We start from the raw sequence: 112820 nt of genomic DNA on the forward strand, positions 1-112820 counted from the left end.
GGGCTATCAAACGCCTGCCGCCGTCGAAGCCGCATTCCGTGTGCCTAAATAACTGTCCAGAAAGTCCGGACCACCTCAGGTCTGACATTCGGACACAAGCTCAGCCGTATTAACCAAGCCATTGTTGAGGCCGTGTCCGAATGTCAGATGTGACCCCGCTTGTGACCCCGCTTGTGACCCCGCTTGTGGAAGCGTCGTTCCCGCGGAGGCGGGAACCCAAGTTTCTGATCGCACCACTCGCGTCGCGCGTAGCGGCAGCGAAAAGGACTTGGGTTCCCGCCAAGGCGCCCGGCGAGGGCGGGAACGACGTTTTTCGGCTAACGAAAGTGGTGGCGTCGGCGATTGGCCGGCTTACTTGCCCCAGCTATCCTTGAGCGTGGTCACACGATTGAACACCGGCTTGCCCGGTTGCGAATCGACGCGATCCGCCACGAAGTAGCCATGACGCTCGAACTGGAAGCGCTGGTCTGCCACGGCATCCTTCAACCCCGGTTCCAGATAGGCGGTAATGGTCTCCAGGGCGTTCGGATTGAGCACCGACTTGAAGTCCTTGCCGCCCGCGTCCGGTTGCGGATCGGTAAACAGGCGGTCGTACAGGCGCACCTCGGCTTCGAGCGCACCTGCCGCGCTGACCCAGGTGATATTGCCCTTGACCTTGTAGTTATCCGCGCCCGGCGTGCCCGACTTCGAATCCTCGAAGTACTTCACGTGCACGGCGATAACCTTACCGTCGGCATCCTTGTCGAAGCCGGTGCACTCGACCACGTAGCCGTACTTCAGGCGCACGCGGCTGCCCGGCTGGTCGCCCACTGGCGGGGTGAAGCGGAAGTAACCCTTGGTCGGGGTTTCCATGAAGTCTTCCTGCTCGATCCACAGCTCGCGCGTGAACGGGAAGGTGCGCTTGCCCATTTCCGGATGGTGCGGATGGACCGGCGACGAGCATTCCACCGACTCGCCTTCAGGGAAGTTATCGACGATCAGTTTCAGCGGGCGCAGCACGGCGATGGCTCGAGGCGCCTTCGGATCCAGGTCGTCGCGCAGCGCGCCTTCCAGCGTGCCCATGTCGATCCAGCCGTCGGCCTTCGAGACGCCGATGCGCTCGCAGAACAGCTGGATCGATTCCGGCGTGTAGCCGCGGCGGCGCAGGCCGACGATGGTCGGCATGCGCGGGTCGTCCCAGCCGGTCACGGTGCCGTCGTCGACCAGCGCGCGCAGCTTGCGCTTGGAGGTGACAACGTACGTCAGGTTCAGGCGTGCGAATTCATACTGGCGCGGCACCGGCTTGTTGAAGAAGCCGCCCTCGGCCAGGGTCGCCACCAGCCAGTCGTAGAACGGACGGTGGTCCTGGAATTCCAGCGTGCACAGCGAGTGGGTGATGTTCTCGATCGCATCCGAGATCGGATGCGTGTAGTCGTACATCGGGTAGATGCACCAGGCGTCGCCCGTGCGGTGGTGGTGCGCATGGCGGATGCGGTACAGGGCCGGGTCGCGGTTGGTCATGACCGGGGACGCCATCGCATCCTCGCTCATCTTGGCGCGCAGGATGTGTTCGCCATCCTTGTACTTGCCGGCCCGCATGTCGCGGAACAACTGCAGCGATTCCGCGGCCGGGCGGTCGCGGAACGGCGAGTTGGTGCCCGGCGTGCCGAAATTGCCGCGGTTTTTCGCCATGTCTTCGGCGCTCTGGCTGTCGACGTAGGCGTACCCCTTCTCGATCAGGTACTCGGCCATCTTGTACAGCTGTTCGAAATAGTCGCTGGCGTAGTACAGGTGTTGCTGGCCCTCGCGCTCCCACGAGAAGCCGAGCCACTTGACGCTATCCATGATGGTGTCGACGTATTCCTGGTCTTCCTTCTCCGGATTGGTGTCGTCGAAGCGGAGGTGGCACAGGCCGGCGTAGTCGCGCGCCAGGCCGAAGTTCAGGCAGATCGATTTCGCGTGGCCGATGTGCAGGTAGCCGTTCGGCTCCGGCGGGAAGCGGGTAATGACCGGGGGTAAACCATCACGTTTGTGCGTGCCGGCGGCCAGGTCGGATTCGACGATCGCACGGACGAAGTTCGACGACGGTGCATTGCCCGGCGCCGGGGTATTCTTGTCGTTGCTCATGAAATAGTTCTGGAAGGGTAAGTTGGGGGGCATTTTACCGTACCCGGAGGCGGCTGAGGTTGCCCGCGTCGCGAGGCGGACATGGGCGCTCGCGCCACGTCCGGCGTTTTCTATAGGATAATCTCTGTTTACCGTATTTTAAGATAGTTGCCGGGAGAGTTTCTGTTGGAAAATTTATATGCGATCCTCGGCGTCGCGCCGAACGCCACCGACGACGAGATCAAGAAAGTCTACCGCTCGCTGGCCATGCGCTACCACCCGGACCGCAACCAGGCGCCCGGCGCGGAAGCGCGTTTCAAGGCCGTCACCAAGGCCTACGAGATCCTCTCGGACCGCGCCAAACGCGATGAATACAACCAGAGCGTGAACCACCGCATCGTGCTGGATGCCGAGGCCGAGGCCTTCGAGTTGTGGCGCTCGCTGTTCGCGCTCAACGGCGTAAACCTGCCGGCCAATTGACCCGGCACTACGGCAACACTGGATGCGGCCGAGCCGCCGCGTCCCATCAACAGGATAGAACATGAAGAACGTACATCCCGAATTCTCCTTCCAGTCGCGTGAGCTGGAAGGCCAGATCGAGGGCACCCTGGGCGACCCGCCCAACCGCAAGAACTACGACATGATGGTCGGCGCGCTGGTGTCCGAATACGCCGACGGCGGCGGCATCGACGACGTCAATATGATGGCGTTCGCCCTGGTCGACAAGATCCGCTTCCTGGATCCGAAGGGCCTGATGCGCGAAGCGGCCGACTACGCCGACGGCGACCCGGCGCGCGTGTTCGCCATGGCCGAGTGCAATGGCGACGACGGCAAGGCGATGTATGAAGGCATGACCGCCAATTACCCGGAACTGGCGCGCCAGGCCATCATCACTGCCTTCCTGTTCAAGAACCAGAACCGCTGGGATGACGAGGACCAGTCGATCGAGCAGCTCGGCCGCAACGACGACGGCGACGACGTCGACGACAACGGCGACGCCACCGACGACTTCACCGGCCTGTTCGACGAAGGAGACCGCGATGAGCGATGAGAGCAGCAAATCCAATCTGCCGGCCCTGGTCAGCCAGGTCGGTGAGCTGGTGCTGGCCGGTTCGCTGGAGCACGCCGAAGAGGTGTTCTCCAAGGCTGCCGACGAGCATGGCGACTACGCCGTGGCCCAGGTCCTGACCGAGCTGCCGCCGCAAGTGACCGCGCTGCACCTGTCGGGCTTCGATGGCGGCAAGACTTCGCTGGCCACCATGCTGGTGCCGCCCAAGGCCTGGGCCGACAGCCTGGCCTTCATCGCCGCCACCTGGCCCGACAACCTGATCGAGGACGATCCCGAGCGCATCGCCGAGAACCTGTTCAACCACGTGCACGGCGTGGTCTACGCCCAGGACGACGAAGAGCGCCGCAACGAGCTGCTCGAGGCGGCATCCGCCACCGACCATGGCGCGACGGTGTTCGCCATCCTGTGGTCGCTGGCGCCGAAGGAAATCCTGGAAGTGGCGGGCGAGATCCTGTCGAAAGGCCGCTACGTCAGCGGCCAGACCAGCGCCGACAGCGACATCGTGCCGCTGGCGGTCGACCTGGCCAAGGCCACCGAAGACGGCTGGGAGCGTTCGCTGCTCGAGCTGTTCCCGGAATTCCGCCACAGCGCCGAGATGGCCGAGATCGAGCTGCCCGACGATCCGGACGAAGAGTCCGAATTCATGCAGCGCTCGACCCGCGACCTCCTGCTGCGCCTGCGCAAGCAGGTGCCGTCGGTGCGCAGCATGCCGCGCCGCAGCCCGCGCCGCAGCATGGGCTCGGACATCTTCTCGTGACGGGAGCCGCCGCTTATATGCTGCCAGCCATCGTCATCGAACAACCGCCGCGCCTGATCCGCGCGATCAGGCTGCTGCCGGGCGAAGCCACGCCGGAAGAAGCGGCGATCCTGGCCGACGAGCTGTCCGGGATCACCGCGATGGTGGCCGAGAAGTTCACCAACGACCGCACCGCCGAAGGGATCGCGCGCGCGCTGCTGCTGACCGTGGGCGGGGTGTCCTTGGGCCTCGAGCACCTGATCCAGAGCGTGGACGAGGGCGACCTGGACGCGCTCGACATCCTGGTGGGGGAGGGCGCCGAACACGCCTTCCAGGCCGGTTTCCGCATGATCCGCGAGCTGGCCGCGCTGCCCGAGGACAGCCTGGTGAGCGAGTACGACAACGATCCGGTGTACGCCCAGCGGCGCCTGAAGGAGCTGTTCGTCGACATCTGCACCGCCGATCCGGGCGAATCGTGGTCGGGCTACGAGCGCTTCCTGGGCCAGGTCCAGCAGCGCCAGCAGGTCCAGGCGACCGTCAAGGCCGCCGAGTGGCTGCGCAAGAACCACTACGAGGGCCCGGTCAAGGATCCCGACCTGAACTCGGAGGGCGTGATCGCGCTGGCCATCATCTTCGCGGCCGAGGGTGGCGCGCGCATCACGGCGCGCACCGGACAGAGCGAGTTCGAGCGCTTCGTGAAGGCGCTGCGCAAGCACCAGCCGGACTTCGAGCAAGGCTGGGCCGAGTTCCTGGCGCGCATCCCGCCGGCCCACCAGGCCGTCGTCGCCGAACGCATCGACATCTACCGCAAGCATTGCACGGTGCTGGAACAGATCGGCACGAAGGCGACGATCGCCCAGCTGATGACCGAGCTGGAGAACTACGCCGGTTCCGAAGTGGACCCGGAATATCCTTGAGCACGCCTGCATGAGCACCCCCGGCGCACGCATCGCCGCCGGTAGCCCGGCCTTCCGGCGCATCAACCGCGCGATGGCGTTCGGGGGCTTTTCCATCTTCGCGCTGCTGTACTGCGTCCAGCCGCTGATGCCGCTGCTTGGTCATGACTTCCGGCTGTCGCCGGCCCAGAGCAGCCTGGTGCTGTCGGTGTCCACCGCCACCCTGGCGCTCGCGCTGCTGGGTTCTTCCAGCGTGGCCGAGCGCTTCGGCCGCAAGCCGGTGATGGTGGCCTCGATGATCAGCGGCGCGGTGCTGACCCTGGTCTGCGCCTTCGCCGCCAACTACACGCAACTGGTCGCCGTACGCGGCCTGATGGGCCTGATGCTGGGCGGCTTGCCGGCCGTGGCCATGGCCTACCTGAGCGACGAGATCGAGCCGACCTCGCTCGGCCTGTCGATGGGCATGTACATCAGCGGCAGCGCCTTCGGCGGCATGAGCGGGCGAGTGATCTCGGCCTTCATCAGCGATGTCGCGTCCTGGCGCGTGGCGGTGGGCCTGCTCGGCGCGGCCGGGCTGTACGCGGCCTGGGAATTCTCGCGCAGCCTGCCGCCGTCGCGCCATGGCGGCGCGCTGCCGGCGCGTGGGCCCGGTTTCGTCGACGGCCTGCGCATCCATTTGCGCGACCCGGGCCTGCCCTGGTTGTTCGCGCTGCCGTTCCTGCTGATGGGGGCCTTCGTCAGCCTCTATAACTACATCGGCTACCGCCTGCTGGCGCCGCCGTTCGGGCTGCGCCAGAGCGCGGTCGGGCTGCTGTCGCTGCTCTACCTGCTGGGCATCTTCAGCTCGATGTGGGCCGGCAAGCTGGCCGACCGCCTGGGCCGGCGCAACGTGCTGTGGCTGGTGATGGGGGTGATGATCGCCGGCTTGCTGGTGACGCTGGTCGATTCGGTGATTGCGGTGGTGCTGGGCGTGGGCCTGGCAACGTTCGGCTTCTTCGCCGCCCATTCGGTGGCCAGCAGCTGGGTCGGACGGCGCGCCCAGCCGCCGCAGGCGCTGGCCTCGGGTATCTACCTGTTCTTCTATTATCTCGGCTCGAGCGTGGTGGGGTGGTTCACCGGCTATGTATACGAGCACTGGGCCTGGCCCGGGGTGGTGGCGCTGCTGGGCGCGATCCTGGGCATCGGCCTGCTGATCGCGCTGCGCCTGCGCACGCTGGCGCCGGTCGCCGTCAGCGGCAGGTAGGGTGGAAGCAAGCGCGTAACCCTGACAGTGCGCGCACAAATGAAAACGCCACGCTGGGCGTGGCGTTGCTTACCGATGAGTGCTGGCGCCGATCAGCGGCGTGCCGCGCGGTTCACCGGAGGACGCGGGCCGGTGCCGGTCTTGCCGAGGTGGCGGAAGGTGATGCGGCCCTTGCTCAGGTCGTAGGGCGACAGTTCCAGGCTGACCTGGTCGCCGGCGATGATGCGGATGTGGTTCTTGCGCATCTTGCCGGAAGTGTAGGCGATCAGCTTGTGGCCGTTTTCGCAATCGACGCGATAACGCGAATCGGGCAGCACTTCAGAGACGACGCCATTCATTTCGATGAGTTCTTCTTTTGCCATGATTGGGCTCCTGTTAGTTTGAATACGAGTATATCTGGCCGGCCTGGCGCAAAGGCGCCCGGGCCGGCGGGTGAGACGGCCCGCGCAAGCGGGCTACGTAAGGTGACCGGGGCGGCGCGGCGCAGGCGCCATGCCGGGGAATGAGAAAGCCCGCACACGCGGCTGGCTTCAATTCGATGTCAGGTATGACGGTTACTTCGTTGGGTGCGACGGCCCGCGTTCCGCGTCGCGCTTCAGGGCTGCGCTGCTGGCGCAGTATTCGTCCGCCGGAACACGATATGGGGACGGAATCAGGAATTACCAGAGGCAATCTCGTGTCGCCAGCCCATCGCGCGAGCGCAAGAGGCTTGATCGATGCCGCACAAGTGATAGTGTAGCACGGTTGGCGCTGCGCTGTCCCGGCCCCGCCTCGATAGAGATATAATCCCAGCAATATCCGTTGTTCCGCGGCTGCACCGCGCGCGACACTTTCCATCCAGGCCATCCCCATCCCGTCCTTGTGCGAAGGCCCGGATGCGCGTGGACCGGCCTACAGCCAGGGCTGCATTTCATGAACGACCGCACTTCGACCGGCATTCCCGGTCTGGACGACATCCTGGGTGGTGGCCTGACGCCAAAACGCCTGTACCTGGTCGAGGGTTCGCCCGGCGCCGGCAAGACCACCCTCGGCCTGCAATTCCTGCTCGACGGCGTCGCCCGGGGCGAGAGCGGCATGTACATCACGCTGTCCGAGACCACCGACGAGCTGCTCGCGGTAGGCCGCAGCCATGGCTGGGACCTGGGCGCCCTGGCGATTGTCGAACTGGCCGGCGACGACGACCTCGACCCCGACTCGCAGCAGTCGGTGTTCCATCCTTCCGAAATCGAGCTGGGTGAAACCACGCGCAAGGTGATGGACCAGGTCGACGCCCTGCGGCCGTTGCGCATCGTGTTCGACAGCCTGTCCGAGGTGCGCCTGCTGGCCCAGAACCCGCTGCGCTACCGGCGCCAGATCCTGGCGCTCAAGCAGTTCTTCTCGGCACGCGACTGCACCGTGCTGCTGCTCGACGACAAGACCGCCGAATCCGACCAGCACCTGCACAGCCTGGCCCATGGCGTGATCAGCCTGGAGCAGATCACTAGGGAGTACGGCAAGGAGCGGCGCCGGGTCAACGTCATCAAGATGCGCGGCATCCGCTTCCGGGGCGGCTTCCACGACTACACGCTCGACACCGGCGGCATCGTGATGTATCCGCGCCTGGTCGCCGCCGAACACGTACGCGATTTCTCGCCGCAGGTCGACTCCAGCGGTTCGGACGACCTCGATGCGCTGCTCGGCGGCGGACTGGTGCGTGGCACGAATACCCTGCTGGTGGGGCCGTCCGGCATCGGCAAGACGACACTGTCGACGGGCTGCCTGCTGTCGGCGCTGGAGCGCGGCGAGAAGGCATCGTATTACCTGTTCGACGAAGGGCTCGGCACCTTCTTCGCCCGCAGCACCCAGCTCGGCCTCGACCTGCGTCCCTATCTCGACAATGGCCAGCTCACCATCGACCACTTCGATCCGGCCGAGCTGTCTCCCGGCGAATTCGCCCAGAAGCTGCGCGACGCGGTCGACCGGCGCCGCAGCCGCTTCATCGTCATCGACAGCCTGAACGCCTATCTGCAGGCGATGCCGGGCGAGCACTTCCTGATCCTGCAGATGCACGAACTGCTGTCCTACCTGAACCAGCAGGGCGTGACCACGATGATGATCCTCGGCCAGCACGGCCTGATGGCCGATGCGCGCACCGACGTCGACCTGAGCTACCTGAGCGACAGCACGGTGCTGCTGCGTTTCTTCGAGGCGGGCGGCAAGGTGCGGCGCGCGATCAGCGTGATCAAGAGCCGTACCACCGAGCATGCCACGACCATCCACGAGCTGCTGCTGGGCCAGGGCGGGGTGGTCATCGGCGCGCCGCTGGACGGGTTCGAGGGCGTATTGTCGGGTATGCCAACCTACCGTGGGGACACGCCGCTGATGGCGCAGGCCGTGCATGCACCGGAGTAGCCCGCACGAAGAACGGATACTGATTTTCGCGCCCCTCGGGCGCGATGCCGATGTCATGGCCTCGGTGCTGCAGCGTGACGGGCTCGGATGCGAGGTCGCCACCGACTTCGCCGACCTGGCAAGCGCCATCGCCGAGGGCGCGGGCGCCGCCATCCTGGCCGAGGAAGCCCTGCACGGCGTCGACGTCGCGACATTGCACGCCTGGCTGGGACGCCAGGCGCCGTGGTCCGATTTTCCTTTTGTCGTATTGCTTGGCAAGACGATCGGCCTGCAGCAGGGTGCGGCGCGCGCGCGCCTGGGCGACCTGGGCAATGTGATCCTGCTCGAGCGTCCGCTCAACGTCCAGACCCTGCGCAGCGCCACCGTGTCGGCGCTGCGCGCGCGGCGCCGCCAGTACCAGGCGCGCGACGTGCTGGCCGACCGCGAGCGCACCGCCGCCAGCCTGCAGCACAGCCGCCAGGAGCTGGTGGCGCTGAACGAAACGCTGGAGTCGCGCATCGAGGAGCGCACCCGCGCGCTGGCCCAGGCCAACGACCGCCTGATGAACGAGATCATCGAGCGCGAACGGGTGCAGCAAGCGATGGCGCAGTACCAGAAGATGGAAGCGGTGGGGCGACTCACCGGCGGCATCGCCCACGACTTCAACAACCTGCTCAACGTGGTCCAGGGCAGCATGGACCTGATCCTGCTGATGTCGAAGGACGAGGTGGCCAAGGGCCGCGCGGAGATCGCGCGCAAGGCCTGCCAGCGCGGCGGCAAGCTCACGCGCCAGCTGCTGGCCTTTGCCCGCAACCAGAGCCTGGACCTGCGCGAGACCGAGATCGGCTTTCTTTTCGACGGCGTGCGCGAGCTGGTCTCCACCTCGCTCGGTTCGCGCATCCGGCTGCGCTTCGAGGTCGACGCCGACTGTCCGCCGGTGCTGGCCGACGCCAACCAGATGGAGATGGCGCTCCTGAACCTGGCCCTCAACGCGCGCGACGCGATGCAGGATGGCGGCGAACTGGTGTTCGTCGCCGCCTGCGGCGAACCATCGCCGGGCTTCCTGCCGCCGGGCGACTATGTGCGCATCGCCGTCACCGACAGCGGCGAAGGCATGGCGCCCGACCTGGTGGCCAAGGTGTTCGAACCCTTCTTCACGACCAAGGGCGTTAAGGGCACCGGCCTGGGCCTGAGCCAGGTGTACGGCATGGCGCAGCAGTCGGGCGGCGCCGCGCGCATCCTCAGCGAGCCGGGCGTCGGCACCACGGTGGAAATCTGGCTGCGCACGGCGGGCGGCGAGGAAGACGCCGAGCCGGCGCCGCCGGCGCGCATGCCGGCCGAGAGGCAGGCGGCGCGCATCCTGATCGTCGAGGACGACGCCTTCGTGCGCGAGTCGATGGTGTCCTCGCTCGAAGCGCTCGGCCACACAGTGCGCCAGGCGCCCGACGGCGAGGCGGGCCTGTGCGCGCTGCACGCCGAGCGGCCCGACCTGCTCATCACCGACTACCTGATGCCGGGCATGACGGGCGCCGAACTGGTGCAGCGCACGCGCGCGATGTTCCCCGGCCTGCCGACGATCATCGCCACTGGCTACGCCGACATGAAGGCGATCGAGCAGGTGATCGGCGACGGCGTGGTGCTGCGCAAACCCTTCCAGCTGGCCGAGCTGGCGATCAGCGTCGGCCAGGCGCTCGACCGCCAGCGCCAGGGCGACGGCGGGGCGGCGAAGGTCCACTGACGCGCAAGCGTGCAAGCCACTTTCACCTGCCCAACTATAATTGCCGCTCATCGGGAGCCGGCAGGTCCCGGACCATCCACCCGAGAACGGCCCGTAATGACGACTGCACCCGACCACTTCGACTATGAAGCGCACCTCGCCGCCTGCGCGCGCGGCGACCGGCAAGCCCTGCGCCGCCTGTACGACCAGGAAAGCCCGCGCCTGCTGGGCGTCGCCCTGCGCATCGTGCGCGAACGCCAGGCGGCCGAAGATGTGCTGCACGACGCCTTCGTGAGCATCTGGACCCGCGCCGCCGGCTTCGACGCCACCCGTGGCTCGGGCCGCGGCTGGATGTACACCGTGGTGCGCCACGCGGCGCTCGACGCGGTGCGCGATGGCGCCCGCGAAATCAACGTCGACGAGGAAGCGTTCGATGCCCTGGGCACGGATACCTTCGATCCCGGCATGCAGGACGCATTCGAACTGCGCCAGGACATGGGGCGCCTGCACGACTGCCTGAACCGCCTCGACGTCGCCAAACGCAACAGCATCCTGCATGCCTATGTCGACGGCTTCTCGCACAGCGAGATCGCCGAACGCCTCAAGTCGCCGCTGGGGACGGTCAAGGCCTGGATCAAGCGCGGCATGAGCGCGCTGCGGGAGTGCATGGTATGAATCCGACCCACGACCCCTACGAGCTGGCCGGCGAATACGTGCTGGGCACGCTGTCGCGCAAACGGCGCCGCGAGGTGGATGCCATGCTGCCGAACGACGCCACGCTGCGCGCCGCCGTCGCCTACTGGGAAGAACGGCTGATGCCCCTGAACGCGCTGGTCGCGCCGGAGGCGCCGTCAGGCGCCCTGTGGCCGCGCATCGAGCGTAGCCTGGGGCCAGTGACCGCAGCGGCAGCCGTCCGTCCGGGCTGGTGGGAACGCCTGGGCCTGTGGCGCGCCCTGGCCGCCGGCGGCTTCGCGGCCGCCGCGATCATGGCCGCCGTGGTCGGCGTGCGCCAGTTCGAGGTCGAGCAATCGCGCTATATGGTGGTGCTGGCCGCGCCGCAGAACGCGGGGCCGGGCTGGGTGCTGGAGCTGGTGGCCGACGACACGCTGCGCCTGGACCCGCTGGTCACGACCGAGGTGCCGGCCGATCGTGCGCTGCAGCTGTGGACCAAGGCTGACGACTGGGAAGGTCCGGTCTCGCTGGGCCTGGTCAAGCCGGGAGAGTCGGTCGAGGTCAAGCTCGCCAACCTGCCGAAGGTGGTGCCGAACCAGCTGTTCGAAATCACATTGGAACCGGCCGCCGGATCACCGATCGGCCGTCCGACCGGGCCCATACTCTATATCGGGCGCGCGGTCAGGATATAGAAGACCGGGTGGCAGCCCGCATGCCGCCACCCATCTCCTATCAGCGCAGCCAGATCGCGATGTCGCGCACGCCTGGCCCGCCGTTGCCGCTACTGCTGCCGATCACCGACGTCGCCGGCGTTGCCACGCCATTGACCAGGGTTGCCGCACCGGTCGTCAGGTTGACCCGGTACAGCGAGCTCGGGCCGCCGGCCGCGGTGCGCAGCGCCGCCAGCACCAGGCCATTTTCGCCGCCACCGATGTCCATGGCGGCCGCGCCCGCCACCGTCACGCCCAGCGCGCCGACGTTGACCAGCGTGCCGTCGTTCGGCGGATTCTGCAGCGCCAGCACCGAACTCGCGCCATCGACGTCGAACAGCTGGGTCGAGGCCGCATTCGGGATGCTGTTGGTGTAGGCGGCGGCCACGACGCGTGGCGCCACGCCGGCGCGGTTAATATTGCCGTCAGTGGTGGTGGCGCCGGTGTCGACGTTGATGCGCAAGCTCTGGCCGCTGTCGCTGATCACGCGCAGGCGATCAGCGGCCGGGTTGAAGTCGACCGCATACGACGTTCCCTGCATGGCAGTGTAGGGCGCGGTCGTGTCGGTGGCGTCGGCGCTGAGCGTCGCCTTGACGGTGGCGGCGCCGGTGGCCGGATCGATGGTGACCAGGCGCGCGGTCGAGGTCAGGCCGTACAGCATGCCGTCCTTCGGCCGCACGTCGATGCCGACCAGGGTTTCGCCGCCCGCCAGGCCGGTGATGGCGACATTGGTGTCGATGGTGTTGGGCGAAGCGACCTTGAAGCCCAGCAGGCGATTGTCGTCCGAGAGACCCAGCAGGACCGGCGCCGTGGCGCCGCGCAGCGCGATGCCGCGGATGTCTTCGGTCACGCCGAGTGCGCCGATCAGGTTGGTCGGGGCGCTGGTGGCGGCCAGGTTCACGCCATATAGATTGCGTGCTCCGCCGACGGTGGCGACCATATAACCCATATTCGTGCGCGCATCGATGTCGAAGCCGTTCGCCGCGCCGATGGTGACGCCCAGCGGCACCGGCTTGGCCAAGGTGCCGTCGTTCGGCGGGTTCTGGGTGTACAGGGTCGAATTGGCGCTGTCGATGCCATACAGCGTGGTCGAGCCGGTGCCGGCGAGCGAATTGGTATACGCCGAGGCCGAGATCGCGGTGTTGGCGGCGCCGCCGTTGATGCTGCCGTCGGTGGTCGTGGCGCCGGTGTCGACGTTGATGCGCAGGCTCTGGCCGGTGTTGCTGACGATGCGCAGGCGGTCGGCCATCGGGTTGAAGTCGACACCGAAGCTGGCGCCGGCCAGGGCGGTGAACGGCTCCGTGGTGTCGGCGGCATCGGCGACGAGGCGCGATTTATTGGTGGCGGCGCCGGTGGCGGCGTCCAGCGTATACAGACGGCCGGTCGAGCCGACGCCGTACAGCATGCCGTCGGCCGGACGCACGTCGATGCCGACCAGGTTCTCGCCGCTCTGCAGGCCCGTCACCAGGACGTTGCTGCGGATGGTACCCGGCGTGGCGCGGTCGAACGAGACCAGGCGGTTGCTGGCGGTCAGGGCGACCACGTCGCCGACCGTCGCGGCCGGCGGCGGCGGGGTGGTCGGCGTCGTGTCGGAGTGGTGGTCGTCGCTGCTGCTGCCGCAGGCGGCCAGGGCCAGGGCGATCGAGGAAACGAGAACGAGTTTGGCGAATTGTGGTTGGGTCATGATGTGTCCTCAGTAAGAATTGCTTGTTTGAATTCGTTAGGAGCGCATCGCGGCCGGGTCGGCCTGCAATGTTGGCGCTTGTACTACTCGCCAGATGCAGGAATGGATGCACCTTGTGAAAAAAATATTTTCACAAGGTGTGCGGCGTGGGGGAAGTCACGTAATTCGTGCCGGCGGGCATGCCGTCACGTGGTGGAGATGCATTAACTCCGGCGCAGGCGCGCCACCAGCGGCGCCAGCAGCACGGCCAGCAACGCGAAGCCCGCCGCGATATAGCCGATCTTGTCCAGGCCAAGCAGCGGAATCGCCGCGCCGCCCAGCATGGCGCCAATGCCGATGCCGGCATTCGCGGCCGATACATTGGTGGTGCCGGCCAGCGCCTGCGAGTGGGTGGCCGATTTCATCACCCGTACCTGGCAGATCGGGAACAGCGCCGTGTACGCGATGCCCCACAGCGCCAGCACCGCGCAGAACAGGATCGTCGAGCCGGCGGCGGGCACCGCCAGCGCCATCGCCAACGCCAGGAGGCCCGAGAACAGCGCCGTGGCCTTCAGTGGTGCGCGGTCGACCACCTTGCCGCCCGCCCAGTTGCCGATCAGGCCGATCGCGCCGAAGCCCATCAGCCACCAGCCGACGTCCAGCGGCGCCACGCCGGCCACCCGCTCGAGGATGTCGGCCAGGTAGGTGTAGGCGGCGAACATGGCCGTAAATACCAGGATCGACAGGCCGACGTTGGCCAAGAAGTAGGGCTCGCGGAACAGGCGCGCCTGGGAACGGAAGTCCACGCGCTTGGCGCGCGCCACCGCCGGCATCAGGAACAGCAGTGCGAGCGCCATCGCCAGCGACAGGGCGGCCAGGATCCAGAACGCGTTGCGCCAGCCGATGCTGTTGGCGGCGATGGTGCCGAGCGGGATGCCGAACAGAAGGGCAGCCGAGATGCCCAGGTAGACCCGCGCCACGCCTTGCCCGGCCTTGTCGGGGCCGGCCAGTTCGGCCGCGGTCTCGCTGGCGGTGCCCCAGAACACCGGCAGCGCCAGCGCCGGAATGAAGCGCGCCAGCGCCAGCACCCAGATATTGGGCGCCAGCGCGGCCAGGGCATTGGACAGCGCGAACACGACCAGCACGCCGATGAACAGCGCCTTGCGGTCCAGGTGCGACAGCCAGGCCGTCAGCGGTGGACCGAACAGCATCACGGTGAAGGCGAACAGGGTCACCAGCTGGCCGGCAAGCGAGATCGAGATGCCGAGGTCGCGCGACAAGGCCGGCAGGAGGCCGACGATCAGGAATTCGGTGGTGACGATGACGAAGGCGGCGACCGCCAGGATCAATATCGACAGCGCGCCGGACGATGAGGATGCCGGGGCCGGCTGCGCGAGCGCGGAGGGTGATTGGGACATGATGTTCTTATTGGGATTAAGCGGGTTGCCATCCTATTTGAAATATCATTTCCTATCTCGGGCATTTTTTCTATACTTGGCGGAATATTATTCCGCAATCGATCATGCAAAACAGTGAACGCCTGAAAGGGGTGGATGTCTTCGTGGCCGTGGCGCAGGCCGGCAGCTTCATCCGCGCAGCCGAGCGCCTGCACCTGACCGGCTCGGCCGTCGGCAAGGCCATCGCCCGCCTCGAGGCACGCCTGGACGCGCGCCTGTTCGAGCGCAGCACGCGCCGGCTGGCGCTGACCGACGCCGGAACCCGCTTCCTGGCCGCCTGCACCCGGGTGCTGGGCGAGCTCGAGGAAGCCGAGCATGCCTTGCACACCGACGGCGAGCTGCTGGCCGGGCGGTTGCGGGTCGACCTGCCGGCCACCTACGGGCGCCTGGTCGTGCTGCCGGTATTGACGGCTTTCCTGCAGCGTTATCCGCGCATCAAGCCGGTGCTGTCCTTCACCGACCGCTATGTCGACCTCGAGGAAGAAGGCATCGATGTGACGGTGCGCATCGGCAGCCCGGAGGCCTGGTCGCCCGCGCTCGGGCATTGCCTTCTGGGCCAGGACCGCAAGGTGTTCTGCGCGGCGCCATCCTATCTCGCGGCCCATGGCGAGCCGGCCTCGGTCGAAGACCTGGTGGAACATGCGGTGATCATGTACGGCAAGGCCGATAGCCGCGTCAGTCCCTTGCTGATCCGGCGCGGCAACGCCCTGGTCGAGCAGCGTGCTTTCGATGCGCGAATCGTCACTGGCGACGCCGAAGTCCAGGCTGGACTGACTGTGGCGGGGCTCGGCATCGCCCAGATGTCGACCTGGCTGATCGAGCGCCATCTAAAGGACGGCAGCCTGGTCGAGGTGCTGCCGGACTATGCGACGCCCGCCTTGACGATGCACGTGGTATGGCCAAAGGCGAAACAGGACGTGCCGCGCGTGCGTGAGCTGGTCGACGTCTTGCGCGCGGCGCTGTCGCAGCCGGTGACATAAAAGTGCTAATGGGAACGCACCGTCATTGTCCCGCGGAACAGGTGAAATCGATGCTTGATAAACCGGGGATCCATCCTAAGCTGGAAGGCTCCAGTGGATTTTTCCACGCATTTTTCAGGAGGGCATCATGCTGCAAACTGCCGAAATCCAGCAACGCTTTAAAAGCGTCCAGCAAGTCGTGAACCAGGCCGAGCAGGTCTGCCAGAGTGACGGTAGCGTCCCCAGCGAAATCCGCGACTGCATCCACAAGATCGCCGAGCAAGCCGGGCGCGCACAAAGCGTCATGCAGTCGAACGACCAGTCGAGCATGATCCAGGCCATCGACGACCTGGAAGCCATGGGCGACGAGGCCAAGCGCGTCTGCACCTCGACCCGTCCGTCACCGCAAGTGCAATCCGTCATCGTGCGCGTGCACGACGAACTATCGAACCTGAAGCACCAGCTGCACTAAGCTTTCAGACAATTCCCCGTTCGCGCAAGGCCGCGATCTCTTCCTCGCTCCTGCCCAGCATCTCGCGCAGTACTTCCGTCGTGTGCTGGCCCAGCAGGGGCGGGGCCATCCCGCTCGTTGCCGGCGTGGCCGACATCCGGATCGGATTGCGCACCAGCTTGACCTGGCCCGCACTCGGATGCGGCAGGTCGATCGCCATCGCGCGCGCCTGCACCTGCTCGTTCGCGAACACTTCGCCGACGTCGTTGATCGGCCCGCAGGGCACGCCTTTTTCTTCCAGCAGCGCGATCCATTCGTCGCGTTTCTTCAGCTTGACCATTTCGGACAGCAGCGGCACCAGCAGCTCGCGGTTGTGCACGCGCAGCGGATTGGTGGCGAAGCGCGGATCGCCCGCCAGGTCCGGCCGGCCGCCGGCCTCGACGAATTTCTGGTACTGGCCGTCGTTGCCGGTGGCGACGATCAGGTGACCGTCCGCGCAGGCGAAGGTCTGGTAGGGCACGATATTGGCATGGGCATTGCCCCAGCGCTTGGGCGGCTTGCCGCTGTTGAGGTAATTGCTGCCGACATTGGCCAGCATCGCCACCTGCGTATCGAGCAGCGCCATGTCGATGTGCTGGCCTTCGCCCGTGCGGTCGCGATGGGTGAGGGCGGCCAGCACGGCCACCGTGGCATACATGCCGGTCATCAGGTCGGTGAGGGCGACGCCGGCCTTTTGCGGACCGCCGCCGGGCAGGTCGTCGCGCTCGCCGGTGACCGACATCAGGCCGCCCATGCCCTGGATCAGGAAGTCATAGCCGGCGCGGTGGGCGTAGGGGCCGTCCTGGCCGAAGCCGGTGATCGAGCAGTACACCAGGTCGGGCCTGATTGCCTTGAGCGATGCATAGTCGAGGCCATAGCGTTTGAGGTGGCCGACCTTGAAGTTCTCGAGCACCACGTCGCAATGCAGCACCAGCTCGCGCAGCAGGGCCTGGCCTTCGCTGCTCGCGATATCGACCGTGAGCGAGCGCTTGCCGCGGTTGGCCGACAGGTAATAGGCTGCCTCCAGCGTATCGTTACCCTGCGCATCCTTCGCATACGGCGGCCCCCAGGCGCGGGTGTCGTCGCCGGCGCCGGGGCGCTCGATCTTGATCACGTCGGCGCCAAGGTCGGCCAGGTTCTGCGAGCACCATGGGCCGGCCAGCACGCGCGAGAGGTCGAGCACGCGGATGTGGCCGAGGGCTTTCGGCAAGGAAGGGGAAGGTGGGCTGGATTGCGTCATGTCTCGATATTTTTTGTGCTATCGGAAAGCGTTGATTATAGCTATCCAGAAGCACGGCGCTTGCCAGCCGCATCCCGATGAGGCGCCGCGACGCCTCATCCGTTGGCGATCAGGTCCCTGACTGTGCCGCAGCGATCGTGTCCGCTTCGGCCTGGGTATCCCCACCGGCCACCTGCTGCCGGCTTTCGGCCTCAGCCTGCAGCGCGCAGCGTTCGGCCTTGTCGGCAGTGCGCAGTTCGACATAACGCCGCAGCGCATCGTCCAGCGCCGGCAGCAGCGCGCCGCGCTCGCTGTGCAGCGAGGAATAGGCCGGCCGCGCCGCCGTGAAGCCGAATTCGGCTGCCGGTTTCGCTTCCAGCGTCGCCGCATCGACGCCGGCCAGTTCGGCCGCGCGCCGCGCCAGTTCGGCCCAGGTCAGCGCGCCCTGGTTGGCCAGGTGCCAGATGCCGGCTTCGCGGTCCACTGCCAGGTCGAGGCAGGCGTGCACCAGGTCGGGCACATAGGTTGGTGAGATGGTCAGGTCGCTGGCGGCCACGAAGGCATCGCCGCGCTCCAGCGCATCGAGGGCCAGGGTCACGAAGTTGTGCTGGTCCCACGGGCCGAAGAAGGCGCTGGTGCGCACCACCAGTGCGCCCGGATGGTTCTCGAGCACGGCCCGTTCGGCATCGAGCTTGCTGCGGCCGTAGACGTTGAGCGGATTGGGCGTATCGGATTCGACATAGGGACGCTCGTTGCGGCCGTCGAACACCAGGTCGCTCGAGAAGGTGGTCAGGTGGATGTCGTGGCGTGCGCAGGCGGCGGCGAGGATGGCGGCGCCGTGCGTGTTCTCGCGCTGGCAGCGCTCCATCTCGTGTTCGGCGTCGTCCACCCGCACGTAGCCGCAGGTATTGACCACGGCCCAGGGCTTGTATTTGGCCAGCGCGCGCTCGACCGAGTCGGCATCGGCGATGTCCATGTCCTGGCGCGACAGCAGCTTGTAGGCCAGGTTGCGCTTGTCGCAGATGCGGGCAAAGGCGCGGCCCAGGGTGCCGGTGGCGCCGAGGATCAGGATCGGCGCGGCCGCCGTGCCCACCAGGCGGTGGCCGTCGGCCGCGATCGAGGTGAGCGCGTCGGGCGTGGCGACAGGTTGCTGGCACAGGAAGCGGCCCGGCCGGCGCCACCAGCCCTGGGCGCGCAGCACCGGATGCGACAGCGGCGCGCCGCTGGATAATTCGCGCATCATCCTGGCCAGCGCCGTCGGCCGCGGCAACGGCGAGCGCACGTCGAGCGGTCCGGGTTCGTAGTAGCCGCGCTCGACCGTCACCAGGCTGTTCCAGTCGAAGGAGCCGAGCAGGGCCCACACCGTGACCGCGCGCACGTCGACGCCGTTGTCGCGCGACTGCTGGGCTGCTTCCCAGATCTCGAGCAGCCAGCGCATCTGGTCTTCGCGGTTGGCGTCGATATGGGCTTCGGTGATGGCCAGCGGGATGCCGTAGCGCTCCCAGATCTCGGACAGCAGCGGGGCGATGCCCGGCGTCGGCGTGGCCAGCACGCGCGAGGCTTCGATGTCGGCGCAGGGGATGCCGTCGGCCATGCCGCGGTGATTTTCGGGGAAGCGTTCGGGACGGTGATCCAGCCAGCGCTCGCTGGTGACGTAGTAATTGACGCCGATGACGTCGGGCGGGCAGGGATTGTCGCGGAACCACAGGAGGTCTTCAGCCGTGGCGCCGCTCTTCTGCAGGTAGTTCCACAGGGCGTGCTCCGGGCCGACCATGCCGCACAGCAGGTCCCAGCCCAGCCAGCGGCGCTCGTTGTAGAACTCGGCCACGTGGGCCAGTTCGGGCGTGCTGTAGGTTTTGCCGAGGTCGTCGGTCTGCACCAGTTTCGCGTTCGGGTTGACGGCGCGGATGGCGCGCATCGACAGCACGGTGGCGCGGCACTGGTTGAGCAGGGCCTGGATGAAGGTGCGGTCGTTGCGGCCGTGCGGATACCAGACGCCGTACAGGCCGGCGAAGCGCGCCGTGGTGCAGATCTCGTTGACCGGGGTGTAGAACTCGAGCCAGGGATAGCGCGCGGCGACGGCGCCGGCGTAGTTGGCGAGTTCTTGCGCGAAACCGGGATCGACCAGGCTCGTGTGACGTGGTCCGCTGCCATGGTGGATCAGCCCGGCGATCGGGGTGACGCCAGCCTCGCGCAGGGCGGCCAGGCGCTCGTCCGGCCAACGCCAGTCGGCTCCATCGATGCCGTCCGGGGCGGTGCGTTCCCACAGGATGGGGTAGCGGATGGCGCGGATGCCGAGCGCGGCGAAGCGCTCGATGTCGCAGGCGCGCCCGCTATGGCCGTTGCGGTCCAGCTGGCTGAAATAGGTGTCTTGCACGCGGTTGACCGTGCATTCGAGTCCGCCCCAGAGTTCGAGGGGGTGTGCTGGGCTGTTCGTGCTCTTGTTCATGGTTGTTCTGATTCCTTGATTTTATGACAACAAAGTTTCGACAATGCGGCGCTACCGACGTTCACACTGCGTGGGGAGAGCCTTGCCTGCCGAGTCACAGTACCGGTAGCGGTTGACAGCGGCGCGCCAACCTGCAACCATGCGGTCCATGATCTTTCCGAAAGCACATCTCATTCTTGCCTGGTGGCGCCGCTCCTAGCGCGCGGCCCCGGAAATGATGTGCATTTCAGCTAACGCCGCCTCGATTTGGGTGGCGTTCATTCATTGACGCAGGACGATCGAGGCATCTACCAAGGAACCTCGATGACCCTGCAACAAAACACTTCTCCTGATTCTGCTCCGATGAGCCAGATCATCCTGACCGGCGACCGTCCGACCGGTCCGCTGCACCTCGGTCACTTCGTGGGCAGCCTGCGCGATCGTGTGACCTACCAGCACCAGTATCGGCAATTCGTCATGCTGGCCGACTCGCAGGCGCTGACCGACAATATGGATGACTTGAGTAAGGTACACCGGAACGTGCTGGAAGTGGCGCTCGATTACCTTGCCGTAGGGATCGACCCGACCAAGACCACGATCTTCATCCAGTCGCAGATCCCGGAGCTGACCGAGCTGACCTTCTATTACCTGAACCTGGTGACCGTGGCGCGCCTCGAGCGCAACCCGACCGTGAAGGCGGAAATCGTCCTGCGCGGCTTCGAGCGCGACATCCCGGCCGGCTTCCTGACCTATCCGGCCAGCCAGGCCGCCGACATCACCGCCTTCAAGGCCGGCGTGGTGCCGGTAGGCGAAGACCAGATCCCGATGATCGAGCAGTGCAACGAGATCGTGCGCCGCTTCAACCGCATCGTCGGCCGCGACGTCCTGGTCGAGGCCAAGGCCTTCGTGCCGGAAGTCGGCCGCCTGCCGGGCATCGACGGCAAGGCCAAGATGAGCAAGTCGCTCGGCAACACCATCAACCTGGGCGCCAGCGCCGACGAGATCCGCGCCGCGGTCAAGAACGTCTACACTGACCCGCTGCACCTGAAGGTGTCGGATCCGGGCCATATCGAGGGCAATGTCGCCTTCACCTACCTGGACGCTTTTGACACCGACAAGGAGGGCCTGGCCGAGATGAAGGCGCACTACCAGCGCGGCGGCCTGGGCGACAGCATCGTCAAGAAGCGCCTCGAAGGCATCCTGCAAGACCTGCTGGCGCCTATCCGCGCCCGCCGCGAAGAGTTCGCCAAGGACCCGGCTCAGGTGATGAAGATGCTGCAGGAAGGCACCCTCAAGGCGCGCGAAGTGGCTGCCGCGACCACCGACGAAGTCAAGAAGGCGCTGGGCCTGTCCTACTTCTAAGCGCAAGTGGTATCGCAACCCGATACTGGCAGTAGCGCACAGCGGGCCTCCATCAACTGCCAGTAGCATGATCTTCCCGACGATGGCAAGCTGCGGGCTTGTCATCGCCGAGGAGTGCTTCATGAGCAAGGGCTTGCGCCTGACCGAACAATGGATGCAGCGGGCCTTGTGGCTCGTCGCCTTCGTCTTCGCCGGTTTCCTGATCGGCCTGGGCGGCCTGGTCGTGCAGCAACTGCGCGACGTCGAAGCGCCGTTGACGGTCGAAGAGTTCATGAACCCGGCCCAGGTCGGCAAGCTGCGTACCGAGATGGCCAGCGAGCAGGCGCGCATCGAAGGCGCACGCACGCGCCTCGAGCAAGCCAGCCAGAAGCACACGGTGGCGCAGTCGAATACGCGCTCGGCGCGCTCGACCTTCGACAACTGGCTCGCGACCCGGCAGGCGACCGCGCGGCCAGAGCAAGACCCCGAACTGATCAAGCGTACCCAGGGCCTGGAGGCCCTGGAGCGCGCTGAACGCGCCGCCCTCGCGGCGGTGGAACGCGAACAGCAGACAATGCTGGACGCCACCCAGGCCTACGAGCGCGCCAAGCTGCGCTGGGACGCCCTGCAAGAACCGGCGCAGCAGGCCTTCGCCGACGAAGTCGAGGCGCGCGAGCTGCGCGTCTTTCTCTACCGCCTGGCACTGACCTTGCCGCTGCTGCTGGCGGCCGGCTGGCTGTTCAGGCACAAGCGCAAGACCGCCGACTGGCCGTTCGCCTGGGGCTTCATCATCTTTGCCCTGTTCACCTTCTTCTTCGAGCTGGTGCCCTACCTGCCGAGCTATGGCGGCTACGTGCGCTACATCGTCGGCATCATCCTGACCGTGGTCGCGGGGCGCTATGCCATCGCCTGGCTGCAGGGCTACCTGGCGCGCCAGAAGCAGGCCGAGGCGCTGCCAGATGCCGAACGGCGCCAGGGCATGCGCTATGACCTCGTCCAGGCGCGCCTGGCGAAAAGCGTGTGTCCCGGTTGCGAGCGCGCCGTCGACCTCAAGGATGGCAAGACCGACTTCTGCCCGCACTGCGGCATCGGCCTGTTCAACCGATGCGGCGCCTGTACGGCGCGCAAGAACGCGTTCGCTCGCTTTTGCTTTGCGTGCGGGACGGCGGCCAATACGACGCTTGCGGAATGATCGCCGCCAGCGCACGCACCGTCACCCCGGCGCAGGCTGGGGTCCAGGCACTGCCCCGGCGCAGGCCGGGGTCCAAGTACCTGATATCAGTCGCGCAGATCGGCCGGCACCTTGCCGCCGTTGGCAGCCAGCTTGTTCATCACCTGACGGTGCAGCCAGATGTTCATCTTGGCCGAATCACTGGTATCGCCGGTGTAGTTCAGTTCGGCTGCCAGTTCCTTGCGCGAGGCCAGGCTGCTGTCCAGGCCGAGCAGCTTGAGCAGGTCGACGATCGAGGTGCGCCAGTTCAGTTGCTGGCCGGACGACTTCTGCATATCGTTCAGGATCTGCTCGACGTCGACCTGCTGGACCGGGGCAGCGGCGGCCGGAGCAGCGGCTGGCGCTGCGGCCGGTGCGCTTGGCGCCGGCGCGGCTTGTGGGTGGGCAGGCGCCGCAGCCGGAGCTGCAGCCGTCGTCGCGGCAGGCGCCGCATCTTTCTTACCTGGGAAAATTTTGTGGAAAATATTGCTCAGGATACCCACGGGACCCTCCTTTTCTGGTGATTGTTTACGGATATTGTTGGCCATATAGCCGAGCGCGACCGCCAGCGCGGCGCCGCCGGCAGCCTTGATCAAGGTTGGATGCTCGGCATAGAAGTCGCTCATACGGTCGACAATGCCGGGATTCTCTTGTTGCGCCTTTTCGGCCAGTTCTTGCACTTGCTCAGGCGAGACTTGCGCCGCCTGTTCCGGCGTTACCTTTGATGGCGCGTTGCCGCCGAAAATCTTGCCCAATGCGCCGCCGGCCACGGAGCCGAGCAAGCCGCCACCTGCGCCGCCCAGCAGGCTGTTGAGCATGCCGGCGCGCTGGTCGGGATTGCTCTGGCCGAACAACTGGCTGACCATCTGGGGGAAGGGCGGGGTCTGGTCCGAGCGCAACGCGCTGGCAATGCCCTGGGCGATGCTGGCGCGGGGCGCGTTCTGCGCCACCTGGTCGAAGTCGTCGGCAGCCTTGCCATTGTTGGCGACGGCGCCCGCGCCGCCGATATATTGCTGCAATAAGTTACCTAAATCGAAAGCCATGTCATCTCCTACGTGATGTGATACCTGTGAGGACTCAGCGTAGGTGTTTGGTATCGTCGGCTCTGTTCGATGACGAACCCAGGAGCGGCATCGGGGAAGTAAATGATGCTGCATTTGCCCAGTGGACATTTGCGGGCCGGCAGCGGTAAGCTGGCGCCATGCCTTACCTGCCGCTCGTCCTTTTTCTCGCCGTCTACCTGTTCGCCAGCCTGGCCTGGGATATGTCCCAGCTGGTCGGCGCCGCCTACCTGACGACCAGCCTGACCTGCTTCGTCGCCTACGCCATCGACAAGTCGGCGGCGCGCTCGCAGTCCTGGCGCACGCCCGAGTCGACGCTGCTGATCCTCGGCCTGGTCGGCGGCTGGCCCGGCGCCTTGCTGGCGCAGCAATGGCTGCGACACAAGACCAGCAAGCAATCGTTCCAGCGCAAGTTCCAGCTGACGGTGGCGCTGAACCTGGGCGCCTTCGCCTGGCTGGCCTGGCGCCTCGGCGTGCCGGCCTGATTGTCGACAGGAGGCGCGCATGTGGCCCCGCATCTGGCCTTACCCCCGCATCCTGGCCCACCGTGGCGGCGGCACCCTGGCGCCCGAGAACACCTATGCCGGCCTGCGCTGCGGGATGCAGGCGGGCTTTCGGGCGATCGAGTTCGACGTCATGCTGGCGCGCGACGGTGTCCCGGTGGTGGTGCACGATCCCGGCCTGGGCCGCACGGTGAAGGGCACGGGCAGCGTATTCGAGCACGATGCCGGCGATCTGGCGGCGATGGATGCCGGCGCCTGGTTCGCCCCGGCGTTTGCCGGCGAACCGGTGCCGCTGTTTACCGAATTCGCGCGCCTGTGCAAGGAGCAGGGCGTGTGGATGAATATCGAGATCAAGCCAGCGCCCGGTTTTGAAACGGAAACCGGCGCGGTCGTGGCGGCGCTTGCCGCCGATCTGTTCGCCGCCGAACTCGCGGCCGGAGACATGGCCCGGGTCCCATTACTGTCCTCGTTCAGTGACGTGGCGCTGGCCAGTGCGCGCGCGGCCGCGCCGCAACTTCCGCGCGCCTGCCTGATCAGCGCGCTGGGGCCGGACTGGGAATCACGTGCGCGCGCGCTGGACGCGGTTGCCATCCACACCAATCACCAGCACCTGGGGCCGGAGATGGCGCGCGCGGTGAAGGATCGCGGCTTCGGCCTGTTCTGCTACACCGTCAACGATCCCGGCCGTGCGCGCACCTTGCTGGACTGGGGTGTGGACGCTTTCTGCACCGACCGCATCGACCTGATCGGGCCTGATTTCGCCTGAGAGACTTTCGGCTCAGCAATATATTTGTCAGGCGGCCTCAAGAATGGTCGCCCGGGAGACGTTAAGTACTGACGATCTCTTTGAAGCAGCAAGCATGGCACCCTCGACCACCATCATCCCGTTGTCCCCGCACGCCGCAGGCGCCCAGGCCGCCGTCAGCCAATGGCTCGACCTCGTCAGCAAGTCGGTGCAGGCCGGTGCGCGCCGGCGCGATACCGATCCGACCGGCGAGACCCGTGCGCGCATCCTGCAAGGTGCGGCCATGACGATGCTGGCCCCCGTCGAGCCGAAGACGCGCGCGGTATCGCACCTGCTGCGCTGAATCCATTGTTGCTAGCAAGTTGTCATTATCTGCATGACCGATATTGACGGCGGCGGCTAGGCTATAATCGTTCCTTTATATGGCACGCTGCCTCATTCCGCCCTCCAACAGACATGAAATCCTCAGACATTCGCGAAAAGTTCCTGAAGTTCTTTGAATCCAAAGGCCATTCCATCGTGCGTTCCAGCCCGCTGGTGCCTGGCAATGACCCGACCATGCTGTTGACCAATAGCGGAATGGTGCAGTTCAAGGATGTGTTCCTGGGCCTGGATTCCCGCCCGTATTCGCGCGCGACCTCGGTCCAGCGCTGCGTGCGCGCCGGCGGCAAGCACAACGACCTGGAAAACGTCGGCTACACCGCACGTCACCACACCTTCTTTGAAATGCTGGGCAACTTCAGCTTCGGCGACTATTTCAAGCGCGAGGCGATCCAGTATGCGTGGGAATTGCTGACGAAAGTCTATGGCCTGCCGGCCGAGAAGCTGACCGTCACCGTCTATTTCGAAGACGACGAAGCCTACGACATCTGGGCCAACGAGATCGGCGTGCCGAAAGAGCGCATCATCCGCATCGGCGACAACAAGGGCGCGCGCTACGCCTCGGACAACTTCTGGCAGATGGCCGACACCGGCCCATGCGGCCCGTGCACCGAGATCTTCTTTGACCACGGCGCCGACATCTGGGGCGGTCCTCCGGGTTCGGCCGAAGAAGACGGCGACCGCTTCATCGAGATCTGGAACCTGGTGTTCATGCAGTTCAACCGCGACGAAGCGGGCAATATGACCCCGCTGCCGAAGCCGTCGATCGACACCGGCATGGGCATGGAGCGCCTGGCCGCCGTGCTGCAGCACGTGCACAGCAACTACGAGATCGACCTGTTCCAGAACCTGATCAAGGCCGCCGCGCGCGAGACCGGCATCGACGACCTGGGCAATAATTCGCTCAAGGTCATCGCCGACCACATCCGGTCGGCCTCGTTCATGATCGTCGACGGCATTATCCCGAGCAGCGAAGGCCACGGCTACGTCCTGCGCCGCATCATCCGCCGCGCGCTGCGCCACGGCCACAAGCTGGGCCAGACGAAGCCGTTCTTCTACAAGCTGGTGGCCGACCTGGACCTCGAGATGGGCGAAGCCTATCCGGAACTGCGCAACGTGAAAGACCGCGTGGCGTCGGTGCTGAAGGCCGAGGAAGAGCGTTTCGGCGAGACGCTGGAAAACGGCATGAAGATCCTGGAAGCCCAGCTGGCCAAGGATCCGAAGAACCTCGATGGCGCCACCGCCTTCACCCTGTACGACACCTACGGCTTCCCGCTCGACCTGACCGCCGACATCTGCCGTGAGCGTAACGTGACGCTCGACGAGGCGGGCTTCGCCGCCGCCATGGAACAGCAGAAGAAGACCGCGCGCGCCGCCGGCAAGTTCAAGATGGCCGCCAACGTCGAGTACGCGGGGGAGAAGACCAAGTTCGTCGGCTACGACTCGCTGGCCCACAACACCCACGTGCTGGCGCTGTACGCCGACGGCGTGAAGGTCGATGAGTTGAAGGCCGGCCAGGCCGGCATCGTCGTGCTCGACACCACCCCGTTCTATGCCGAATCGGGCGGCCAGGTCGGCGACCAGGGTGTCATCGGCGGCGCCGCTGTGCGCTTCGAGGTCGAGGACACGCTCAAGATCCAGGCCGACGTCTTCGGCCACCACGGCGTGCTGCGCGAGGGTTCGCTGAAGGTCGGCGACACCGTCGACGCGCAAGTGGACACCGTCAAGCGCGGCCGCACCATCCGCAACCACTCGGCCACCCACCTGATGCACAAGGCCTTGCGCGAAGTGCTGGGCAGCCACGTGCAGCAAAAGGGCTCGCTGGTCGATCCGGACAAGACCCGCTTCGACTTCAGCCACCCGCAAGCGCTGACCGCGGATGAGATCGCGCAAGTGGAAGCCATCGTCAACCGCGAGATCCTGGAAAACCACCCGACCCAGTCGCACCACATGTCCTTCGACGACGCCGTCAAGCATGGCGCGATGGCGCTGTTCGGCGAGAAGTACGGCGACACCGTGCGCGTGCTGGACATCGGCACCTCGAAAGAGCTGTGCGGCGGCGTCCACGTGACCCGTACCGGCGACATCGGCCTGTTCAAGATCGTGTCGGAAGGCGGCGTTGCCGCCGGCATCCGCCGCGTGGAAGCGGTGACGGGCGAGGGCGCCCTGGCGCTGGTGCAGTCGATCAACCGCAAGCTGGTCGAAGCGGCCGGCGCGCTCAAGACCAGCCCGGACGAGCTGACCACCCGCATCGCCCAGGTGCAGGACCAGGTCAAGACCCTGGAGAAGGAAGTCGCCGCGCTGAAATCGAAACTGGCGGCAGGCCAGGGCGACGAGCTGCTGGGCAAGGCAGTCGACGTCAGCGGCATCAAGGTGCTTGCGGCAACGATGGAAGGCGCCGACGTGGCCACCCTGCGCGAAGCCATGGACAAGCTGAAGGACAAGCTGGGCACGGCCGCCATCGTGCTGGCCAGTGTCGTCGATGGCAAGGTCAGCCTGATCGCTGGCGTGACCAAGGATGCCACCGGTAAAGTCAAAGCCGGCGAGCTGGTGAACTTCGTCGCCCAGCAGGTGGGCGGCAAGGGCGGCGGCCGTCCTGATATGGCGCAAGCAGGCGGTACCGATCCGTCGGGCCTGCCGGCAGCGCTGGCCGGCGTGGCTGGCTGGGTCGGCGAACGCGCCTGATCTTTAGCAAACGCCACCCTTAGCATTTAGCTTCAACACGTCGTCCCCGCGCAGGCGGGGACCCAAGTTTTCATGCGCTGTGTCTACGTAAATCGTAGTCGCTGCGCAAAGGATTTGGGTCCCCGCCTGCGCGGGGACGACGTTTTTTACGTTCGCGACTATGGGCCAGGCAGACTCGCAACCAAGTCGTAACACTTTGTTTTCATGGTCATTCGGACTATTGCACGCCCCAATTCGGACCGCATCTACGGGGTGTGGTGCACCGCTGCAGTGCCGATTCGTGAGCATCCAGTACACACCCAATGTATTTCGGTCAAGCATTTCACATTGCGGTTGCAATCCTGCAACAATGTGTGACTATTTTGGTGCGGTGCGTCATACTGCCCGAATTGGAGTAGTATGCGACTGAAGTTGGACCACTTAATCAAAGCAGGTAATGCGATGAGCGATATCACTTTTGAAACCGACACCATGGAATTCCAGAGAGACCTGGATGCACGCGGACTGAACTGCCCGCTGCCCATCCTCAAAGCCAAGAAGGCGCTCGCCGAGATGGAAACCGGCCAGGTGCTGCGCATCGTTGCCACCGACACCGGCTCCGTGCGCGACTTCCAGGCCTTCGCCAAACAAACCGGCAATGCCTTGCTGGCTCATACCCATGAGAATGGCGAGTTCACCTTCCTGATGCGCCGCAAATAATGCGACAGGCTGCAGCCCATGCTGCAGCCGCGTGCATACCCTGAGGCGGGGCATCCAGCCCCGTCCGCTCCCCTTGTAAAAACCGAAATGGGCCGATTAGGTGATTTCCTCTAACTAAAAATCGCACGATCGTGCTTTAATTTGGCCCGGAGCGTCGATTTCTCATATAATCTATGCCACTTATTTCGATCCATCCCATTTTTAAAGGCACCCTATGAAAGTCCTGGTACCCGTCAAACGCGTGGTCGACTACAACGTCAAGGTTCGCGTCAAGTCCGACAATAGCGGCGTCGATGTCGCCAACGTCAAGATGTCGATGAACCCGTTCGACGAGATCGCACTCGAAGAGGCAACCCGCCTGAAAGAGGGCGGCAAGGTCACCGAGGTGGTGGCGGTCTCGGTGGGCGTGGCCCAGTGCCAGGAAACCCTGCGTACCGGCATGGCGATCGGCGCCGACCGCGGCATCCTGGTGGAAACCGCCGGCGACACCGAGCCGCTGGCCGTAGCCAAGATCGTCAAGGCGCTGGCCGACAAGGAGCAGCCGCAGCTGATCATCCTGGGCAAGCAGGCGATCGACGACGATTCGAACCAGACCGGCCAGATGCTGGCTGCGCTGCTGGGCTGGCCGCAAGCCACGTTTGCCTCGAAAGTCGTGCTGGAAGACGGTAAAGTGACCGTGACGCGCGAAGTCGATGGCGGCCTGGAAACCGTCGCCCTGACCCTGCCAGCGATCATCACCACCGACCTGCGCCTGAACGAGCCGCGCTACGTGACGCTGCCGAACATCATGAAGGCGAAGAAGAAGCCGCTCGAGACCGTCAAGCCAGAAGACCTGGGCGTCGACGTCGCGCCGCGCCTGAAGACCCTGAAGGTCGTCGAGCCAGCCAAGCGCTCGGCCGGCGTCAAGGTGCCGGACGTGGCGACCCTGGTGCAGAAGCTGCGCACCGAAGCCAAAGTCATCTGAGCCGTCTGTCGTTACTTAATACATAGGAATCAACATGGTCGCATTAGTCATTGCTGAACACGACAACGGCTCCCTGAAGGGCGCTACCCACCACACCGTGACCGCGGCCGCCCAGTGTGGCGGCGACGTGCACATCCTGGTCGCCGGCTCGAGCTGCGGCGCCGCTGCCGAAGCCGCCGCCCAGATCGCCGGCGTGGCCAAGGTGCTGGTCGCCGACGCGCCGCACTTCGCCGACGGCCTGGCCGAGAACGTGGCCGAGCAGATCCTGGCCATCGCCGGCGACTACTCGCACATCCTGGCCCCGGCCACCGCCTACGGCAAGAACATCCTGCCGCGCGTGGCTGCCAAGCTGGACGTGGCGCAGATTTCCGAGATCACCAAGGTCGATTCGCCCGACACCTTCGAGCGTCCGATCTACGCCGGCAACGCGATCGCTACCGTGCAGTCGAGCGACAAGGTCAAGGTCATCACCGTGCGCGGCACCGCCTTCGATTCGGCAGCCGGCGGCGGTTCGGCCGCCATCGAGAGCGTGACTGCCGTCGCCGACTCGGGCACCTCTACTTTTGTCGGCCGCGAATTGGCCAAGTCGGACCGTCCCGAACTGACCGCCGCCAAGGTGATCGTCTCCGGTGGCCGCGGCATCGGCTCGGCCGACAACTTCAAGATCCTGGAGCCGCTGGCCGACAAGCTGGGCGCCGCCATGGGCGCGTCGCGCGCCGCGGTCGACGCCGGCTTCGTGCCGAACGACTGGCAGGTGGGCCAGACCGGCAAGATCGTCGCCCCGACCCTCTACATCGCCGTCGGCATCTCGGGCGCGATCCAGCACCTGGCCGGCATGAAGGATTCGAAGACCATCGTCGCCATCAACAAGGACCCGGAAGCGCCGATCTTCTCGGTCGCCGACTACGGCCTGGTGGGCGACCTGTTCGAGGTCGTGCCGGAGCTGGTCAAGGAACTGGGCTGACCGGCCGGCGCGCTCATCGAGACTGACGCGCGCCACAGGCACCCGCACACGCCGTTCCCGCCCGCGCAGGAACGGCGTTTTTTTTGCATGAGAGACCATCAGGAGACAATAGGTGAGCTATAACGCCCCGCTGAAAGACATGCAGTTCGTCCTCAATGAACTGGCCAACCTCGCCGAGGTCAATGCGCTGCCCGGCTGCGAGGACGCGACGCCCGACACCGTGGAAGCGGTGCTGGAAGAAAACGCGAAATTCTGCGGCGAAGTGATCGCCCCGCTGAACCATGCCGGCGACAAGGAGCCGAGCTACTGGAAGGATGGCGCGGTCACCACGACCAGGGGTTTCAAGGAAGCCTTCCGTGCCTACGCCGACGCCGGCTGGCAAGGCGTGCAGCACCCGCAGGAATTCGGCGGCCAGGGTTTACCGAAGCTGGTGGCCACGCCCTGCATGGAGATGCTGCACGGCGCGAACCTAGCGTTCGCGCTGGTCGCGCTGCTGTCCGACGGCGCCATCGAGGCGCTGCTCACCGCCGGCTCCGACGAACAGAAAGCGCGCTTCCTCGAGCCGCTGATCTCGGGCCAGTGGACCGGCACCATGAACCTGACCGAGCCGCAGGCCGGTTCCGACCTGGCCGCCGTGCGCACCCGCGCCGAGCCGCAGGGCGACGGCACCTATAAAATCTTCGGCACCAAGATCTTCATCACCTATGGCGATCACGACATGACCGAGAACATCGTTCACCTGGTGCTGGCGCGCACGCCAGATGCGCCGCCGGGCGTGAAGGGTATCTCGCTGTTCATCGTGCCGAAGTTCCTGATCAATGACGATGGTTCATTAGGGAGCCGCAACGACGTGCACTGTGTCTCGATCGAGCACAAGCTGGGCATCAAGGCCAGCCCGACCGCCGTGCTGCAGTTCGGCGACGGCGGCGGCGCGATCGGCACCCTGGTGGGCGAGGAAAACCGCGGCCTGGAATACATGTTCATCATGATGAACGCGGCCCGCTTCGGCGTCGGCATGCAGGGCGTCGGCCTGGCCGAACACGCCTATCAGCAGGCGGTGGCGTTTGCAAAAGACCGCATCCAGTCGCGCGAAGTGTCGGGGTCAAGCGGTCCCGTGGCGATCATCAACCACCCGGATGTGCGCCGTATGCTGATGTCGATGCGCGCACAGACCGAGGCGGCGCGTGCGCTGGCCTATGTCGGCGCCGGCATCTCGGACCTGGCGCATCACCATCCCGACGAGGCGACCCGCCAGGCGAACCTGGCTGTGTATGAATACCTGGTCCCGGTGATCAAGGGCTGGTCGACCGAGATGAGCGAGAACGTCGCGCGCGACGGCGTGCAGGTGCATGGTGGCATGGGCTTCATTGAAGAGACCGGCGCGGCCCAGCATTACCGCGACGCCAAGATCCTCACCATTTATGAGGGCACGACAGCGATCCAGGCCAACGACCTGGTGGGACGCAAGACGGTGCGCGATGGCGGTGCGGTGGCCAAGGCGCTGATCGCGCAGATCCGCGCGGTCGAAGCCCAGTTGGGCGAGGTGCAGGGAGAAGACTACGCCGCGATCGCGCGCAGCCTGCGGGAGGGCGCGGCCGCGCTGGAGCAGGTGGTCGACTACGTGGTCGCCAATGTCAAATCGGACGTGCGCGCCGTGTTTGCCGGCAGCGTGACGTACCTGAAGCTGGCCGGCATCGTGCTGGGTGGCTGGCAGATGGCGCGCGCGGCGCTGGTCGCGCAAGGCAAGCTGGCTGCGGGCGAGGGCGATGCCGCCTTCTATCGCGCCAAGATCGCCACCGCGCGCTTCTTCGCCGATCACATCCTGTCGCAGGCGCCGGGACTGCGCACGTCAATCGTCGACGGCGCGGCGGGCGTGCTGGCGCTGGACGTCGAGCAGTTCTAACCGTAGGCGCCGCCCGTAAACAGGATGTCGAACAGCCGCGCCATCGTCCCGATCAGGACGATGGCGCCGGTCAGCATCGTGATCACCAGCAGCACCGGCAAGATCCAGTTCGAGCGCGATTGCCGGCCGCTGCCGGCGTTGTGTTTCGCATCCCACTTCTCGTCGGGCGTGAGTCCGATCACCAGTGCTTCGATGAAGCCGGCGATGCAGGACACCAGCAGCGGCAGGATCACATAGAACGGGTGCGGCTTGACCGCGCCCCACAGGATGCCGGTGACGGGCAGCGCACACAGGTGCAGCAGCCCGATCCGGTCGGCGCCCGGCTTGAGATAGAAGCGATGCGCGCCGATCCCGCCCAGCAGCAGGGCGAGCAGGGTGGCGACGGTCTTGTTCTTGTGCGTAGCGGCCATATCATGTTGTTCATTAGTTCAGGACAGCAAGAGTATGGTCGAGATTTGCAGGAATGGCACGTTTCACGCGACAAGCTGCGGATTTGGGCGGATGGCCGGTAGCGGTGTGGTGAAAAATCAGCGATAATGGCTGATTCTTCTGGGACTGCGCGCCCGTTGTCATTAACGCTTGCTGCTGTTCGGTGTCGCGCGCTATAATCGTCGACTTTCTCCGTCCAGAACAACTTTTTCGGAAATATTATGGTCGTTATTCGTTTGGCTCGTGGTGGCGCTAAAAAGCGTCCGTTCTTCAATATCGTTGCAACCGATTCGCGCAACCGTCGCGATGGTCGTTTCATCGAGCGCATCGGTTTCTACAACCCGATGGCTTCGGGCGCCGAAGTCGGCCTGCGTATCGCTGCTGACCGTCTGGCTCACTGGCAAGGCGTTGGCGCACAACTGTCGCCAACCGTCGCTCGCCTGGTCGCCCAGCAAAAGCCAGCTGCTTAATTTTAAGCAGGTAAGCTTGTAGTGAACGATTCAGCAGTAGCGAGCGGGGTGCAAATCCCCGATGACCTGACTCCGGTCGGTTATGTTTCCGGTGCGTATGGCATCGTGGGCGGCATCCGTGTCTCCCCGCATTCGCCCGAGGCCGATGCGCTGCTGAGCGTGAAAACCTGGTGGCTCGACAAGCCGACCCTGCACGCCGTTTCGGTACGGAGTGCAAAACTGCACGGTGGCGATGTTGTCGCTACCCTGGTCGGCATGCGTGACCGCGATGAAGCCGAGGCGCTCAAAGGCGCAACGGTGCAGGTCGCGCGCAGCGAGTTTCCAGCGCTCGAAGAGGGCGAGTTCTACTGGTCCGATCTGATCGGCCTGGATGTGGTCAACCTGCAGGGCGAAGCCCTGGGCAAGGTGACCGATATGATGCACAACGGCGCGCAATCGATTTTGCGCATCACTCCGGTCGCTGATCCAGCGTCCGAAGGCAAGGCGCAAGAGCGCCTCGTGCCGTTCGTGGACCAGTTCGTCAAGACCGTCAGCCTCGAGCAACAACTGATTACCCTGGATTGGGGTCTCGATTTTTGAGCCCGTCCGTTAGAGGAGCAAGTCGCGATGCAGTTTGACGTCGTCAGCTTGTTCCCTGAAATGTTCGCCGCATTGACGCAGTCGGGAGTCACCCGGCGCGCCTTCGAGCAGCAACGCTGGGGCCTGCAGATCTGGAATCCACGCGATTTCACGCAGGACCGCCACCGCACCGTGGACGATCGCCCTTATGGCGGCGGCCCCGGCATGGTGATGATGGCCAAGCCGCTCGAAGCGACGATCAATGCAGCAAAGCAAAGACAAATCGAGCTCGGCCTGCCAAGTCCGCGTGTGGTGTTCATGTCGCCGCAAGGCAAGCCATTGACCCACGAGCGCGCGATGGCGCTCAAGGACGAGCCCGGCCTGGTGATTTTGTGCGGCCGCTACGAAGCGGTGGACCAGCGCCTGCTGGACCGCTGCGTCGATGAGGAAATTTCTCTCGGCGACTTCGTGCTGTCGGGCGGTGAATTGCCGGCCATGGCCTTGATGGATGCGGTGGTGCGCCTGATTCCCGGCGTGCTGGGCGATGATGCCTCGGCGGTCGAAGACAGCTTCGTCAACGGCCTGCTCGATTCGCCGCATTACACGCGGCCGGAAATGTACGAAGACATGCCGGTGCCGCCGGTCCTGATGGGCGGCAACCATGCCGAGATCGTCAAGTGGCGCCGGCAGCGTATGCTGGAAGCGACCGCGGCGAAACGGCCCGATCTGCTGGACAAGGCGCGCGCCGCCGGTCAGCTGAGCAAGAAAGATGAACAGTTTCTGGCAGGGTTGGTCGAACCTGCAAGCTAAGAATATGTGCCGGTACTAAAGGCACATGCAATGGCGGACGCGTTGTCCGTCGTTCAACCCCATCCTCTACTGGGCGAAGGTAGTGCCAGCAAGATGGTTTTTGGAGTCATAAAAAAATGAATCTGATTCAACAACTCGAGCAAGAAGAAATCGCACGCCTCGGCCGTGCGATCCCTGATTTCGCACCTGGCGATACCGTTATCGTCAGCGTCAACGTCGTCGAAGGCAACCGCAAGCGCGCCCAGGCATACGAAGGCGTCGTGATTTCGCGTCGTAACCGTGGCCTGAACTCGAACTTCATCGTTCGCAAGATCTCGTCCGGCGAAGGCGTCGAGCGTACGTTCCAGCTGTACTCGCCGCTGATCGCTTCGATCGAAGTGAAGCGTCGTGGTGACGTCCGTCGTGCAAAGCTGTACTACCTGCGCGAACGTTCGGGCAAGTCGGCACGTATCAAAGAAAAACTGCCACAGCGTCGCGTCAAGACCGTCGCTGCTGCCGAGTAATCTTACTCGTGCTCAGAAAAAGGCATCCGCAAGGATGCCTTTTTCTATTCTGGCGCAGTATTGCAAAGGATTCAGTTTGGCCAAATTCGTGTTTGATCCGACCCAGTTGCCGGTGACCAGCCTGGCCGGCGAGGCGCCGGTTGCGCCCGCGCGCCTGATCCCGGCCGCGCTGCGCGCACGCTTTGCGCAAACCCTGCCATGGGAAGAGGAAGCGTCGGATGAAGGCCGCGGCATGACGAGCGCCACCTTGCGCCGTGCATCCGTGCTGGTGCCGCTGGTGGCGCGCCCCGAGGGCGTGACCGTGCTGTTGACCTTGCGCACCGACCATTTGTCCAGCCATGCCGGCCAGATCAGTTTTCCCGGCGGCCGCGCCGAAGAACTCGATTCGTCCCCGATCGAGACGGCGCTGCGCGAAACCGAAGAAGAAGTCGGCCTGCACCGCCGCCATATCGAGATCATCGGCGTGCTGCCCGATTACACCACCGTCAGCGCCTATCGGGTGACGCCGGTGGTGGCCCTGGTCCAGCCGCCATTCGAGCTGCAGCCCGATCCGGGCGAAGTGGCCGAAGCGTTCGAAGTGCCCCTCAGCTTCCTGATGGATGGCCTGAACCACCAGCGCCGGGTATTCGAATTGCCGCAAGGAGCGGGGCGGCGCGCCTTTTATACGATGCCGTACGAGCAATATTTCATCTGGGGCGCGACTGCCGCCATGCTGCGCAACCTCTTCCATTTCCTTCGCGCCTAAGACTTACTTACACTCAGGGATTTGATTCTGGCAGGCTTCTCCGCTATCGTAACGGGGCAGTCGTATTGCCATAACAAAAAAGGGTTCCTGAATGACATTCTTTTCCATCCTGTGCGCACTGCTCATCGAGCAACTGAAACCGCTGCGCGCCGATAACCAGGTGTATGGCGGCGTCAAGTCGCTCGCCGTGCGCATCGAGACCTGGTTCAATGCCGGCGAGCAAAAGAATGGGCGCATGGGCTGGATCCTGATGATGAGCGCTCTGATGCTGCCGACCTGGCTCGTCTACTGGTTCTTCATGCACTACAACCTGGTGTTCCTGGCCTTTGCCTGGAATGTCCTGATCGTCTACCTGACCCTCGGTTTCCGTCATTACAGCCATTACTTCACCTCGATCCAGTTCGCGCTCAATTCAGGCGACGAACCGCGGGCGCGCACCCTCCTGGCCGAATGGACGAGGCTGGACACCGTCGGGATGGATAGCACCGAGATCACCCGCATCGCGGTCGAGAAGGCCTTGATCACGACCCACCGCAATGTGTTCGGCGTGTTCTTCTGGTTCCTGATGCCGCTGGGGCCGGCGGGCGCCGTGATGTACCGCGTGTCCGAATACCTGTCGCGCGCCTGGAACGAGCCCGACCACATGCGCAACGAAGCCTTCGGCCAGTTCGCCGCCAAGGCCTTCTACTGGATCGACTGGGTGCCGGTGCGCCTGACGGCGGTGGCCTTTGCCGTGGTCGGCAACTTCGAGGACGCCGTCTATGCCTGGCGCAATTTCGCCAACCGCTGGACCGACGAGGCGCGCGGCATCATCCTGTCGGCCGGCGGCGGTGCGATGGGTGTGCGCCTCGGCACGCCGAACGAAAATGCGCCACAATTGCTACCGGCGGACGCCGCCACGGTGGACTTGAGCGAAAGCGATGTGGATGTGATGCCGGGCGAGGAGCCGAACGTCCGCGCCCTGCAGAGCACGGTCGGACTGGTGTGGCGTGCACTGATCTTGTGGATGATCCTGCTGTTGCTGACGTCGAGCGTGGCCTGGCTGCGCTGAGTGTGGCGCGCCGGGCCTCGTCCTCAAGTCTTCTATAAGATATAATACTGCCTGTACCGAGCAAAGCCGTATTGCACTGAGCCGAATTTGCTCTCACCCACGCAGTCTTTTCTGTCTGAGCCCGTAGGACTATGACCGACCAAGCGCCACCCAAGGATGCCGAGCTCGCTGGCGAGTTTTTCATCCTGGGCATCACGAATAAAGGCAAGACGTTCCGCCCGAGCGACTGGGCCGAGCGCCTGTGCGGCGTCATGGCCTGCTATTGCCCCGGCTCTGGCGGCCCCAATGCCCACCTGAAATTCTCCCCCTACGTCTACCCGACCGTGGTCAACGGCACCAAGGCCGTCGTGGTCAACCGCAGCTTGCAAAAGATCGAACCGATGGCCTATCACTTTGTGATCAGTTTCGCCAAGGACAACGATATGCAGGTGGTCGACGCCTGTTTCGTGCCGCTGCCGGGCGAAAAGAAACCAGGCGCCGCCTGAATATCACCGCAAGCTAGCCGCCATTGGCGCTTTGATCGAAATCAAAGCGCCAATTTTGTTTTGGCCTAGCCTCACCCGGATCAGGGGAGGCCCATCATGCGCATCGGCGAAATCTGTACCACCGACACCATCTGCTGCACCCGCGACGAGACCGTGCAGGGCGCCGCCATGCTGATGCGGCGTCACCACGTCGGCGACCTGGTCGTGGTCGACACCGATGGCGGTGGCAACGTCCCGCTCGGCATCCTGACCGATCGCGACATCGTGCTGGCCGTCGTCGCTCCCGGGCTCGACCCGGCCAGCCTGCTGGCCGGCGACATCATGAGCGACGACCTGCTCACCGCGGGCGAATCCGACGACGTCTATGAGACCATCGAGCACATGCGCCTGCGCGGCATCCGCCGGGTGCCGGTCGTGGATGCCCAGGGCAACCTCTGCGGCATCGTCAGCGCCGACGACCTCCTCGAGTTCCTGGCCGAAGAGATGAGCGAGCTGTCACGCATCGGCTCCTGGCAGCAATCGCATGAGCGCCGTGTGCGCCAATAGCTGCCTGCCGGCAAGTCCTGTCAACTGGGTTGGCGTATAGGTCACGGGCAAGACGCCCGTCTGCTACCATCGTGGAGCAGGCGGGACGGTTGGCGTCCCGCCGAGTAGACGGGACACCATGGATTCGAGATTTCAGTTGCGCGGGATGGCCGCGCATATAGCAGCGGGCTGCCTGGCCCTGGTCATGATCGCGCCGGCGACCGCCGCCGCCCCTGCAACCCCAGGCGCCAACAAGGCCGCCAGCGGCGCGGCCCTCCCCAAGGGCGTGACCCTCGGCCCGTCGGTCGAAGGCATCACCGAATACCGCCTGGCGAACGGCTTGAAAGTGCTGTTGTTCCCGGACGCCTCGCGGCCGACCGTGACCGTCAACGTCACCTATCTGGTCGGTTCGCGCCACGAGAACTATGGCGAGACCGGCATGGCCCACCTGCTCGAGCACCTGCTGTTCAAGGGCGCGAAGAACAACCGCGACATCACCAAGCAGTTCTCCGAGCGCGGCATGCAGTTCAACGGCACCACCTCGCTCGACCGCACCAATTACTACGAAGTGTTCCAGGCCTCGCAGGAGAACCTGGACTGGGCCTTGCAGATGGAGGCCGACCGCATGGTCAATTCCTTCGTCTCGGCCAAGGATCTCGCGTCCGAGATGACCGTGGTGCGCAACGAGTACGAAGCCGGCGAGAACGAGCCCGGCAACGTGCTGTTCAAGCGCATGCAGAGCGTCGCCTACGACTGGCACAGCTATGGCCGCTCGACCATCGGTAACCGCAGCGACATCGAGAACGTGCGCATCGAGAACCTGCAGGCTTTCTATCGCACCTACTACCAGCCCGACAATGCGGTGCTGCTGGTGGCCGGCCAGTTTGACGAGCGCACGACCCTGGCCAAGATCAACCGCCTGTTCGGCGCGATCCCGAAACCGAAACGCACGCTGCCGGCCTTCTGGACGGTCGAGCCGACCCAGGACGGCGAGCGCAGCTTCGCCGTGCGGCGCCAGGGCGATATGCAGTTCGTGGCGGTCGGCTACAAGATCCCGTCCGACCTGCATCCCGAGGCCGAGGCGCTCGGCTTCGCTGCCGAAATCATGGGCGATGCGCCCAACGGACGCCTGCACAAGCTGCTGGTCGAGACCGGCAAGGCCAGCCAGGTGTTCAGCTTCGGCCAGACCGGCTATGCGCCGGGCCTGCAATTCTTCGGCGCCGTGGTCAAGCTGGGCGAGCCGATCGAGCCGGTGCGCGAGGCACTGACCCAGGCAGTCGAGGAACTGGCCAGCAAGCCGCCTACTACCGAGGAACTGGAGCGGGTGCGTCGCTCCTGGCTGAACACGGTCGAACGCAGCCTGAACAATCCGCAGGCGGTGGGCGTGGCCCTGTCCGAACCGGTCGCCCTGGGCGACTGGCGCATGTACTTCGTGGGCCGCGAGCGCGTGCAAAAGATGACGGCCGAACAGGTCGCCGCGAGCGCAGGACGTTATTACCTGCGCAGCAACCGCACGACCGGCACCTTCATCCCGGAAGAAGCGTCCAAGCGCGCCGACCTGCCGCCGGCGCCCACGGTGGCTGAGGCGATGAAGGACTTCAAGCCCGCCGTCTCGAACCTGGTGTCGGAGAATTTCGAGCCGAGCCAGCAGAACATCATGAAGCGCACCACCCTGACGACCGCCGGCGGCGTCAAGCTGGCCCTGCTGCCGAAAAAGAACCGCGGCGAGACCGTGACGGTCGACCTGCGCCAGCACTTCGGCGACGAGAAAAGCCTGTTCGGCAAGGGCACGACCCAGGCCCTGACGAACCTGATGCTGATGCGCGGCACGGCCCGTTATACGCGCGCCGAACTGGCCGACGCCTTCGACAAGCTCAAGATCGCCGGCAGTCCCACCCATTTCCAGACCACGCGCGCCAACCTGGCGGAGGCGCTCAAGCTCGTCGCCCATGTGCTCAGGGAGCCGGATTTCCCTGAATCCGAATTCGAGCAATTGCGCCAGCAACTGCTGGTCGGCATCGAAGCGGGCCGCAACGAACCGCAAAGCGCGGCCGTGCGCGCGCTCAGCCAGCACTTCAATCGCTATCCGCGCGGCGACATCCGTTATTCGCCGAGCCTGGAAGAGCAGCTCGAAGAAGCGAAGGCGGCGCGCCTCGCGGACGTCAAGGCCTTCCACGGCCAGTTCTACGGCGCCAGTCCGGCCGAGATGGCCATCGTGGGCGACTTCGATCCGCAGGAAATCACGCCGCTGGTCAATACCCTGTTCGGCGCCTGGAAAGCGCCGCAGGCGCACGCGCCGGTGCTGGTCGCGCATGCCGAGGTGGCCCCGGTGGTGCGCACCTTGAATACCCCGGACAAGGAAAACGGCTTCTATATCGCACGCCTGAACCTGGACCTGAACATCGACGATGCCGATTATCCGGCCCTGACGCTGGCTAACTACATCTTCGGCGACGGCGGCCTCAAGTCGCGCCTGATGGACCGCATCCGCCAGCAGGATGGCCTGTCGTATGGCGGCGGCTCGGACGTGTCGCCGGGCACCCTGGACCGCGCCGGCAGCTTCACGATCAATGCGATCGCGGCGCCGCAGAACCTCGCCAAGCTCGACGCGGCGGTGCGCGCCGAGCTGGCGCGTGCGCTCAAGGACGGCTTTACTGCCGAGGAACTGGCTGGCGCCAAGTCGGGCCTGATGCAGCAGCGCCTGCAGTCGCGCTCGAACGACGGCGCGCTGGCCTCGGGCTGGACCTCCTTCCTGTACCGCGGCAAGACTTTCGAAGCATCGGCCGAGCTCGAACGCAAGCTGGGGGCCGTGACCTTGCCTCAGCTGAATGCCGCATTCCGCAATGCGATCGATCCGGCTAAGCTATCGGTATTCATGGCGGGCGACCAGGCAAAGGCAAATGGTCCGGCGACACCCGTAGTTACTATGCCGTAACTACAACAGTTTCCTGACAAAAACTCTCTGGATTGTGACAATGCACGAAGCCATGCGTTAAAATGTTTCTTTTCGGAAGCAAAAGTTTCATCCAGGGAGCATCATGAAGGCCATCAGCAAGCAGCAGCCAGGCGGTTTGTCGTTCACCGGCAAGGTCGTTTTGGTTACCGGAGCCGCCAGTGGCATCGGTCGCGCCATCGCCCTGGCGTTCGGCCGTGCCGGCGCCAGCGTGGTCGTGGCCGACGTGTCGATCGACGGCGGGCACGCGACCGCGGCGATGATCGTGGAAAACGGCGGCAAGGCGCTGTTCGTGCAAAGCAACGTCACCCGCGCGGGAGACGTCGAAGCACTGGTCGAGAAGACCATCAATTACTATGGCCGTCTCGACTTCGCGATCAACAATGCCGCGGTCGAGGAAGAGCGCCAGCCGCTGGCCGACGCCGACGACGAGCAGTTCGACCGCATCATGAACGTCAACGTCAAGGGCGTCTGGCTGTGCATGAAATACCAGCTGCGCCAGATGCAGAAGCAGGGCCATGGCGCGATCGTCAATATGGCCGGTATCGCCGGCCTGGTCGGCAGCCCTAACCATGCGATCTACGGCGCCAGCAAGCACGCGGTGGTCGGCCTGACCAAGAGCGCCGCCGCCGAGTACGCGCGCGAGGGCATCCGCGTCAACGTGCTGTGCCCGGCCGCGGTCAAGACGCCGATGCTGGCGCGCGCCTTCGAACGCGATCCGGGCATCGAGAAGAAGCTCAAGGCGGCGCATCCGATGGGGCGCTTCGCCGAGGCGGGCGAGGTAGCGCAGGCTGCACTATGGTTGTGCTCGGACATGGCGTCCTACGTGAACGGCCACGAAATGGTGGTCGATGGTGGTTTCACCGCCGTTTGAGCCGGTTTTCTTGTCGGAAATCTTTACAGTGCGCCGCGTATTTACGATCCGGAAAATCCCAAGTCCCTGTTTTTAATCAAGTATTTCCTAGTGGCATAAATTATGCTTATTGGTTGGATGTCGCCGCATGTGACTAACGCATTTCCATCTAGTGAGACCAACTTGAAAAAGACTTTTGCCGCACTGGCGCTCGCCGCCGCCCTGATTCCTGTCGCAGGCGCCCAGGCCGCCGTGATCAGCTTCAACGACAGTATCGGAGTCACGGAAACGGATTGGTCCGAGACGCTGCGTTTCAGCAAGTTCAACACCAAGCTCGGCACCCTCAATTCGATCAAGTTCGACTTGAGCGGCTTGGTCAGCGGCGCCGGCTTCGCCGAAAACCGGGGCAGCAGCGCGGCGAAGGTCACCCTGACACTGGGTTCGACCATCGAGCTGACCCGCCCGGATGGCAGCACGCTGGTCGTGGCCAACCCTGTATTCGACCAGCTTTACAACCTTGGCCGCTATGACCGTGTTCTCGACTTCGCTGGCACTTCCGGCGTCAATACCGGGACGGTCGAGGCAAGCAAAGCCGAATCCTTCCTGAGCAGCAGCGCCAGCGATTTCGCCCTGTTCTCGGGTAAAGGTTTCATCGAGCTCGGCCTGAGCGCGCTGGGCACCTCGTTCGCGAAGGGGCCAGGCAACGTGACGACCGGATTCGACACGTACGCATCCGGCGCGGTGCAGGTCACGTATGACTACACCCCATTTGCCGAAGTTCCGGAACCAGCCACGCTGGCGACCATGCTTGCCGGCCTCGGCCTGATCGGGGCCGTGCGCCGCCGCCGCCAAAGCAACAAGGCGTAATCCCGACACGCGCCGGCGCGCTGCCGGCAGCGGAAAAACCGTCATTGCCTACCTCGGCATGACGGTTTTTTTCATGAAGCGCCGCTTCAGTTGTGGATGTACTTGGCGAACACGTCGCTGAAGTCGCGTTTGGTGTGCGTATCGAGCATGGCCGTGTTCAGCGCTTCCAGCAGTTCGCCGTACTGGCTGACCAGGCTGCCGGCCCCCGGCGCGATATTGAGCTTGTGGACCGAGGCGGTGGCGTCCAGCGTGCGCAGCGCATTGTCGCGGCAGACGGCATCGCGCCGTTGCTGCTTGCCGATGGTGGTCAAGGCCTTGTAGATGTCCTTCAGCTGTTCGATGAAGGATTTTTTGACGTCGATTGAGAACTTGGTGTCGTTGACGTTGAACTTGAGTTCGATGTCCATGTCGAGCGTGCCGGCGGTTTCGATGCTGACATTGGTGATGAGGTTCGACGAATACTCGTAGCGCTTGATCGAGCGCTTCGAGGACACGGCCGAATCGCCGTCGACGTGGATCAGGGCAAGATTGGTGAAGCAGTACTCGTCCTTCTTGCTCTTGATCAGGAAGAAGATCTGCTCACCGTCCTCGGTGAACAGGTAGTCGTCAGCATCGACCTTGCTGTAGTCCGCCGGTCCGACGATGACACCGATATCGCTTAACCCCAATGCTTCCGCCGCCATTCTCTTGAACATGATCGTCCTCGTGTGGTGAAAAAGGATAGATTAGCATTACTTCATCGGGCTGCGGGCATCAGGCTGCGGGCATCAGGCTGCAGTGAGCTCGGCCACGAAATCATAGGTATCGCCGCGAAAATACGAGCGGCAAAACTCCACTGCACGTCCGTCGCGCAAGAAGCCCAGCCGTTCCACGCACAGGCCGGCATCGCCTTCGCGCGCATCGAGCAGGCGCGCCTGTTCGGCGCCCAGCAGCAGGGCCGACAGGCGCTGCAGCGCGCGCACCGGACGGTTGCCGGTCGCCTCGAGCGCCTCGTACATCGAGTCGCCCACCGCGTCGAGCGAGGGCAGGGCAAAGGCGGCGATGGTAGCGTACTCCAGGCACATCGGCGCATCGTCGGCGTAGCGCAGGCGGTTGAAGCGGTACACCGGCGTGCCCGGCGACAGCCGCAGGCGCAGCGCTTCCTCGGGCGTGACCAGGCCTTCCGAGCGCTTGAGCCAATTGCTTTTCGGCACTCGCCCACGGGCGCGCATGTCTTCCGAGAACGAACTCAGCTTGGCGAAATTCTTTTCGATGCGCGTGTTGAGAAAATTGCCGGAACCGGCGCGCCGCACCAATAGACCGTCGTCGACCAGGCTGTCGATCGCCTTGCGCACCGTGATGCGCGAGATGCCCAGCTCCAGCGCCAGCTGGCGCTCGGCGGGCAGGGCGCTCGAGGGGCCGTAGACGCCGTTGTCGATCGCCTGGCGCAGCGCGCGCTGCAGTTGCTGGTAGAGCGGCAGCTTGCCGGCGCCGGCGGCGAGGCTGGCCTTGGCGGCATCGTGCATCAGTTGGACGAGTGGATTCATTCAGCAGGCATGGAGGCGGGAGCCCCCATCATACCGCAGGCCGCCTGCCGCTCAGGGCAGCGGATGGACGAGGTTGACCAGCATGGACAGCCCGACGAAGCAGGCGGCGGCAAGGATTTCGTGGCGCCGCGTCTCCAGGCGCGCGCCGGTGACGGCCCAAGCAATCAGGGCGCAGGCGACCAGCGGCGTCAGGAAATTCGCGTCGAGCGCCTTGCCCAGTTCGCCATGCACGAGCTGGTGCATGCCCTCGGTCATGCCGCTGAACAGATTCTTGATGCCCAGGTAGCGTTCGAGGGGGCCTGGCGACAGGCCGAGCAGTGCTTCGGCGCGTACCAGCGGATTGGCCGGCAGCCAGGCCAGGGCGGCGGTCGCCAGCAACAGGCCCAGGCGACCGGCGACCGTCCGGATCATGCGATACGCGGCTTGCGAACGATGAGATAGATCGGCACCGCGACGATGCAGATCAGGAAGGAGAACAGGCCCCAGCCGATGCCGCTCATGCCACGCGCCTTGGCATCCTTGCCGATCAATACGCCAATAATCGCTGCGATGATGAGTCCGCCAACTGCTTCCATATCAGATGATCCCCAGTAGTGTGTTTCCATAATTCTACTGAGAATCAACTGTGTAAAACTCGCCAATAATCACGCCCGCCGCCGGCCGCGCGCCATTATTTCGGGCGCGGATCCTTCAAGGGCTGGCTGACCACGGCGACCCGGCCCGCGCGCACTTCGCGCACCGCGGTGGCCACCGCGCGCGCCACGTTGCGCGTCTCTTCCTGCACCGCGGTGTCCTTGTCGAAGGTCTCGTGGCTGTCGGCATACGATTCGTAATAGCCGATGTAGCGGTCGAGCTGGCCGAAACTGCCCGAGTTGATCAGGCCCATCCATTCAAGCCAGTCCGACAGCGAGCGCCGCGTGCCTTCGATGCCGGCCACGTCGCCGTGCACCAGCAGGCCGAAGGCGCGGCCGGCCAGGTGTTTCGGATAATCCCAGCCGTCGCGCTCGATCTGCTTGGCTTCTTCGGCGTCCTTGCCGTGGGTCGACGTCGGGTCGGGATTGCCGCCATCGGCGCAGACCAGGCGGTCGATCATCAGTTTCAGCACCGCCGGGGTCTGGTACCAGTAGACCGGGGTGATGATGATGACGCCATGGGCCAGCACCCAGCGCTCATAGATCTCGTTCATCCAGTCGTTGACCTGGCGCTCGGCGTGGTTCGGGTAGCAGCTGCACGGCCAGTGGCACAGCGGCATCGCGGTCGACACGCAGCCCTTGCAGGGGTGGATGTGGCGGTCGTAGTCGGAATTGAGCAGGGAGAGGTCGAGCACGTCGGCCTCGAAGCCCTGTTCCATCAACACGTCCTTGGCCATCTGCGTCATGCGCCAGCTCTTGGAGATTTCGCCGGGACAGGTGCCGTCGTTGCGGGCCGAGGCGTTGATGAGGAGGATGCGGTTGCGCGAGTCGGGATCCTTCTGGTGCCGCTCGGCGCCGAGCAGGCGGTCGCGCGCCTCTTTCCACTCGACCGACAGGTCGTAGCCGGGGTCGGCGAAGCCGGGACCGGCCTTGACCGTGTGCGGGGCCTTGCGGCCGTCCTGATACGCTTCCCAGGCCACATCCTCGATTGCCGCCAGTTCGCGGTCGAGCGTTTCGTAGCCGGGGTCCTGGAAGGCCTTGCGAAAGCGCAGGTGGAATTCGTTGCGTCCCAGCTTGGCGGGCGCCTGGCCCTTGCGTACCGTGGTCATGCTGCCTCCGATGCAAATAATGCAATTATCGGACGGGCTCGGGGGCATTAATGTACGGGGGCGCACCTTGGACGGGTAAAACCGCCGGCCGGCAGCGGGACAGGATGAACCGTCCATACGAAAAAAGGCGCTGTCATCGTTAGCTGTTGATGACCCCGAATGCAATACGCAGCAATTGCTCGACGGAAGTGACTCGGCCGCCATCGAGCGCCCAATGCCAGCCCAGGTAGTTGGGTAACCAGCGTGACGCCACGCCATGGAAGCGCGCCAGCCATTCCTTGAAGCGCCGGTGATAGGCGTTGACATTTTGAACGTGGATGGCCCCCTCGGCGCCGTTGCGGACTCGCTCGCCAGCGCTGAGATTGACAGCCTGGTGGGCGATGCCATGGGCGAGGGCGAAGGGGGGATAGGCGGCGTTGGCGTCGGTGACCAGCAGCGCCTGGGGATCGAGTTTCGGCAGCAGATGCTTGACCAGTTGGGCCACCTTCAAGGCGCCGCGGCCGGTGATGGCATCGATGGTCTGCCCGCTGCGGTCGCGCGCCACCAGGATGCAGTCGAGGTGATGCGAAATTCCGCGCAGGGCCGCCCTGCCGCCGCGCTTGCGCGGCTTGCGATCGAGCTTGCGTGAACCCTTCTGCGATTCGAGCAGGAACATCTCGTCGGCCTCGACGATGCCGAGCAGGCGCTCGGGCCGGTCGTCCTTGACCCGGTCGAGAAAGCGGTGGCGCCAGCGAAAAGTGGTGTTGGGGTGCACGCCGAGCCGCTTGGCCGCAGAGCGGACCGTGCGCGAATCGAGGACCGTGTCCAGATAATCGAGCCACTTGCCCTTGTGCCTGAGCCGCGCCAGTGGCGTACCGGTCAGGTCATTGAAAGTGCGTCCGCATGCGCAACAGCGAAAGCGTTGCAGGTCATTAGCGTGACCATGCCGGTGGCAACGCTCGTAGCCGCAATCCGGACAGCGCCGCCCCTTCGACCGGATCTCGTCGATGAGGGCAACCACCCGATCGAGCCCGGCAGCCGGATGCAGAGCGGCGAGTACTTGCTGGCGCTGCGGCTGGTTCAGCAGCGCCAGCTGCGCGAACAGCTTCTCAAAGTTCGGCGCTTTCATCGTGCGCTCCCAATCGATGGCGACCGGGATTGGACCGCGGATCAGCTCAGCAGTTCAATGCTCATCCATATTTAACGATGACAGCGCCTACGAAAAAAGCGGGCCGGGCAGCGAGCCCGGCCCGCTTTCGCGGGTCCATCGTACAACGAAGGATTATTTCTGGTTCAGGTGAACGATCCAGTATTTCGCCAGGTCGCCGGCGCCGCCGCCGCCCTTGACGGTTTGGAAGGTCTGGATGGCTTCGGCTTTCTTGCCGGCCAGCGCCTGCGCCATGCCCAGGCGCAGCTTGGCTTCTTCAGGGTTCTTCAGGCCGCCCTTGGCGATGCCTTGCTGGATGAAGCCGACACCCTTGTCGCCCTGGTCCATGGTGGCGTAAGCCCAGCCCAGGTTGACCAGGCCGGCGCCGGTCTTGGCCTTGGAGGCCGAGGCTTCGCCGGCGGCGATGTTCTTGGCATCGTCGGCCGCGCCCTTGGTCGCCTTGTCGCGCAGGGCGGCGTGGGACTTCGCGTTCGAGCCCTGGCCCAGCACGCCGGCGGCGTAGCCGGCGTCCATGGCCTTCTTGGCTTCGGTCGGGAAGCCGTCGCGCAGCGCCAGCTCGGCCAGGTCGACGTATTCTTCCGGCGCCATCTTCTTGACGGTGGCCGCTTCCAGGCGGTACACGTTGATCATATTGGTCTGCGGATCGAAGCCGGACTTGCGCGCCACGCCGCGGTTCAGGACGTCGGTCCAGAAGTCGTCGTTCGGGTAGTGGGCGACCAGTTTTTCCAGCGCGACCAGGTAGCCCGCGTCGTCCTTGACCTTGTTGGCCGACGAGGCCAGCAGGCGCAGGTCTTCCTCGCTTGGCTTCTGGCCGGCTTTCTCGGTCGCTTCGATGGCCGGCAGCAGGGCCGTCTTGGCGCTGGCGAAGTCGCCGCCCAGGTAATGGGCGCGGATCAGCGAAGAGGTGACTTTTTCAGGAGTCGGGCTTTCCTTCTGGTAGCGCTTGAACCACTCGATCGCCTTCGCGTAGTCCTTGGCGTTGTAGTGCATATTGCCCAGGGCCAGGATGAAGTCGGCCTGTTCCTGGCCTTGCAGGCGGCCGGAATTGATCACGGCTTCGAGCGCCGGCATGGCGATCTCGTTATTGTTGGTTGCCGAGCCCACCGACAGCTTCATGCGGTTGACGACGTAGTCTTCGTACGGCGTGCGGTTCGGGAAAGCTTCGGCCTGCTGCACGCGGTTCTGTACTTCGGCGTAATTCTTTGCATCCATCAGCGGCTTGATCGCGGCCGGGTCGAGCAGCTTGAACAGCTCTGGGCGGACGGTGTCCGCCGGCGCGGCGGCGGCGGCAGGCTTCTCTTGCGCATGGACGGCGGTGGTCAGGGCCGGGGCCGAGAGGCCGACGGCGGCCAGCATCAGGCAGAGGCGGGCAAGACGGAGTTGGGACATTCTGTATCCTTCTATCTAGACAAAAAATCGACGAAGCGCGCTTTCGGCACGTTCTTTCGCTACGCATTTTCACCAATATAGCAAAAATGCCAATCTCGGACAAAGCGTGCATTGTCCCATAGTCAGCCATTTTCTGGCTCGCCAATTGTGCCGTAGAGCCCGCGGGCGCGCCCAGCGTCGTTACATCGCGTTACCTCGTCGTTGGCGGCGCGCTGTCGTCTACCAGGTCAGGCACGGTCGAAGCCGGGCACCGGGCAGGCGCCTGGCGCCCCGATCTCGCCATCCAGCCAGGCCATGGCCGCCTCCAGTGCGGGCGGAGCGAAGCCATAGCTCATCAGGGCCGGGGCCGGGAAATCCAGCGCCTGGTAAGGGTTCCACAGGGCCAGGTGCAGGTCGGGGCGCCAGCCGGCGCGCGCGTTCGGACCATAGCGGCGGCGCGCGGTCGAGGCCAGGATCGTGAAGCGCCCGTCCTGCGGCAGCGCCGACCAGTCGAAGCTTTCGCTGTCGGCGAAGGTGACGAGTTCGACGTCGTACAGGGTCGCCAGCGCCTCGGCGATGCGGGCCGCCGGCACGCCGGCTTCCGATATGCCGTCGCTGACCACGTCGGCGCGCGCCACCAGGCGCACGCGGCTGCCGCGTGCGGGCCGTTGCGGCCGGCCGAGTTCGGTCAGGCCGGCGCGCCAGGCGCGCGCCATCAATGCGCGGTCGTCCTGTTCGCGGGCGTAGGCGATGGCGCGAGCGGGATGCGCGTCCGCCAGCCTGGCAAGACGCGCCAGCTTGGCCTCGACTTCCGGCAGCGGCAACACGCCGTCGCGGATCGCCGCGGCGATCGCGTGCACGGTCTCGACCTGGGTCGCGCGGGTGCCGATCGCCATCACCATGTCGGCGCCCGCCACCAGTGCATTGACTGCGGCCTGGCCGGCGTCGTAGCGGTGCGCGATCGCATGCATGTCCATGCCGTCGGTGATGATCACGCCGTCGTAGCCGAATTCCTCGCGCAGCACGCCGGTGAGGATGGCGCGCGACATCGTGGCCGGATTGACGGGATCGAGGGCGGGATAGACGATGTGGGCCGTCATGACCGCCGGCGCCGGCGTTGCCGCCCTGGCGGCGATACGGAACGGCGCGAACTCGAAGCGTTCCAGCTCCGCGCGCGGCTTGTCCACGTGCGGCAGGTCGCGGTGCGAATCGACGTGGGTGTCGCCGTGGCCGGGGAAGTGCTTGACGCAGCAGGCCACGCCTTCGCTCTCGCTGCCTTCCATCCAGGCCAGCGCAATGCGGGTGGCCTGCTCCGGGTCGGCGCCGAACGAGCGCTCGGCGATGACGGGATTGTCCGGGTTGTTGTTCAGGTCCAGCACCGGCGCGAAATTCCAGTTGAAGCCCAGTGCGCGCACCGCGCGCGCCACCGCCGCGCCGACTTCGCGCGCCAGTTGCGGATCGTTGGCGGCGCCCAGGGCCATCGCGCTCGGCGGCGCCGGCACCCAGGTCGAGCGCACCACGGCGCCGCCTTCCTGGTCGAGCGCGACCAGCGCGCGCGGGCCCATGGCGTCGACCAGGACGCCCGTGAAGCGAGTCAGCTGGGTGGCGTCCACCATGTTCTGGCGGAACAGGCACACGCCGCCGATCTGGTGGGTGCGCAGGAAGGCGTCGGTGTCGGCATCGAGTTCGGTGCCGAACAGGCGCACCATCATCAATTGGCCGGCCAGGCCGAGGTAATCAGTCATGGTGCGGGACATAAGATTCGTCGTCAGTTGGTCTTGGTGACCTTGCTCAGGTGGCGTGGCTGGTCCGGATTCATGCCGCGCGCGGCCGACAGCTTCGCCGCCATCGTATAAAAGGCCTGCACCGCCGCGATCGGGTCGAGGTCGGGGATGGCGGCGGTGGGTAGCGTGAGGTCGCGGCTGGCGACGTCGGCTGGCGCGGCCAGCAGCACGCGCGCGCCGCGGCCGCGCATCTCGTCGGCCAGGGCCACCAGGCCGGCCTGGGTCGGGCCGCGGGTGGCGTAGACCAGCAGCGGGTAGCCTTCCTCGATCAGGGCCATCGGGCCATGCTTGATCTCGGCGCCGGAGAAGGCTTCCGCCTGCAGCGCCGAGGTTTCCTTGAACTTGAGCGAGGATTCGAGCGCCAGCGGGAAGCTGATGCCGCGGCCCACGACCATGATGTTGCGGGCCGGCGCCAGAACCTCGATCGCGGCCGACCAGTCCACTTCGGTGGCGGCGCGCAGCGCATGGGGCAGGGCGGCGATGCCGTCTTTCAGTTCTTTGTCATCCTGCCAGTCGGCGACCAGGCGCGCGCCGGCCACCAGGCTGGCGATGAAGCTCTTGGTCGCGGCCACGCTTTTTTCAGGGCCCGCATGCAGCGGCATGGTCCATTCGGCGGCGTCGGCCAGCGGCGAGGCGGGGTCGTTGACCAGGGCCACGGTGGTGGCGCCGCCATCGCGGAAGTAGCGGATCGGCTCGACCACGTCGGGGCTCTGGCCCGATTGCGATATCGCCACCGCCAGCGTGTCGCGCGCGACGATCGGCGATTTATACAGGGTGATGAGCGACATCGGCAGCGAGGTCACCAGGCGGCCCATGCGCGCCATGATCAGGTAGGCCAGGTAGTTGGACGCGTGGTCCGAGCTGCCGCGCGCCACCGTCACCGCGCTGTGCAGCTGCGTGGCGCGCAGCTTCGCCCCCAGCTCGGCGTAGCGCTCCACGTCCTGGGTCAGCTGGTGGGCGATGCAATCGGCGGCCGACAAGGCCTCCTGCAGCATGAGCGACGGGGTGGCGGCGTTGGTCACAGGAGTTCTCCTTCGATATGGACGGCTTTGATGTTCAGGTCGCGGTCGAGGACCACGAAGTCGGCATGGCAGCCCGGCGCCAGGCGGCCGCGCAGGGTTTCGCCGAGGTAGTCGGCGGCATTGGTGGAGACGCGGCGGCTGGCGTCTTCGATCGACAGGCCGATGCTGACCAGGTTGCGCAGCGCCTGGTCCATGGTGAGCGTGCTGCCCGCCAGGCTGCCGTTGGCCAGGCGCACGCCGCCCATGCATTTATGAACCACCTGGCGACCCAGCATGTATTCGCCATCGGGCATGCCGGCGGCGGCGGTCGAATCGGTCACGCAGAACAGCTTGGGGATGCAGCGCAGCGCGGTCCTGATCGCGCCCGGATGCACGTGCAGCAGGTCGGGAATGATCTCGGCGTATTCGGCATGCGCCAGCGCCGCGCCGACCATGCCGGGATCGCGGTGGTGCAGGCCGGGCATGGCGTTGAACAGGTGGGTGAAGCCGGCCGCGCCATGCGCGAGGGCGTCGACACCGACTTCGTAGCTGCCGGTGGTGTGGCCGACCTGGACCCGGATGCCGGCATCGCTGAGTACGCGCACCAGCTCCATGTGGCCGTCGATCTCGGGCGCGACCGTGATCAGCTTCATCGGCGCCTGGGCGTCGAAGCGCTTCACTTCATCGAGGCTGGCTTCGCGCGCATACGGCGGCTGGGCGCCCAGCTTGCCGGAATTGATATACGGGCCTTCCAGGTGCACGCCCAGGATGCGCGCTTCGCCCTTGCCGCGCGCGGCGCAGGCCTGGCCGATGGCGGCGAGGGCGCGGTCGATGTCCTCGATCGGCGCGGTCATGGTGGTGGCCAGCAGGCTGGTGGTGCCGTGTTTCGCGTGCAGGGCGGCGATCACGTGCGGCGCGTCGCCGCCTTCCATCATGTCGCGTCCGGCGCCGCCGTGCACGTGCACGTCGATGAAGCCGGGCAGGATGTAGTCGTCGCCGTTGGACGCCGGATCGGCGGCGGCGCCGTCGATGGCGTCGATGTGGGCGCCGTAGCGCAGCGTGCCGCGCACCCAGCCGTCGGGAGTGAGGATATTGCCGTTGATTGAGCGGGTCATGCCGGGGTGTCTTTCAGGTGCAGTTCGATCATGCGCAGCGCGCCCAGGGCCGAATCGCCATGGGGCGGGCTGCAACGCGCCAGCGTCTCGGCCGGCAGGTACAGGCGCAGGGTGTCGCCCAGGCCGCCGCACAGCGACAGCGGCAGGGTTTCGCCGGGGTCGAGCGCGCGCGCCATGGTGGCCACTTCGCGGCCCGCCTGCTCGAGGATCGCGCCGGCCACCGGGTCGAGCGCGCCATGTTCGACCACGAAGCGCGCCAGGCTCGCGTAATCGGTCTGGGATGCCTTGCCGAGCCAGACCTGGATCGCGTCGCGCCCGCCGCCGCAGGCTTTGATGACGTCGCGCGCCAGCGCGCCGCCTTCGGCGCGGCCGTCGAGCACCTGCTGGACGTGCGCAATCGCGCGCAGGCCCATCCAGGCGCCGCCGGCTTCGTCGCCGGAGGGGAAGCCCCAGCCGCCGACCTCGACCCGCGTGCCGTCCTCGCGCAGGGCTTCGCCCACGCTGCCGGTGCCAATCGCGACGATGGCGCCAGGGCGGCCCCCGTGGGCGCCCATCAGGGTCGAGAAGCCGTCGGTATCGAGCACCAGCGCCGCGTAGCCCGGATTGGCGGCGCGGAAAGCGGCAGCCCATTCCTTATTGTGCACGCCCGCCAGGCCCAGGCCGATGGCGCACGACTGGCGCGGAATCGCGTCGATGCCGATCGCGGCGAAGGCCTTGGCGGCGGCATCCTCGACCGCGCGCCAGGCCTTGTCGATGCCATGGACGAGGCCGGAAGCGCCGCTGCGGCCCGTGGCCAGTTCGGCGCCGTCGCGCCCGGCCAGGCGCACGCGGGTATTGGTGCCGCCGCCGTCGACGCCGATGAGATAGTCGATCATGGTAGGTGAGGGAAATGGGGTCAAGGCACTATAGGCAGGCCCTATCTCGATGTCAACAGGTATTTAACTGGTATTCGCCAATGCAGACCAAAGGCCAGGTATAGCTTGCGCTTATGCTGGCGAACGGTCTGGTAATAGAACGTAGGATTGGTATTGTTATTGGTACTGTGCGGAGCGTGGGCGAGGGCGTGGAAGGAGCGGCGGAAGAAGTATCGCCGAGACGGTACCGCTGGCCCCGGCGCAAGGTCAGAACGGCGCGCCGCAGGCGGCGGCCGTTGTTTGTGGTCTACTGCGGCGCGTGGCTGCTGCCGCGCCGGTCGACCACCAGCAGCTGGCCATTGCCGCCCGTCGGCGCATTGCCCGCGCGTTCGGCCACGTGCACCCTGGCCGTGCCGGGGCCGCTGACCGCGATGTCGGCGCGGTCGGCCTTCAGACGGTTGCCGTCCAGGCTGCCCGAGCCGCTCAGGCGCGCGTGGACCATCCCGACCTGGCCGCTGATGCGGGCGCCGCCCGGGCCGTCCGAGGTCAGGACCAGGCGCTTGCCCTGGATCGCCGATGTCAGGCTGCCCGAGCCGCGCAGCTCCGCCTCCAGCGTGTCCGAGACCTGGGCCAGTTCGATGCCGCCCGGGCCGCGCGCCTTGAGCGTGGCTTTGGTGACGGCGAGGCCGCCGGCATCGAGGTCGCCCGAGCCCGACATCTGCGCCTTGAACTCGCCCACCGTGCCGGCCAGCCGGGCGTCACCTGGACCATGCATGCGCAAGGTGGCCGCCTGCGCGCGCAGGCCGAGCGCGGTCAGGTTGCCCGAGCCGCCGACTTCGGCGTCGAGCTGGGCGATGGCGCCGCCCAGGCAGATGTCGCCGGGACCGCTCTGCATGGTGCTGGCGCGGCCGGCGGCCAGGTCGCAGGCGTCGAAGGAGCCGGAGCCGGTCACTTCGGTGCGCACCTCGCCGCTGGCGCCGCGCAGCACCATGTCGCCGGGGCCGGACAGGCGTGCGTCGAGGCGCGCCAGGCGCAGGCCGTCGGCCTCGAGGTCGCCCGAGCCGCTGATCCTGGCGTGCAGGGAGCCGTCGATATTGGCCAGCCGCACGTCGCCGGGACCGGACATCGTCAGCGCCACATTGCTGGCCCGCAGTCGCTGCAGGCTGGCGTCGCCGCTGCCGCTCACGGTGAGCGCCAGGTCGCGCACCGCGCCGGAGACTTCCAGGTCGCCCGGCCCACTGAGGTCGAGCGCGAAACGCTTGCCGCTCACCTGGCCCAGCGTGGTGTCGCCGCTACCCGACATCGAGAGGCTTTTCAGTGCCGGCGCGCCGATGTGGATGACCACGGTCTCGCGCCGCTGGCCGAAGCCGAAGCTGAACAGCTTGCCCCCTTTGGGCCGCACCACCAGGGTGTCGCCGCGCACGAAGGTCTCGACCTCGTCCAGCTGCTGGCGTTCGCCGCGCAGGCTCAGGCCGGCCCGGCCCTGGGTGTCGATGGCCACCTCGTACGGACCGTTCAACTCGATGGCGCTGAAGGCGGCGACATTGCGCTGTTCGGAGACCGCCCTGGTCGGCGTATCGGCCTGGCTGTCGTCGATCGATAGGAAGGCGGCGCCGAGGGCGACGGCCACCAGGGTGGTCTTTTGTACGATATGCATAGTGTTCCTGGCCTGGAGTCGATGGGAGCCTGAACGATACGCCGGCGGCGCGCGCGGCGTATGACGAAACCGACGGAACGGTGGATTCGGGGACTCGACTGCGCCTGCAGGCGACGAACCGTGCGTCGTTTGCGACAATCCGCGGTGCCCGCCAGGGCGTGGAATGTCATAATGTCGAGATCGTCGAAAAAAGGATGTCCATGATTCGCCACCCAGGGCTGCAGGGCAAGACCCGGTCCATGCTGCGCGCCTTGGCGCTGCTGGCAGGACTCGCTTGCTCCGGCGCGATGGCGGCGCCGTCGACCTTCGGCCCGGTGATCGGCAGCGCGCTGCTGTGCCGCAGCCAGCTGGACAACGCCTATTTCCACGCCTACCTGACCCAGGCCTTCGGCCCGGCCTACAAGCGCGAGGGCGGGGCCTGGTGGTTCAAGACCGAGGCTTCGCTGTGGGGCGCCCAGGTGAGCGAGGTGATGGTCAGCGACGATAGCAGCAACCTGGTGTTCGTCGCCGCCATCGTCGACAGCAAGCCCGAGGAATTCGAGAAATCGGTGCGCGACGGCGCCGGCGTCGCCTTCAAGCCGGTGGATGCCTCGCGCTACCCTTTGCGTAAATCCAACCCGGGCAGCACGATCGCCTACGCCAGGGACAAAAGCAAAATATACTGCGCGAAGTTCAAGCCCCAGCCTCCGGGCCGCTAGCCACGCCACATCGTACGGTCCAACGCATGTACAACCACTATTTCCAGCTCAAGCACGCCCCGTTCTCGATCGCGCCCGATCCGCGCTACCTGTTCATGAGCGAGCGGCACCGCGAGGCGCTGGCCCACCTGCTGTACGGCATCGGCAGCGGCGGCGGCTTCGTCCTGCTGACCGGCGAGATCGGCGCCGGCAAGACCACCGTGTGCCGCTGCTTCATCGAGCAGATTCCCGATAACTGCCGTTTGGCCTATATCTTCAATCCGCGCCTGAACGCCGAAGAGCTGCTGCAGACGATTTGCGACGAGCTGCACATCGCGCTGCCGCCAGGAGTGAGCGGCGTCAAATCCCATGTGGATGCGATCAACCGCCACCTGCTCGAATCGCATGCCCAGGGTTTGAACAATGTGCTGGTGATCGACGAGGCCCAGAACCTGTCGAGCGAGGTGCTCGAGCAGCTGCGCCTGTTGACCAATCTCGAGACCAGCGAGCGCAAGCTGCTGCAGATCATCCTGATCGGCCAGCCCGAGCTGCGCACCATGCTGGCACGGCCGGAGCTGGAGCAGCTGGCCCAGCGCGTGATCGCGCGCTATCACCTGGGGCCGCTGTCCGAGCAGGAAACCGGCGCCTATATCGCGCACCGGCTGGCGGTGTCCGGGGCGGCCGGGATGCCGTTCCCTGCGGGCCTGACGCCTGTGGTGCACCGCCTGACGCATGGCGTGCCGCGCCGGATCAACCTGCTGTGCGACCGTGCGCTGCTGGGCGCCTACGTCGAGAACTGCCCGCAGGTCACGCGCGCCATCCTGCAGAAGTCGGCCGAGGAAGTGTTTGCCGGCGAGCCGGCGGCACGCAAGCCGCTGCGCTGGCCGCTGCTGGCGGGCGGGGCGCTGGCCGGGGTGGCGATCAGCGCCGCGGCCTGGCAGATGCTGCCGCAGCAGCAAGCGCGGCCGGCCACCGCGCAGGCGGCGCCAGCATCCGTGAAACAGGTGGCGGCCAAGCCGGCGCCTGTGTCGATCAAGGCGGCGCCCGTGGCCGGCGCCGATTTCGCGGCCGGCAAGAGCGAGAACGATGCGTTGCGCGCGCTGGCCGCCCTGTGGGGGCCGTCGTTCGCCGGCATTGCCGGCGCCAGCCCGAAGGCGATCTGCGATGCGGCCCAGCGCGCCAACCTGCGCTGCCACGGGGGGCGGGGCGGCCTGTACGAGCTGCGCCTGCTGGATCGGCCGGCCGTGGTCACCCTGCACGACGGCCCGCGCACCGGGTATGCGGTGCTGGCCGGAATGGACGAGGGCAGCGTGCTGCTGGCCGTGGACGGGCGCCGCGAGCGGGTCGCCATTCCCGCCTTCGTCGCGCGCTTCGGCGGCGAGTTCACGACCTTCTGGCGCATGCCGGGGGCGTTCCGCGACGTCGTGGGGCAGGGCGACCGTGGTCCCGACGTCGACTGGATCGCCCAGCGCCTGGCCGGCCTGAACAAGGCGACCGCGCCGGCGCTCGACCAGCCCCTGGATGCGCGCACCCAGGAATGGTTGCGCACCTTCCAGGCGGCCCAGGACCTGAAGGCGGACGGCGTGGCCGGACCGCGCACTTATATGCGTCTCAACCAGCTGTCCGGCGTGGTCGAGCCGCGCCTGATGGCCAGTCCGGCGGCGGGAAACTGATATGTCGTACATCCTCGAAGCACTCAAGAAGGCCCAGGCCGAACGCCAGCTGGGCAACGCCCCCACCATCCATGCGCCGCCGCCCATGTATGCGGCGCCGGACCGCGACCAGGGCGGGAACCGGCGCAATCTCGTGATCGGCCTCGGCCTGGGCGTGCTGGTGGCGGCGGGCGCCTTGCTGTGGGTGCGCCATGGGGGCGAACAGCCGGTGCGGCTGGCGACGGCGCCGGTGTCTACGCCTGCGCCCGCACCTGCTCCCGCGCCCACGGCGGTTGCTGTGCCGCCTGTCGCACCAGCGCCGGTGCCGGTCCCAGCACCAACACCGGCACCGGCACCCGCACCGCGCGAAGCCGCCCCAGGGGCCACGAAGCCGGCTCCGTCCCCGGCGAAGGTAGCCGAGCCGGCGCCGCCGCCAGTGCGCGTGGCCGAAGCGCCGGTATCCGTAACGCCTGCCGGCGAGGACAACCTGCGCACACTGCAGCAATTGCCCGAGGCGGTCAGGCGCGAGATCCCGCAAGTGAGCTTTGGCGGCTACATCTATTCGCCGACGCCGGGCGAGAGCTTGCTGCTGGTGGACAAGATGCTGCGCCGCGAAGGCGAGGAAGTCGCGCCCGGCCTGGTGCTCGAGCGCCTGATGCCGAAGGCGGCGGTGATGAACTACCGGGGAACCCGCTACCGTGTCGCGTACTGACGTGCCGGATACGGCGCAAGGGCAGGGCCCCGGTCCGGTCCTGGGCGTGGTGGGCTGGTCGGGCAGCGGCAAGACCACCTTGCTGGAAGGGCTGGTCGCGCGCCTGGCGCAGGATGGCTTGCGGGTCAATATCGTCAAGCACAGCCACCATGACATCGAACTCGAGCCGCCGCGCAAGGACAGCGCGCGCCTGCGCCTGGCCGGAGCGGCCGAGGTGATGATCGCCTCGCCCTTTCGCATTGCCATCATGCGCGAGCTGCGCGCAGCGCCGGAGCCAGCACTGGACGAGCTGCTGGCGCGGCTGTCGCCGGCCGACCTGACCCTGGTCGAAGGCTATAAATGGGAATCCCTGCCCAAGCTCGAGGTGCACCGCCCGAGCCTGGGCAAGCCGCCGCTGTTCCGGGACGATGTCACGATCCTGGCCGTGGTCTCGGACGTGGCGCGGCCGCTTGACGCGCACGCCGGCCTGGCCTGGCTCGACTTGAACGACCTGGGGCGGGTGGTCGATTGGGTTTGCGGATGGTTAAAGACGAGGCCTCAAGTTTCGGTCGATGGGGCCGTTAAAGACTGACAAGTCTTTTTCTGGAGAGGTGTATGGACGTCACGAACATTGCCAAGCTTGCAACCAGCATGGCCGAAACCGGTATCCGTCAGGAAGTGGGCGTTACGATGCTCAAGAAATCCATGGACATCCAGGCGGTGTCGGCCGCCCAGCTGCTCGACGCGCTGCCGCAACCGCAAAACCTGCCGCCACACCTGGGCAATACGATCAACACCAAAGCCTGAGTCCAGGGCTGGCATCCGGCGCGAACTTAAGCACGAAAGCCGGATCGAAGATCACATGGGATTGCGTCTTGCCCGTTGAAACCCGGCTTGCATGCCGGGTTTTTGCTTTCGTCATTCAGTGGAAGGCGCGCAGGATACGGTCTTCGCCGGACCTGTCCTGGTAGCGGTCGTTGGCGGCGCGGGTGGCGGCCATCATGCGCTCCAGTTGCGCATCCTCGAAGCGCGACAGTTCTTCATTCGCCGCTTCCAGGGCGAGCGACAGCTTGGCGCGCGCATTCTGGTACAGCGCGCTGGAATAGTGATCGGTATTCTTGAGCAGTTCTTCCGCGTTTTCGATCACGAGGCGCAGGTCGCCGATCAATTGCTCCTGCGATTGTGCATGGTGTTCCGGGGTTTCCATCGCCTTCACCTCTAAGCCGTATGAGTGACGTCTTAAAATATAAACAAGGAAGCCCCGCTCTGTTTGTTAGCGCGCAAACATAAGAACGCCGTTCTGGCGCTCCATTTCTTCGCACTAGAAGCCCGGTTGCGGGCTCCAACAGCTTACTGCACGGTGATGCGCACGTCGCCGACCGAGACGGTCTGGCCAGTGCGGATCTTCGCCGTCTTGCGCAGCTCCTGTTTACCATCGACCGACACCACGCCGCTGGCGACCATGTTCTTGCCGGCGCCGCCGCTGTCGACCAGGCCGACCAGCTTCAGCAGCTGATTGACCTCGACGAATTCTGATGTCAAATCGAAAACTATTTTTTGCATTCTATCCTCGGGTTGGTGAAGGCGGCGTACGATTGATGAGGCCGCTAAGTATGTGCGCACGCGAAGCGCATGCGCGTGGGTTGGCGGCTGCGCCAACCCTGCGCGCCCTCGTCGGATTACGCTGGATCCGGACGCGTCATGTCGATCGGCACGATCCATTGGTCGAACTGCTGTTCGTCGACGAAGCCGCTCTGCAGGGCGGCCTGGCGCAAGGTCAGGCCGTCCGTCGATGCCTTCTTGGCGATCTGCGCGGCGCGATCATACCCGATGTGCGGCGCCAGTGCAGTCACCAGCATCAGCGATTTCTCCATCAGCTCGCCGATCCGGGCGCGATTCGGCTCGATACCCTGTGCGCAATGCTCGTCGAAGGAGCGCATGCCGTCGGCCAGCAGGCGCGCGCTTTGCAGGAAGTTGTGCACGATCATGGGCTTGAACACATTGAGCTCGAAATTGCCCTGGGAGCCGCCGACCGTGATGGCGACGTCGTTGCCGAACACCTGGCAGCACAGCATGGTGAGGGCCTCGCACTGGGTCGGATTGACCTTGCCCGGCATGATCGAGCTGCCCGGCTCGTTCTCGGGGATGGTGATCTCGCCCAGGCCCGAGCGGGGGCCGGACGCCATCCAGCGCACGTCGTTGGCGATCTTCATGAGGGCCGTGGCCAGGGTCTTGAAGGCGCCGTGGGCGGCGACCATGGCGTCGTGGGCGGCCAGGGCCATGAACTTGTTCGGCGCGGTCTTGAACGACAGGCCGGTGCGCGAGCCGAGCTCGGCCGCGATGCGGGGGGCGAATTCGGGGTGGGCATTCAGGCCGGTGCCCACGGCGGTGCCGCCGGCGGCCAGCAGCAGCAGGCCGGGCAGGGCGGACTTGAGCTGCTGCTCGGAATACTCGAGCTGGGCCACGTAGCCGGAGAACTCCTGGCCCAGGGTCAGCGGCGTCGCATCTTGCAGGTGGGTGCGGCCGATCTTGACGATCGGCTCGAAGTCGCGCGACTTGCGCAGCAGGGTGCCGCGCAGCTGGGCCAGCGCCGGCAATACTTCCTTGGCCAGGGCCCAGGCAGCGGCCACGTGCATGGCGGTCGGGAAGATGTCGTTCGACGACTGGCCCATATTGACGTGGTCGTTCGGGTGCAGCATGCGGCCTTCGCCGCGCTCGCCGCCCAGCAGCTCGGAGCCGCGGTTGGCCAGCACCTCGTTCATGTTCATATTGCTCTGCGTGCCCGAGCCGGTCTGCCACACGGCGAGCGGGAATTCGGCCGGATGGCGGCCGTCGAGCACTTCGTCCGCAGCCCGGATGATGGCGTCGGCCTTGTCGCTGGAAAGCTTGCCGAGCGAGCGGTTGACCGCCGCCGCCGCGCGCTTGACCTGGGCCAGCGCCGCGACCAGCTCGGGCGCCATGCGCTCGGTGGAGATGTGGAAGTGGTGGAGCGAGCGCTGGGTCTGCGCCCCCCATAGACGATCGGCGGGCACGTCGATCGGGCCAAAGCTGTCCTTCTCAATCCTGTTTTCCATAGACATTCCTGTTATGCAAGGGGCTGGGATTAAAGAGTTTATCGCAATGTCCGTTAATCATGCTTGGGCTTCACTCTCGGTATTCCTTATGGCTAGCCGCCTCCCCCTGATCATCACATGCGCGCTGCTGTCCGGCGCCGCCGGCGCGGCCGAACTGGGCGATGCGCAGGTGCGTTCCTATATCGGCCAGCAGCTCGCGGCCGACATCGAACTGACCATGCTCGACGCCCCGGCGACCCCGGTCCAGGTGCGCCTGGCCGACCCGAACGTCTACCGTGGCGCCAATATCGGCATGCCGCACGTGCTGTCGACACTCAATATGACTGTGACGCAGCGTAACGGCCGTCAGTTCCTGCACGTGACCTCGCTGGCGCCGGTTGAATCAAGCCGCCTGCATTTGTTCCTGGAATTGGCCGATGGCGGCCAGCGCGGCGTTCGCCTGGTGACCTTGTCGATGGCGCCGAATCCGAACCCGCCGCCACCGCCGGCGCCAGTCAGGATCGCGGCGCCGGTCGTGGCCGACACACCTGCGCCCGCGCCCGTCGTGGCCAAGCCGCCGCCACGCCCGCGTCCGCCGCCACCGCCCAAGCCGGTCGTTGCGAAGATCGCACCGAAGCCGACGCAGGAGCCCAAACCCGAATCCAAACCGGAACCGAAACAGGAAGCCAAGCCGGCACCTGCAGCCGAGCCGAAGCCGGCCCCCAAGGCGCTGCCCCTGCCACTGGCCGCCCCGGCCGCCTGCGCGCCCGCGCCCGATGTCGACCGTTCAACCGTGTGCGCCGCGCTGGACTACAAGAATGCGCAGTTGCGCGAACAGATCGGCCAGTTGGAAGACAAGGTAAAAGTATTGCAGGTCGCGCTAGGCGCCAGTCCGGCCGCCGTCAGCAAGCCGCGGCCGGCCGACCCGAACAAGCCCCATCCGGCACGGCGGCGTCCGGCGCCCGAACCGGAGGCGTCGACGCCCTGGGGCTGGATCGCCGGCGGCGTCGGCGCCGTGCTGGCGCTGGCCGGCGCTGCGATCCTGATGGTGCGTCGTCGCAAGCGGGGAGGGGGGATCCAGCCCATGCCCGGAGTGCCCTTGATGGCCCGCCTGCGCCAGCGTTTCGGGCGCAAGAAAGCGAGCCAGGAACCGGTCGAGCCGAAGCTGGACGACGCTGAACAGGAAATGTCTACACAAGTTTGATTTTGCGTTATACTGGATTTGTGATCGACGAGGTCACAGACGGCACAGGGTCTGCGCAGCCACCACCGATAGCGTGGCGCGACAACAGACGACCGTTGATGAAACGCCTGTGATCGGAAGCAGTCCACTTGCCTGCAGTGGCAATGGACGCCGGGAGCAACCGGCAAGAGGCGACGCCAGCAGATAGCTGGGGTTCGTCCTCCACCCGATTCGCGGTCGAGCTTCTGGCTCGATGGCAGCCAAGGCGCCCGATGGGCGCTTTTTCTTTGGCGCTTCGACCGCCCCACGCGCCACTGTTACTTATTCCGGCAACAAAAAAAGGCACCCGCAGGTGCCTTGGTTCAGGATTCGCCAGGAATCAGTGCGCTTGCAGCGCGCGCTCCAGCTGGCCATCGTATGGCTCGGTCACGTCGCGGATCGCGCGGTCGTTGGCCATCAGCTGCTTGAGCAGGTCGATCTTGCGCAGGCGCTGGGCGCCTTCCAGGGCCGGCATGCCGGCGGTGGCGCTGCGCGCTTCGACCTTGGCTTCCACGTTCAGGTTGGCAAACTCGTTCCAGTCTCCGGCTTTGGCGGCATCCGACATCTGACGGGTCAGGCCAGCCAGGTTTTCGTACATCGCGAGGACTTCGTTTGCGTTCATGTTGCCACCAAAACAATGAAACTCCGGCCGGATTGCCGGTTGTCTGGTTCTTTTACGGCAGCGATTTTGGGAACTTTAGGGTTTTTTTGAATTTTTTTTGAATTTTTTTTCTGGGGCCGCCAGCTGGCATACTGTCGTCATGGATCATGAGAACAATCACGACAAGCCGCAAGACGCGCACGACGACATCGCCCGCCGCACGCTCGCGCATTACGAGCACAATGCCGATTCCTTTTTCGCCGGCACGATCGACCACGACGTCAGCCAGAACATCGCCGCACTGCTGGACGCGATCGCGGTCCCGGCGCCCTACACCATCCTCGACCTGGGCTGCGGACCGGGGCGCGACCTCAAGACCTTCAGCGCGCTCGGCCATCGCGCCATCGGCGTCGACGGCAGCGAACGCTTCGTGGCCATGGCGCGCGATTACAGCGGCTGCGAGGTGTGGCACCAGGATTTCCTGCACCTTGATCTGCCTCAAGCGACCTTTGACGGCATCTTTGCCAATGCCGTGCTGTTCCATGTGCCCAGCGCCGCCTTGCCGCAGGTGTTGACACATCTGCACGCCGCACTGAAGCCGGGAGGGGTGCTGTTCAGTTCGAATCCGCGCGGGGATAACCAGGAAGGCTGGAACGGCGCGCGCTATGGCAGTTATTACGACTACGCCACTTGGGAGCGCTACCTGCTTGCAGCTGGCTTTACCGCCCTGCATCACTACTACCGTCCGCCTGGTTTGCCACGCGAACAGCAACCGTGGCTGGCCAGCGTTTGGCGTAAGCCTGTTTGTTAAGCGTCGAACAGAACCGCCTGGAAGTTACCCTTATTCTCAAGGCTCATCCACGTAACAGGCAAGGAGATTGCAATGAACAAGGATCAAGTCAAAGGCAAGGCGAAGGAAATCGGCGGCAAGGTGCAGCAGAAGGTCGGCGAAGCTGTCGGCAGCCGCCAGCAGCAGAGCGAAGGCCTGTCGAACCAGGCCGAGGGCAAGGCTCAGAAGAAGGTCGGCGACGTGAAGGAAATCGCCAAAGGCAATCGTTGATCCAGCCTGTCTTCCGGAACGGCCCGGTCGTGAACGCGACCGGGCCGTTCTGCTATTTGGCCGCTGTCTTGAAATAGGACTGGATACTGTCCGCCGCGACTATCTTGGTGGAGTTGTGTTCGCGGATGATGCGCCAGCCATCGGCATGGCAGCGCCAGGTCAAGGTCATCAGCGTGCGGATCGGACGCGTCGCGCCGTCGGCCGGTTCGATCAGGGCGACGAATTCGAGCGTCGAGACGGCCAGGTTGCCGCCATACACCGCCGTCGGTTCGATGCTGATCGCGTGGCGCGCGCTGCGCAGCCCGCTGAAGATCGGCGCCCAGATGGCGCCATAGGCATCGGGATCGCGCACCGGGCGCGGATTGGGCGAGAAATCGTCATAGTAGAGGCGGTCGCGGGCGTCGGACCATTCGTAGTCGCCGGCGAACTTCTCGCGGAACACCAGCGGGCCGTCGCCTGGCTTTCTTTCCCATCCCACCATGACGACGTCGCGGGCGCGCCGCTCGGCGCTGCCCGGGCCGCTGGTAGGACACTGGCCAGCGACTGACTGAGTTTGTGCATGCGCCGCATGTACGCTGGCAAGGACCAGCACGACAATGATGGCGTGGCGTCTCATCTTCGTTCCTTTCGCGTCGTGGAAGCAGGCTTCCATCATGACGCCGGTCAGAACGCACACGTAGACCTGAAACTCCGAAAGATGTGCCTGATCGCCCGGCGCCGGCTCAATCGGGCACCGCTCCCTTCGCCGGTCTGTCCCCCAGCACATCTTCTATATAAAGCATCTTGACCAGCACCGACAGCACGGCCGCCAGCGGCGTCGCCAGCGCCACGCCGGCGAAGCCGAACAGGGTGCCGAAGATCAGCTGCATCACGATCACCAGCGCGGGCGGCAGATCGATCGCCTTGGCTTCGATCATCGGCTGCAGCACATAACCTTCGAGCATATTGATCGCCGCGAACAGCAGCAGCGCATACATCGCCATTTCCGGACTGATCGACAGCGCCAGCAGCACCGCCGGGATGCCTGCCATGATCGGGCCGAGGTAGGGGATGAAGTCCATCAGGCCGGCGATGATGCCCAGGATCAGCGCCAGCGGCACGCCCAGCAGGGAAAGGCCGATCGCGGTGGTAGTGCCGACGATCAGCATCGACAGCGCCTTGCCGAGCAGCCAGCTGGCCAGCGAATCGCCCATCTCGTCGATGACTTCGCGCGCGCGGCCGCGCTTGTGTTGCGGGATCAGGCGGATGAAGCCGCCGGTGTAGACGCCAGGCGTGGCGGCAAAATAAATGCCGACGAAAATGATGATGACGACGTTGCCTAGCGCGCCCAGCACGCCCGTGAAGAACAGGCCGGCATTCGGCACCATCGAACTCATCTGTTTGACGATGTCTTCCGGTGGCGGCAGTTCGTCCACAACGCGCTTGAGCAGGGGATGCTGTGCGACTTCGCCCTGCAGGCGCTCGATCGCGGCCGGGATTTCCTTCGCCAGCTGGGTCGACTGCTCGGAAATCTGCGGCGCCATGGCCCAGCCGCCCAGGCCGACGATGGCGCCGAGTAGCAGCACGACGATGCCGAGCGCGAGCTTGCGTCGCATGTGAAAGCGCCGATGCATGATCTCGCTCAATTTGTAGAGCAGGATGGCGAACAGGATGCAGGCGAACACCAGCAATAGCGCATCGGCCGCCAGCACGACGGCGGCCAGGCCGAGGATGAACAGCACGGCGATGCCATTGACGAGGGTCACGCGGCGCGCCAGGCGGCGCTGGGCCTGGGGGGCTTCCTGGGTTGCCGGCACGGTGTCGGTATTGTTGTTATTCATGGAGGATTCTCTTCTTGAGCGGCGGGCCGCGTTGCAAGAAAAGATTAGCATTTAAGCCATAAAAATGTCGCGCGGATGGGGTCGCATCGCTGTGTGCGTGCGCTAACAGATGAGCAAGCGCGAAAGGGCTATTCTGTATCCATCGCATGGCCATCCAGGCATGCATTATTCAAGGAGAACACCATGAACAAAGACCAAGTCGAAGGCAAACTGAAAGACATCGGCGGCAAGATTCAAGAAGGCGCCGGCAAAGTGGTGGGCAGCACCGAACAGCAGGCCAAGGGCCTGGCGAACCAGGCTGAGGGCAAGACCCAGGAAGCCTATGGCGACGCGAAAGAAGTCGTGAAGGATGCCGTGGACGAAGTGAACCGTCCAAAGCCACGTCCGTAAGCTTTCAGCAGCTGAAAAACGTCGTCCCCGCGAAGGCGGGGACCCAAGCTTGCAAGCGCCTCGATAGCGCAAGCAGTACTTGGGTCCCCGCCTTCGCGGGGACGACGTGCATTTGACGTGCAGTTTCTAGCTTGATCAGTTCGGCTGCGTGCCGCCCAGCTGCTTCTTGAAGTAGGACTCGATCAGGCCATACACATGGCGCTGGTTGGTACGGCCCGACATGCCGTGCTTGGCGCCCGGATAAGTCATCAGGTCGAACTGCACATTGCGCTTCACGAGTTCGTCGATCAACAGGGTGGTGTTCGAGAACAGCACATTGTCGTCGGCCATACCATGGATCAGCAGCAGGTGCGATTTCATGCCGTCCAGGTGGGCGAACACGCCACTGCGCTTATAGGCTTCCGGATCGCCCTTCGGCGTGCCGCCGACGTAGCGCTCGGTATAGTGGGTGTCGTACAGCGCCCAGTCCGTCACCGGCGCCACCGACACGCCCATCGCGATCTTGTCCGATGCAGCCGACAGCAGGCGCAGGGTCATGAAGCCGCCATAGCTCCAGCCGAACACGCCCACCCGTTTCGGATCGACGAAGCTCTGCTTGGCCAGCCAGTCGATGCCGGCCACCTGGTCTTCGACTTCGTGCTTGCCCAGGTTGTTGTGCAGCACGTCGGTGAACTGGCGCTCGCGCCGGCCCGAGCCGCGGTTGTCGAGGCGGAAGACCACGAAGCCCTGCTGCGCCATGTATTGGTCAAAATAATTGCCCCAGGCGCGGGTCACGCGCTGCGAATGCGGGCCGCCATAGGTGAACAGGAACACCGGGTAGCGTTTATTCGCATCGAAACCGGCCGGCTTGATGATCGAATAGTGCAGGGTCTGGCCATCGGCCGCCTTCAGGGTGCCGTACTCGGTCGGCAGGTGCGCATCGAGGTGGCGCGTATATGGATGGTTGGCATTGAGTTCGTTCTTCTCGATCCACTCGACCATGCTGCCGTCGGCGCGGCGGATCGACACTTGCGGCGGGGTGTTCGGGTTCGAATAGGTATCGACGAACAATTTACCGTTGCCGGCGAACGAAGCCTCGTGCCAGCCGTCGCCCTGGGTGATGCGGGCCGGCTTGTCGGCGCCGCGGCCATCCAGCGACAGCGCATAGGTCTGCTTGTCGATCACGGCGTCGCGGTTCGACGACACATAGATCTTGCCGGCGCCTTCATCGACGGCCAGGATATTGTCCACGCCCCAGCCGCCGCGCGAGATCGGGTGCAGCAGCTTGCCGTTCAGGTCGTACAAATACAGGTGCTTGCGGCCGCTGCGCTCGGACGCCCAGACGAAGGCCTGGCGGTTCTTGAGGAAGCGCAGGTCGTTATGGACTTCGACCCAGGTCTTGGAGGTTTCGGAGAACAGCGGACGCTGGGCCAGCGAGGCGACGTCGACCGCCACCAGGTCGAGGCGTTTCTGGTCGCGCGTCTGGCGCTGGTAGACGAGGGTCTTGGCGTCGGCGCTGAAGTCGGCGCGCACCAGGTAGATGTCCTTGTCCTGGCCGAGGTCGATCTTGCGCTGCGCGCCGGTGGCCGGATCGACGATCATCAGCTCGATCGCCACGTTCGGATCGCCTGCGGCCGGGTAGTGCTGGTCGATCACCTCGGTGCGGTCGGCGAAGATCTCGAAGCGGCGCACCACCGGCACCGGCGCGTCGTCGTAGCGGCGGTAGGCGATGTGCGAATCGTCCGGCGCCCAGTAGTAGCCGGTGTGCTGGTCCATTTCTTCCTGGGCGATGAATTCCGCTTCGCCATTGTGCACGGTGCCCTTGCCATCGGTCGTCAGCTGGCGCTCGGCGCCGGTGCTGAGATCGATCACCACCAGATTCTGGTTGCGCACGAAGGACACGTAGCGGCCGCGCGGCGAGATCTTCGGATCGATCACGTTGCCCGAGGCGACCTTGCGTGCGGCTTCCGGCTTGGCGGCATCGACGAGGTACAAGTCGCCGCCGATCGGCACCAGCAGGCGCTTGCCGTCCGGCGACCAGTAATAGTTGAGGATGCCCGACAGGCCGGCGGTACGCGCACGTTCGCGGCGTGCTTTTTCCTCGAGCGACAATTCTTCGTTCGGCACCAGTTGCTTGGAATCGACCAGGCGCTGCGTGGCCTTGCTCCTGGTGTTGTATTCCCACAGGTCGAGACGGTACTGGTCGTCGGCGCGCGGGCGCAGGAAGGTCACGCGTTCGCCGTCCGGCGACACGCGCAGATTGCGCACGCTGGCGCCGGCCAGCGAGGCTTCACCGTAGATGCGGTCCAGTGTGAGGCGTTCGGCCATGGCGGGAGAGGCCGCGAGGGCGGCCAGGAGAAGGAGAAGAGGGCGCATTGATGTCTCTTGAGGATTATTAATTTACAGCAATCGCGAGACGATACCAGAGTCAGCGGGGCTGCGCCATCGCGCCGTCGCGGATACGCTGGCGCGCCAGCTTCTCGAACTGCCAGGTCAGCAGGACTGCCGCCACCGTCAGCGCCACCACCAGGCCGATCCAGAAGCCGGTGGCTTCCATCGGCGCGGCAGGCGACCACGGGAACCAGGCCGGCGCCAGGCCGAGGATGCAGCCGAGCGGCAGCGACAGGCCCCAGAATGACAGTAACTGGATCACCATCGGCGGGCGCGTCACCTGGTAGCCGCGGATGGCCGAGGCGGTGGCGACCTGGGTCGAATCCGACAGCTGGAACAGCGCGGCGAACAGCAGCAGGTTGGCGGTGACCTGCTGCACCGCCGGGTCCGAGGTGTACATGGCCGCGATCTCCCAGCGGAACAGGGCGATGCCGAGCGCCGCCACCACGCCGAAACTGACCGAGACGCCCACGCCGACCCAGCCGACGAAGCGCGCGCGCACCGGATCGCCTTCGCCCATTGCCTGGCCGACGCGGGTGAGCATGCCGATCGCAAAGCTGAGCGGCACCATGAACACCAGAGAAGCGAAATTGAGCGCGATCTGGTGCGAGGACACCTGCACCACGCCATAGCGCGCCACCAGCAGGCTGATCAGTCCGAAGGCGCTGACCTCGGCAAAATAAGTGACGCCGATTGGCAGGCCGAGGCGCAGCTGAGCGCCGATCTCGCGCGCATCCGGCCCCTCGTAGCGGTCGAAGGGGTAGGTCAGGCGGTAAGCGGGCGCGCGCGTGACCCACCACAGCATGGCGCCCAGCATCAGCCACAGCGCGCTGGCGGTGGAGATCGCACAGCCGACCGCGCCCAGTTGCGGGAAGCCGAATTTGCCGTACACCAGCACCCAGGCGACCACGGTATTGAACACCAGGCCGAGGATGGCGATCCACATGATCGGCTTGGTCTGGTTGATGCTGGTGGTGTAGCCGTACAGCGCGCGGTACACGCCGAAGGCCGGCATGCCGACGCTGATCACGTGCAGGAACAGCGAGGCGCGGTCGGCCACGTGGGCCTCCATGCCGATATGGTCGAACAGCAGGGTGCACAGGTTGGCGAACAGGCAGCCGACCAGGCCGACCAGCAAGCCCTTCCACATGGCCTGGCGCACCGAGTGCGGCACCCGGTCGTGGCGGGCGGCGCCGATCTCGTGGGCGACCACGGTGTTAATCGCCATCATGGTGCCCATGACGGTCACCAGCACGATCGACCACACCGCCGTGCCCAGCGACACCGCCGCCAGCTCGTCGGCACTGACGTGGCCGGTGAGGGCGACGTCGACCACGCCCATGCCGACCGTCGCCAACTGTCCGACCAGCACCGGCCACGACAGGCGCCACAGGGTGGCGATCTCGGTGCGGACGGGCGTGGCGGTGGCGGTGGTGTTCATGATGAGGCGCGGGAATGGTGGACCCGTGATTTTACTGACTTATCGTCAAGTGAGTGTCAAGTCAGGAAATTGCGCCGCCGCAAGACAAGCTGCGGCGATCTGCACCACCGTAGAGCGACAGCCCGAGGAGGTCGTCATGGAAGAACTGTTGCCGTATTTCGAGCGCGAACTGGTCTACCTGAACACCGTCGGTCGCGAGCTCGCCCACCAGTATCCGCGGCTGGCGGCCGAGCTGGGGCTGGGGCCCGAGGGGAGCGAAGACCCCCATATCCGGCGCCTGATCCAGGCTTGCGCGCTACTCAATGCGCGCACCGCGAAAAAGCTCGACGACGACTATCCGGAACTGACCGAAGCCTTGCTGGGCAGCCTGTATCCGCACTTCCTGCACGGTCTGCCGAGCTGTTCGATCGCGCAGGTGGACGGCGGCGACCAGCTGGCCCGGGCCGGCAAGGTCGAGCACGTGCAGGCGGTGCCGCGCGGCACCGAGATGAGTTCGCTGAAGGCGCGCGGCGCGCCCTGCGTGTTTCGCACCACGGCCGAGCTGGCGCTGGCGCCGGTGAGGGTGGCGCGCGCCTGGTTCGAGCCCGTGGCCCACGTCCCGCCGCGCATCCGGCTTCCGCCGCGCGCGGCGAGCCGCATCGGCATCGCCTTCGACAGCGCGCTGCCGGCGCGCATGTTGTACGGCCGCGGCCTGCCGCGCCTGCGCCTGCACGTGGACGGCGACGGCCTGCTGGCGGCGGCGCTGATCGACGCCCTGGGCATGAACGTGGTCGAGACCTGGGTCGAGGCCGAAGGCATGGAGGGCTGGCGCCGCCTCGACGGCGCTGCCCTGCACCTGGGCGGCCTGGAGCCCGACGAGGCGCTGGTGCCGGAACAGGACCATGCGCATCCGGCCTACCGGCTGCTGACCGAGTACTTCGCCTTTCCCGACAAATTCCACTTCCTGGACCTCGACCTGGCCCGGCTGGCGCCCTTGCTGCCGGCCGGCGCGCGCCGCTTCACCCTGCATTTCCTCCTCACCGGCATGCACGCCGACGCCAGCCCGGCGCGCATCCTGCGCACGCTGTCGGCCGCCAACCTGCTCACCGGCTGCGTGCCGGTGGTGAACCTGTTCCGCCAGGCGGCGGCGCCGGTGCGCATCACGCACCGCTCGGCGATGTACGACGTGGCGCCAAGCCGGCACGAGGAGGGCGTCGAGGTCTACAGCATCGACGCGGTGCACGTGCTCAGCACCGAGGACGGCAAGACCGCCAGCGTCGAGTATCGTCCCTATTATGGCCTGCGCCATGGCGAAGGGGACGAGCATGGCCAGCGCTACTGGTTCGCGCGCCGCGATGACCGCGGCGACAGCCGCCACCGCATGAAGATCGCCTTCACCGGCGACGACTTTTCGCTGCTGGGCGAGGACGCCAGCGTGGCCTCGATCGACCTCACCTGCAGCAACGGCGCGGCCGCCTGCGGCGTCGGCATCAAGGCGCCGGGCGGCGACCTGGCCAGCGAGACCGCCACTAGCGGCCTGCCGATCCGCCTGCTGCGCAAGCCCTCCGCGCCGCTGCGCTTCGGCAACCGCAACGGCACCCACTGGCGCCTGGTAACGCAACTGGCGCTGAACCACCGTTCGCTGGCCGACCTCGACGCCTTTCGCGAGACCCTGGCGCTGTACGACCTGCCGCGCTCGGGCGCCTCGCAGCGCCAGATCGCCGGTGTCAGCGCGATGGCCTCGATCCCGGCCACGGCCTGGCTGCGCAACCGCTACGGCGCAAGCCTGGTGCACGGCATCGAGGTGCGCATGACGGTGGACGAGGAAGCCTTCGCCGGCAGCAGCCTGTTCGTGTTCGCCCAGGTCGTGAGCCGTTTCCTGGGCTTGTATGTGCACCTGAACAGCTTTACCCGCCTGGTGCTGGTGTCGGGGCAGAGCGACAAGGAGTTGCTACGATGCGAGCCCCGCAACGGCAGCCTGGCGCTGGTGTGACCGCCGCCAGACGTACCGGCGCCATCGTCGACCTGCTGCGGCAGCCGCAACGCTACGAATTCTTCCAGGCGGTGCGGCTGCTGGTGTGCTGGCTGGCGCACCAGGGCATCGCGCCCGAGCATGCGCTGGGCAGCCTGATCCGCTTTCGCAACAGCCTGGGACTGGCCTTTCCGGCCAGCGAGATCGAGGCCATCGTACCCACCACCGAGGGCGTGCCGGCGGTGAGCGTCACGCCCACGCTGATGGGTTTGTTGGGCGTGATGGGAACCTTGCCGCTGCATTACACCGAACGCTTCGCCGCCTGGGAGCTCGCGGTGCGCGACGAGGGACCACGCGCCTTCCTCGACCTGTTGTCGAGCCGCCAGGTGGCGCTGTTCTACCGGGCCTGGTGCAAGTACCGGGTACGCCATGCGATGGAGCCGGACGCGGACCGCTTCCTGCCGCTGCTGCTGGCGCTGGCCGGCGTGCCGGCGCGCGCGCAAGACATGTCCGGCGTGGAGGCAGCCAGCCTGGCCTGGTTCGCGGCGCCGCTGCGCAGCCGGGTGGTGAGTGCGGAGTCGATCGCGGGCGTGTTGCGCGCCTATTTCCGGGTACCGGTGCGGGTGGAACAATTTACCGGATGCTGGGACGTGCTCGCGCCGGGGCAGCGCACGCGGCTGGCGTGCGGCAATTGCGTGCTGGGGGAGGGCGCCACCGCGGGAGCACGGCTGTTGCGGCCCGAGCTGGGCATCCGAATCCGGCTGGGGCCGGTGGATGCGGATGCCTTTGAGCGCTTCCTGCCTGGCGCCGAAGGGGCAAGGGCGCTGGCCGCCTTGCTGGACCGGTTCGCGATCGACGTGCCGTATCGCGAGCTGCAGGTGGTGCTGCGGCGCGAGGACGTCGATGGCGCCTTCCTGGATGGCTCGGTGCGGCTGGGGCTGGATGGTTTCCTGTGCACCCAGACGGGCGGACGCGATCGCGATGACGTGTGCTATCTGCTGGACTGAATCCGGGAGGAGCGGGCGCGACATGCTGACAGGCATGCGCGCGCCGCGGACGCGGCAGCCGACCTACAATCGATGCGAATGAACCGCACTGATTAAGGAGGCTTTATGCAACAAGTAGAGAACATGCAGCCGGCGGATCACGTCGAACCGGCCGCCACCCAGTCGCTGCAGGGCCGGCGCGTCGCGGTCCTGATGACCGACGGCGTCGAACAGGTCGAATACACCGAACCACGCCGCTTCCTCGAGGGACTGGGCGTGAAGGTGATCCTGGTCTCGCCCAAGAAGGCCGGCGAGGAGATCCAGGGTTTCAATCACCTGACGCCGGACCAGAAATTCAAGGTCGAACTGAGCGTGCAGGATGCCAAGCCGGGCGACTATGATCTGCTGCTGTTGCCGGGCGGCGTGGCCAATCCGGACAACCTGCGCCTGAGCCCTGAGTCCATCGCCTTCATCAAGGCCTTTGGCGACGAGGACAAGCCGATCGCCGCGATCTGCCACGGCTCCTGGCCGCTGATCGACGCCGGCGTGGCCGAATCGAAGCACTTGACCAGTTGGCCGACCTTGCAGCACGACTTGCGCAATGCAGGCGCCGAGTGGACCGATGAAGAAGTCGTCGTCGACGGCAAGCTGATTACGAGCCGCAAGCCGGACGACATCCCGGCCTTCAATGAAGCGATCCAGAAGCAGCTGATGGTGTTGCAGCAGGCGGGCAGCGATCCGGGGCCGACGTCCTGAAATCTTTGTGTCGCCCGGGATCTTCCTTCGTTAGCCTGAGCACGTCGTCCCCGCGCAGGCGGGGACCCAAGTCATTCGATCGGAATCCAGCCGCTCGAATGACCAGCATCACTGTAGATGCTCATACAACGTAACGCTACCCACCGCAATCAACACCAGCCCACCAAAGATCTCCGCCCGCTTGCCCACCACGGCCCCGATGCGGCGGCCGATCAGCAATCCCAGCGTCACCATCGTCAGCGTCGCCAGCCCAATCGCCAGCGCCGGCCACAGGATGCCGGTATCCGCAAACGCCAAACTGACCCCGACCACCATCGCATCGATGCTGGTGGCAAACCCGGTCAGCGCCAGCAGCCAGAAGGGACGAGCAGGATCGTCCGCGTCGTCATCCGGCTCGCCGCAGCCTTCGACGATCATGCGAATTCCCAGGCCGCCGAGCAGGACGAAGGCGATCCAGTGGTCCCAGCTTTCGACGTAGGACGCGGCGATGCTGCCCATGGCCCAGCCGACCAGCGGCGTCACACCCTCGATGATCCCGAACAGCAGGCCGACCTTGAGCGCATCCTTGAACAGGACGTGGGCACGGCGTGAACCCATGGCGATCGCGACGGCGAAGGCGTCGGTGGACATGGCGAGGGCGAGGATGATGATTGCAGCGAGAGTCATGACAGCTTTCCGATCGGGCACGACACAAGGCATGTCGCACGGCCCGATCGTCGCGCGAACATGCCAATGGTCTTGCCAACCAGAAGGCTTCCGCACCATGACGTGGAGACGTCAAGTATGTTGATACGGGAACTTCCGTTGCGGAAGTAGGCTACTCCCCAAGGGCGGGGGCATGGTAACGCAAGAATGGCTTGGAGACAAGAAACGCACTGGTTCGGGCTTCACGGTGGCCGGCTTAATCCACGTCATGCGGAACGCGTCGATCTTGAACTCGTCGGTATTTTGCGGGTCTTTCAGTTATCAGGAACTGGCTGACAGGAATCCATTGTGCGAGACACCGCCACGCCGTCGATTGCCCCGCTGGGGCGGGCTGAAATCGAGCTCTTGTTGCCGATCGCGCCGGGATGGATCCTGGTCGAGCGGGTCGTCGAATGCCGGCCGCCGGACTATATCCGCACCTGCCGCCGGATCGAAGCTGGCGACGCTTTCGTGGCTGCGCACGTGCCGGGTGGTGCGCAGGTCTTGCGCGAGTCCTTGCTGATCGAGTTCGCGCAGCAGTCGGCCTACCTGCTCGTGCTATTGTCGCGGACAGGACCGGATGACGTGTGGCAGCCGCGCCCGCCGACACGCTGCAGCGCCCAGTTCCTGGCGCCAGCCTGCGTTGGTGAGTTGCTGGTGGCAGAGGTGATGCTGGACGATTCGGTCGATGGCGTCATGCTGCATGATGCCACCCTGACTTGCGGCGAGCGGATTGTCTGCAGGACGAGGATGTTTGCGGCGCCGGATCCCACGGCGAAGCGGCGCATGAAGACAGCTGGACCCAGTAGCTCTACGTGGGAAGGCGGGGCGCGTCGACGCGGAATTGCTGGCGTGGACTGACCCGCCAATGACGACGGTCGAAATGAAAAAGCCGCTGACGAATCAGCGGCTTTTTGAATGCGGTTGGTGGAGGCGGCGGGAATCGAACCCGCGTCCGCAAGCACTCTACAGACAGTTCTACATACTTAGCACTATCATTTGATTTGACCTGTACAACGGGGATGTGCACCCTTTGTACAAGCGAGTTACCTTAAATTTCGGAAGCAACCAAGTAACCCGATTGATTCCTAGCCTCTGTAAATGACTCTACTAGTCTTGCGACTCACCCCAGAGGCGAGGTGTTGTAGAGCTAGCAGCAATTAAGCTGCTTGTGCGTACGAGTTATCGTTTGCAGTTATTGATTTCTGGATGTATTTACGAGGTAACCAGTCCTCGGTATGCCCTGCGCTGCTTTGCAACCCACGTCGAAACCAGGTCGCCCCCAACGTCAAGAACCTCTATTGTACTCCAAGCGCCGAGGATGTACAGCGCCGTTCCTTAGCGTCTGCTTAAAGTCTGTCATCATAAAAAACCTACAATGCATAGCTTAATTGCAATATGCTGAGGGGGTCGAGATGCTCACGAGGTTAGACATGACGTGTATCGTTTGTGGCAATACCAAGGTGGCCGGTCTGGCCGGATGGCATGCAACCTGCCCGGCTTGCAACTATGAAAGCGCCGCCCTGAGCGTTGTCATCAATGCGCATACCGGTCCCGCCGTGGACGAAGCCGAGCGCGAGGCCGGCCTCAAGGCGCTGCGTCTCGAAAACTTCCGCACCATCGTCGCCTGGGCCCGGCGCCACGTCGGCGTCAGCCGGCCGCGCCTGCTCGACGTCGGGAGCGCTCACGGTTGGTTCCTCGAGACGGCGCGCGAGCAATTCGACGTGCTGGGCGTGGAGCCGGATGCCGTGGTCGGCGCCCGCGCCGCCGCGCGCGGCTTGCCGGTACGTTCCGGTTACTTCCCCGACGTACTCAGGGAGGGCGAACGCTTCGACGTCATCGTGTTCAACGACGTGATCGAACACATTCCCGACATCCGCAGCGCGCTGGCCGCTTGCCATGCGCGCCTGCACGACGGTGGCATCCTGATCCTCAACCTGCCGAACAGCCGCGGCTTCTTCTACCGGCTGTCGAAGCTGATCGCGCGCCTGGGTTGGCGTGGGCCGTTCGAGCGCTTGTGGCAGAAAGACCTGCCTTCGCCGCACGTCCATTACTTCAATCCGCGCAATCTGCAGCAACTGGTGGTGGGGCAGGGCTTCGAGCTGGCCGAGGCGGCCGAACTGCCGGCGCTGCGCGCCAAGGGCTTGCTGGAGCGCCTGCGCTGCGCCGGCAATGTGCCGACCGTGTCGCTCTATCTCCAGTACGTGGCGATCATGTGCGCGATTCCCGTACTGCGCATGTTCCCGAGCGATATCATCGTCGGCGTGTTCAAAAAAAAGGCCGCAGACTGAAAGTCCGCGGCCAAGGGGAGAGACGGTAAGTTAGCGCTTGCTTAGCGGCCGTTGCGGTTGGCGATTTCGTTGCCGATGATGCCGCCGCCGATCACGCCGGCGACAGTCGCCAGCTTCTTGCCGTTGCCGCCGCCGATCTGGTTGCCGATCAGGCCGCCGATCACGGCGCCGGTGCCGATGCCGACATAGTTAGGCTGCTGGGCCGGCGCCGGCGCAGGCTGCGAGTACCGCGGTTCTTCATAGCGGACGGGTTGCGGCTTGGCGTGCACCACGCGGGTTTTCTCGACCACTTTCACCACCGGTTTTTCCTTGATGATCACGGTCGGCTCCGGCTGCACCTGGGCGACCGGTTGGGCATATGCCACCTGATGGGCCGGGACCATCGCGGGAACCATGGCCGGCACCAGTTGCTGACCGTTAGCTGCCACCGGCGCCATCTGGCCAGGCTGGGCGACGTAGCCGTTCGGCTGCACCATACCCGCCTGCGGCATCGCGTAGGGCGAGGCAGCGGCCAGCGGCATGCTCGGCTCCGGCGCGCTGTTCGAGGTCGGCAGCAAGCCGGTGATCGCGGCGGCGCCAGTCAGGCTGACGACGATGACCGACGCGGCGGCAGCGGCCATCAGTGGGTGGATGCGGTTGGTGGTCGTGGTTTCCATGATCTGCTCCGTTTGGTATGGCGTGTTCGTATGGACGTAGATTACTGGCGAGCCGGACGGAGAGATAGACGTGCCCCTGTATCAATCGTAAATAGATGTAAGCATGTCGGCACAAAAGAAAACGGCGCCGGAAAGGGCGCCGTGGGAGAGAGTGACCAGAGCCTCAGGCCGCTTGCTCGGCCTGCCGCGCCGCCTCGGAGACCTGCCCCAGCAGCGCCAGCAGCTGCGCCGGCGTCTCGAGCAGGTAGTCCGCGCCCCAGGTCGACGGCTCGATCGCGCCGCAATAGCCCCAGACACAGGCGACGGTGACCATGCCGGCCGCGTGTCCCGCCTCGATATCGCGCAGGTCGTCGCCCACGTACCAGCACTGTTCTGGTGCAATGCCGAGCCGGCGCGCGCCTTCCAGCAGTGGGGCGGGGTGGGGTTTGGCGAAGCCCGTGGTGTCGCCCGACACGATGCAGCCGGCGTGCGCCAGCGCGATTTGCGGCACCAGCGGATCGGTGAAGCGCGACGGTTTATTGGTCACGATGCCCCAGTCCATGCCGGCGTCCGTGATGCCGTCCAGCAGCTCGGGAATGCCGTCGAACAGGGTCGTGTAGGTCGACATTGCGGACTGGTAGCGTTCAAACCAGGCCAGGCGCAGTTCCTCGTAGCCCTCGTCGCCCGGCGCCAGGCCGAAGGCGGCGCCGATCATGCCGCGCGCGCCGGCCGAGGCGGTCGGACGCAGCACCTCGTACGGGGTCGGGTCCAGGCCGCGCTCGGTGCGCAGCCAGTTCACGGCCGCGGCGAGGTCGGGCGCGGTATCGGCCAGCGTGCCGTCGAGGTCGAACAGGATGGCACGCGGTGCCGGCATCACGGTCGGAAAAGTCATGTCGTTCAGAGCGGTTTGCTGCACGCCACCATGTAGTTCACATCGGTGTCGTTGTTCAGCGAATAGATCTTGGTCAGCGGGTTATAGGTCAAGCCCTTCAGGCCGTCGACCTGCAGGCCGGCCTGGCGCACGAATTGCGCCAGCTCGGCCGGCGTGATGAACTTGCCGTAGTCGTGGGTCCCGCGCGGCAGCATGCGTAGCACGTACTCGGCGCCGATCACGGCGAACAGGTAGGACTTCGGATTGCGGTTCAGGGTCGAGAAGAACAGGTGGCCGCCCGGTTTCACCAGCTTGGCGGCGGCGCGCACGATCGAGGCCGGGTCGGGCACGTGCTCCAGCATTTCCATGCAGGTGACGACGTCGAACTGGCCGGCTTCCTGTTCGGCCATCTCTTCGGCCGCGATGTGCTTGTAGCGCACCTCCACGCCCGATTCCAGGCTGTGCAGGTCGGCGACCTTGAGCGCCTTCTGGGACAGGTCGATACCGGTCACCTTGGCGCCCTTGCGCGCCATCGATTCGGACAGCACGCCGCCGCCGCAACCGATGTCGATCACGTTCTTGCCGGCCAGCGGCGCGCGTGCGTTGATCCACTCGAGGCGCAAGGGGTTGATTTCGTGCAGCGGACGGAATTCGGAGGTCGGGTCCCACCAGCGGTGGGCCAGTTCGCTGAACTTCTGGATTTCTAATGGGTCTGCGTTTGTCGTCGTCATGGCTCGAATAATAGCGGAAATCGATCTCCGCCGGCAGGCGAAGGTCGTCCCCGCGCAGGCGGGGATCCAAGTGTACTTGTCTCCGGCGCAAAAACGTCGTCCCCGCGAAGGCGGGGACCCAAGTACTGCATGCGCTATCGAAACGCTTGCAAACTTGGGTCCCCGCCTGCGCGGGGACGACGTGCTTACGACAGTGGCTTGGAGCCGATTACTTGTTGACGGTACGGGTACCGACGACTTCGATTTCCACGCGACGGTTCTGTGCGCGGCCTTCGGCGGTCTTGTTGTCCGCTTTCGGCTGGCTTTCGCCCTTGCCTTCGGTGTAGATGCGGGTGTCTTCGATGCCTTTGCCTTTCAGGTAGGCCTTGACGGCTTCGGCGCGGCGGATCGACAGCTTCTGGTTGTAGGCATCGGTGCCGATCGAGTCGGTGTGGCCGACGGCGATGATGACTTCCAGGTTCATGTCGCCCAGCTTGGCGCTCAGCTCATCCAGCGAGGACTTGCCGGCTGGCTTCAGGATCGCCTTGTCGAAGTCGAAGAAGGCGTCGGCCGAGTAGCTGACTTTTTCCGAGGTCGGCACTGGTGCGGCCACGACTGGCGCAGGTGCTGGAGCAGGCGCCGGCGCTGCTGGTGGCGGCGGAGCAACGCACTTGCCGTTTTCAAGTTTCTCTGGCTCGACGCACAGCGGTGCGTCGCAACCTGGGACCGCATCGGCCGGGGTCCAGTAGCCAGTGCGCCAGCACAGGCCGAAAGGATTGCGCGCGATCACGCCGCGAGCGTCCTGCACATAGGCGCTGTACGGGGTACGGGCCTGGATGTCGGTGGTCAGTGGCGCGTAAGGTGGGGCGCTTTGGGCGGAGGCGACGCCCGCAATCGCGGCCGACGCTGCGAGCAGAACAGTGATCAGTTTCTTCATATTCTTTTCCTTTCGGTTAATTCCGTAGCGATTCAAACGGGCTCCCATGTGTGGTCATAAGATTAACACGGCGGCCGCACCGTCTGTTTCGTATTGTGAAACAAGCAATTGACTTCCTGTCCATTTTGCCACATGCACCAAAATCGCACGACTGCACCCAAATCAAACATCAAGCATTAATTGCTTGACGTTGTTTCGCCGCAACATTTTCTCAAGCGGAGCGGGCTGGGGACGACAATGCTGGAAATTTGGTGTGCATTCCATCGTCCCGCCCGTGATTTCCAGCATCCAGAGTGGACCGGTCGGAATTGAGCATCTGCTATCTGTCGCATGGTAGAATCGTCCGTTGCAACTTATAACCATCGCCTGAAAGCAGTCGACCCGCCCAATGGATCAATTCGCAAAAGAAACAGTCCCGATTTCCCTCGAAGAAGAGATGCGCAAGAGCTACCTCGATTACGCGATGAGCGTGATCGTGGGCCGTGCGCTGCCGGACGTACGCGACGGCCTGAAGCCGGTGCACCGCCGTGTGCTCTACGCGATGCACGAGATGAACAACGTGTGGAATCGTCCCTACCTCAAGTGCGCGCGCGTCGTCGGCGACACGATGGGTAAATTCCACCCGCACGGCGACTCGTCGATCTACGACACCCTGGTCCGCATGGCCCAGGACTTCTCGCTGCGCTACACCCTGGTCGATGGTCAGGGCAACTTCGGCTCGATCGACGGCGACAGCGCCGCGGCGATGCGTTACACCGAGTGCCGCCTCGACAAGATCGCCGGAGAGATCCTGGCCGACATCGACAAGGACACCGTCGACTTCCAGCCGAACTACGACGGTAAAGAGAAGGAACCGACGGTCCTGCCGACCCGCATCCCGAACCTCTTGATCAACGGTTCGTCCGGCATCGCGGTCGGCATGGCGACCAATATTCCGCCGCACAATCTGTCCGAAGTGATTGCCGGCGCGATGCACGTGCTGCACAACCCGGACTGCACCATCGACGAGCTGATCGAGCTGATCCCGGCGCCGGACTTCCCGACCGCCGGCATCATCTATGGCGTCTCGGGCGTGCGCGACGGTTACCGCACCGGCCGCGGCCGCGTGGTGATGCGCGCCAAGACCCACTTCGAGGAAGTGGGCCGCGACGGTAATCGCACCGCGATCATCATCGATGAGCTGCCATACCAGGTAAACAAGAAATCGCTGCTCGAGCGCATCGCCGAAAACGTGCGCGACAAGAAGCTTGAAGGCATTTCCGACATCCGCGATGAGTCCGATAAATCGGGCATGCGCGTGGTGATCGAGCTCAAGCGCGGTGAAGTGCCTGAGGTCGTGCTGAACAATCTGTACAAGCAGACCCAGCTGCAAGACACCTTCGGCATGAATATGGTGGCGCTGGTCAATGGCCAGCCTAAGCTGCTGAACCTCAAGCAGATGCTCGAGTGCTTCCTGTCGCACCGCCGCGAAGTGGTCACCCGCCGCACCGTATTCGAACTGCGCAAGGCGCGCGACCGCGGCCACATGCTGGAAGGCCTGGCCGTCGCGCTGGCGAACATCGACGACTTCATCGCCATCATCAAGGCCGCTCCAACCCCGCCGGTCGCCAAGCTCGAGCTGATGGAGCGCAGCTGGGATTCGTCCCTGGTGCGCGAGATGCTCAATCGCACCGAACTGGGCGAGTCCGGCGGCATCGCCGCCTTCCGTCCGGAGCACCTGCCGAAGCACTACGGCATGCAGCAGAGCGGCCTGTACAAGCTGTCGGACGAGCAGGCGCAAGAGATCCTGCAGATGCGTCTGCAGCGCCTGACCGGCCTGGAGCAGGACAAGATCGTCAACGAGTACAAAGAGGTGATGGCCCACATCGCCGACCTGCTCGACATCCTGTCCAAGCCTGAGCGTGTCACCACGATCATCGTCGACGAAATGACCGCCATCAAGGCCGAGTACGCCGACAATGGCAAGGACACCCGCCGTTCGAGCATCGAGCACAACGCCAGCGACCTCGAGACCGAAGACCTGATCACCCCGCAGGACATGGTGGTGACCCTGTCGCACGCGGGCTATATGAAAGCGCAGCCGATCTCCGAATACCGCGCCCAGAAGCGTGGCGGCCGCGGCAAGCAGGCGACGGCGACCAAGGACGAAGACTGGATCGACCAGCTGTTCATCGCCAATACCCACGACTACATGCTGTGCTTCAGCAATCGTGGCCGGATGTACTGGCTCAAGGTGTGGGAAGTGCCGCAAGGCTCGCGCAACTCGCGCGGCAAGCCGATCGTCAATATGTTCCCGCTGCAGGACAACGAGAAGATCACCGTCGTGCTGCCGCTGCAGGGCGAGAACCGCACCTTCCCAGAAGATCACTACGTCTTCATGTCGACCTCGCTGGGCACCGTCAAGAAGACCCCGCTGCGCGACTTTTCCAATCCACGCAAGGCCGGCATCATCGCGGTCGACCTGGATGAGGGCGACGTGCTGGTCGGCGCCGCGCTCACCGACGGCAAGCACGACGTGATGCTGTTCTCCGACGGCGGCAAGGCCGTGCGCTTCGACGAGAACGACGTGCGTCCGATGGGCCGTACCGCGCGCGGCGTGCGCGGCATGAACCTCGAAGAAGGCCAGCAGGTCATCGCGCTGCTGGTGGCCGAGAGCGAAGAGCAGACCGTCCTCACCGCCACCGAGAACGGCTTCGGCAAGCGTACCCCGATCACGGAGTACACCCGCCACGGCCGCGGCACCAAGGGCATGATCGCGATCCAGACCAGCGAGCGTAACGGCAAAGTGGTGGCCGCGACCCTGGTCGAGCCAAGCGACGAGATCATGCTGATCACGACCGGCGGCGTGCTGATTCGCACCCGCGTCTCCGAGATCCGCGAGATGGGTCGCGCGACCCAGGGCGTGACCCTGATCGCGGTCGAGGATGGCACCAAGCTGTCCGGCCTGCAGCGCATCGTCGAGACCGACCTCGAAGAAGTCGAGCTCGAACCGGCGCCGGAATAATGGCGCCCGGGTGCAAATGCTGATCCAGCGTTTGCACCCTTCGTTCAATTCGATGGGCGTCTGCGCCCGCTTGGAAAGCCAATGAAAAAAATCCTTCTCGCCGTGACCTGTGCCGCCGTCTTCGCCGGCGCCCCTGCGTTCGCCCTGGCGCAAGGCGCTGCCCCTAACGCCCAGGAAACTGCCGCCGTCAAGGAATTGATGGACGCGATGGACGTGCGCAAGATGATGACCGCCTCGTTCAACGAGATGGAAAAGGCGCTGCCGCAGATGATGCGCGCCCAGGTCACGGCGGTGATCAATGCCGATCCGACCGCCAGCGACGAGAAGAAGAAGGCTGCGCTGGAGAAGATCGAACAGGTCTTGCCGGGCGCCGCCGAGGCGGTCAACCGCATGTTCCGCGATCCGGCGCTGATCGACGAGATGATGGCCGAGATCGGGCCGCTGTATGCCCGCAACTATTCGGTGGCCGAACTGAAACAGCTGAGCGCCTTCTACCGCACCCCGCTGGGCCAGAAGATGCTGGCCCTGAGCCCGCGTCTCGCCGCCGAAAGCATGGCGGTCGGCCAGAAGATCGTCGCGCCGCGCCTGAACGGCCTGATGCTGGAAGTGATGCAGAACGCCCAGGCTAAATAACATCTTGGAAAGGACCGCATGACCCACGTCTTCAATTTCTCGGCCGGCCCCGCCGTCCTTCCGAAAGAAGTGCTGCTGCAGGCAGCGAGCGAGATGCTCGACTGGCATGGCAGCGGCATGTCGGTGATGGAGATGAGCCATCGCGGTCCAGAATTTTCCAGCATCCACCGCCAGGCGCTCGATGACCTGCGTGAGCTGCTGGACGTGCCGGCCAACTATAAAATCCTGTTCCAGCAGGGCGGGGGGCTTGGGCAGAACGCCATCGTTCCCCTCAACCTGGCCGGCCGCCGCAACGAACCGGTGATCGACTTCGTCCACACCGGTTCGTGGTCGGGCAAGTCGATCAAGGAAGCGGCGCGCTATGCGCGCGTCAACGTCGCCGCATCGAGCGAGGCCGAAGGGTTTGCCCGCGTCCCGGCGCGCGATGCCTGGAAGCTGTCGCAGGACGCGGCCTATCTGCACATCTGCACCAACGAGACCATCGACGGCGTCGAATACCCCGACGCGCCGCAGATCGATCCAGATGTGCCGATCGTGGCCGACATGTCCTCGCACATCCTGTCGCGCAAGATCGACGTCTCGAAATATGGCGTGATCTTCGCCGGCGCCCAGAAGAATATCGGCCCGGCCGGCCTGACCCTGGTGATCGTGCGCGAAGACCTGCTCGACTACGCGTCGCCGCAGTGCCCGTCGGCCTTCAACTGGAAGACCTGCGCCGAGCACGATTCGCTGTACAACACGCCGCCGACCTATTCGATCTATATCGCCGGGTTGGTGTTCGCCTGGCTCAAGGCCAATGGCGGCGTGGCCGCCATGGAGGCGCGTAATATCGAGAAGGCGAAGCTGCTGTATGAAGCGCTCGACCGCGACGATTTTTACGCCAACCGCGTGGCGCCGGAATTCCGATCGCGCATGAACGTGCCGTTCTACCTGCGCGACGAATCGCTGAACCAGTTATTCCTGACCGGCGCACAAGCGCGCGGTCTGCTGCAACTGAAGGGCCACAAGTCCGTCGGCGGCATGCGGGCATCGATCTACAACGCGATGCCGATCGAGGGCGTACAGGCCCTCGTCGATTATTTGAACGAGTTCGCCGGTCGTTGAGACCCGCCCCGGCATGCCGGGGCATTCAGGCGTGCAGCAGCGGTCAGGCGAACCAATCGACCACACAGCATAACGATGACAGACAAACTCAAACCCCTGCGCGAACGCATCGATGCGATCGACGCGCAAATCCTCTCGCTGTTGAGCGAGCGCGGCAAGGTCGCGCAAGAGGTCGGCCACGTCAAGGCCGAAACCAACGCCCCCGTATTCCGTCCCGAGCGCGAAGCGCAAGTGCTGCGCGGCGTGGCCGACCGCAATCCCGGTCCGCTCAAGGACAAGGACGTGCAAACCATCTTCCGCGAGATCATGTCGTCCTGCCGCGCGCTCGAGAAGCGCGTGACGGTCGCCTATCTGGGGCCGAGCGGCACCTTCAGCGAGCAGGCCGTGTTCCAGCAGTTCGGCACGGCCATTCACACGCTGCCTTGCGTGTCGATCGACGAGGTGTTCCGCGCCACCGAGGCCGGCACCGCCGATTTCGGCGTGGTCCCGGTCGAGAACTCGTCGGAAGGCGCGATCAACCGCTCGCTCGACCTGCTGCTGGCCACCACCACCATCATCAGCGGCGAGGTATCGATCGCCGTGCACCACAGCCTGATGACCAAGACCGGTTCGATGGACGGCGTCAAAGTCGTCTGCGCGCATTCGCAGGCGCTGGCCCAGTGCCAGGTCTGGCTCAACCTGCACCACCCCGACGTCGAGCGCCGCGCCGTGGCCTCGAACGCCGAGGCGGCGGTGCTGGCGAGCCAGGATCCGACGGTCGCCGCGATCGCCAGCGAAATGGCGGGCGAGCAGTACCAGCTGGGCGTGGTGCAAGCCCACATCCAGGACGATCCGCACAACCGCACCCGCTTCCTGGTGATCGGCCAGCTGCAGACCGGCCCGTCGGGCAAGGACCGCACCGGCATCGTGCTGGCCGTGCCGAACAAGGCCGGCGCCGTCTACAACCTGCTGGCGCCACTCGAAAAGCATGGCGTCTCGATGACCCGCTTCGAATCGCGCCCGGCGCGCATCGGCACCTGGGAGTACTACTTCTACGTCGATATCGAGGGCCATGTGCATGACGCCGCGGTCGCACGCGCGCTCGCGGAACTCAAGGACAACGCCGCCTTCTTCAAGGTGCTGGGCTCCTACCCGCAAAGCCTTTAATTAAAGATAGAGAGAGACACCATGTCGAAATTCGGTCCCGAATACGTCCGCGCCATCGCCCCTTACCAGGCCGGAAAACCCATCGCCGAAGTCGCCCGCGAGTTCGGTCTCGACGAAGCGACCATCGTCAAGCTGGCCTCCAACGAGAATCCTTTCGGCCTGCCGGAATCGAGCCGCGCCGCGATGCTCGAAGCCGCCGCCGATCTCGGCCGCTACCCGGACGCCAACGGCTTCGAGCTCAAGACCGCGCTGTCGCAGCGCTACGACGTGCCGCTCGAGTGGATCACCCTCGGCAACGGCAGCAACGACATCCTGGAGATCGCCGCACACGCCTTCGTGCAAAAGGGCGAGGCGGTGGTCTATTCGCAGTATTCGTTCGCGGTGTACGCACTGGCCACGCAGGGCGTGGGCGGACGCGCCATCGTGGTCCCGAGCGTGGACTACGGCCACGACCTGGATGCGATGGCCGCCGCGATCGATGCGGACACGCGCCTGGTCTACGTCGCCAACCCGAACAACCCGACCGGCACCTTCATTCCGGCCGAGCAAGTCGAAGCCTTCCTGCAGAAGGTGCCGGCCAACGTGGTCGTGGTGCTGGACGAAGCCTATAACGAATACCTGGCGCCGGAGCACCAGTTCGAGTCGAGCGCCTGGGTGCGCAAATACCCGAACCTGATCGTCTCGCGCACCTTCTCCAAGGCCTATGGTCTGGCCGGCCTGCGCGTGGGCTTCGCCATCGCCCAACCGGAAGTGACGGACCTGATGAACCGCATCCGCCAGCCGTTCAACGTCAACTCGCTGGCGCAGGCCGCCGCGATCGCGGCGCTGAACGACAAGCCATTCCTGGAAAAGGGCGCCAAGAACAACGCCGAGGGCTACAAGCAGATGATCGCCGCCTTCGAGGAGCTGAAGCTCGAGTACGTGCCGTCGTTCGGCAACTTCGTGCTGGTCAAGGTCGGCAATGACGACCAGGCCGGCGCGCGCGTGAACACGGCGCTCCTGAAGCAGGGCGTGATCGTGCGTCCGGTCGGCGCCTACGGCCTGCCGCAGTGGCTGCGCATCTCGATCGGCCTGCCCGAAGAGAATGCAGCCTTCATCGCAGCCCTCAAGAAATCCCTCAGCTGAATGCTCGCTAAAGTCGTTATCGTCGGCGTTGGCCTGATCGGCGGTTCGTTCGCGCTGGCGCTCAAGCGCGCCGGCCAGGTGAGCGAGGTGGTCGGCATCGGCCGCCACCCGGAAGCGCTGGCGCGCGCGCTGGAGCTGGGCATCGTCGACCGCATCACCGAGGATCATGCCGACGCGCTGCGCGGCGCTGACCTGGTGCTGCTGGCCGCACCGGTGGCCCAGACCGGCCCGATTCTCGAAGCGCTGCTGCCGCACCTCGAGCCGCGGACGATCGTGACCGACGCCGGCAGCACCAAGTGCGACGTGGTCGCGGCCGCCCGTGCGGTGCTGGGCGACCGGGTGCACCAGTTCGTGCCGGGCCACCCGATCGCGGGCAGCGAATCGAACGGCCCCGACGCCGCACTGGCCGGCCTGTACCAGGGCAAGAAATGCGTGCTGACGCCGCTGCCTGAGAATGCGGCGCACGACGTCGAGAAAGTCGCCGGCGCCTGGCGCGCCTGCGGCGCCGTGATCCACACGCTCAGCCCGGACGACCATGACCGCGTGTTCGCCGCCGTCAGCCATCTGCCGCACCTGCTGGCCTATGCGCTGGTGGACGACATCGCCGCCAAGCCGCATGCCGACCTGCTGTTCCAGTACGCCGCCAGCGGTTTCCGCGACTTCACGCGCATCGCCGGTTCGTCGCCCGAGATGTGGCGCGACATCAGCCTGGCCAACCGCGCCGCGCTGCTTACCGAGCTGGATGCATATCTGGCACAATTGACGTCGATGCGGGCCATGCTTGCGGCCGCGGACGGCGTCGGCTTGCAAGGAATCTACGCGACCGCCCAGCGCGCCCGCCGCGAATGGCAAGAAGCCATCGAAGCCGGCTCGCTCGAACGGCGTTCGCCCAATCAGGAAAATACATGACGCAGCAAAAACACTACCCGCAGCATATCGACCTCGAGCCCGTGCTGCATGCGCAGGGCACGGTGCGGCTGCCGGGTTCCAAGTCCATCTCGAACCGCACGCTGCTGCTGGCGGCGCTGTCCGAGGGTACGACCACGATCCACGACCTGCTGGCCTCGGACGACACCATGGTGATGCTGGGCGCGCTGCGCTCGCTGGGCATCCAGTGGGACGAAGTCGACGAGCGCACCGTGGTCGTGCACGGCAATGGCGGCGAGCTGCCGAACCATGAAGCCGACCTGTTCATGGGTAATGCCGGCACCGCGATCCGTCCGCTGACTGCCGCCCTGGCCGTGATCGGCGGCGATTACACGCTGCATGGCGTCTCGCGCATGCACGAGCGTCCGATCGGCGACCTGGTCGACGCGCTGAACGAAGTCGGCGCCCAGATCGAGTACACGGGCGAGCAGGGCTTCCCGCCGCTGCGCATCCGCCGCGGCCGCGTCAATCCGCAGCGCATCGCCGTGCGCGGCAATGTGTCGAGCCAGTTCCTGACCGCGCTCCTGATGTCGGCGCCGCTGATGGCCAAGACCCATCCGGTGGCGATCGACGTCGTCGGCGAACTCATTTCGAAACCCTATATCGAGATAACCCTGAACCTGATGCGCCGCTTCGGCGTCGAGGTCGAGCAGAATGGCTGGTCCTCGTTCACCGTGCATCCGGGCCAGCGCTATCAAAGTCCCGGCACCATCCACGTCGAGGGTGACGCGTCGTCGGCATCCTACTTCCTGGCAGCTGGCGCGATCGCCGGCGGTCCGGTGCGGGTGGAAGGCGTGGGCGAACACAGCATCCAGGGCGACGTGCGCTTCGCCGATGCGCTCGAGCGCATGGGCGCCATTATTACCCGCGGCGACAACTGGATCGAAGCGAGGTCGAACGGCGTGCTGAAAGCCATCGATGCCGATTTCAACCACATCCCGGATGCGGCGATGACGATCGCGGTGGCGGCGTTGTATGCCGACGGCCCGAGCACGCTGCGCAATATCGCCAGCTGGCGCGTGAAGGAAACCGACCGCCTGGCGGCGATGGCCACCGAGCTGCGCAAGGTCGGCGCCGAGGTGGAGGAGGGGCCGGACTACATCCGCATCACCCCGCCGGAAGAACTCAAGCCGGCCACGATCGACACCTACGACGACCACCGCATGGCGATGTGCTTCTCGCTCGCTTCGCTGGACGGCAAGGCGCGCCGCGGCAACGCGATGCGCATCAACGATCCGAAATGCGTCGCCAAGACCTTCCCCGATTATTTTGAAGCGTTCGCGGGCATCGCGCGCGACGAGCTGTTCTAACCGATTGCCAGGATCCGCATGCCGAATTCGAACGTACCAGTCATCACCATCGACGGCCCCACCGCATCCGGCAAGGGGACGGTCGCCAGCCGGGTCGCCGAGCGCCTCAGTTTTCATTTGCTCGACTCGGGCGCGCTGTACCGCCTGACGGCGCTGCAGGCGCTGCGGCGCGAGGTCGAGCTGCGCGACGAGCACGCGATTGCCAAGCTGGCCGAACACCTGCCGGCGCGCTTCCAGGGCGAGCATATCTATCTGGCGCAGGAGGATGTGACGCACGCGATCCGGGCCGAGGAGGTGGGCAATATGGCGTCGAAGATCGCCGCGCTGCCGACCGTGCGCCAGGCGCTGTTCGGGCTGCAGCTGGGCTTTCGCCAGACGCCGGGCCTGGTAGCCGACGGACGCGATATGGGCACCGTGATCTTCCCCACCGCCAAGCTGAAGGTGTTCTTGACCGCAAGTGTTGAGGCCCGTGCGCAACGCAGGTATAAGCAATTGATTGACAAAGGGTTTTCTGCTAATATGAACGACCTCCTGGCAGATTTGCAGGCGAGAGACGAGCGCGACACCAATCGCGCGGTCGCCCCTCTAGCCCCGGCAAGCGATGCGCATCTGCTGGACACGTCCGAAATGGGCGTGGATCAGGCAGTGGAACAGGTCATGGCCTGGTATTCGCAAAAGTAGCCCGGCAAAAGTAATCAAGAAGAGTTTTTAAAGACTTTGAATGGCGTTTCGATGCTTTCGGCGTAAGCCGTTGGCGTCAAAACGTCATTCCCGCGCAGGCGGGAATCCCAGTTCGATGCATACCGTTGGCTCGAGTCATCGCCGTGGTGTGCAGGCAAACTTGGGTCCCCGCCTTCGCGGGGACGACGGTCTCCGGGCCGGCGTCCTTTGGTGCTTGCAACAGATTTTTTACCGTTGCAGGCGTGTTTTAACCCTAACCCAGTTCAGTCCGCATATTGTCGGCCTGCTGGTTAACATGAAATATCCCACTTTTATGTCTACTGCAACTCAAGATACCGGTATGGAAAGCTTCGCAGCCCTCTTCGAGGAATCGCTGCAACGTCAAGACATGCGTTCGGGCGAAGTCATCTCGGCTGAAGTCGTGCGCCTGGATCACAACTTCGTGATCGTCAACGCAGGTCTGAAATCGGAAGCCTTCATCCCGGTCGAAGAATTCAAGAACGACCAGGGCGAACTGGAAGTTCAAATCGGCGATTTCGTTTCCGTGGCTATCGAGTCGCTGGAAAACGGCTTCGGCGACACCATCCTGTCGCGCGACAAAGCCAAGCGTCTGGCTTCGTGGCTGGCACTGGAAAAAGCGATGGAATCGGGCGAAATCGTCACCGGTACCGTCAACGGTAAAGTCAAAGGCGGCCTGACCGTCCTGACCAACGGCATCCGCGCCTTCCTGCCGGGTTCGCTGGTTGACACCCGTCCAGTCAAGGACACCACCCCATTCGAAGGCAAGACCCTCGAATTCAAGGTCATCAAGCTGGACCGCAAGCGCAACAACGTCGTGCTGTCGCGTCGCGCCGTCATCGAAGCATCGATGGGCGAAGAGCGCGCGAAGCTGATGGAAACCCTGAAAGAAGGCACCGTGGTTACCGGCGTCGTCAAGAACATCACCGACTACGGTGCGTTCGTTGACCTGGGCGGCATCGACGGCCTGCTGCACATCACCGACCTGGCATGGCGTCGCGTGCGTCACCCGTCGGAAGTCCTGTCGGTTGGCCAAGAGATCACCGCTAAAGTCCTGAAATACGATCAAGAGAAGAACCGTGTTTCGCTGGGCGTGAAGCAACTGGGCGATGACCCATGGACCGGTCTGTCGCGTCGTTACCCACAAGGCACCCGCCTGTTCGGTAAAGTCACCAACCTCACCGACTACGGCGCGTTCGTCGAAGTGGAACAAGGCATCGAAGGCCTGGTCCACGTGTCGGAAATGGACTGGACCAACAAGAACGTGGCGCCAAACAAGGTTGTCCAGCTGGGCGACGAAGTGGAAGTCATGGTTCTGGAGATCGACGAAGAGCGTCGCCGTATCTCGCTGGGCATGAAGCAGTGCAAAGCGAACCCATGGGACGACTTCGGCATGACCCACAAGAAGGGCGACAAGGTCAAGGGTTCGATCAAGTCGATCACCGACTTCGGCGTCTTCATCGGCCTGCCAGGCAATATCGATGGCCTGGTCCACCTGTCGGACCTGTCGTGGACCGAAGCCGGCGAAGAAGCCGTGCGTCGCTTCAAGAAGGGCGACGAGCTGGAAGCAGTCGTCCTGGCAATCGACGTCGAGCGCGAGCGTGTTTCGCTGGGCGTGAAGCAGCTGGAAGGCGACCCGTTCAACAACTTCGCTTCGCTGAACGACAAGGGCACCCTGGTCACCGGCACCGTGAAATCGGTTGAGCCAAAAGGCGCCGTGATCGCTCTGAGCGAAGAAGTCGAAGGCTACCTGCGCGCTTCGGAAATCGCACGCGACCGCGTGGAAGATGCCGGCACCCACCTGAAAGTGGGCGACAGCGTCGAAGCCCTGGTCATCAACATCGATCGCAAGGCTCGCAGCATCCAGCTGTCGATCAAGGCGAAAGACAATGTTGACACCCAGGAAGCAATGAGCAAACTGGCCAACGACAACAGCGCAGCTTCGGGCACCACCAGCCTGGGCGCACTGCTCAAAGCCAAGTTCGACAACAAAAACTAATCAGGCTAACCCCTGACTGGAGCGGCAGATGACCAAATCCGAGCTGATCAACCGACTGGCTGAGCGTTATTCCCAGCTGGTGGCGAAGGATGCGGAGTTTGCTGTCAAGACCATCCTCGATGCGATGACCAACGCCCTGGCGACCGGGCAGCGCATCGAGATCCGTGGTTTCGGCAGCTTCTCGCTGAACAGCCGTCCTCCGCGCATCGGACGCAATCCGAAGTCCGGCGACAAGGTGATGGTGCCCGAAAAACGGGTGCCGCACTTCAAGCCGGGCAAGCAGTTGCGCGAGCGGGTGGATGCGATGGTCGGGCAACCGATCATCAACGATTAGTCGTCGAGCAGCCCCAAGAAAACGGCATCCGAGAGGATGCCGTTTTTTATTTGCCTTTCTCCAAGTGGCTTCTGGCCCACGCCCGGTGTCATTTTGAAATATCATGGCGAATATGCGACACTTCGCCCTCACACCATTCTCCAGCGGAACCTGCTGATGAAATTTGTCTCGACCATCGTCGGAATCGTCCTGTTCATTCTCTTCTTCGGCTTTGCCCTGAAGAACACTCAGGAAGTCGACCTGCATTTCTTCCTGCAATATGAATTGCGCGGCCCGCTGGTGCTGATGCTGCTGGCCTTCTTCGTGGCCGGCGCCGCCTTCGGCATCCTGGCGCTGGCCCCGACCGTGTTCCGCCAGCGCCGCGAGAAGTGGCTGAACAAGATCACCATCCAGTCCCTGCAAAGCGCCGCCGGCACCGGCAACGCAGCGCCGACGCCGGACAGCGTGACCCCGCCGCCTGCACCGCGCCCCTGAACAATAAGAAAACTAGAATCCATGGAATTTGAACTCTGGATGCTGCTTGGCATCCCATTCTTCTTTGGCCTAGGCTGGCTTGCCGCCCGGGTCGACATCAACGAACTGGTTTCCGAATCGCGCACCTTGCCACGCGGTTATTTCAAGGGCCTCAACCACCTGCTGAACGACCAGCCGGACAAAGCCATCGATTCCTTCATCGAGATCGTCAAGCTCGACCCCGAATCGGCAGACATGCACTTTGCCCTCGGCAACCTGTTCCGCCGCCGCGGCGAAACCGAGCGCGCGATCCGCGTGCACCAGAACCTGCTGGCGCGGCCCGATCTGCCGGCCGAGGACAAGGCGCATGCCCAGTACGAGCTCGGCATCGATTACCTGAAGGCCGGCCTGCTGGACCGCGCCGAGGAAACCTTCAACCAGCTGGTCGACACCTCGTATGCGGTCAAGGCGCGCCGCTCGCTGCTCGAGATCTACCAGCGCGAGAAGGAATGGAAGCGCGCCATTGCGGCCGCCGAAGGCCTGCAGGATTCGGGCGCCGGCTCGCGCCAGAAGGAAATCGCCCAGTTCTATTGCGAACTGGCCCAGGATGCGCTGGTGCACACGGCGTCGGGCGACGCCATGCAGTTGCTCGACAAGGCACTGGAAGCCGACCGCCACAGCGTACGCGCCACCATCCTGCGCGGCGACGCGCAGCTGGCCCAGGGCGACGTCGAAGAGGCATTGAAGACCTGGCGCCGCGTCGAGCAGCAGAGCGTGCCGCACGTGGCCCTGGTGGCCGCGCGCCTGATGGATGGCTACCGCAAGGTGGGCCGCCCGCAGGAAGGCGTTAACCTGCTCAAGTCCTACCTGGCCGAGGCCTCGTCGATCGACCTGATCGAGGTCGTGTTCAAGGCCGTCATCGAGCTCGATGGCGTGCAGGCGGCTAAGGAACTGGTGGTCGAAGAGCTGCGCCGCAATCCAACCCTGCTGGGCCTGGATAAACTGCTGGAAGCGCGCCTGATGGATGCGCCGGCAAATATCTGGGAAGAGCTGTCGATGGTCAAGAACCTGGTCCAGCGCTATACCCAGAAGCTGGCGCGCTACCAGTGCAGCCACTGCGGCTTCAAGGCGCGCCAGTTCTACTGGCACTGCCCGGGGTGCAACCGCTGGGATTCCTACCCGCCGCGCCGCACCGAAGAACTGAATGTGATGAACTGAGTACGATGAACAAGCCGACTCCAAGCCGCCTGCTGGTGGCTGACGATTTCCGCCTGCAGGCGGCCCCGCAACTGTCTTCCGTGCGCCTGCTGGTGGTGGGTGACGTCATGCTCGACCGCTACTGGTTCGGCGACGTTTCGCGCATCTCTCCCGAGGCCCCGGTGCCCGTGGTGCGCATCCAGAAGCGCGAAGAGCGCCTGGGCGGCGCCGCCAACGTGGCGCGCAATGCCGCCGCCCTCGGCGCTCACACGGGCCTGTTGGGCGTGGCCGGCGCCGATGAAGCGGGCGACCAGATGGAGCAATTGCTGCAGGATGGAGGCATCCACAGCTACCTGAAGCGCGACGAGGCGATCTCGACCATCATCAAGCTGCGCGTGATCGGCCGCCAGCAGCAGATGGTGCGCATCGACTTCGAGGATGCGCCGACCGAGAACGTCCTGCGCGACAAGCTCACCCAGTTCAAGGCGCTGCTGCCGGACTACGACGTCATCATCCTGTCCGACTACAACAAGGGTTCCCTGGTCGATGTGGCCGAGATGATCGCGCTGGCGCGCACCGCCGGCAAGATCGTGCTGGTCGATCCGAAGGGCGACGATTTCACGCCGTATCGGGGCGCGAGTATCCTGACCCCGAACCGCTCCGAGCTGCAGCAAGTGGTGGGCGGCTGGAAGACCGAAGAGCAATTGCTCGAGAAAGCGCAGAAGCTGCGCCAGGAACTGAGCCTGGACGCATTGCTGCTGACCCGCTCCGAAGAAGGCATGAGCCTGTTCACGCAGGACGAAGTGCTGCACGTGCATGCCGACGCGCGCGAGGTGTTCGACGTCTCCGGCGCGGGCGACACCGTGATCGCCACGCTCGCCACCATGCTCGGCACCGGCGCGCCGCTGGCCGAGGCCCTGGTGACCGCCAACCGCGCCGGCGGCATCGTGGTCGGCAAGCTGGGCACGGCGACCGTGACCCGCGAGGAGCTGTTTCCGTAATCAACCCGCCTGACGCTTGATCGCGCTCAGTCCCCGGCCCCCAACATTAGCCGGGGTCATCCGTCTAAGTGAACACCGGCGGCGCCCCGCCGTCGGGAGTATTCACTTACGGAGAACATTCAATGATCAAGAATCTGATGCTGGCGGTCGCCGTCCTGGTCGCCTCGGCCGGCTTCGCCTTTGCCCAGGTGGACGTCAACAAGGCCGACGCCGCGGCGCTCGATGGCGTGAAGGGCGTGGGACCGAGCATGTCCAAGGCCATCCTGGACGAACGCGCCAAGGGCGAATTCAAGGACTGGTCCGACCTGCAGGGACGCATCAAGGGCCTGGGCGACAAGAAGGCCGCCAAGCTGTCCGAGGCCGGCCTGGTGGTCAACGGCAAGGGCAAGGAGGGCGCCGCTGCGGCCAAGCCGGTCGCGAAAGACGCCAAGCCGAGCCAGGCGGCCGACGCCAAGGCCGCACTGTGATCGCTTGATGACATGTATTGACTGACATTCCTGCGGCCGCGTGGCAAGATGTGCAAGCTCATCTGTTACAGCTTGCACATCAATACCAGAAAGGTAACCATGCCTCACGCCCGTGTTTCCACCGCCTTGCTGGCGGCCCTGCTGGCCGCGTCCGCGACGGCTTCTGCCGCCACCCCGGCCCAGCCGAACATCACCGCCCAGCAAGCCCAAATCAACAAGATCCTGGGCGAAATTTCGCAGAAGCGCATCGAAAGCCATATCCGCAAGCTGGTCAGCTTCGGCACCCGCCACACGATGTCGGAGACCGAATCCGAGACGCGCGGCATCGGCGCCGCGCGCCGCTGGATCAAGGCCGAGCTGGAGCGCTGCGGCGCCGGCACGCCACTGCAGGTGGCCTTCGACAGCCACATGGCGCCGGTCTCGGCGCGCATCTCCAGGCCGACCGAGATCGTCAACGTGGTCGCGACCCTGCCGGGCACGCAGGCCGCCTCGAAGGACCGCATGTACGTGGTCAGCGGCCACTACGACTCGCGCGCCTCGGACGTGATGGATGCAACGTCGGATGCGCCGGGCGCCAACGACGACGCTTCGGGCACCGCCGCCATCATGGAACTGGCCTGCGTGATGGCCAAGTACAAGTTCGACGCGACGCTCGTGTTCATGGCCGTAGCGGCCGAAGAGCAGGGCCTGATCGGCGCCCGTCACTGGGCGACCCAGGCGCGCGAAAAGGGCTGGAACGTGGCCGGCATGTTCACCAACGACATCATCGGCAGCTCGCGCGGCGACGATGGCAAGGTCGACGATAAATCGGTGCGCCTGTTCGCCCAGAGCATTCCGGCGACCAAGGAAATGAGCGAGGCCGTGCGCCAGCTGGTGGCCACCGGCGGCGAGAACGATTCGATCTCGCGCCAGCTCGCGCGCCACACCAAGGAGCAGGGCGAGCGCTATGTGAAGGGCTTCAAGGTGTCCGTCATCCAGCGCCACGACCGCTACCTGCGCGGCGGCGACCACATGCCGTTCCTGGAGCAGGGCTATGCCGCGCTGCGCTTCACCGAACCGGCCGAAAACTTCGACCACCAGCACCAGGACCTGCGTACCGAAAACGGCAAGGTGTTTGGCGACACCATCGACCACGTCGACTTCCGCTACGTTGCCAACGTGACCAAGGTGAATGGCGCCGCCATGGCGTCGCTGGCGCTGGCGCCATCCGCGCCGCAGGAAGTGAAGCTGCGCACCGCGGGTCTGACCAACGATTCGACCCTGGTGTGGAAGGCCAATGCCGAACCCGACCTGGCCGGCTACCGCCTCGTGTGGCGCGATACCACCAGCGCCAATTGGGAAAACTCGAAGTGGGTCGGGAATGTAACTGAAGCGACCGTCGACCTGTCGAAAGACAATGTGTTCTTCGGCGTGCAAGCAGTCGACAAGGATGGCAACGTCAGCCCGGCCACGTATCCCTTGCCGCTGCGCTAAACCAACGTACGTCCTGCCTGTAAATTGATGGGGCGGGCATCGGTGGACAAGTCCACTGATGCCCGCCCCGACGCCGTATTGCTTCTCAGATTAAAATGGCGCTTTGGTATCGCAAGGAATAGAGAAAGCAATGGCTTACAAGACCATCGAAGCCACGATCGGCAACACGCCGCTCGTGCAGCTGCAGCGCCTGCCTGGCGCCGACATCGCGGCCCGCAACAATATTATCCTGGGCAAGCTGGAAGGCAATAACCCGGCCGGCTCGGTGAAGGATCGCGCCGCCATGTCGATGCTGCGCGGCGCCGAGCTGCGCGGCCAGATCAAGCCGGGCGACACGCTGATCGAAGCCACCAGCGGCAATACCGGCATCGCGCTGGCGATGGCGGCCGCGATCCTCGGCTACAAGATGATCCTCCTGATGCCAGACAATTTGTCGGTCGAGCGCCGCCAAAGCATGGCCGCGTATGGTGCGCAAATCATCCTGACGCCGAAGTCGGGCGGCATGGAATACGCGCGCGACATGGCCGAGCAGATGCAGAAGGATGGCCAGGGCATCATCCTCGACCAGTTCGCCAACTTCGATAATCCGCGTGCGCACTACGAGACCACCGGTCCAGAAATCTGGCGCGACACCGAAGGCCGCGTCACGCATTTCGTCAGCGCCATGGGCACCACCGGCACCATCATGGGCGTGTCGCGCTACCTGAAGGAACAGAACGAGGCGATCCGCATCGTCGGCGCCCAACCCGAGGAAGGCTCGTCGATCCCGGGCATCCGCAAATGGCCCGAAGCCTATCTGCCGAAGATCTACGAAGCAGCGCGCGTCGACCAGGTCGAGAGCGTGAGCCAGGCCTCGGCCGAGCAGATGGCGCGCCGCATGGCGGCCGAAGAAGGCATCTTCTGCGGCATCTCGGCCGCCGGCGCCTGTGAAGTGGCGCTGCGTATCGCCCAGACGGTGGAAAACGCGACCATTGTGTTCGTGGTGTGCGACCGCGGCGACCGTTACCTGTCGACCGGCGTCTTCCCGGCCTGAACGGCGCCGCGCCAAATGAAAAGGCCGCCTGGATGACAGGCGGCCTTTGTTGTATCAGTCGCTGGGACTGCTTAGACCGTTCGGCCAGCGCGTAGCTGGGGTATCCGGTCGTCCGCCAATGCGGCGGCTCGTACGCCCGCGCGGGCGTACGCACTACTCATCCGGCGGCGCGCAAGGCGCCGCCCATCCTTGTCAAGGCAGAAGTCCGGGCGCCAACTGCCGCGCCCGCGACGACTCAGTCCTTCGAAGCAGGAGCCGCGCCTTCTTTCGGCTTGAACTGCTTGTCGCTGATGCGGAACTTCGCACGGCGATCGCCCATCAGGTAGCGCAGGTCGCGGATCGACAGGTCGCTGACTTCGTGCATGCGGATCAGCAGCGAAGCACCGACCGGCAGGCGGTGGTGGCGGATCTTCGAGATCACCGGCGGCGCCACTTCGAGTGCGCGCGACAGGGCTGCGTCGTTCTTCAGGCGCAGGTTCTCGATCAGGGTATCGAGCAGGCGGTTCGGGTTGTACTGAAGCAGCTCATCGCCTTCCGAATCGCTGTTCATATCAATGCCGACTTGGTTAGTCATGATTCAAATTCCTATCTGGGGTTGAAACGGAGTCGCTGGCGGCGTTCGATTCCGGAAGTTTAATTTCGTAATTTTCTATTCAATTGTACAACTATTTTTATTCCGATACTCATGAGCAAGTCGGAATCATTTCTCTCACCTAGGATTTTGTTGTCTCAATGCAACAATAGCCGCAATGCAATTCTCTCACAAAGTCACTAGGGAAATATATTGTTTTTTATTTAATGACCAGTGTACGGGCATCCAGCATTTGATGCCGCACGGTACGAGATTTGCTGACGAAATGGAAAGAAACAGGGGGGTATGTTGCTATCAGTGCTATTTTTGTCACGGACACAACAATGTTGTCGGCGGATACCCCTGGGGGGTATGTAGGTGAATGCCTACGAGTAAAGGAAGGAGAAAACGGGAAACCTGTTACAAAGGATTACAAAGTTTCCCGCTAGGAAAGAGTCAATCAGGCCGTGCCGCCCGCACCGCGCGACCCAGATCGACGACCGACATGGCATAGAAGTAACTGCGATTGTATTTAGTAATGGCATAGAAATTATCGTTAGCCACCCAATACTCTGTTGCTTCGGCGCCATTCTGCAGGTCAATCAGGCCATACAGGCGGTCGCCCGGCAGCGCCGTCCCCGTGACCACGCCCGCTTCGCGCAGTTCCTCGGGGCGCAGGGTTGCTTCCAGGCCGCGCCCGAGCAAACCTTCCCAGGCGCGCTTCGGCGAGACGTCGGCCGCGAACGCGGTCGGGCCGCGGTGCTCGGGATTCCAGCCATGCTGGACCAGGAAGTTGGCCACGCTGCCGATCGCATCGGTTGCCGAACCGCGCAGGTCGACCCGGCCGTCGCTGTCGAAGTCGACGCCATACTTGAGAATATTGCTCGGCATGAACTGCGGCATCCCGACCGCACCGGCGAACGAGCCCAGCAGCGAGAACGGATCGTAGCCGCGCTCGCGCGCCAGCACCAGCGTGTTGGCCAGCTCCTCGCGGAAGAAAGCCTTGCGCGCTGCCTGGTTCGGCGCTTCCGGATAGACGAATGCGAGCGTGGTCAGGCTGTCCAGCACGCGGAATTTGCCGGTATCGCGGCCATAAATGGTCTCGATGCCGATGATGCCGACGATGATCTCGGCCGGCACGCCATAGGCCGCCTCGGCGCGCGCCAGCGCATCGGCATTCTCGTTCCAGAAGCGCACGCCGGCGCGGATGCGGATCGGCTCGATGAAGCGCGCGCTATAGGCTTGCCAGTTCTTCGGCTTGCCCGGCGGCGCCGGCTTGACCAGTTGCACGGCGCGGTCGATGAAACGGACCTGGCCGAACAGGGTATGCAGCGCTTCGCGCTCGAAACCGTGCTGCGTGACCATCTCTTCAATGAACTCGCGCACCGGCAACCATTCGACGAAGTTGACGTGTTCCGGGTCCTGGTCGGCCGCAGCCGTCATGGCGGCCTGGGTTACGGTGGTCTGGGGAGCGGCGAGGGCATCGCCATGCGCGCTGGCAGCAAGCGCGAGCGCGGAAAACAGGATTGCGATCGATTTCATCTGACTTGCGACAATAAGCTTTTCAAGGTGGCGGTAAGCCGGGGATCGGTTGTCGGGGGCGCATAGCGCCAGGCGCTGTAACGACGCAGGAAGTCCTGTGCCGCCGTGCGCGTTTGCGGCGCCAGTTCGCTGGCGCCGGCGACCCGCGCCGCGTAGGCGCTCGGTCCTTCGTCCTGCGCGCGCGCCAGGCCCAGCTGGCCGAGACGCTTGCACAGGGTCGAGTATAGAGCATCGACCGGGTGGATTTCCCGACGCCGGCGCAAAAAGACGAGCAAGGCGAGGCCCACGGCAACAGACGTTAGCAGAGCGATAAAAGGCCAGCCGAACAGTTTGCGCTGCAGGTCGCGCACGACCTCGCGCTGGCGCTCGGGCGTATAGTTGAGCACCCACTGGTTCCAGCCATTGTTGACGGCGCTGGCCGCGTTGCGCAGCTGGGCCAGCCAGGCATTGGCGCCGCTGTGGAAGGGATTCATGCCGCGCAGCGCCTCGATGCCGAACGGGGCTGGGCGCTGCACCGAGGCGTCCAGGCCGCGCCGCACGCGCTCGGGCGCCACCGCCGCGGTGGGGTCGACTCGCTGCCAGCCGATCCCCGCGATCCAGACTTCGGCCCAGGCATGGGCATCGGACTGGCGCACCGTCATGAAGCCGTCGAGCGGATTGATCTCGCCGCCCTGGTAGCCGGTCACCACGCGCGCCGGCACGCCGGCGGCGCGCATCAGGAACACGAAGGCGCCCGAATAGTGTTCGCAAAAGCCCGAGCGGGTGCCGTACAGGAATTCGTCGACCGTGTGCCGGCCCAGCAGCGGCGGAGACAAGGTGTATTCGAAGGGCTGCTCGCGGAACTGCGCCAGCACGGCTTCGACCCGCTGCGCCGGATCGGGCAGCCGGCGCAACTCGCGCCCGGCGGCCAGCGCGCGCGGATTGAAGCCATACGGCAGCAGCAGCCAGCGCTGGGCGTCGTCCAGGCTCGGCCCGCCCTGGAAAACGAATTGCAGGTGCGAGCTGGCGCGATAGCGCACCCGGCTGGCGATGGCGTCGTTCGCGGTCAGCTCGAACTGCGGCGAGAGCCGCAATTCGTGGCCCGCCACCTGCGGCAGCTCGCCCGGCATCTCCAGCGTAAATACCCAGCGCGACTGCGAGGGTTCGAGCGTGACCTCGTAGTCGATCGCGTCGCCATGCACCGTCAGGTGCAGGTCGCGGCCCGAGGCCTGGCTGGCGCCGCGCGACCAGGTGAGGCCGTCGAAGAAATCGAGCACCGGGCCGCGCCAGTAGCGCTGGGTCTGCACCGGGGGAGGCGTCAGGAAGCGCACGCGAAAGGCAGTCTCCTCGGACAGGGCCAGGTTCGACATCTGGCCCGGCGCCATCGAATCCGACAGGCCCGAGCTCGGGCCGGCGGCATCACCCGGCATGGTCCACAGCGGGCCGTGGATGCGCGGGAAGACCACGAACAGCACGATCGCGATCGGCAGGGCGAAGGCCAGCGTGCGGCCGGCCATCGCCAGGCGGGTGCGCAGCGGCGGCACGGCGCATGCGAACTGGAACGATAGTTGAGTCGCAAGCAGTAGCAGCACCGAGGCCACCGTCAACAGGGCAGTGCCGATGCCCTGGGAATAGAAGAAGTTGGTCAGCACCAGGAAGAAGCACAGGAAGATCACGACGAACAGGTCGCGCCGCGCATGCATCTCGAGCATCTTGAAGGCGACCAGCAGCACCAGCATCGCCACTCCGGCATCCTTCCCGAGCAGGGTCTCGTAGCTGAACTGCACGCCGGCCATCGCGGCCACCGCCACCGGCAGCAGCACCAGGGCCGGCGGCATGCGCTTGCCGCGCAGGGTGATCGCGGCGCGCCAGGCCAGGGTGGCGCCGCACAGCAGCGAGACCCAGAGCGGCAGGTGCAGGGCATGCGGCGCCAGCACCAGCACCGCGCTGCCCAGCAGCAGCAAGGTGTCGGCCTTGTCGCGGGTGAGCGGCGTCGCCAGGAGCTTCATGCCGCTTCCCCAACGCCCTCATCGAGCCCATGCAGCGCCAGCGCGCGCAGGCAGGCCGCCTGGTGGGCCGCGCCCAGGGCGGCGGGCAAGCGCAGCGCGCCCAGGCGGAAGGCATAGGGCAGGGCGCGGCTCTCCGCCTCCAGCACCCAGCGCGTCAGGCGCGACAGGCGCAGTTCGAGGTCGAGCGTGGCCGGCAAGGCATCGAAATCGAGCACCAGTTCGTCGCCGCCGCCGCCCTCGAAATGCTTCGACACCAGGGCGCCGCCGATGCTGGGGTCTAGCCGGGCGATCTGGCGCCAGGCCAGCTGGCGCGGCGAATCGCCGGCCTGGTAATTGCGCACGCCGGCGAAATCGTCGTGGCCGGCGGCGCGCAGGCTGCTGCCGCTGCCGCCGCCCAGCGGCAGGCCCGGTGCGCCATCCTCGGGGCGCGGATAGACCAGGGCGCGCGCGGCCGGGCGCCAGTAGCTCCAGGCGTTGAACAGGCCGAGCGGAAAATGCGTCGACAGCTTGACCCGGGCCGGCGCCAGCCAGCCGCGCTGCAGGGTCGGCACCGACAGGGTCAGGATCGCGTGGGTGCCGGGCGCGATGTCGGCCACGTGGCGCGGCTCGGCGGCGTCGGAAAAATCGGCGCGGACGGCGTAGCGCGCCAGGCGCGTGCGGTTGAAGACCTGCAGCTCGAACTGGACTTCCTGGCCCGCGAACGCGGGCGCGACCCGGCCCTGCTGCAGGGCCAGGTGCGCCAGGTTGCGGTAGGTGGCGACCATGTCGACCAGCGCGCAGGCCAGCGCCAGAAAGGTCAGGCCAAAGCCCAGGCCGAGCGCATAATTGATCGAGCCGATCAACAGCACCGCCAGCAGCACCGCGAAGCCCAGGCCGGCCCGGGTGGGCAGGATGAACACGCGGCGCTGCTTGAGCACCACCTCGCCGGCGTCCAGCTTGCCGGCGCGCGGCAGCCAGGCGCCGGTCGCGCGGCGCAGCCGCCCCCGCAGCCCCTGCCGCCCCTGCACCTTCTGCTGCGCCTGCGCCATCAGACCGGGACCGCCTTCTGCAGCTGCAGCACCAGGTCGCGGCTGGCCAGCGCGGTGCCGTGGGCGGCGCGCAGGGGGCGCAGGCGGTGGGCGCAGACCGGCACCAGCACGGCCTGGATGTCTTCGGGGATCACGTGGTCGCGGCCTTCCAGCGCGGCCCAGGCGCGGCCGGCCTGCAGCAGGGCGATCGCGGCGCGCGGCGACAGGCCTTCGGCGAACAGGCCGTTCTGGCGCGAGGCCTGGGCCAGCGCCTGCACATAGGTGACCAGGTTGCTTGACGCGTGGATCTCGCGCAGCTGGCGCTGGGCCTGGGCCAGTTCCTCGGGCAGCATTGCCGGCTGCAGGGTTTTGAGCATGCTGCGGCGGTCTTCGCCCATCAGCAGCGCGCGCTCGGCGGCGGCGTCCGGGTAGCCCAGGCTCAGGCACATCAAGAAGCGGTCGAGCTGCGATTCGGGCAGCGGGAACACGCCGACCTGGTTGGCCGGATTCTGGGTCGCGATGACGAAGAAGGGCTCGGGCAGCGGCCGCGTGACGCCGTCGGCCGACACCTGGCGTTCTTCCATCGCCTCGAGCAGGCCCGACTGGGTCTTGGGCGTGGCGCGGTTGATCTCGTCGGCCAGCAGCACCTGGGTGAAGATGGGGCCCGGATGGAACACGAACTCGTTCTTGTCGCGCTCGTAGATCGAGATGCCGGCCACGTCGGCCGGCAGCAGGTCACTGGTGAACTGCACCCGGTTGAAGCGCAGGCCGAGCGAGATCGCCAGCGCATGCGCCAGGGTGGTCTTGCCCACGCCCGGCAGGTCGTCCAGCAGCAGATGGCCGCCGGCCAGCAGGCAGGTCAGGGCCAGGCGTACCTGCTGGTCCTTGCCGACCACGACTTCGTTGACCTGGCGTGCGACGGCGTGCATTTTGTTGAACATGGATTTTCCGTGGTTGGTCGAGGCGGTCGATGCGTCTGCAATACGGCGGCGGCCGAGCGGGGCCCCGGCTTGCCGTGGTAGATTAGCGCCATTGGCAAGCTTCATGCCCTGGCAAGCGCCAGCCGTTCCAAGGGATTCTATGCGAGAACGGCGACACGGGGTGTGAATGGATGAGCATAGTCGGAGACGAGAGCACCATGAGTACAGCGATTTACAGCCACCCGGACTGCCTGCGGCATGAAATGGGCAGCTGGCACCCCGAATCCCCGGCCCGCCTGCAGGCGATCGACGACCAGCTGATCCTGGCCCGGCTGGACGGGCTGATCGAGCAGCGCAGCGCGCCGCTGGCCGAGGTCGAGCAGGTCTTGCGCAACCATACGCAAGGGGCGCTGGCGCTGGTGCGCGACCACGTGCCGGCCACGCCCGGCGACTACTATCCGCTCGACGGCGATACCTCGCTCTGTCATTACAGCTACCAGGCGGCGCTGCGCGCGGCCGGCGCCGCGGTGGCCGCCACCGACGACGTCATCAAGGGCAGCGTCTCCAACGCCTTCTGCTCGGTGCGCCCGCCCGGCCACCACGCCACGCCGACCGAGCCGATGGGGTTCTGCTTCTTCAATAATGTCGCGATCGCGGCGCGCCATGCGCTCGAGGCCCACGGCCTGGAGCGCGTGGCCATCGTCGACTTCGACGTCCACCACGGCAACGGCACCGCCGATGCCTTCCGCGACGAGCCGCGCGTATTGATGGCCAGCTTCTTCCAGCATCCGTTCTATCCCTACAGCGAGGTCGAACCGGTCACGGCCAACCGCATCAATGTGCCGGTGCCCGCGCGCGGCGACGGCGACGCGGTGCGCGCGCTGGTGCAGGAGCAGTGGCTGCCGGCCCTACACGCCTTCAAGCCGCAGATGATCTTCATCTCGGCCGGCTTCGACGGCCACCGCGACGACGATATGGGCGGCATGGGCCTTGTGGAGGCCGACTACGCCTGGATCACGCGCCAGATCATGGCGGTGGCGAAGGAACACGCCGGCGGGCGCGTCGTGAGCTGCCTCGAAGGCGGCTACGACCTGTCGGCGCTGGGGCGCAGCGTGGTGGCGCACCTGAAGGTGATGGCGGATCTGGAGTAGGGTGGTTGACAGGGTGGCTTGCGTGATGGCTTGGGTTCCCGCCTGCGCGGGAACGACGTTTTTTCGCAGAGCCTGAACGCCGTTGACGCGACTTCGAATATGTACGTCAGTACGTCGTTCCCGCGCAGGCGGGAACCCAAGTGACTCTCCTCACCACTAACGCATACCGGCAGCCACTCAGCCGCTTTCGCGTAGAGGAGATAACCGTGAACAAGAAACACACCCTGTGTGCGCTTTGCCTGCTGTCGGCCGCGGGATTGGCCGAAGCAACCAACTACACCCTCTGGATCAACGGCCGCAACGGCGGCGGCACCCCCGGCAACTATGCCGACTTCCGCTACTGGGGGCCGGACACCACGCCCGCCGGCGTCAACAAGAAGGCCGTCAACTGGGACGGCTACAGCAGCATCGCTTCGCAGAGCGGGCGCGTGCGCGACGCGCTCGACTGCTTCTGCACCGGCCAGAACTGGTGCTATATCGCGGCCTACAGCGCGGGCGAGCCGCTGCTGGGGTACACGCTGGCCAATTTCGGCGGCACCACGCGCGCGCTCAAGAACGCCACGCCCAATGGGGACGGCGTCTGCGGCGACGCGGGCGGCGTGCAGGGCGGCTGGAACATCAAGTGGGTGAGAGTGGCCTCGGGCGCCGCGGGCGGCTCCGAACTGGCCAACGCCGGCGCCTGGACCACCTCCGAACCGCTGGTGCAAGACCTGCGCACCGGCACGGCGCGCGCCATGTACAACCACAACGACACCCGCAATATCTGGTTCTACCGCTACGCCGGTGCGCGCGGCACCGTGTATTCCTTCCTGCTGCCGGGGCAGGACGACGAAGTCGTGGCCTACCACAGCAGCGGCGGCGCGGCCGGCAATTCCGGTCGCTCGCTCTGCAATCCGGGCGACTGGTTCTGCGACGACCTGCGCTATGGCACCGAGCCGAACCAGGGCGGCAGCGTCAAGTGGAGCTGGCACTCGGTCGCCTTCCGCGACGATGGCGAAGACTTCGACCACTACGGCGACGGCAACTGGGAGGGCATCATCGGAGTCGTGCGCGAGGCGACGGTCAACACCGCCAACTAGGGGCACGGTATGGGGTGGCGTTGGCGCTGGCCAGCCGCGGCTGGGGTGGCGGCCTGCATCGGCCTGGGGCTGATTGTCCTGGTGGACCGAGGCGAAGCGGTGCCCGACACGGCGCAGGCGCCGCCGTCCGTGCCTCCTGTCGCCGTGGCGCGGCCCGTCGAGCAACCGCCCGAGGACCGCGCGGCGCGCCGGCGCCAGCTGGTCGAGCAGGTGCGCCTGACCGACCACACCTATTGCAGCTACCTGGCGCATTCGCGCTACCCGCACGAGTCGCGGCCGGCCGGCCACCATCCCGACCAGCTATACCCGAACCAGCCGCTGCACGAGACCAACCCGATGCGGGCGGAGGGCGGCGACAGCCATCCAGACGTCCAACTGCAGACCGCGCAGTCGCGGGTCTACCTGGCGGCGGGCGAGCAGGCCGCCTTCACGTTGCGCGCGCTGGACGCGAACGGCCAGCCGTTGCCGCTGGTCGTCACGCGTGCGCTGGCCCAGGGCATGACCTATGGGCCGAGCCGTCCGGCGCCGCGGGTCGCCGTGCCGTTCGCGGACGAGGGCGGCGCCTGGCGCGGGACACTGGCGCCGGCGCAGACGGCGCTGGCCGGGTTCCACGGCACCATCCGGCTCGAGGTCCGCTACCAGGCCGGCGGCCGCGAAGGTGTCGTGCTGTTCGACGTCATCTACTCGCCGCAGTCGCCTGCCACCTGGAGCGGCGCGCCGCGCGAGGCGGTCGACGGCGGCGCGCTGCAGTTCGCGCTGCCGCTGGACGTGCGCCTGCCCGGACGCTACGTGGTCACGGGCCGCGTCGACGATGCGGCTGGCCGGCCGTTCGCGCTGGCCACTTTCAACGAAGTGCTGGGGCAGGGCGCGCAGCAGGTGCGGCTCCAGGTGCACGGCAAGCTGCTGCACGACGGCGCGCCGCGCCTGCCGCTGCTGCTGCGCGACGTCGAAGGCTATCTGCTGCGCGAGAATGCCGACCCCGACCGCCTGCTGTTGCCGCGCCTGGAAGGCAAGGTGTTTGCCAGCCGCACCCGTTCGCTGGACGGCGTGCCGGATGCCGAGTGGCAGAGCGAGGAACGCAGCCGCTACCTGGCCGAGTATGCGAAGGACCGCGCCGCGGCCCGCGCGCGGCTGACGCGCTTCGATCCGCAGGCGACCTTGCCGCCGGCGGCCTGCGGGCGGGATTAGAACCTATCCCGGTAGGTGGGGGGAAGTTCATGGCGATGCATGGCGAGCGTGAGCAAGGCGCGAGGAGGCCGCATGGCTAGCCATGCAACGACGAGCAACGCAGCGCACGCTTGCCAGGCGCGGCAGGAACAACTCCCACCTACTGGGATAGGTTCTTAGTAGGGAAGCAGCGGCAACTGCTCGACCAGCGCCGACACCACGATGGCGCAGCACAGCATCAGCACGCCATACCAGCGTGCCAGCGACCGTTTCAGTTTTTCCCGTACGCGCATTCCCATCTCCATCTTGTGCAGGCAAGAGAGCAGTGTGCGCGCGGAATATGTCATCAGTGTTGCAATAGCTCAACGGTATGTGCGATGGAAAGAGGGCTTGTGGCGGCGCCGCTACGTTTGTGTCGACGCTCAGCGTAAAATAGCGCCTTGGACGAAAGATTAAGAGAGCAATAGCATGTCGATACAATGGTTCCCTGGCCACATGAACGCGGCCAAGAAGGAAGCAGCCGAGCAGATGGAAAACATCGATCTGGTGATCGAGGTCCTCGATGCGCGCCTGCCCGAGGCGAGCTGCAACCCGCTGGTGGACCAGCTGCGCAAGTTCCGCCAGCGCCCCTGCCTGAAGGTCCTGAACAAGATCGACCTGGCCGACCCGCACGCGACCGCCGCCTGGAAAGCCTATTACGACGCCCAGGATGGCGTGACCGCCTATCCGATGACGACCAAGAAGCCGGCCGACGTCGCCCGCATCCCGGAGCTGGCCCTGTCGCTGGCCCCGCACCGCGGCGTGCCGACCAAGCCGCTGCGCATCATGATCATGGGCATTCCCAACGTGGGCAAGTCGACGCTGATGAACGCGCTGCTGAAAAAGCGCGTGGCCAAGGTGGGCGACGAGCCGGCCGTGACCAAGACCCAGCAGCGCCTGTACCTGAACAAGAACGTGGTGCTGGTCGATACCCCCGGCATGCTGTGGCCAAAGATCGCCATGGCCAGCGACGGCCTGATGCTGGCCGCCAGCCACGCGATCGGCACCAATGCGCTGGTCGAGGAAGAAGTGGCCGAGTACCTGGGCGAGCTGCTGCTGCAGCGCTACCCGCAGCTGCTCACCGCGCGCTACGGCTTCAAGACCGAAGGGATGGACGGCGTGGCGGTGGTCGAGGGTGTGGCGCAGCGTCGCGGCTTCCGCGTGCGCGGCGGCGACTACGACTACGAGAAGGCGGCGCATACCCTCTTGCAGGATTACCGCCAGGGCGCGCTGGGCCGCATCAGCCTGGAAACGCCCGAGTCGCGCGCGGCCAGCCTGGCCCAGCATGAGGCCGAGGTGGCCGAGAAGGCCCGCATCGCGGCCGAGAAGGCAGCCGCCAAGGCCGAAGAAGCGGCACGCGGCAAGCGCGGGACGTAAGGCGCGCCTCTAGCGTGCGTTTCCAGCGTTAGCCTCAAAACGTCGTACCCGCGAAGGCGGGTACCCAAGTGTGCCAGCGTTACGGTAGCTCACGCAGTACTTGGGTACCCGCCTTCGCGGGTACGACGTGCTGGCGGCGCAGCAGATTGCTTAAACCTGCGGCGGCTCTCCGAACCTGAAACTCGACACCGCCAGATTCCCCATGAACGCGTCTTCATGATAGACGCAGGCCGCCGCCTCCTGTTCGGCCGCCCCTAATGCCACCATCAGCGGAATCAGATGTTCCTCGCGCGGATGCGCCGCCCGTGCCTGTGGCGCCGTGTCCCAGCGCAGCAAGGCTTGTTCACGTTGCGACGGATCGAGTTCAAGCAGCGCGTGCTGCAGCCAGCCATCGAAGGCTTGCGAGGCTTCGCGCCCATTCGGCCCGAACTGGCGCAGGTTGTGGTACGACAGCCCGCTGCCGATGATCAGGATTCCCTCATCGCGCAGCGGCGCCAGCGCGCGGCCCGCCGCCAGGTGGGTGGCCGGATCGAGGTCGCGCCGGATCGACAGCTGCACCACCGGCATGCGCGCTTCCGGATAGACCGGGTACAGCATCGAGAACGTGCCATGGTCGAAGCCCCGTTCGGCGTCCAGCGCGGCCGGGTGGCCCGCAGCTTCCAGCAAGTCTGCCACGCGCCGCGCCAGTGCCGGCTCGCCCGGCGCCGGATACTTCACCTGGTAGGTGTGCGGCGGGAAGCCGCCGTAGTCGTAGATCATGCCGGGCGCAGTGCCCGACGACACCATGAACTGCGGCGTCTCCCAGTGGGCGGTCACGACCAGCACCGCGCGCACCGTCTCTCCAGCCTCGGCGCGCATGGCAGCCAGCGAGGCGGCCAGTTGGTCGTAGGCAGTACCGTACTGCTCGCGCATCCACGGCCAGGGGCCTCCGCCGTGAGAGACGAAGTAAGTGGGTAGACGTGCCATGGCAGCTCCTTATGAAGCATGAAAACAACGATGGTAGCCGATCCCGCGCCAAGCTGCCGGCGGCCGGGCAGGCCGCACCTTGTCAAGGTATAATCGCCCCGTTTTGGTGCTCTCGCGCACATCCAGGTGCGCGAAGTTAAACGGGAAACACGACATGGCCGCGCCACGCGCCGTCATGGAAGTGTGCTGCCCCCGCAACGGTCAACAAGCGCCGCGCTCCCATTCAACAGGCGTGGCGGACGGTCTCGACAACCACTGTGCATGACGCGCAGGAAGGTGAGGCCGTCATGCTTGCCAGCCCGGATACCGGCCAAACCAGGTGGAAGCGCCAGGCGCTTCCGTTGACTCCGGCCTGCGGGGAAGCAGGCCGGTGCCTTTTATCGAGAACACATTCATCATGATTTTTGCTGCCGCACCGCGCCGCGCGCCACTCGCACTGGCTTGCGCTTTCGTCCTGTCCGCCCCTTATGCCGCTGCCCAGGACACTGTCCCTTCAGTCCTCATCACCGGCCCGCGCTTCCCGGCCCAGGCCACGCCGATCGGCGCCACCGTCGTCACCGCCGAGCAGATCCGCAGCGCCGGCGCCACCGACGTGAACCAGGCGATCCGCAAGATCGGCGGCGTGTTCGGCCGCCAGAGCCTGGACGGCTCGCCGGACTTCGGCCTCGACCTGCGCGGCTTCGGCACCAATAGCGCCCAGAACACGGTGGTGCTGGTCGACGGCGTGCGCCTGAACGAGAACGAGCTGGCGCACACCGTGCTGTCGACCATCCCCGTGGACACGGTCGAGCGTATCGAGATCACGCGCGGCGGCAGCAGCGTGCTGTATGGCGACGGCGCAACCGGCGGCGTGATCAACATCGTCACCCGCCGCGGCGGTAGTGCCGGAACGCACGGCTCCCTGTTCGCCGAAGCCGGCCGCTTCGACCACCGCGACCTGCGCGCGTCGATTACCCATGGCGCCGGCCCCTGGTCGTTCGACGCCGCCGTGGCTGACCGCAGCACCGATAACTACCGCGACAACAACAAGTACGAACAGACCAGCTTCAGCGGCGGCTTGCAGTACGCCTATGCGCCGAACGGCCGCGCTGGCCTGCGCTTCGAGAGTTCGCGTTCCGACTCGCGCCTGCCAGGTTCGCTGACCGAAGCGCAGTTCCTGGCCATTCCGACCCAGACCAAGACGCCAAAGGACTTCGGCTCGCTCGACACCGATCGTGTGACCGCCTTCGTCGAGCACCGCATCGGCGCCTTCGAGCTGGCAGCCGAGCTGTCGCACCGCGAGCGCGAGGTCACGTCGACCTATGTCTCGACCCAGTTCGGCACGTCTGCTTCGCGCTACGAGGCCGAGCAAACCCAGTTCTCGCCGCGCCTGCGCCACACCCTCGATTTCGGCGACAAGCGCAACGAATTCGTCACCGGCATCGACCTGATCCGCTGGGACCGCAAGGTCACGTCCGACTACTCGGCCGGCGATGCGCGCCAGGACTCGAAAGCCTTCTACCTGCGCGACGAACTGCGCTGGAATGCGCCGCACAATGCCCGTCTGGCGGTTGGCGGGCGTCATGAGCGCTTCGAGAAGGACTACAGCGACCCGCTGGCTTTCCCGGCTGTCCTGGGCGAGCACCGCAAGCAGTCGCTCAACGCCTGGACCGTGGAAGGCAGCATCGACGTGATGCCGCAGGTAGCCGTGTTTGCCAAGGCCGGCCGCAGCTATCGCATCGCCAACATCGACGAGAACTCCTACCGTTCGACCCTGGACGTGCTGGAGCCGCAAACCTCGCGCGACCTGGAACTGGGCGTTAGCGCCGGCACCGATGCTCGCAAGGCGACTGCGCGCGTGTTCCGCCACCGCCTGACCAATGAGATCTACTACGATCCGACCATCGGCTTTGGCGCCAACACCAACCTCGACCCGACCCGCCGCCAGGGCGTGGAGCTGGAAGGGCAGGCGACCTTCGCCGATGCCTGGCGCCTGACCGGTTCGTGGCAATACGTGCAGGCCGAGTTCCGCGACGGCCCGAACGCCGGCCGCGAGATGGTGCTGGTGCCGAAGCACGTGGTCACCGCGCGCCTGGCGTGGACGCCGGGCGACGGCCAGACCGCCGACATCGGCGCCCAGTGGGTCGACAGCCAGCGCTACGGCAACGACTTCACCAACGGCTGCAGCACCCGCATTCCATCGTTCACCACGATCGACGCGCGCTATGCGCGCCGCTTCGGCCCGTGGGAAGTGGCGGTGTCCGGCCTGAACCTGGCCGACCGCCAGTACTACAGCCAGGCCTTCAGCTGCCGTGACGGCATCTATCCAAGCGATGGCCGCCAGCTGAAACTGTCGCTGCGCTACGACTTCTGACGCCATGCAGCGTCTGATCGGGTTGGTGCTGGCGGTACTGCCGGCCTTCGCCGGCGCCAGCGTCACGGTAGTCGACGACGTCGGCCGTACGGTGACGCTGGCGCAGCCGGCTCGGCGCGTGGTGTCGCTGGCGCCGCACGTCACCGAGCTGCTGTTCGCGGCCGGCGGCGGGGCGCGGGTGGTCGGCGCCGTCAACTATAGCGACTACCCGGAGGCGGCCAAAAAGCTGCCCCAGGTGGGCAGCTATAACAAGCTCGACTTCGAGCGCGTGCTGGCGCTCAAGCCCGATCTGATCGTGGTCTGGCACAGCGGCAACCCGACGCGCCAGGTCGAGCAGCTGGAGCGGCTCGGGATCCCGGTCTACCACAGCGAGCCTGGGCGGCTGGCCCAGATCGGCGACAGCCTGCTGCGCCTGGGCCGGCTGCTCGGCACCGAGCCGGCCGCGGGGGCGGCGGCGCGCGACTACAGCGACCGGATCGCGGCGCTCAAGGCGCGCTACGCGGGCCGGCCGCCGGTCACCGTGTTCTATCAGGTGTGGCCGCGGCCGCTCTACACATTGAATGACGACCACATCGCCAGCGATATGGTGCGCCTGTGCGGCGGACGCAATCTGTTCGGCGCGCTCAAGACGATCGCGCCCGAGGTCGGCGTCGAGGCGGTGATCGAGGCCGACCCCGAGGTCATCCTGGTTGGCGGACGGGATAATCCGGACGACCCTGGCGGGAAGATGTGGCAGGCGTTCAAGGGCATGACCGCCGTCCGGCGCGACAATATCTTCACGATCGATGGCGATTTGACCAACCGGGCGGGGCCGCGTACGGCCGAGGGCGCGGCGCAGCTGTGCGCGATGCTCGAACAAGCGCGCGGGCGTCGCCCCCGGTGACTTGACTATTCACGCCGCCGGCGTAGATTGAAAGTCACCACGCCCTTGTTTCAGCCGTAAGCAAATGCAAAAAATCGTGCTCCCGGGACAGGGGAGCCGCAAAAAGTGGTAATCTCGCGGTCGTTCGTTCATTCTTCTGGAAGGATTTTATGCGCACCCTGCGTTTCGCCCTCGTTGCCGCTGCCCTGGTCGCCGGTTTCGCCAATGCTTCGCCAACCGATCCACGCGTCGGCGCCGAATATACCGTGCTCGCGAGCCCGCAGCCGACCCAGACCGTGGGCAAGAAGGTCGAAGTGGTCGAGTTCTTCGCCTACCACTGCGGCGCGTGCAATGCGTTCGAACCAAGCCTGGTGAACTGGGTCAAAAAGCAGGGTGACAATATCGTGATGCGCCGCATCCCGCTGCCGTTCCAGGGCGCCAGCGATCCGGAAGCACGCCTGTTCCTGACGCTCGACGCCATGG

108 protein-coding genes, 1 other RNA gene and 2 riboswitches (1 of these 111 running past the window's edge) are annotated in these 112820 nt (G+C 65.4%); of the genes, 69 read left to right on the forward strand and 40 right to left on the reverse strand.

The genetic code is table 11. The annotated features are described in order from the left end of the window. Positions 1–351: 351 nt before the first annotated feature. Positions 352–2106 carry a glutamine--tRNA ligase/YqeY domain fusion protein gene (locus SOM28_RS22500; protein ID WP_123071340.1) on the reverse strand — a complete coding sequence of 585 codons (1755 nt, stop codon included), beginning with the start codon at positions 2104–2106 and terminating at the stop codon, positions 352–354. Between the two features lie 165 nt (positions 2107–2271). On the opposite strand from SOM28_RS22500, the gene SOM28_RS22505 reads away from it, so the two are divergent. The 5 genes from SOM28_RS22505 to SOM28_RS22525 all read left to right on the forward strand — a co-directional run bounded on the left by SOM28_RS22505 (position 2272) and on the right by SOM28_RS22525 (position 6029). Continuing rightward, a complete protein-coding gene (locus tag SOM28_RS22505; RefSeq protein WP_320469526.1) occupies positions 2272–2565 on the forward strand; it encodes a DnaJ domain-containing protein in 294 nt (97 codons plus the stop codon). 61 nt (positions 2566–2626) lie between these two features. Further along, positions 2627–3136 carry a hypothetical protein gene (locus SOM28_RS22510; protein ID WP_320469527.1) on the forward strand — a complete coding sequence of 170 codons (510 nt, stop codon included), beginning with the start codon at positions 2627–2629 and terminating at the stop codon, positions 3134–3136. Further along, a complete protein-coding gene (locus SOM28_RS22515) occupies positions 3126–3911 on the forward strand; it encodes a hypothetical protein (protein WP_123071343.1) in 786 nt (261 codons plus the stop codon). Before SOM28_RS22510 ends, SOM28_RS22515 begins: the two co-directional genes overlap by 11 nt. A 17-nt stretch (positions 3912–3928) precedes the next feature. After that, positions 3929–4807 carry a hypothetical protein gene (locus tag SOM28_RS22520; RefSeq protein ID WP_320469528.1) on the forward strand — a complete coding sequence of 293 codons (879 nt, stop codon included), beginning with the start codon at positions 3929–3931 and terminating at the stop codon, positions 4805–4807. A gap of 10 nt (positions 4808–4817) precedes the next feature. Next, positions 4818–6029 (forward strand): MFS transporter, encoded by a 1212-nt coding sequence (locus tag SOM28_RS22525; RefSeq protein WP_320469529.1) that lies wholly within the window; start codon positions 4818–4820, stop codon positions 6027–6029. A gap of 92 nt (positions 6030–6121) precedes the next feature. On the opposite strand, the gene infA is transcribed toward SOM28_RS22525, so the two are convergent. After that, positions 6122–6391, reverse strand: coding sequence for a translation initiation factor IF-1 (gene infA / locus SOM28_RS22530; protein ID WP_123071346.1), 270 nt, complete (start codon positions 6389–6391; stop codon positions 6122–6124). A gap of 550 nt (positions 6392–6941) precedes the next feature. On the opposite strand from infA, the gene SOM28_RS22535 reads away from it, so the two are divergent. The 4 genes from SOM28_RS22535 to SOM28_RS22550 all read left to right on the forward strand — a co-directional run bounded on the left by SOM28_RS22535 (position 6942) and on the right by SOM28_RS22550 (position 11480). Then, positions 6942–8420 (forward strand): ATPase domain-containing protein, encoded by a 1479-nt coding sequence (locus SOM28_RS22535; protein WP_123071347.1) that lies wholly within the window; start codon positions 6942–6944, stop codon positions 8418–8420. Beyond that, positions 8407–10137 carry a response regulator gene (locus SOM28_RS22540; protein ID WP_123071348.1) on the forward strand — a complete coding sequence of 577 codons (1731 nt, stop codon included), beginning with the start codon at positions 8407–8409 and terminating at the stop codon, positions 10135–10137. The genes SOM28_RS22535 and SOM28_RS22540 overlap by 14 nt, the downstream gene beginning before the upstream one ends. Before the next feature lie 96 nt (positions 10138–10233). Then, entirely contained in the window at positions 10234–10791 is a 558-nt protein-coding gene (locus SOM28_RS22545) for a sigma-70 family RNA polymerase sigma factor (RefSeq protein WP_320469530.1), read from the forward strand. Beyond that, complete coding sequence (locus SOM28_RS22550; protein WP_320469531.1) at positions 10788–11480, forward strand: anti-sigma factor; 693 nt, start codon at positions 10788–10790, stop codon at positions 11478–11480. Before SOM28_RS22545 ends, SOM28_RS22550 begins: the two co-directional genes overlap by 4 nt. Before the next feature lie 40 nt (positions 11481–11520). Here the strand turns inward: SOM28_RS22550 and SOM28_RS22555 are convergent, their stop codons facing one another. Both SOM28_RS22555 and SOM28_RS22560 read right to left on the reverse strand, forming a co-directional pair. After that, on the reverse strand, positions 11521–13182 hold the full coding sequence (locus SOM28_RS22555; RefSeq protein WP_320469532.1) for a DUF4394 domain-containing protein: 1662 nt from the start codon (positions 13180–13182) through the stop codon (positions 11521–11523). Positions 13183–13385: 203 nt separating this feature from the next. Beyond that, positions 13386–14579 (reverse strand): MFS transporter, encoded by a 1194-nt coding sequence (locus tag SOM28_RS22560; protein WP_320469533.1) that lies wholly within the window; start codon positions 14577–14579, stop codon positions 13386–13388. 104 nt (positions 14580–14683) lie between these two features. Between SOM28_RS22560 and SOM28_RS22565 the strand changes: the two genes are divergently transcribed. Continuing rightward, a complete protein-coding gene (locus SOM28_RS22565) occupies positions 14684–15598 on the forward strand; it encodes a LysR substrate-binding domain-containing protein (RefSeq protein WP_320469534.1) in 915 nt (304 codons plus the stop codon). A 127-nt stretch (positions 15599–15725) separates the two neighbouring features. Further along, positions 15726–16049 carry a hypothetical protein gene (locus SOM28_RS22570; protein ID WP_123071354.1) on the forward strand — a complete coding sequence of 108 codons (324 nt, stop codon included), beginning with the start codon at positions 15726–15728 and terminating at the stop codon, positions 16047–16049. Between the two features lie 4 nt (positions 16050–16053). Here the strand turns inward: SOM28_RS22570 and SOM28_RS22575 are convergent, their stop codons facing one another. Together SOM28_RS22575 and SOM28_RS22580 are read right to left on the reverse strand one after the other, a co-directional pair. Further along, entirely contained in the window at positions 16054–17307 is a 1254-nt protein-coding gene (locus tag SOM28_RS22575; protein WP_123071355.1) for a CaiB/BaiF CoA transferase family protein, read from the reverse strand. Between the two features lie 109 nt (positions 17308–17416). Beyond that, a complete protein-coding gene (locus tag SOM28_RS22580) occupies positions 17417–19735 on the reverse strand; it encodes a family 1 glycosylhydrolase (protein WP_320469535.1) in 2319 nt (772 codons plus the stop codon). A 303-nt stretch (positions 19736–20038) separates the two neighbouring features. Between SOM28_RS22580 and trpS the strand changes: the two genes are divergently transcribed. Together trpS and SOM28_RS22590 are read left to right on the forward strand one after the other, a co-directional pair. Beyond that, on the forward strand, positions 20039–21076 hold the full coding sequence (gene trpS / locus SOM28_RS22585) for a tryptophan--tRNA ligase (protein WP_123071574.1): 1038 nt from the start codon (positions 20039–20041) through the stop codon (positions 21074–21076). A 121-nt stretch (positions 21077–21197) separates the two neighbouring features. Continuing rightward, complete coding sequence (locus SOM28_RS22590) at positions 21198–22247, forward strand: zinc ribbon domain-containing protein (RefSeq protein WP_320469536.1); 1050 nt, start codon at positions 21198–21200, stop codon at positions 22245–22247. 86 nt (positions 22248–22333) lie between these two features. Here SOM28_RS22590 and SOM28_RS22595 read toward each other — a convergent pair whose 3' ends face one another. Continuing rightward, complete coding sequence (locus SOM28_RS22595) at positions 22334–22768, reverse strand: DUF3597 domain-containing protein (RefSeq protein WP_183407540.1); 435 nt, start codon at positions 22766–22768, stop codon at positions 22334–22336. Between the two features lie 698 nt (positions 22769–23466). On the opposite strand from SOM28_RS22595, the gene SOM28_RS22600 reads away from it, so the two are divergent. From SOM28_RS22600 to SOM28_RS22635, 8 genes are all read left to right on the forward strand, one after another. Next, positions 23467–23811, forward strand: a complete 345-nt coding sequence (locus SOM28_RS22600) for a DUF1294 domain-containing protein (protein ID WP_123071576.1) — start codon at positions 23467–23469, stop codon at positions 23809–23811. A gap of 31 nt (positions 23812–23842) precedes the next feature. Next, positions 23843–24595, forward strand: a complete 753-nt coding sequence (gene ugpQ / locus SOM28_RS22605) for a glycerophosphodiester phosphodiesterase (RefSeq protein ID WP_123071580.1) — start codon at positions 23843–23845, stop codon at positions 24593–24595. A gap of 94 nt (positions 24596–24689) precedes the next feature. Continuing rightward, positions 24690–24917 carry a hypothetical protein gene (locus SOM28_RS22610; RefSeq protein ID WP_123071577.1) on the forward strand — a complete coding sequence of 76 codons (228 nt, stop codon included), beginning with the start codon at positions 24690–24692 and terminating at the stop codon, positions 24915–24917. Positions 24918–25030: 113 nt separating this feature from the next. Continuing rightward, positions 25031–27640 (forward strand): alanine--tRNA ligase, encoded by a 2610-nt coding sequence (alaS, locus tag SOM28_RS22615; protein ID WP_320469537.1) that lies wholly within the window; start codon positions 25031–25033, stop codon positions 27638–27640. 471 nt (positions 27641–28111) lie between these two features. Next, entirely contained in the window at positions 28112–28339 is a 228-nt protein-coding gene (locus SOM28_RS22620) for a sulfurtransferase TusA family protein (protein WP_040777452.1), read from the forward strand. 214 nt (positions 28340–28553) lie between these two features. Next, positions 28554–29303, forward strand: coding sequence for an electron transfer flavoprotein subunit beta/FixA family protein (locus tag SOM28_RS22625; RefSeq protein WP_005668874.1), 750 nt, complete (start codon positions 28554–28556; stop codon positions 29301–29303). Between the two features lie 34 nt (positions 29304–29337). Then, complete coding sequence (locus SOM28_RS22630; protein WP_123071579.1) at positions 29338–30267, forward strand: electron transfer flavoprotein subunit alpha/FixB family protein; 930 nt, start codon at positions 29338–29340, stop codon at positions 30265–30267. Between the two features lie 112 nt (positions 30268–30379). Further along, entirely contained in the window at positions 30380–32170 is a 1791-nt protein-coding gene (locus tag SOM28_RS22635; protein ID WP_320469538.1) for an acyl-CoA dehydrogenase, read from the forward strand. Here SOM28_RS22635 and SOM28_RS22640 read toward each other — a convergent pair. Then, positions 32167–32580, reverse strand: coding sequence for an NINE protein (locus SOM28_RS22640; RefSeq protein WP_320469539.1), 414 nt, complete (start codon positions 32578–32580; stop codon positions 32167–32169). The two genes, SOM28_RS22635 and SOM28_RS22640, sit on opposite strands and share 4 nt — an antisense overlap. A gap of 240 nt (positions 32581–32820) precedes the next feature. On the opposite strand from SOM28_RS22640, the gene rpsP reads away from it, so the two are divergent. The 11 genes from rpsP (at position 32821) to SOM28_RS22695 (ending at position 42419) form a co-directional block, all read left to right on the forward strand. Next, positions 32821–33069 carry a 30S ribosomal protein S16 gene (gene rpsP, locus SOM28_RS22645; protein ID WP_123071958.1) on the forward strand — a complete coding sequence of 83 codons (249 nt, stop codon included), beginning with the start codon at positions 32821–32823 and terminating at the stop codon, positions 33067–33069. 48 nt (positions 33070–33117) lie between these two features. Next, positions 33118–33648, forward strand: coding sequence for a ribosome maturation factor RimM (gene rimM / locus SOM28_RS22650; RefSeq protein WP_183407562.1), 531 nt, complete (start codon positions 33118–33120; stop codon positions 33646–33648). Between the two features lie 27 nt (positions 33649–33675). Further along, positions 33676–34437, forward strand: coding sequence for a tRNA (guanosine(37)-N1)-methyltransferase TrmD (trmD, locus tag SOM28_RS22655; protein WP_320469540.1), 762 nt, complete (start codon positions 33676–33678; stop codon positions 34435–34437). 116 nt (positions 34438–34553) lie between these two features. Further along, on the forward strand, positions 34554–34940 hold the full coding sequence (gene rplS, locus SOM28_RS22660) for a 50S ribosomal protein L19 (RefSeq protein WP_123071955.1): 387 nt from the start codon (positions 34554–34556) through the stop codon (positions 34938–34940). 34 nt (positions 34941–34974) lie between these two features. After that, the gene (locus SOM28_RS22665) at positions 34975–35685 is read left to right on the forward strand and encodes a CoA pyrophosphatase (RefSeq protein WP_123071954.1); all 711 of its coding nucleotides are present in this window, start codon (positions 34975–34977) and stop codon (positions 35683–35685) included. 91 nt (positions 35686–35776) lie between these two features. Beyond that, positions 35777–36736, forward strand: a complete 960-nt coding sequence (locus SOM28_RS22670; RefSeq protein ID WP_147933932.1) for a CobD/CbiB family protein — start codon at positions 35777–35779, stop codon at positions 36734–36736. Positions 36737–36867: 131 nt separating this feature from the next. Then, positions 36868–37221 (forward strand): DUF3579 domain-containing protein, encoded by a 354-nt coding sequence (locus tag SOM28_RS22675; RefSeq protein ID WP_123071952.1) that lies wholly within the window; start codon positions 36868–36870, stop codon positions 37219–37221. A 96-nt stretch (positions 37222–37317) separates the two neighbouring features. Further along, positions 37318–37767 carry a CBS domain-containing protein gene (locus SOM28_RS22680; RefSeq protein ID WP_123071951.1) on the forward strand — a complete coding sequence of 150 codons (450 nt, stop codon included), beginning with the start codon at positions 37318–37320 and terminating at the stop codon, positions 37765–37767. A 118-nt stretch (positions 37768–37885) separates the two neighbouring features. Further along, positions 37886–40681: a M16 family metallopeptidase gene (locus SOM28_RS22685; RefSeq protein WP_320469541.1), complete on the forward strand. Its 2796-nt coding sequence runs from the start codon at positions 37886–37888 to the stop codon at positions 40679–40681. A 103-nt stretch (positions 40682–40784) separates the two neighbouring features. Then, positions 40785–41573, forward strand: coding sequence for an SDR family oxidoreductase (locus tag SOM28_RS22690; RefSeq protein ID WP_123071949.1), 789 nt, complete (start codon positions 40785–40787; stop codon positions 41571–41573). A 162-nt stretch (positions 41574–41735) separates the two neighbouring features. Continuing rightward, positions 41736–42419 (forward strand): choice-of-anchor E domain-containing protein, encoded by a 684-nt coding sequence (locus tag SOM28_RS22695; protein ID WP_183407560.1) that lies wholly within the window; start codon positions 41736–41738, stop codon positions 42417–42419. A gap of 86 nt (positions 42420–42505) precedes the next feature. On the opposite strand, the gene SOM28_RS22700 is transcribed toward SOM28_RS22695, so the two are convergent. From SOM28_RS22700 to SOM28_RS22755, 12 genes are all read right to left on the reverse strand, one after another. Then, positions 42506–43114 (reverse strand): PH domain-containing protein, encoded by a 609-nt coding sequence (locus tag SOM28_RS22700; RefSeq protein WP_123071948.1) that lies wholly within the window; start codon positions 43112–43114, stop codon positions 42506–42508. Between the two features lie 72 nt (positions 43115–43186). After that, positions 43187–43945 (reverse strand): GntR family transcriptional regulator, encoded by a 759-nt coding sequence (locus SOM28_RS22705; RefSeq protein ID WP_414675201.1) that lies wholly within the window; start codon positions 43943–43945, stop codon positions 43187–43189. A gap of 51 nt (positions 43946–43996) precedes the next feature. Further along, a complete protein-coding gene (locus tag SOM28_RS22710; RefSeq protein ID WP_123071946.1) occupies positions 43997–44356 on the reverse strand; it encodes a DUF2752 domain-containing protein in 360 nt (119 codons plus the stop codon). Beyond that, positions 44353–44550 carry a hypothetical protein gene (locus SOM28_RS22715; protein ID WP_148044146.1) on the reverse strand — a complete coding sequence of 66 codons (198 nt, stop codon included), beginning with the start codon at positions 44548–44550 and terminating at the stop codon, positions 44353–44355. Before SOM28_RS22715 ends, SOM28_RS22710 begins: the two co-directional genes overlap by 4 nt. A gap of 65 nt (positions 44551–44615) precedes the next feature. Then, entirely contained in the window at positions 44616–45686 is a 1071-nt protein-coding gene (locus SOM28_RS22720; protein WP_320469542.1) for a flavodoxin family protein, read from the reverse strand. A gap of 139 nt (positions 45687–45825) precedes the next feature. Continuing rightward, positions 45826–46794: an IS1595 family transposase gene (locus SOM28_RS22725; protein WP_320469543.1), complete on the reverse strand. Its 969-nt coding sequence runs from the start codon at positions 46792–46794 to the stop codon at positions 45826–45828. Positions 46795–46947: 153 nt separating this feature from the next. Further along, entirely contained in the window at positions 46948–48222 is a 1275-nt protein-coding gene (locus SOM28_RS22730; RefSeq protein WP_123070587.1) for a tetratricopeptide repeat protein, read from the reverse strand. Between the two features lie 227 nt (positions 48223–48449). After that, positions 48450–49946, reverse strand: coding sequence for a beta-N-acetylhexosaminidase (gene nagZ, locus SOM28_RS22735; RefSeq protein ID WP_320469544.1), 1497 nt, complete (start codon positions 49944–49946; stop codon positions 48450–48452). Positions 49947–49969: 23 nt separating this feature from the next. Next, on the reverse strand, positions 49970–50980 hold the full coding sequence (locus tag SOM28_RS22740; RefSeq protein ID WP_320469593.1) for an SIS domain-containing protein: 1011 nt from the start codon (positions 50978–50980) through the stop codon (positions 49970–49972). Positions 50981–51003: 23 nt separating this feature from the next. Further along, complete coding sequence (gene nagA, locus SOM28_RS22745) at positions 51004–52101, reverse strand: N-acetylglucosamine-6-phosphate deacetylase (RefSeq protein WP_320469545.1); 1098 nt, start codon at positions 52099–52101, stop codon at positions 51004–51006. Next, on the reverse strand, positions 52098–52976 hold the full coding sequence (locus SOM28_RS22750) for a glucosamine kinase nucleotide-binding domain-containing protein (RefSeq protein WP_320469546.1): 879 nt from the start codon (positions 52974–52976) through the stop codon (positions 52098–52100). The genes nagA and SOM28_RS22750 overlap by 4 nt, the downstream gene beginning before the upstream one ends. A gap of 286 nt (positions 52977–53262) precedes the next feature. Then, positions 53263–54612, reverse strand: a complete 1350-nt coding sequence (locus tag SOM28_RS22755) for a GIN domain-containing protein (RefSeq protein ID WP_320469547.1) — start codon at positions 54610–54612, stop codon at positions 53263–53265. Between the two features lie 200 nt (positions 54613–54812). On the opposite strand from SOM28_RS22755, the gene SOM28_RS22760 reads away from it, so the two are divergent. The 5 genes from SOM28_RS22760 to SOM28_RS22780 are packed head-to-tail and all read left to right on the forward strand — an operon-like array spanning position 54813 to position 58439. After that, positions 54813–55310: a hypothetical protein gene (locus SOM28_RS22760; protein ID WP_123070592.1), complete on the forward strand. Its 498-nt coding sequence runs from the start codon at positions 54813–54815 to the stop codon at positions 55308–55310. A gap of 26 nt (positions 55311–55336) precedes the next feature. Then, positions 55337–56962, forward strand: coding sequence for an AAA family ATPase (locus tag SOM28_RS22765; protein WP_320469548.1), 1626 nt, complete (start codon positions 55337–55339; stop codon positions 56960–56962). Between the two features lies 1 nt (position 56963). Next, the gene (locus tag SOM28_RS22770) at positions 56964–57653 is read left to right on the forward strand and encodes a general secretion pathway protein GspB (RefSeq protein ID WP_320469549.1); all 690 of its coding nucleotides are present in this window, start codon (positions 56964–56966) and stop codon (positions 57651–57653) included. Next, positions 57640–58224, forward strand: coding sequence for a molybdopterin-guanine dinucleotide biosynthesis protein B (gene mobB, locus SOM28_RS22775; RefSeq protein ID WP_320469550.1), 585 nt, complete (start codon positions 57640–57642; stop codon positions 58222–58224). The genes SOM28_RS22770 and mobB overlap by 14 nt, the downstream gene beginning before the upstream one ends. A 23-nt stretch (positions 58225–58247) precedes the next feature. Then, entirely contained in the window at positions 58248–58439 is a 192-nt protein-coding gene (locus SOM28_RS22780) for a YjfB family protein (RefSeq protein ID WP_123070595.1), read from the forward strand. 115 nt (positions 58440–58554) lie between these two features. Here the strand turns inward: SOM28_RS22780 and SOM28_RS22785 are convergent, their stop codons facing one another. From SOM28_RS22785 to fumC, 3 genes are all read right to left on the reverse strand, one after another. Further along, positions 58555–58839: a DUF883 family protein gene (locus SOM28_RS22785; protein ID WP_123070596.1), complete on the reverse strand. Its 285-nt coding sequence runs from the start codon at positions 58837–58839 to the stop codon at positions 58555–58557. Positions 58840–58982: 143 nt separating this feature from the next. Further along, a complete protein-coding gene (locus SOM28_RS22790) occupies positions 58983–59195 on the reverse strand; it encodes an RNA-binding S4 domain-containing protein (protein ID WP_123070597.1) in 213 nt (70 codons plus the stop codon). Positions 59196–59311: 116 nt separating this feature from the next. Continuing rightward, positions 59312–60706, reverse strand: coding sequence for a class II fumarate hydratase (gene fumC / locus SOM28_RS22795; protein WP_123070598.1), 1395 nt, complete (start codon positions 60704–60706; stop codon positions 59312–59314). 88 nt (positions 60707–60794) lie between these two features. Here fumC and SOM28_RS22800 point away from each other — a divergent pair, with 88 nt between their 5' ends. After that, positions 60795–61889, forward strand: a complete 1095-nt coding sequence (locus tag SOM28_RS22800; protein WP_320469551.1) for a FimV/HubP-related protein — start codon at positions 60795–60797, stop codon at positions 61887–61889. A gap of 358 nt (positions 61890–62247) precedes the next feature. Here the strand turns inward: SOM28_RS22800 and SOM28_RS22805 are convergent, their stop codons facing one another. After that, positions 62248–62529 carry a flagellar protein FliT gene (locus tag SOM28_RS22805; RefSeq protein WP_123070600.1) on the reverse strand — a complete coding sequence of 94 codons (282 nt, stop codon included), beginning with the start codon at positions 62527–62529 and terminating at the stop codon, positions 62248–62250. Between the two features lie 139 nt (positions 62530–62668). On the opposite strand from SOM28_RS22805, the gene SOM28_RS22810 reads away from it, so the two are divergent. Further along, positions 62669–63319: a class I SAM-dependent methyltransferase gene (locus SOM28_RS22810; RefSeq protein WP_320469552.1), complete on the forward strand. Its 651-nt coding sequence runs from the start codon at positions 62669–62671 to the stop codon at positions 63317–63319. Positions 63320–63391: 72 nt separating this feature from the next. Further along, positions 63392–63568, forward strand: coding sequence for a CsbD family protein (locus tag SOM28_RS22815; RefSeq protein WP_123070602.1), 177 nt, complete (start codon positions 63392–63394; stop codon positions 63566–63568). A 52-nt stretch (positions 63569–63620) separates the two neighbouring features. Here SOM28_RS22815 and SOM28_RS22820 read toward each other — a convergent pair whose 3' ends face one another. Then, positions 63621–64184: a YybH family protein gene (locus SOM28_RS22820; protein WP_221176194.1), complete on the reverse strand. Its 564-nt coding sequence runs from the start codon at positions 64182–64184 to the stop codon at positions 63621–63623. Positions 64185–64290: 106 nt separating this feature from the next. Continuing rightward, positions 64291–65388, reverse strand: coding sequence for an AI-2E family transporter (locus SOM28_RS22825; protein WP_320469553.1), 1098 nt, complete (start codon positions 65386–65388; stop codon positions 64291–64293). A gap of 183 nt (positions 65389–65571) precedes the next feature. On the opposite strand from SOM28_RS22825, the gene SOM28_RS22830 reads away from it, so the two are divergent. Beyond that, complete coding sequence (locus tag SOM28_RS22830) at positions 65572–65778, forward strand: CsbD family protein (RefSeq protein WP_123070604.1); 207 nt, start codon at positions 65572–65574, stop codon at positions 65776–65778. Between the two features lie 135 nt (positions 65779–65913). Here the strand turns inward: SOM28_RS22830 and SOM28_RS22835 are convergent, their stop codons facing one another. Beyond that, entirely contained in the window at positions 65914–68133 is a 2220-nt protein-coding gene (locus SOM28_RS22835; RefSeq protein WP_123070605.1) for a S9 family peptidase, read from the reverse strand. 52 nt (positions 68134–68185) lie between these two features. Then, positions 68186–69589 carry an MATE family efflux transporter gene (locus tag SOM28_RS22840; protein WP_320469554.1) on the reverse strand — a complete coding sequence of 468 codons (1404 nt, stop codon included), beginning with the start codon at positions 69587–69589 and terminating at the stop codon, positions 68186–68188. A gap of 136 nt (positions 69590–69725) precedes the next feature. Between SOM28_RS22840 and tssF the strand changes: the two genes are divergently transcribed. From tssF to SOM28_RS22855, 3 genes are all read left to right on the forward strand, one after another. Then, complete coding sequence (gene tssF / locus SOM28_RS22845) at positions 69726–71561, forward strand: type VI secretion system baseplate subunit TssF (protein ID WP_123070607.1); 1836 nt, start codon at positions 69726–69728, stop codon at positions 71559–71561. Further along, positions 71558–72547, forward strand: coding sequence for a type VI secretion system baseplate subunit TssG (gene tssG / locus SOM28_RS22850; protein ID WP_320469555.1), 990 nt, complete (start codon positions 71558–71560; stop codon positions 72545–72547). Before tssF ends, tssG begins: the two co-directional genes overlap by 4 nt. Before the next feature lie 105 nt (positions 72548–72652). Further along, complete coding sequence (locus SOM28_RS22855) at positions 72653–73282, forward strand: type 1 glutamine amidotransferase domain-containing protein (protein WP_320469556.1); 630 nt, start codon at positions 72653–72655, stop codon at positions 73280–73282. A gap of 108 nt (positions 73283–73390) precedes the next feature. Here the strand turns inward: SOM28_RS22855 and SOM28_RS22860 are convergent, their stop codons facing one another. Continuing rightward, a complete protein-coding gene (locus SOM28_RS22860; protein WP_123070610.1) occupies positions 73391–73948 on the reverse strand; it encodes a manganese efflux pump MntP in 558 nt (185 codons plus the stop codon). Positions 73949–73951: 3 nt separating this feature from the next. Beyond that, positions 73952–74120, reverse strand: a riboswitch (yybP-ykoY riboswitch). A 155-nt stretch (positions 74121–74275) separates the two neighbouring features. Here SOM28_RS22860 and SOM28_RS22865 point away from each other — a divergent pair. Continuing rightward, positions 74276–74827 (forward strand): hypothetical protein, encoded by a 552-nt coding sequence (locus tag SOM28_RS22865; protein WP_123070611.1) that lies wholly within the window; start codon positions 74276–74278, stop codon positions 74825–74827. 64 nt (positions 74828–74891) lie between these two features. Here SOM28_RS22865 and ssrA read toward each other — a convergent pair. Further along, positions 74892–75250, reverse strand: a transfer-messenger RNA (tmRNA) gene (gene ssrA / locus SOM28_RS22870). Positions 75251–75399: 149 nt separating this feature from the next. Here ssrA and SOM28_RS22875 point away from each other — a divergent pair. After that, positions 75400–76257, forward strand: a complete 858-nt coding sequence (locus SOM28_RS22875; RefSeq protein ID WP_123070612.1) for a class I SAM-dependent methyltransferase — start codon at positions 75400–75402, stop codon at positions 76255–76257. A 41-nt stretch (positions 76258–76298) separates the two neighbouring features. On the opposite strand, the gene SOM28_RS22880 is transcribed toward SOM28_RS22875, so the two are convergent. The 4 genes from SOM28_RS22880 to ompA all read right to left on the reverse strand — a co-directional run bounded on the left by SOM28_RS22880 (position 76299) and on the right by ompA (position 79410). Continuing rightward, complete coding sequence (locus SOM28_RS22880) at positions 76299–76913, reverse strand: glycine zipper 2TM domain-containing protein (RefSeq protein ID WP_123070613.1); 615 nt, start codon at positions 76911–76913, stop codon at positions 76299–76301. A 163-nt stretch (positions 76914–77076) separates the two neighbouring features. Further along, complete coding sequence (locus SOM28_RS22885; RefSeq protein ID WP_183407490.1) at positions 77077–77784, reverse strand: HAD family hydrolase; 708 nt, start codon at positions 77782–77784, stop codon at positions 77077–77079. A gap of 5 nt (positions 77785–77789) precedes the next feature. Continuing rightward, complete coding sequence (ubiG, locus tag SOM28_RS22890) at positions 77790–78494, reverse strand: bifunctional 2-polyprenyl-6-hydroxyphenol methylase/3-demethylubiquinol 3-O-methyltransferase UbiG (RefSeq protein WP_123070614.1); 705 nt, start codon at positions 78492–78494, stop codon at positions 77790–77792. Positions 78495–78702: 208 nt separating this feature from the next. Next, a complete protein-coding gene (gene ompA, locus SOM28_RS22895; RefSeq protein WP_123068044.1) occupies positions 78703–79410 on the reverse strand; it encodes an outer membrane protein OmpA in 708 nt (235 codons plus the stop codon). Between the two features lie 388 nt (positions 79411–79798). Here ompA and gyrA point away from each other — a divergent pair, with 388 nt between their 5' ends. The 16 genes from gyrA (at position 79799) to cysM (ending at position 97315) form a co-directional block, all read left to right on the forward strand. Continuing rightward, entirely contained in the window at positions 79799–82414 is a 2616-nt protein-coding gene (gene gyrA, locus SOM28_RS22900) for a DNA gyrase subunit A (protein ID WP_320469557.1), read from the forward strand. Positions 82415–82495: 81 nt separating this feature from the next. Next, positions 82496–83047, forward strand: a complete 552-nt coding sequence (locus SOM28_RS22905; protein WP_320469558.1) for a DUF2059 domain-containing protein — start codon at positions 82496–82498, stop codon at positions 83045–83047. 18 nt (positions 83048–83065) lie between these two features. After that, complete coding sequence (gene serC, locus SOM28_RS22910; protein WP_320469559.1) at positions 83066–84151, forward strand: 3-phosphoserine/phosphohydroxythreonine transaminase; 1086 nt, start codon at positions 83066–83068, stop codon at positions 84149–84151. Positions 84152–84226: 75 nt separating this feature from the next. Continuing rightward, positions 84227–85297, forward strand: coding sequence for a prephenate dehydratase (gene pheA / locus SOM28_RS22915; protein ID WP_123068049.1), 1071 nt, complete (start codon positions 84227–84229; stop codon positions 85295–85297). A 21-nt stretch (positions 85298–85318) separates the two neighbouring features. After that, positions 85319–86422 carry a histidinol-phosphate transaminase gene (hisC, locus tag SOM28_RS22920; protein WP_320469560.1) on the forward strand — a complete coding sequence of 368 codons (1104 nt, stop codon included), beginning with the start codon at positions 85319–85321 and terminating at the stop codon, positions 86420–86422. Further along, on the forward strand, positions 86423–87331 hold the full coding sequence (locus SOM28_RS22925; RefSeq protein ID WP_320469561.1) for a prephenate dehydrogenase: 909 nt from the start codon (positions 86423–86425) through the stop codon (positions 87329–87331). After that, positions 87328–88659 carry a 3-phosphoshikimate 1-carboxyvinyltransferase gene (gene aroA / locus SOM28_RS22930; RefSeq protein WP_123068052.1) on the forward strand — a complete coding sequence of 444 codons (1332 nt, stop codon included), beginning with the start codon at positions 87328–87330 and terminating at the stop codon, positions 88657–88659. Before SOM28_RS22925 ends, aroA begins: the two co-directional genes overlap by 4 nt. Before the next feature lie 18 nt (positions 88660–88677). Next, the gene (gene cmk / locus SOM28_RS22935) at positions 88678–89340 is read left to right on the forward strand and encodes a (d)CMP kinase (RefSeq protein WP_123068053.1); all 663 of its coding nucleotides are present in this window, start codon (positions 88678–88680) and stop codon (positions 89338–89340) included. Between the two features lie 313 nt (positions 89341–89653). Further along, on the forward strand, positions 89654–91357 hold the full coding sequence (gene rpsA, locus SOM28_RS22940; protein ID WP_123068054.1) for a 30S ribosomal protein S1: 1704 nt from the start codon (positions 89654–89656) through the stop codon (positions 91355–91357). 28 nt (positions 91358–91385) lie between these two features. Next, on the forward strand, positions 91386–91691 hold the full coding sequence (locus SOM28_RS22945) for an integration host factor subunit beta (RefSeq protein ID WP_005668997.1): 306 nt from the start codon (positions 91386–91388) through the stop codon (positions 91689–91691). Between the two features lie 156 nt (positions 91692–91847). Next, positions 91848–92165 carry a LapA family protein gene (locus SOM28_RS22950; protein ID WP_071359980.1) on the forward strand — a complete coding sequence of 106 codons (318 nt, stop codon included), beginning with the start codon at positions 91848–91850 and terminating at the stop codon, positions 92163–92165. 21 nt (positions 92166–92186) lie between these two features. After that, positions 92187–93362 (forward strand): lipopolysaccharide assembly protein LapB, encoded by a 1176-nt coding sequence (lapB, locus tag SOM28_RS22955; RefSeq protein WP_123068055.1) that lies wholly within the window; start codon positions 92187–92189, stop codon positions 93360–93362. A gap of 5 nt (positions 93363–93367) precedes the next feature. Further along, on the forward strand, positions 93368–94342 hold the full coding sequence (gene rfaE1, locus SOM28_RS22960) for a D-glycero-beta-D-manno-heptose-7-phosphate kinase (RefSeq protein ID WP_320469562.1): 975 nt from the start codon (positions 93368–93370) through the stop codon (positions 94340–94342). Positions 94343–94464: 122 nt separating this feature from the next. Next, complete coding sequence (locus SOM28_RS22965; protein WP_320469563.1) at positions 94465–94809, forward strand: ComEA family DNA-binding protein; 345 nt, start codon at positions 94465–94467, stop codon at positions 94807–94809. A gap of 99 nt (positions 94810–94908) precedes the next feature. Continuing rightward, entirely contained in the window at positions 94909–96282 is a 1374-nt protein-coding gene (locus SOM28_RS22970) for a M20/M25/M40 family metallo-hydrolase (protein ID WP_187271480.1), read from the forward strand. A gap of 130 nt (positions 96283–96412) precedes the next feature. After that, positions 96413–97315 (forward strand): cysteine synthase CysM, encoded by a 903-nt coding sequence (cysM, locus tag SOM28_RS22975; protein ID WP_123068059.1) that lies wholly within the window; start codon positions 96413–96415, stop codon positions 97313–97315. Positions 97316–97550: 235 nt separating this feature from the next. On the opposite strand, the gene SOM28_RS22980 is transcribed toward cysM, so the two are convergent. The 5 genes from SOM28_RS22980 to SOM28_RS23000 all read right to left on the reverse strand — a co-directional run bounded on the left by SOM28_RS22980 (position 97551) and on the right by SOM28_RS23000 (position 103364). Beyond that, the gene (locus SOM28_RS22980) at positions 97551–97889 is read right to left on the reverse strand and encodes a hypothetical protein (protein WP_320469564.1); all 339 of its coding nucleotides are present in this window, start codon (positions 97887–97889) and stop codon (positions 97551–97553) included. Between the two features lie 453 nt (positions 97890–98342). After that, entirely contained in the window at positions 98343–99428 is a 1086-nt protein-coding gene (gene mltB, locus SOM28_RS22985; RefSeq protein WP_320469565.1) for a lytic murein transglycosylase B, read from the reverse strand. After that, the gene (locus SOM28_RS22990) at positions 99425–101416 is read right to left on the reverse strand and encodes a transglutaminase TgpA family protein (RefSeq protein WP_320469566.1); all 1992 of its coding nucleotides are present in this window, start codon (positions 101414–101416) and stop codon (positions 99425–99427) included. Before SOM28_RS22990 ends, mltB begins: the two co-directional genes overlap by 4 nt. Beyond that, entirely contained in the window at positions 101413–102444 is a 1032-nt protein-coding gene (locus SOM28_RS22995; RefSeq protein WP_320469567.1) for a DUF58 domain-containing protein, read from the reverse strand. Before SOM28_RS22995 ends, SOM28_RS22990 begins: the two co-directional genes overlap by 4 nt. Next, positions 102444–103364, reverse strand: a complete 921-nt coding sequence (locus SOM28_RS23000; RefSeq protein ID WP_147933882.1) for an AAA family ATPase — start codon at positions 103362–103364, stop codon at positions 102444–102446. Before SOM28_RS23000 ends, SOM28_RS22995 begins: the two co-directional genes overlap by 1 nt. Before the next feature lie 197 nt (positions 103365–103561). Here SOM28_RS23000 and SOM28_RS23005 point away from each other — a divergent pair, with 197 nt between their 5' ends. The 4 genes from SOM28_RS23005 (at position 103562) to ylqF (ending at position 108156) form a co-directional block, all read left to right on the forward strand. Next, positions 103562–104494, forward strand: coding sequence for a histone deacetylase family protein (locus tag SOM28_RS23005; protein ID WP_123071431.1), 933 nt, complete (start codon positions 103562–103564; stop codon positions 104492–104494). A gap of 206 nt (positions 104495–104700) precedes the next feature. After that, a complete protein-coding gene (locus tag SOM28_RS23010; RefSeq protein ID WP_123071430.1) occupies positions 104701–105573 on the forward strand; it encodes a hypothetical protein in 873 nt (290 codons plus the stop codon). Positions 105574–105582: 9 nt separating this feature from the next. Continuing rightward, positions 105583–106761, forward strand: coding sequence for a hypothetical protein (locus SOM28_RS23015; RefSeq protein ID WP_320469568.1), 1179 nt, complete (start codon positions 105583–105585; stop codon positions 106759–106761). A 447-nt stretch (positions 106762–107208) separates the two neighbouring features. Further along, the gene (gene ylqF / locus SOM28_RS23020; RefSeq protein ID WP_123071428.1) at positions 107209–108156 is read left to right on the forward strand and encodes a ribosome biogenesis GTPase YlqF; all 948 of its coding nucleotides are present in this window, start codon (positions 107209–107211) and stop codon (positions 108154–108156) included. Between the two features lie 150 nt (positions 108157–108306). Here ylqF and SOM28_RS23025 read toward each other — a convergent pair whose 3' ends face one another. Further along, positions 108307–109122, reverse strand: coding sequence for a DODA-type extradiol aromatic ring-opening family dioxygenase (locus SOM28_RS23025; protein ID WP_123071427.1), 816 nt, complete (start codon positions 109120–109122; stop codon positions 108307–108309). Between the two features lie 87 nt (positions 109123–109209). Then, a riboswitch (cobalamin riboswitch) is annotated at positions 109210–109451 on the forward strand. 68 nt (positions 109452–109519) lie between these two features. On the opposite strand from SOM28_RS23025, the gene SOM28_RS23030 reads away from it, so the two are divergent. From SOM28_RS23030 to SOM28_RS23040, 3 genes are all read left to right on the forward strand, one after another. Then, positions 109520–111475, forward strand: coding sequence for a TonB-dependent receptor family protein (locus SOM28_RS23030; protein ID WP_320469569.1), 1956 nt, complete (start codon positions 109520–109522; stop codon positions 111473–111475). A 4-nt stretch (positions 111476–111479) separates the two neighbouring features. Further along, positions 111480–112358 carry a cobalamin-binding protein gene (locus SOM28_RS23035; protein WP_320469570.1) on the forward strand — a complete coding sequence of 293 codons (879 nt, stop codon included), beginning with the start codon at positions 111480–111482 and terminating at the stop codon, positions 112356–112358. A 149-nt stretch (positions 112359–112507) separates the two neighbouring features. Further along, a protein-coding gene (locus SOM28_RS23040; RefSeq protein ID WP_123071425.1) for a thiol:disulfide interchange protein DsbA/DsbL crosses the window boundary here: on the forward strand, positions 112508–112820 show its beginning. The gene runs 350 nt beyond the window's last position; 313 of the gene's 663 nt are visible here — the first part of the coding sequence; it begins with the start codon at positions 112508–112510; its stop codon lies off the right edge, out of view.

Source organism: Massilia sp. CFBP9026 (assembly GCF_034045165.1).
Taxonomy (GTDB): Bacteria; Pseudomonadota; Gammaproteobacteria; order Burkholderiales; family Burkholderiaceae_D; genus Telluria; species Telluria arenae.

Bases quoted from the DNA above. Each gene is read 5' to 3' on its own strand.
- SOM28_RS22500 (WP_123071340.1), bottom strand. From the start codon at position 2,106: ATGAGCAACGACAAGAATACCCCGGCGCCGGGCAATGCACCGTCGTCG.
- SOM28_RS22510 (WP_320469527.1), top strand. From the start codon at position 2,627: ATGAAGAACGTACATCCCGAATTCTCCTTCCAGTCGCGTGAGCTGGAA.
- SOM28_RS22515 (WP_123071343.1), top strand. From the start codon at position 3,126: ATGAGCGATGAGAGCAGCAAATCCAATCTGCCGGCCCTGGTCAGCCAG.
- SOM28_RS22520 (WP_320469528.1), top strand. From the start codon at position 3,929: ATGCTGCCAGCCATCGTCATCGAACAACCGCCGCGCCTGATCCGCGCG.
- SOM28_RS22525 (WP_320469529.1), top strand. From the start codon at position 4,818: ATGAGCACCCCCGGCGCACGCATCGCCGCCGGTAGCCCGGCCTTCCGG.
- infA (WP_123071346.1), bottom strand. From the start codon at position 6,391: ATGGCAAAAGAAGAACTCATCGAAATGAATGGCGTCGTCTCTGAAGTG.
- SOM28_RS22535 (WP_123071347.1), top strand. From the start codon at position 6,942: ATGAACGACCGCACTTCGACCGGCATTCCCGGTCTGGACGACATCCTG.
- SOM28_RS22540 (WP_123071348.1), top strand. From the start codon at position 8,407: ATGCACCGGAGTAGCCCGCACGAAGAACGGATACTGATTTTCGCGCCC.
- SOM28_RS22545 (WP_320469530.1), top strand. From the start codon at position 10,234: ATGACGACTGCACCCGACCACTTCGACTATGAAGCGCACCTCGCCGCC.
- SOM28_RS22550 (WP_320469531.1), top strand. From the start codon at position 10,788: ATGAATCCGACCCACGACCCCTACGAGCTGGCCGGCGAATACGTGCTG.
- SOM28_RS22555 (WP_320469532.1), bottom strand. From the start codon at position 13,182: ATGACCCAACCACAATTCGCCAAACTCGTTCTCGTTTCCTCGATCGCC.
- SOM28_RS22560 (WP_320469533.1), bottom strand. From the start codon at position 14,579: ATGTCCCAATCACCCTCCGCGCTCGCGCAGCCGGCCCCGGCATCCTCA.
- SOM28_RS22565 (WP_320469534.1), top strand. From the start codon at position 14,684: ATGCAAAACAGTGAACGCCTGAAAGGGGTGGATGTCTTCGTGGCCGTG.
- SOM28_RS22570 (WP_123071354.1), top strand. From the start codon at position 15,726: ATGCTGCAAACTGCCGAAATCCAGCAACGCTTTAAAAGCGTCCAGCAA.
- SOM28_RS22575 (WP_123071355.1), bottom strand. From the start codon at position 17,307: ATGACGCAATCCAGCCCACCTTCCCCTTCCTTGCCGAAAGCCCTCGGC.
- SOM28_RS22580 (WP_320469535.1), bottom strand. From the start codon at position 19,735: ATGAACAAGAGCACGAACAGCCCAGCACACCCCCTCGAACTCTGGGGC.
- trpS (WP_123071574.1), top strand. From the start codon at position 20,039: ATGACCCTGCAACAAAACACTTCTCCTGATTCTGCTCCGATGAGCCAG.
- SOM28_RS22590 (WP_320469536.1), top strand. From the start codon at position 21,198: ATGAGCAAGGGCTTGCGCCTGACCGAACAATGGATGCAGCGGGCCTTG.
- SOM28_RS22600 (WP_123071576.1), top strand. From the start codon at position 23,467: ATGCCTTACCTGCCGCTCGTCCTTTTTCTCGCCGTCTACCTGTTCGCC.
- SOM28_RS22610 (WP_123071577.1), top strand. From the start codon at position 24,690: ATGGCACCCTCGACCACCATCATCCCGTTGTCCCCGCACGCCGCAGGC.
- alaS (WP_320469537.1), top strand. From the start codon at position 25,031: ATGAAATCCTCAGACATTCGCGAAAAGTTCCTGAAGTTCTTTGAATCC.
- SOM28_RS22620 (WP_040777452.1), top strand. From the start codon at position 28,112: ATGGAATTCCAGAGAGACCTGGATGCACGCGGACTGAACTGCCCGCTG.
- SOM28_RS22625 (WP_005668874.1), top strand. From the start codon at position 28,554: ATGAAAGTCCTGGTACCCGTCAAACGCGTGGTCGACTACAACGTCAAG.
- SOM28_RS22630 (WP_123071579.1), top strand. From the start codon at position 29,338: ATGGTCGCATTAGTCATTGCTGAACACGACAACGGCTCCCTGAAGGGC.
- SOM28_RS22640 (WP_320469539.1), bottom strand. From the start codon at position 32,580: ATGGCCGCTACGCACAAGAACAAGACCGTCGCCACCCTGCTCGCCCTG.
- rpsP (WP_123071958.1), top strand. From the start codon at position 32,821: ATGGTCGTTATTCGTTTGGCTCGTGGTGGCGCTAAAAAGCGTCCGTTC.
- trmD (WP_320469540.1), top strand. From the start codon at position 33,676: ATGCAGTTTGACGTCGTCAGCTTGTTCCCTGAAATGTTCGCCGCATTG.
- rplS (WP_123071955.1), top strand. From the start codon at position 34,554: ATGAATCTGATTCAACAACTCGAGCAAGAAGAAATCGCACGCCTCGGC.
- SOM28_RS22665 (WP_123071954.1), top strand. From the start codon at position 34,975: ATGCCTTTTTCTATTCTGGCGCAGTATTGCAAAGGATTCAGTTTGGCC.
- SOM28_RS22670 (WP_147933932.1), top strand. From the start codon at position 35,777: ATGACATTCTTTTCCATCCTGTGCGCACTGCTCATCGAGCAACTGAAA.
- SOM28_RS22675 (WP_123071952.1), top strand. From the start codon at position 36,868: ATGACCGACCAAGCGCCACCCAAGGATGCCGAGCTCGCTGGCGAGTTT.
- SOM28_RS22680 (WP_123071951.1), top strand. From the start codon at position 37,318: ATGCGCATCGGCGAAATCTGTACCACCGACACCATCTGCTGCACCCGC.
- SOM28_RS22685 (WP_320469541.1), top strand. From the start codon at position 37,886: ATGGATTCGAGATTTCAGTTGCGCGGGATGGCCGCGCATATAGCAGCG.
- SOM28_RS22690 (WP_123071949.1), top strand. From the start codon at position 40,785: ATGAAGGCCATCAGCAAGCAGCAGCCAGGCGGTTTGTCGTTCACCGGC.
- SOM28_RS22700 (WP_123071948.1), bottom strand. From the start codon at position 43,114: ATGTTCAAGAGAATGGCGGCGGAAGCATTGGGGTTAAGCGATATCGGT.
- SOM28_RS22705 (WP_414675201.1), bottom strand. From the start codon at position 43,945: ATGAATCCACTCGTCCAACTGATGCACGATGCCGCCAAGGCCAGCCTC.
- SOM28_RS22710 (WP_123071946.1), bottom strand. From the start codon at position 44,356: ATGATCCGGACGGTCGCCGGTCGCCTGGGCCTGTTGCTGGCGACCGCC.
- SOM28_RS22715 (WP_148044146.1), bottom strand. From the start codon at position 44,550: ATGGAAACACACTACTGGGGATCATCTGATATGGAAGCAGTTGGCGGA.
- SOM28_RS22720 (WP_320469542.1), bottom strand. From the start codon at position 45,686: ATGACCACGGTACGCAAGGGCCAGGCGCCCGCCAAGCTGGGACGCAAC.
- SOM28_RS22725 (WP_320469543.1), bottom strand. From the start codon at position 46,794: ATGAAAGCGCCGAACTTTGAGAAGCTGTTCGCGCAGCTGGCGCTGCTG.
- SOM28_RS22730 (WP_123070587.1), bottom strand. From the start codon at position 48,222: ATGTCCCAACTCCGTCTTGCCCGCCTCTGCCTGATGCTGGCCGCCGTC.
- nagZ (WP_320469544.1), bottom strand. From the start codon at position 49,946: ATGACTGATTACCTCGGCCTGGCCGGCCAATTGATGATGGTGCGCCTG.
- SOM28_RS22740 (WP_320469593.1), bottom strand. From the start codon at position 50,980: ATGCTGCAGGAGGCCTTGTCGGCCGCCGATTGCATCGCCCACCAGCTG.
- nagA (WP_320469545.1), bottom strand. From the start codon at position 52,101: ATGACCCGCTCAATCAACGGCAATATCCTCACTCCCGACGGCTGGGTG.
- SOM28_RS22750 (WP_320469546.1), bottom strand. From the start codon at position 52,976: ATGATCGACTATCTCATCGGCGTCGACGGCGGCGGCACCAATACCCGC.
- SOM28_RS22755 (WP_320469547.1), bottom strand. From the start codon at position 54,612: ATGCATATCGTACAAAAGACCACCCTGGTGGCCGTCGCCCTCGGCGCC.
- SOM28_RS22760 (WP_123070592.1), top strand. From the start codon at position 54,813: ATGATTCGCCACCCAGGGCTGCAGGGCAAGACCCGGTCCATGCTGCGC.
- SOM28_RS22765 (WP_320469548.1), top strand. From the start codon at position 55,337: ATGTACAACCACTATTTCCAGCTCAAGCACGCCCCGTTCTCGATCGCG.
- SOM28_RS22770 (WP_320469549.1), top strand. From the start codon at position 56,964: ATGTCGTACATCCTCGAAGCACTCAAGAAGGCCCAGGCCGAACGCCAG.
- SOM28_RS22780 (WP_123070595.1), top strand. From the start codon at position 58,248: ATGGACGTCACGAACATTGCCAAGCTTGCAACCAGCATGGCCGAAACC.
- SOM28_RS22785 (WP_123070596.1), bottom strand. From the start codon at position 58,839: ATGGAAACCCCGGAACACCATGCACAATCGCAGGAGCAATTGATCGGC.
- SOM28_RS22790 (WP_123070597.1), bottom strand. From the start codon at position 59,195: ATGCAAAAAATAGTTTTCGATTTGACATCAGAATTCGTCGAGGTCAAT.
- fumC (WP_123070598.1), bottom strand. From the start codon at position 60,706: ATGGAAAACAGGATTGAGAAGGACAGCTTTGGCCCGATCGACGTGCCC.
- SOM28_RS22800 (WP_320469551.1), top strand. From the start codon at position 60,795: ATGGCTAGCCGCCTCCCCCTGATCATCACATGCGCGCTGCTGTCCGGC.
- SOM28_RS22805 (WP_123070600.1), bottom strand. From the start codon at position 62,529: ATGAACGCAAACGAAGTCCTCGCGATGTACGAAAACCTGGCTGGCCTG.
- SOM28_RS22810 (WP_320469552.1), top strand. From the start codon at position 62,669: ATGGATCATGAGAACAATCACGACAAGCCGCAAGACGCGCACGACGAC.
- SOM28_RS22815 (WP_123070602.1), top strand. From the start codon at position 63,392: ATGAACAAGGATCAAGTCAAAGGCAAGGCGAAGGAAATCGGCGGCAAG.
- SOM28_RS22820 (WP_221176194.1), bottom strand. From the start codon at position 64,184: ATGAGACGCCACGCCATCATTGTCGTGCTGGTCCTTGCCAGCGTACAT.
- SOM28_RS22825 (WP_320469553.1), bottom strand. From the start codon at position 65,388: ATGAATAACAACAATACCGACACCGTGCCGGCAACCCAGGAAGCCCCC.
- SOM28_RS22830 (WP_123070604.1), top strand. From the start codon at position 65,572: ATGAACAAAGACCAAGTCGAAGGCAAACTGAAAGACATCGGCGGCAAG.
- SOM28_RS22835 (WP_123070605.1), bottom strand. From the start codon at position 68,133: ATGCGCCCTCTTCTCCTTCTCCTGGCCGCCCTCGCGGCCTCTCCCGCC.
- SOM28_RS22840 (WP_320469554.1), bottom strand. From the start codon at position 69,589: ATGAACACCACCGCCACCGCCACGCCCGTCCGCACCGAGATCGCCACC.
- tssF (WP_123070607.1), top strand. From the start codon at position 69,726: ATGGAAGAACTGTTGCCGTATTTCGAGCGCGAACTGGTCTACCTGAAC.
- SOM28_RS22855 (WP_320469556.1), top strand. From the start codon at position 72,653: ATGCAACAAGTAGAGAACATGCAGCCGGCGGATCACGTCGAACCGGCC.
- SOM28_RS22860 (WP_123070610.1), bottom strand. From the start codon at position 73,948: ATGACTCTCGCTGCAATCATCATCCTCGCCCTCGCCATGTCCACCGAC.
- SOM28_RS22875 (WP_123070612.1), top strand. From the start codon at position 75,400: ATGACGTGTATCGTTTGTGGCAATACCAAGGTGGCCGGTCTGGCCGGA.
- SOM28_RS22880 (WP_123070613.1), bottom strand. From the start codon at position 76,913: ATGGAAACCACGACCACCAACCGCATCCACCCACTGATGGCCGCTGCC.
- SOM28_RS22885 (WP_183407490.1), bottom strand. From the start codon at position 77,784: ATGACTTTTCCGACCGTGATGCCGGCACCGCGTGCCATCCTGTTCGAC.
- ubiG (WP_123070614.1), bottom strand. From the start codon at position 78,494: ATGACGACGACAAACGCAGACCCATTAGAAATCCAGAAGTTCAGCGAA.
- ompA (WP_123068044.1), bottom strand. From the start codon at position 79,410: ATGAAGAAACTGATCACTGTTCTGCTCGCAGCGTCGGCCGCGATTGCG.
- gyrA (WP_320469557.1), top strand. From the start codon at position 79,799: ATGGATCAATTCGCAAAAGAAACAGTCCCGATTTCCCTCGAAGAAGAG.
- SOM28_RS22905 (WP_320469558.1), top strand. From the start codon at position 82,496: ATGAAAAAAATCCTTCTCGCCGTGACCTGTGCCGCCGTCTTCGCCGGC.
- serC (WP_320469559.1), top strand. From the start codon at position 83,066: ATGACCCACGTCTTCAATTTCTCGGCCGGCCCCGCCGTCCTTCCGAAA.
- pheA (WP_123068049.1), top strand. From the start codon at position 84,227: ATGACAGACAAACTCAAACCCCTGCGCGAACGCATCGATGCGATCGAC.
- hisC (WP_320469560.1), top strand. From the start codon at position 85,319: ATGTCGAAATTCGGTCCCGAATACGTCCGCGCCATCGCCCCTTACCAG.
- SOM28_RS22925 (WP_320469561.1), top strand. From the start codon at position 86,423: ATGCTCGCTAAAGTCGTTATCGTCGGCGTTGGCCTGATCGGCGGTTCG.
- aroA (WP_123068052.1), top strand. From the start codon at position 87,328: ATGACGCAGCAAAAACACTACCCGCAGCATATCGACCTCGAGCCCGTG.
- cmk (WP_123068053.1), top strand. From the start codon at position 88,678: ATGCCGAATTCGAACGTACCAGTCATCACCATCGACGGCCCCACCGCA.
- rpsA (WP_123068054.1), top strand. From the start codon at position 89,654: ATGTCTACTGCAACTCAAGATACCGGTATGGAAAGCTTCGCAGCCCTC.
- SOM28_RS22945 (WP_005668997.1), top strand. From the start codon at position 91,386: ATGACCAAATCCGAGCTGATCAACCGACTGGCTGAGCGTTATTCCCAG.
- SOM28_RS22950 (WP_071359980.1), top strand. From the start codon at position 91,848: ATGAAATTTGTCTCGACCATCGTCGGAATCGTCCTGTTCATTCTCTTC.
- lapB (WP_123068055.1), top strand. From the start codon at position 92,187: ATGGAATTTGAACTCTGGATGCTGCTTGGCATCCCATTCTTCTTTGGC.
- rfaE1 (WP_320469562.1), top strand. From the start codon at position 93,368: ATGAACAAGCCGACTCCAAGCCGCCTGCTGGTGGCTGACGATTTCCGC.
- SOM28_RS22965 (WP_320469563.1), top strand. From the start codon at position 94,465: ATGATCAAGAATCTGATGCTGGCGGTCGCCGTCCTGGTCGCCTCGGCC.
- SOM28_RS22970 (WP_187271480.1), top strand. From the start codon at position 94,909: ATGCCTCACGCCCGTGTTTCCACCGCCTTGCTGGCGGCCCTGCTGGCC.
- cysM (WP_123068059.1), top strand. From the start codon at position 96,413: ATGGCTTACAAGACCATCGAAGCCACGATCGGCAACACGCCGCTCGTG.
- SOM28_RS22980 (WP_320469564.1), bottom strand. From the start codon at position 97,889: ATGACTAACCAAGTCGGCATTGATATGAACAGCGATTCGGAAGGCGAT.
- mltB (WP_320469565.1), bottom strand. From the start codon at position 99,428: ATGAAATCGATCGCAATCCTGTTTTCCGCGCTCGCGCTTGCTGCCAGC.
- SOM28_RS22990 (WP_320469566.1), bottom strand. From the start codon at position 101,416: ATGAAGCTCCTGGCGACGCCGCTCACCCGCGACAAGGCCGACACCTTG.
- SOM28_RS22995 (WP_320469567.1), bottom strand. From the start codon at position 102,444: ATGGCGCAGGCGCAGCAGAAGGTGCAGGGGCGGCAGGGGCTGCGGGGG.
- SOM28_RS23000 (WP_147933882.1), bottom strand. From the start codon at position 103,364: ATGTTCAACAAAATGCACGCCGTCGCACGCCAGGTCAACGAAGTCGTG.
- SOM28_RS23005 (WP_123071431.1), top strand. From the start codon at position 103,562: ATGAGTACAGCGATTTACAGCCACCCGGACTGCCTGCGGCATGAAATG.
- SOM28_RS23015 (WP_320469568.1), top strand. From the start codon at position 105,583: ATGGGGTGGCGTTGGCGCTGGCCAGCCGCGGCTGGGGTGGCGGCCTGC.
- ylqF (WP_123071428.1), top strand. From the start codon at position 107,209: ATGTCGATACAATGGTTCCCTGGCCACATGAACGCGGCCAAGAAGGAA.
- SOM28_RS23025 (WP_123071427.1), bottom strand. From the start codon at position 109,122: ATGGCACGTCTACCCACTTACTTCGTCTCTCACGGCGGAGGCCCCTGG.
- SOM28_RS23030 (WP_320469569.1), top strand. From the start codon at position 109,520: ATGATTTTTGCTGCCGCACCGCGCCGCGCGCCACTCGCACTGGCTTGC.
- SOM28_RS23035 (WP_320469570.1), top strand. From the start codon at position 111,480: ATGCAGCGTCTGATCGGGTTGGTGCTGGCGGTACTGCCGGCCTTCGCC.